The organism is Paenibacillus sp. J31R122 (genome assembly GCF_056269185.1).
The window spans coordinates 346029-461371 of sequence record NZ_JBWDNM010000001.1; the positions used below are offsets into that span (position 1 = coordinate 346029).

At 43.9% G+C, this 115343-nt stretch carries 101 protein-coding genes and 2 pseudogenes (1 of these 103 only partly in view); 90 read left to right on the plus strand and 13 right to left on the minus strand.

What is annotated here, in order from left to right; translation table 11 throughout:
- Positions 1 to 772: the 5' portion of a Gfo/Idh/MocA family protein gene (locus AC0YN7_RS01240; RefSeq protein ID WP_475808126.1), read on the minus strand. The gene continues 215 nt to the left of window position 1, outside the view; the window shows 772 of its 987 coding nt (coding positions 1–772); it begins with the start codon at positions 770 to 772; its stop codon lies beyond the left edge, outside the window.
- A complete protein-coding gene (locus tag AC0YN7_RS01245) occupies positions 769 to 1764 on the minus strand; it encodes a Gfo/Idh/MocA family protein (RefSeq protein WP_475808127.1) in 996 nt (331 codons plus the stop codon). Before AC0YN7_RS01245 ends, AC0YN7_RS01240 begins: the two co-directional genes overlap by 4 nt.
- Before the next feature lie 132 nt (positions 1765 to 1896).
- On the opposite strand from AC0YN7_RS01245, the gene AC0YN7_RS01250 reads away from it, so the two are divergent.
- Both AC0YN7_RS01250 and AC0YN7_RS01255 read left to right on the plus strand, forming a co-directional pair.
- The gene (locus AC0YN7_RS01250) at positions 1897 to 2778 is read left to right on the plus strand and encodes a helix-turn-helix domain-containing protein (protein WP_475808128.1); all 882 of its coding nucleotides are present in this window, start codon (positions 1897 to 1899) and stop codon (positions 2776 to 2778) included.
- 42 nt (positions 2779 to 2820) lie between these two features.
- A pseudogene (locus AC0YN7_RS01255) lies at positions 2821 to 3510 on the plus strand (metal-dependent hydrolase).
- Between the two features lie 133 nt (positions 3511 to 3643).
- Here AC0YN7_RS01255 and mbcS read toward each other — a convergent pair.
- Positions 3644 to 5242 carry an acyl-CoA synthetase MbcS gene (mbcS, locus tag AC0YN7_RS01260; protein ID WP_475808477.1) on the minus strand — a complete coding sequence of 533 codons (1599 nt, stop codon included), beginning with the start codon at positions 5240 to 5242 and terminating at the stop codon, positions 3644 to 3646.
- A gap of 275 nt (positions 5243 to 5517) precedes the next feature.
- Here mbcS and AC0YN7_RS01265 point away from each other — a divergent pair, with 275 nt between their 5' ends.
- The 11 genes from AC0YN7_RS01265 (at position 5518) to AC0YN7_RS01315 (ending at position 24103) form a co-directional block, all read left to right on the plus strand.
- Entirely contained in the window at positions 5518 to 6297 is a 780-nt protein-coding gene (locus AC0YN7_RS01265; RefSeq protein WP_475808129.1) for a LamG domain-containing protein, read from the plus strand.
- Between the two features lie 111 nt (positions 6298 to 6408).
- Entirely contained in the window at positions 6409 to 7434 is a 1026-nt protein-coding gene (locus tag AC0YN7_RS01270; protein WP_475808130.1) for an efflux RND transporter periplasmic adaptor subunit, read from the plus strand.
- 36 nt (positions 7435 to 7470) lie between these two features.
- A complete protein-coding gene (locus AC0YN7_RS01275; RefSeq protein WP_475808131.1) occupies positions 7471 to 10371 on the plus strand; it encodes an ABC transporter permease in 2901 nt (966 codons plus the stop codon).
- A gap of 1 nt (position 10372) precedes the next feature.
- Entirely contained in the window at positions 10373 to 11413 is a 1041-nt protein-coding gene (locus tag AC0YN7_RS01280; protein WP_475808132.1) for an efflux RND transporter periplasmic adaptor subunit, read from the plus strand.
- A gap of 256 nt (positions 11414 to 11669) precedes the next feature.
- Positions 11670 to 12920 (plus strand): FAD-dependent oxidoreductase, encoded by a 1251-nt coding sequence (locus tag AC0YN7_RS01285; RefSeq protein WP_475808133.1) that lies wholly within the window; start codon positions 11670 to 11672, stop codon positions 12918 to 12920.
- A 324-nt stretch (positions 12921 to 13244) separates the two neighbouring features.
- On the plus strand, positions 13245 to 15350 hold the full coding sequence (locus AC0YN7_RS01290) for a hypothetical protein (RefSeq protein WP_475808134.1): 2106 nt from the start codon (positions 13245 to 13247) through the stop codon (positions 15348 to 15350).
- A 12-nt stretch (positions 15351 to 15362) separates the two neighbouring features.
- The gene (locus AC0YN7_RS01295; RefSeq protein ID WP_475808135.1) at positions 15363 to 17228 is read left to right on the plus strand and encodes a cadherin-like domain-containing protein; all 1866 of its coding nucleotides are present in this window, start codon (positions 15363 to 15365) and stop codon (positions 17226 to 17228) included.
- A 202-nt stretch (positions 17229 to 17430) separates the two neighbouring features.
- Entirely contained in the window at positions 17431 to 18543 is a 1113-nt protein-coding gene (locus AC0YN7_RS01300) for a hypothetical protein (RefSeq protein WP_475808136.1), read from the plus strand.
- Positions 18544 to 18562: 19 nt separating this feature from the next.
- Entirely contained in the window at positions 18563 to 20818 is a 2256-nt protein-coding gene (locus AC0YN7_RS01305) for a hypothetical protein (RefSeq protein ID WP_475808137.1), read from the plus strand.
- Positions 20819 to 20952: 134 nt separating this feature from the next.
- On the plus strand, positions 20953 to 23241 hold the full coding sequence (locus tag AC0YN7_RS01310) for an FAD-dependent oxidoreductase (protein WP_475808138.1): 2289 nt from the start codon (positions 20953 to 20955) through the stop codon (positions 23239 to 23241).
- Positions 23242 to 23302: 61 nt separating this feature from the next.
- Complete coding sequence (locus AC0YN7_RS01315; RefSeq protein WP_475808139.1) at positions 23303 to 24103, plus strand: SDR family NAD(P)-dependent oxidoreductase; 801 nt, start codon at positions 23303 to 23305, stop codon at positions 24101 to 24103.
- A gap of 116 nt (positions 24104 to 24219) precedes the next feature.
- On the opposite strand, the gene AC0YN7_RS01320 is transcribed toward AC0YN7_RS01315, so the two are convergent.
- Both AC0YN7_RS01320 and AC0YN7_RS01325 read right to left on the minus strand, forming a co-directional pair.
- Positions 24220 to 24597, minus strand: a complete 378-nt coding sequence (locus tag AC0YN7_RS01320) for a RidA family protein (protein ID WP_475808140.1) — start codon at positions 24595 to 24597, stop codon at positions 24220 to 24222.
- Positions 24598 to 24693: 96 nt separating this feature from the next.
- Positions 24694 to 26073 carry an extracellular solute-binding protein gene (locus tag AC0YN7_RS01325; protein WP_475808141.1) on the minus strand — a complete coding sequence of 460 codons (1380 nt, stop codon included), beginning with the start codon at positions 26071 to 26073 and terminating at the stop codon, positions 24694 to 24696.
- Between the two features lie 356 nt (positions 26074 to 26429).
- Here AC0YN7_RS01325 and AC0YN7_RS01330 point away from each other — a divergent pair, with 356 nt between their 5' ends.
- From AC0YN7_RS01330 to AC0YN7_RS01365, 8 genes are read left to right on the plus strand one after another with little or no spacing between them, the layout of a single operon-like run.
- A complete protein-coding gene (locus AC0YN7_RS01330; RefSeq protein WP_475808142.1) occupies positions 26430 to 27560 on the plus strand; it encodes an ABC transporter ATP-binding protein in 1131 nt (376 codons plus the stop codon).
- Positions 27557 to 30541: an extracellular solute-binding protein gene (locus tag AC0YN7_RS01335; RefSeq protein WP_475808143.1), complete on the plus strand. Its 2985-nt coding sequence runs from the start codon at positions 27557 to 27559 to the stop codon at positions 30539 to 30541. The genes AC0YN7_RS01330 and AC0YN7_RS01335 overlap by 4 nt, the downstream gene beginning before the upstream one ends.
- Before the next feature lie 3 nt (positions 30542 to 30544).
- Complete coding sequence (locus AC0YN7_RS01340) at positions 30545 to 31534, plus strand: carbohydrate ABC transporter permease (protein ID WP_475808144.1); 990 nt, start codon at positions 30545 to 30547, stop codon at positions 31532 to 31534.
- Positions 31535 to 32401: a carbohydrate ABC transporter permease gene (locus AC0YN7_RS01345; RefSeq protein ID WP_475808145.1), complete on the plus strand. Its 867-nt coding sequence runs from the start codon at positions 31535 to 31537 to the stop codon at positions 32399 to 32401.
- 31 nt (positions 32402 to 32432) lie between these two features.
- Positions 32433 to 34490: a YIP1 family protein gene (locus tag AC0YN7_RS01350; RefSeq protein ID WP_475808146.1), complete on the plus strand. Its 2058-nt coding sequence runs from the start codon at positions 32433 to 32435 to the stop codon at positions 34488 to 34490.
- The gene (locus AC0YN7_RS01355) at positions 34483 to 36723 is read left to right on the plus strand and encodes a DUF5696 domain-containing protein (RefSeq protein ID WP_475808147.1); all 2241 of its coding nucleotides are present in this window, start codon (positions 34483 to 34485) and stop codon (positions 36721 to 36723) included. Before AC0YN7_RS01350 ends, AC0YN7_RS01355 begins: the two co-directional genes overlap by 8 nt.
- Positions 36720 to 37604, plus strand: coding sequence for a carbohydrate ABC transporter permease (locus tag AC0YN7_RS01360; RefSeq protein WP_475808148.1), 885 nt, complete (start codon positions 36720 to 36722; stop codon positions 37602 to 37604). Before AC0YN7_RS01355 ends, AC0YN7_RS01360 begins: the two co-directional genes overlap by 4 nt.
- An 8-nt stretch (positions 37605 to 37612) precedes the next feature.
- Positions 37613 to 38596: a carbohydrate ABC transporter permease gene (locus AC0YN7_RS01365; protein WP_475808149.1), complete on the plus strand. Its 984-nt coding sequence runs from the start codon at positions 37613 to 37615 to the stop codon at positions 38594 to 38596.
- Between the two features lie 53 nt (positions 38597 to 38649).
- Here AC0YN7_RS01365 and AC0YN7_RS01370 read toward each other — a convergent pair whose 3' ends face one another.
- Positions 38650 to 39420 (minus strand): IclR family transcriptional regulator, encoded by a 771-nt coding sequence (locus AC0YN7_RS01370; protein WP_475808150.1) that lies wholly within the window; start codon positions 39418 to 39420, stop codon positions 38650 to 38652.
- A gap of 213 nt (positions 39421 to 39633) precedes the next feature.
- Between AC0YN7_RS01370 and AC0YN7_RS01375 the strand changes: the two genes are divergently transcribed.
- The 7 genes from AC0YN7_RS01375 to AC0YN7_RS01405 all read left to right on the plus strand — a co-directional run bounded on the left by AC0YN7_RS01375 (position 39634) and on the right by AC0YN7_RS01405 (position 46047).
- Complete coding sequence (locus AC0YN7_RS01375; RefSeq protein ID WP_475808151.1) at positions 39634 to 40143, plus strand: DinB family protein; 510 nt, start codon at positions 39634 to 39636, stop codon at positions 40141 to 40143.
- A gap of 222 nt (positions 40144 to 40365) precedes the next feature.
- Entirely contained in the window at positions 40366 to 41274 is a 909-nt protein-coding gene (gene cyoA / locus AC0YN7_RS01380; protein ID WP_475808152.1) for a ubiquinol oxidase subunit II, read from the plus strand.
- 36 nt (positions 41275 to 41310) lie between these two features.
- Positions 41311 to 43281: a cbb3-type cytochrome c oxidase subunit I gene (locus AC0YN7_RS01385; RefSeq protein WP_475808153.1), complete on the plus strand. Its 1971-nt coding sequence runs from the start codon at positions 41311 to 41313 to the stop codon at positions 43279 to 43281.
- Complete coding sequence (cyoC, locus tag AC0YN7_RS01390) at positions 43281 to 43907, plus strand: cytochrome o ubiquinol oxidase subunit III (protein WP_475808154.1); 627 nt, start codon at positions 43281 to 43283, stop codon at positions 43905 to 43907. The genes AC0YN7_RS01385 and cyoC overlap by 1 nt, the downstream gene beginning before the upstream one ends.
- Positions 43908 to 44234 carry a cytochrome o ubiquinol oxidase subunit IV gene (gene cyoD / locus AC0YN7_RS01395; protein ID WP_475808155.1) on the plus strand — a complete coding sequence of 109 codons (327 nt, stop codon included), beginning with the start codon at positions 43908 to 43910 and terminating at the stop codon, positions 44232 to 44234.
- A 183-nt stretch (positions 44235 to 44417) separates the two neighbouring features.
- Positions 44418 to 45872 (plus strand): aminotransferase class I/II-fold pyridoxal phosphate-dependent enzyme, encoded by a 1455-nt coding sequence (locus AC0YN7_RS01400; protein WP_475808156.1) that lies wholly within the window; start codon positions 44418 to 44420, stop codon positions 45870 to 45872.
- A gap of 40 nt (positions 45873 to 45912) precedes the next feature.
- Positions 45913 to 46047, plus strand: coding sequence for a hypothetical protein (locus AC0YN7_RS01405; protein WP_475808157.1), 135 nt, complete (start codon positions 45913 to 45915; stop codon positions 46045 to 46047).
- A 100-nt stretch (positions 46048 to 46147) separates the two neighbouring features.
- Here the strand turns inward: AC0YN7_RS01405 and pdxR are convergent, their stop codons facing one another.
- Positions 46148 to 47590 (minus strand): MocR-like pyridoxine biosynthesis transcription factor PdxR, encoded by a 1443-nt coding sequence (gene pdxR, locus AC0YN7_RS01410; protein WP_475808158.1) that lies wholly within the window; start codon positions 47588 to 47590, stop codon positions 46148 to 46150.
- Between the two features lie 238 nt (positions 47591 to 47828).
- On the opposite strand from pdxR, the gene AC0YN7_RS01415 reads away from it, so the two are divergent.
- The 9 genes from AC0YN7_RS01415 to AC0YN7_RS01455 all read left to right on the plus strand — a co-directional run bounded on the left by AC0YN7_RS01415 (position 47829) and on the right by AC0YN7_RS01455 (position 55094).
- On the plus strand, positions 47829 to 48656 hold the full coding sequence (locus tag AC0YN7_RS01415) for a uroporphyrinogen-III synthase (RefSeq protein WP_475808159.1): 828 nt from the start codon (positions 47829 to 47831) through the stop codon (positions 48654 to 48656).
- Between the two features lie 140 nt (positions 48657 to 48796).
- The gene (locus AC0YN7_RS01420) at positions 48797 to 49237 is read left to right on the plus strand and encodes a FixH family protein (RefSeq protein ID WP_475808160.1); all 441 of its coding nucleotides are present in this window, start codon (positions 48797 to 48799) and stop codon (positions 49235 to 49237) included.
- Positions 49234 to 49554 carry a c-type cytochrome gene (locus tag AC0YN7_RS01425; protein ID WP_475808161.1) on the plus strand — a complete coding sequence of 107 codons (321 nt, stop codon included), beginning with the start codon at positions 49234 to 49236 and terminating at the stop codon, positions 49552 to 49554. The genes AC0YN7_RS01420 and AC0YN7_RS01425 overlap by 4 nt, the downstream gene beginning before the upstream one ends.
- A 15-nt stretch (positions 49555 to 49569) precedes the next feature.
- Complete coding sequence (locus tag AC0YN7_RS01430) at positions 49570 to 50151, plus strand: SCO family protein (protein ID WP_475808162.1); 582 nt, start codon at positions 49570 to 49572, stop codon at positions 50149 to 50151.
- 31 nt (positions 50152 to 50182) lie between these two features.
- Positions 50183 to 50719, plus strand: coding sequence for a thiol-disulfide oxidoreductase ResA (gene resA, locus AC0YN7_RS01435; protein ID WP_475808163.1), 537 nt, complete (start codon positions 50183 to 50185; stop codon positions 50717 to 50719).
- Positions 50719 to 51417 (plus strand): cytochrome c biogenesis CcdA family protein, encoded by a 699-nt coding sequence (locus tag AC0YN7_RS01440; protein ID WP_475808164.1) that lies wholly within the window; start codon positions 50719 to 50721, stop codon positions 51415 to 51417. The genes resA and AC0YN7_RS01440 overlap by 1 nt, the downstream gene beginning before the upstream one ends.
- 163 nt (positions 51418 to 51580) lie before the next feature.
- The gene (locus tag AC0YN7_RS01445) at positions 51581 to 52915 is read left to right on the plus strand and encodes a multi antimicrobial extrusion protein MatE (RefSeq protein ID WP_475808165.1); all 1335 of its coding nucleotides are present in this window, start codon (positions 51581 to 51583) and stop codon (positions 52913 to 52915) included.
- Between the two features lie 142 nt (positions 52916 to 53057).
- The gene (locus AC0YN7_RS01450) at positions 53058 to 54266 is read left to right on the plus strand and encodes a Gfo/Idh/MocA family protein (RefSeq protein ID WP_475808166.1); all 1209 of its coding nucleotides are present in this window, start codon (positions 53058 to 53060) and stop codon (positions 54264 to 54266) included.
- Between the two features lie 24 nt (positions 54267 to 54290).
- On the plus strand, positions 54291 to 55094 hold the full coding sequence (locus AC0YN7_RS01455; RefSeq protein WP_475808167.1) for an acyltransferase domain-containing protein: 804 nt from the start codon (positions 54291 to 54293) through the stop codon (positions 55092 to 55094).
- A gap of 254 nt (positions 55095 to 55348) precedes the next feature.
- On the opposite strand, the gene AC0YN7_RS01460 is transcribed toward AC0YN7_RS01455, so the two are convergent.
- Positions 55349 to 56341: a LacI family DNA-binding transcriptional regulator gene (locus AC0YN7_RS01460; RefSeq protein WP_475808168.1), complete on the minus strand. Its 993-nt coding sequence runs from the start codon at positions 56339 to 56341 to the stop codon at positions 55349 to 55351.
- 168 nt (positions 56342 to 56509) lie between these two features.
- Between AC0YN7_RS01460 and AC0YN7_RS01465 the strand changes: the two genes are divergently transcribed.
- From AC0YN7_RS01465 to AC0YN7_RS01535, 15 genes are all read left to right on the plus strand, one after another.
- Positions 56510 to 57271 carry an SDR family oxidoreductase gene (locus tag AC0YN7_RS01465; RefSeq protein ID WP_475808169.1) on the plus strand — a complete coding sequence of 254 codons (762 nt, stop codon included), beginning with the start codon at positions 56510 to 56512 and terminating at the stop codon, positions 57269 to 57271.
- Complete coding sequence (locus AC0YN7_RS01470) at positions 57268 to 58545, plus strand: nickel pincer cofactor-dependent isomerase, group 22 (protein ID WP_475808170.1); 1278 nt, start codon at positions 57268 to 57270, stop codon at positions 58543 to 58545. The genes AC0YN7_RS01465 and AC0YN7_RS01470 overlap by 4 nt, the downstream gene beginning before the upstream one ends.
- Positions 58542 to 60056: a gluconokinase gene (locus AC0YN7_RS01475; protein WP_475808171.1), complete on the plus strand. Its 1515-nt coding sequence runs from the start codon at positions 58542 to 58544 to the stop codon at positions 60054 to 60056. Before AC0YN7_RS01470 ends, AC0YN7_RS01475 begins: the two co-directional genes overlap by 4 nt.
- Before the next feature lie 560 nt (positions 60057 to 60616).
- Complete coding sequence (gene larE, locus AC0YN7_RS01480) at positions 60617 to 61432, plus strand: ATP-dependent sacrificial sulfur transferase LarE (RefSeq protein WP_475808172.1); 816 nt, start codon at positions 60617 to 60619, stop codon at positions 61430 to 61432.
- Positions 61429 to 62103, plus strand: coding sequence for a nickel pincer cofactor biosynthesis protein LarB (gene larB / locus AC0YN7_RS01485; protein WP_475808173.1), 675 nt, complete (start codon positions 61429 to 61431; stop codon positions 62101 to 62103). Before larE ends, larB begins: the two co-directional genes overlap by 4 nt.
- A gap of 1 nt (position 62104) precedes the next feature.
- Positions 62105 to 63724, plus strand: a complete 1620-nt coding sequence (gene larC, locus AC0YN7_RS01490; RefSeq protein ID WP_475808174.1) for a nickel pincer cofactor biosynthesis protein LarC — start codon at positions 62105 to 62107, stop codon at positions 63722 to 63724.
- Between the two features lie 719 nt (positions 63725 to 64443).
- Positions 64444 to 65706, plus strand: coding sequence for a glucuronate isomerase (locus AC0YN7_RS01495; RefSeq protein ID WP_475808175.1), 1263 nt, complete (start codon positions 64444 to 64446; stop codon positions 65704 to 65706).
- Positions 65707 to 65927: 221 nt separating this feature from the next.
- On the plus strand, positions 65928 to 66320 hold the full coding sequence (locus AC0YN7_RS01500; protein ID WP_475808176.1) for a hypothetical protein: 393 nt from the start codon (positions 65928 to 65930) through the stop codon (positions 66318 to 66320).
- A gap of 24 nt (positions 66321 to 66344) precedes the next feature.
- A complete protein-coding gene (locus AC0YN7_RS01505; protein WP_475808177.1) occupies positions 66345 to 67280 on the plus strand; it encodes a sugar-binding transcriptional regulator in 936 nt (311 codons plus the stop codon).
- A 159-nt stretch (positions 67281 to 67439) separates the two neighbouring features.
- On the plus strand, positions 67440 to 68105 hold the full coding sequence (gene deoC / locus AC0YN7_RS01510; RefSeq protein ID WP_475808478.1) for a deoxyribose-phosphate aldolase: 666 nt from the start codon (positions 67440 to 67442) through the stop codon (positions 68103 to 68105).
- A 155-nt stretch (positions 68106 to 68260) separates the two neighbouring features.
- Positions 68261 to 69439: a NupC/NupG family nucleoside CNT transporter gene (locus AC0YN7_RS01515; RefSeq protein WP_475808178.1), complete on the plus strand. Its 1179-nt coding sequence runs from the start codon at positions 68261 to 68263 to the stop codon at positions 69437 to 69439.
- Between the two features lie 34 nt (positions 69440 to 69473).
- Positions 69474 to 70655, plus strand: a complete 1182-nt coding sequence (gene deoB, locus AC0YN7_RS01520; RefSeq protein ID WP_475808179.1) for a phosphopentomutase — start codon at positions 69474 to 69476, stop codon at positions 70653 to 70655.
- Positions 70656 to 70676: 21 nt separating this feature from the next.
- Entirely contained in the window at positions 70677 to 71393 is a 717-nt protein-coding gene (gene deoD / locus AC0YN7_RS01525) for a purine-nucleoside phosphorylase (protein ID WP_475808180.1), read from the plus strand.
- Positions 71393 to 72694 carry a pyrimidine-nucleoside phosphorylase gene (locus AC0YN7_RS01530; protein WP_475808181.1) on the plus strand — a complete coding sequence of 434 codons (1302 nt, stop codon included), beginning with the start codon at positions 71393 to 71395 and terminating at the stop codon, positions 72692 to 72694. Before deoD ends, AC0YN7_RS01530 begins: the two co-directional genes overlap by 1 nt.
- Before the next feature lie 308 nt (positions 72695 to 73002).
- The gene (locus tag AC0YN7_RS01535) at positions 73003 to 73752 is read left to right on the plus strand and encodes a phytanoyl-CoA dioxygenase family protein (protein ID WP_475808182.1); all 750 of its coding nucleotides are present in this window, start codon (positions 73003 to 73005) and stop codon (positions 73750 to 73752) included.
- Between the two features lie 69 nt (positions 73753 to 73821).
- Here the strand turns inward: AC0YN7_RS01535 and AC0YN7_RS01540 are convergent, their stop codons facing one another.
- On the minus strand, positions 73822 to 75024 hold the full coding sequence (locus AC0YN7_RS01540) for an ROK family protein (RefSeq protein WP_475808183.1): 1203 nt from the start codon (positions 75022 to 75024) through the stop codon (positions 73822 to 73824).
- Positions 75025 to 75342: 318 nt separating this feature from the next.
- On the opposite strand from AC0YN7_RS01540, the gene AC0YN7_RS01545 reads away from it, so the two are divergent.
- The 16 genes and pseudogenes from AC0YN7_RS01545 (at position 75343) to AC0YN7_RS01620 (ending at position 89946) form a co-directional block, all read left to right on the plus strand.
- Positions 75343 to 75954 carry a chromate transporter gene (locus tag AC0YN7_RS01545; protein WP_475808184.1) on the plus strand — a complete coding sequence of 204 codons (612 nt, stop codon included), beginning with the start codon at positions 75343 to 75345 and terminating at the stop codon, positions 75952 to 75954.
- A 12-nt stretch (positions 75955 to 75966) separates the two neighbouring features.
- Positions 75967 to 76506 (plus strand): chromate transporter, encoded by a 540-nt coding sequence (locus AC0YN7_RS01550; RefSeq protein WP_475808185.1) that lies wholly within the window; start codon positions 75967 to 75969, stop codon positions 76504 to 76506.
- Positions 76507 to 76537: 31 nt separating this feature from the next.
- Positions 76538 to 77518, plus strand: coding sequence for a formylglycine-generating enzyme family protein (locus tag AC0YN7_RS01555; protein WP_475808186.1), 981 nt, complete (start codon positions 76538 to 76540; stop codon positions 77516 to 77518).
- Between the two features lie 626 nt (positions 77519 to 78144).
- Positions 78145 to 78672 (plus strand): DinB family protein, encoded by a 528-nt coding sequence (locus AC0YN7_RS01560; RefSeq protein WP_475808479.1) that lies wholly within the window; start codon positions 78145 to 78147, stop codon positions 78670 to 78672.
- Positions 78673 to 79125: 453 nt separating this feature from the next.
- A complete protein-coding gene (locus AC0YN7_RS01565) occupies positions 79126 to 79848 on the plus strand; it encodes a Stf0 family sulfotransferase (protein WP_475808187.1) in 723 nt (240 codons plus the stop codon).
- 492 nt (positions 79849 to 80340) lie between these two features.
- The gene (locus tag AC0YN7_RS01570; protein WP_475808188.1) at positions 80341 to 80841 is read left to right on the plus strand and encodes a hypothetical protein; all 501 of its coding nucleotides are present in this window, start codon (positions 80341 to 80343) and stop codon (positions 80839 to 80841) included.
- Positions 80842 to 80876: 35 nt separating this feature from the next.
- The gene (locus AC0YN7_RS01575) at positions 80877 to 81359 is read left to right on the plus strand and encodes a peptide ABC transporter substrate-binding protein (RefSeq protein ID WP_475808189.1); all 483 of its coding nucleotides are present in this window, start codon (positions 80877 to 80879) and stop codon (positions 81357 to 81359) included.
- Positions 81360 to 81659: 300 nt separating this feature from the next.
- Positions 81660 to 81818, plus strand: a pseudogene (locus AC0YN7_RS01580) (aminoglycoside phosphotransferase family protein); the annotation flags it as partial.
- Positions 81819 to 81828: 10 nt separating this feature from the next.
- Complete coding sequence (locus AC0YN7_RS01585; RefSeq protein WP_475808190.1) at positions 81829 to 82734, plus strand: GNAT family N-acetyltransferase; 906 nt, start codon at positions 81829 to 81831, stop codon at positions 82732 to 82734.
- Positions 82735 to 82847: 113 nt separating this feature from the next.
- Positions 82848 to 83381, plus strand: coding sequence for a GNAT family N-acetyltransferase (locus AC0YN7_RS01590; RefSeq protein ID WP_475808191.1), 534 nt, complete (start codon positions 82848 to 82850; stop codon positions 83379 to 83381).
- Positions 83382 to 84069: 688 nt separating this feature from the next.
- Positions 84070 to 84639: a histidine phosphatase family protein gene (locus AC0YN7_RS01595; RefSeq protein WP_475808192.1), complete on the plus strand. Its 570-nt coding sequence runs from the start codon at positions 84070 to 84072 to the stop codon at positions 84637 to 84639.
- A gap of 196 nt (positions 84640 to 84835) precedes the next feature.
- Positions 84836 to 86221: a sulfatase family protein gene (locus AC0YN7_RS01600; protein ID WP_475808193.1), complete on the plus strand. Its 1386-nt coding sequence runs from the start codon at positions 84836 to 84838 to the stop codon at positions 86219 to 86221.
- 64 nt (positions 86222 to 86285) lie between these two features.
- Positions 86286 to 87065: an AraC family transcriptional regulator gene (locus AC0YN7_RS01605; RefSeq protein ID WP_475808194.1), complete on the plus strand. Its 780-nt coding sequence runs from the start codon at positions 86286 to 86288 to the stop codon at positions 87063 to 87065.
- 219 nt (positions 87066 to 87284) lie between these two features.
- Complete coding sequence (locus AC0YN7_RS01610; protein WP_475808195.1) at positions 87285 to 87926, plus strand: carbohydrate-binding family 9-like protein; 642 nt, start codon at positions 87285 to 87287, stop codon at positions 87924 to 87926.
- A 121-nt stretch (positions 87927 to 88047) separates the two neighbouring features.
- Positions 88048 to 88893, plus strand: a complete 846-nt coding sequence (locus AC0YN7_RS01615; protein ID WP_475808196.1) for a sugar phosphate isomerase/epimerase family protein — start codon at positions 88048 to 88050, stop codon at positions 88891 to 88893.
- 39 nt (positions 88894 to 88932) lie between these two features.
- Positions 88933 to 89946, plus strand: coding sequence for a Gfo/Idh/MocA family protein (locus AC0YN7_RS01620; RefSeq protein ID WP_475808197.1), 1014 nt, complete (start codon positions 88933 to 88935; stop codon positions 89944 to 89946).
- Between the two features lie 129 nt (positions 89947 to 90075).
- Here AC0YN7_RS01620 and AC0YN7_RS01625 read toward each other — a convergent pair whose 3' ends face one another.
- Positions 90076 to 90981: a helix-turn-helix domain-containing protein gene (locus AC0YN7_RS01625; protein ID WP_475808198.1), complete on the minus strand. Its 906-nt coding sequence runs from the start codon at positions 90979 to 90981 to the stop codon at positions 90076 to 90078.
- 168 nt (positions 90982 to 91149) lie between these two features.
- Here AC0YN7_RS01625 and AC0YN7_RS01630 point away from each other — a divergent pair, with 168 nt between their 5' ends.
- Together AC0YN7_RS01630 and AC0YN7_RS01635 are read left to right on the plus strand one after the other, a co-directional pair.
- The gene (locus AC0YN7_RS01630; RefSeq protein WP_475808199.1) at positions 91150 to 92163 is read left to right on the plus strand and encodes a Gfo/Idh/MocA family protein; all 1014 of its coding nucleotides are present in this window, start codon (positions 91150 to 91152) and stop codon (positions 92161 to 92163) included.
- Between the two features lie 98 nt (positions 92164 to 92261).
- Positions 92262 to 92522: a hypothetical protein gene (locus tag AC0YN7_RS01635; protein ID WP_475808200.1), complete on the plus strand. Its 261-nt coding sequence runs from the start codon at positions 92262 to 92264 to the stop codon at positions 92520 to 92522.
- A 141-nt stretch (positions 92523 to 92663) separates the two neighbouring features.
- On the opposite strand, the gene nagZ is transcribed toward AC0YN7_RS01635, so the two are convergent.
- Both nagZ and AC0YN7_RS01645 read right to left on the minus strand, forming a co-directional pair.
- Positions 92664 to 93938: a beta-N-acetylhexosaminidase gene (gene nagZ, locus AC0YN7_RS01640; protein ID WP_475808201.1), complete on the minus strand. Its 1275-nt coding sequence runs from the start codon at positions 93936 to 93938 to the stop codon at positions 92664 to 92666.
- Positions 93939 to 94304: 366 nt separating this feature from the next.
- Positions 94305 to 95174, minus strand: coding sequence for a helix-turn-helix domain-containing protein (locus tag AC0YN7_RS01645; RefSeq protein ID WP_475808202.1), 870 nt, complete (start codon positions 95172 to 95174; stop codon positions 94305 to 94307).
- Positions 95175 to 95304: 130 nt separating this feature from the next.
- On the opposite strand from AC0YN7_RS01645, the gene AC0YN7_RS01650 reads away from it, so the two are divergent.
- From AC0YN7_RS01650 to AC0YN7_RS01730, 17 genes are all read left to right on the plus strand, one after another.
- Positions 95305 to 96387, plus strand: a complete 1083-nt coding sequence (locus tag AC0YN7_RS01650) for a Gfo/Idh/MocA family protein (protein ID WP_475808203.1) — start codon at positions 95305 to 95307, stop codon at positions 96385 to 96387.
- A gap of 39 nt (positions 96388 to 96426) precedes the next feature.
- A complete protein-coding gene (locus AC0YN7_RS01655; RefSeq protein ID WP_475808204.1) occupies positions 96427 to 97263 on the plus strand; it encodes a sugar phosphate isomerase/epimerase family protein in 837 nt (278 codons plus the stop codon).
- Between the two features lie 640 nt (positions 97264 to 97903).
- Positions 97904 to 98410, plus strand: coding sequence for a stage V sporulation protein AC (gene spoVAC, locus AC0YN7_RS01660; protein WP_475808205.1), 507 nt, complete (start codon positions 97904 to 97906; stop codon positions 98408 to 98410).
- A 1-nt stretch (position 98411) separates the two neighbouring features.
- Complete coding sequence (gene spoVAD / locus AC0YN7_RS01665; protein ID WP_475808206.1) at positions 98412 to 99425, plus strand: stage V sporulation protein AD; 1014 nt, start codon at positions 98412 to 98414, stop codon at positions 99423 to 99425.
- Between the two features lie 6 nt (positions 99426 to 99431).
- A complete protein-coding gene (spoVAE, locus tag AC0YN7_RS01670; protein WP_475808207.1) occupies positions 99432 to 99782 on the plus strand; it encodes a stage V sporulation protein AE in 351 nt (116 codons plus the stop codon).
- Between the two features lie 139 nt (positions 99783 to 99921).
- Positions 99922 to 100878: an AAA family ATPase gene (locus AC0YN7_RS01675; protein ID WP_475808208.1), complete on the plus strand. Its 957-nt coding sequence runs from the start codon at positions 99922 to 99924 to the stop codon at positions 100876 to 100878.
- 4 nt (positions 100879 to 100882) lie between these two features.
- Positions 100883 to 102130: a DUF58 domain-containing protein gene (locus tag AC0YN7_RS01680; protein WP_475808209.1), complete on the plus strand. Its 1248-nt coding sequence runs from the start codon at positions 100883 to 100885 to the stop codon at positions 102128 to 102130.
- Positions 102127 to 104382, plus strand: coding sequence for a transglutaminase domain-containing protein (locus tag AC0YN7_RS01685; RefSeq protein ID WP_475808210.1), 2256 nt, complete (start codon positions 102127 to 102129; stop codon positions 104380 to 104382). Before AC0YN7_RS01680 ends, AC0YN7_RS01685 begins: the two co-directional genes overlap by 4 nt.
- Before the next feature lie 207 nt (positions 104383 to 104589).
- Positions 104590 to 105114 (plus strand): YqeG family HAD IIIA-type phosphatase, encoded by a 525-nt coding sequence (locus AC0YN7_RS01690; RefSeq protein ID WP_475808211.1) that lies wholly within the window; start codon positions 104590 to 104592, stop codon positions 105112 to 105114.
- Positions 105111 to 106238, plus strand: coding sequence for a ribosome biogenesis GTPase YqeH (gene yqeH / locus AC0YN7_RS01695; protein WP_475808212.1), 1128 nt, complete (start codon positions 105111 to 105113; stop codon positions 106236 to 106238). The genes AC0YN7_RS01690 and yqeH overlap by 4 nt, the downstream gene beginning before the upstream one ends.
- A 26-nt stretch (positions 106239 to 106264) precedes the next feature.
- On the plus strand, positions 106265 to 107134 hold the full coding sequence (gene aroE, locus AC0YN7_RS01700; RefSeq protein WP_475808213.1) for a shikimate dehydrogenase: 870 nt from the start codon (positions 106265 to 106267) through the stop codon (positions 107132 to 107134).
- A gap of 52 nt (positions 107135 to 107186) precedes the next feature.
- Positions 107187 to 107492: a ribosome assembly RNA-binding protein YhbY gene (gene yhbY, locus AC0YN7_RS01705; protein WP_475808214.1), complete on the plus strand. Its 306-nt coding sequence runs from the start codon at positions 107187 to 107189 to the stop codon at positions 107490 to 107492.
- Between the two features lie 293 nt (positions 107493 to 107785).
- Positions 107786 to 108358, plus strand: coding sequence for a nicotinate-nucleotide adenylyltransferase (nadD, locus tag AC0YN7_RS01710; protein ID WP_475808480.1), 573 nt, complete (start codon positions 107786 to 107788; stop codon positions 108356 to 108358).
- On the plus strand, positions 108348 to 108905 hold the full coding sequence (gene yqeK / locus AC0YN7_RS01715; RefSeq protein ID WP_475808215.1) for a bis(5'-nucleosyl)-tetraphosphatase (symmetrical) YqeK: 558 nt from the start codon (positions 108348 to 108350) through the stop codon (positions 108903 to 108905). The genes nadD and yqeK overlap by 11 nt, the downstream gene beginning before the upstream one ends.
- A gap of 130 nt (positions 108906 to 109035) precedes the next feature.
- Positions 109036 to 109383, plus strand: a complete 348-nt coding sequence (gene rsfS / locus AC0YN7_RS01720; RefSeq protein ID WP_475808216.1) for a ribosome silencing factor — start codon at positions 109036 to 109038, stop codon at positions 109381 to 109383.
- Entirely contained in the window at positions 109380 to 110342 is a 963-nt protein-coding gene (locus tag AC0YN7_RS01725) for a CvfB family protein (RefSeq protein ID WP_475808217.1), read from the plus strand. Before rsfS ends, AC0YN7_RS01725 begins: the two co-directional genes overlap by 4 nt.
- Positions 110339 to 111106, plus strand: coding sequence for a class I SAM-dependent DNA methyltransferase (locus tag AC0YN7_RS01730; protein WP_475808218.1), 768 nt, complete (start codon positions 110339 to 110341; stop codon positions 111104 to 111106). Before AC0YN7_RS01725 ends, AC0YN7_RS01730 begins: the two co-directional genes overlap by 4 nt.
- A gap of 214 nt (positions 111107 to 111320) precedes the next feature.
- On the opposite strand, the gene AC0YN7_RS01735 is transcribed toward AC0YN7_RS01730, so the two are convergent.
- Positions 111321 to 111542: a hypothetical protein gene (locus AC0YN7_RS01735; RefSeq protein ID WP_475808219.1), complete on the minus strand. Its 222-nt coding sequence runs from the start codon at positions 111540 to 111542 to the stop codon at positions 111321 to 111323.
- 277 nt (positions 111543 to 111819) lie between these two features.
- On the opposite strand from AC0YN7_RS01735, the gene nrdI reads away from it, so the two are divergent.
- Genes nrdI through nrdF form a run of 3 tightly spaced genes read left to right on the plus strand, consistent with a single transcriptional unit; the run spans position 111820 to position 115268 of the window.
- Entirely contained in the window at positions 111820 to 112179 is a 360-nt protein-coding gene (gene nrdI / locus AC0YN7_RS01740; RefSeq protein WP_475808220.1) for a class Ib ribonucleoside-diphosphate reductase assembly flavoprotein NrdI, read from the plus strand.
- Positions 112166 to 114250, plus strand: a complete 2085-nt coding sequence (gene nrdE, locus AC0YN7_RS01745) for a class 1b ribonucleoside-diphosphate reductase subunit alpha (RefSeq protein ID WP_475808221.1) — start codon at positions 112166 to 112168, stop codon at positions 114248 to 114250. The genes nrdI and nrdE overlap by 14 nt, the downstream gene beginning before the upstream one ends.
- 58 nt (positions 114251 to 114308) lie before the next feature.
- Positions 114309 to 115268 carry a class 1b ribonucleoside-diphosphate reductase subunit beta gene (nrdF, locus tag AC0YN7_RS01750; RefSeq protein ID WP_475808222.1) on the plus strand — a complete coding sequence of 320 codons (960 nt, stop codon included), beginning with the start codon at positions 114309 to 114311 and terminating at the stop codon, positions 115266 to 115268.
- Positions 115269 to 115343 lie beyond the last annotated feature (75 nt).

A 115343-nucleotide genomic window follows, 5' to 3' on the forward strand; every position in this document is an offset into this window, starting at 1 on the left:
GGCCATTCATAGAAATGACGCCTTTCGTGCCGATAATCTCCAAAGCGACATCACCCCATGTTGGATAAGGCGGTTTTCTTGACCAGCTCGTATCGAGCACTCCGAACACGCCATTTTCAAATTTCACATGGATCATGCCAGTATCGTCCACATCCAACTTGTCATCAAATAAGGTGGCAGCATAAGCGTATACTTCCTTCGGGCCTGATCCGTTGAACCAATTCATCAGATCCATGACATGTACAGTATGGTCTAACAGAGCGCCCCCTCCGGACAGCTTAGGGTCTACGAACCAACCGCTCGGAGCGGTGCCGCGATTCATTCCTTTGAAGGCAACAATTTCGCCGATCTCACCCCGATCTACAGCATTTTTTGCTTGAACGACGGCAGCTAGGTACCGACATGGAAAGGCGGTCATGAGCTGTACATTATTTTTATGGCAAGCAGCTATCATTTCGTTCATGTCGTCTACATGGATGCCTAGTGGCTTCTCGCAGAGCACATGCTTTCCTTTGTTTGCAGCCGCAATTGTAATCTCAGCGTGAAGTGAATTTTCCGAGCAAATGACGACTGCATCGACATCAGTTTCAAGAAGCTGAAGGTAATCGGCGAAGTATGGTAATTCGTGCTTACTGACAATATCGCTAACTCTGCTTTCAATAGGATCAGCTATACCTACGATTTCCACTTCGGGTAACGTAAGTAATGAATGGAAATAAGAGAAGGCATGCCCGTGTGCAAAGCTAATCATTCCAACCTTTAGTTTAGTCATCGTGTACTTCCTCCTAACGGGAGATGAACGACTTTGCCCGTTCGCGCGCTCTCTAGCGCGGCTTCCGCTAGCTCCAAAGCTTTATACGCGTCGTGAGCAGTCACAATGGATTCTGAACCTGTCTTAATGCAAGAAATGAAATGCTCGAGCTCAAGCTCGTATGGACTTCGGAAGGCAGGGCTTTCAGGAACAGTTACAAAGTTGTTATTCTCTGAAGTTGCAGCCTTATGAATTTGTAGGGATCTATTCTTCAAGCTGTTCGTTGAGATGATTCCGCCGCTGCCCGATATTTCGGCTTTCGTATGGAATGGTCCCGGGAACCCCCAATTCGATTCGACGTTAGCGACAGCTCCACTACTGAACTGAAGAGTCACCAGTGCATAGTCGAGCTGCTCGCTTGTATGGTTCATCGCATACACGGAATCAATCTCACCCATGCTCCATCTCAAGAAATCCAAATCATGGATCATTAGGTCGATGATGACACCACCGCTCTTAGTAGAATCCTTATACCAGCTCTTGGTGTTTCCTGGATGGGATCCGATACGGCTGGCATGAGCCACGGCAGGTCTGCCAATATCACCGTGATCGAGCGTTTGTTTCATGTTGATATATTCAGGGAAGAAACGGACGACATGCCCGACGAATAAGCGTACGCCGTTATCCTCACAGCATTGAATCATCTCTTTCGCATCCTCTAAAGTGAGAGCGATAGGTTTCTCGCTAATCACATGTTTTCTTGCTTTTGCCGCTAGGAGAGTATATTCTTTGTGTAAATAACTTGGTAGAGTAATACTTATAGCATCAAATTCCGCTTCAGCGAGCATTTGCTCGAAGGAATGGAATGCAGGGGCTCCTGTTGCCTGGGACAGTTCATTGGCAAGCTCGATTTGTATGTCGCATAAACCAGTCAACTCCACTCCACTTAGTCTAGAGTAAATATCAGCGTGGACATGTCCGAGTCCACCGCAACCTAATACAGCAACTTTCATGATCCGTCTCCTTTGTATCATTGAATTGTTTTTCTAAACCAAATGATACAGGTTAAGTCAGATGGACGTATATGCGAATATTTAGTCAGTTTGTATCCATATTTAATCTATCAATATTGAAAGGGAGATAATATGGACAGCTTTCAGGAACCGATTCACTATCAGAATCCGCAGCTCTGCATTAAGGTGTGGAAATTCACACAGAGTGGAGAGGAACAGACGGGCCCCCCGCTGTGGCATTACCACAAGGAGATCGAATTCCTTCTTGTACTGGAAGGCATTCATGAAATATATACACCAAGCAAAGGCTACCTGCTTCATCCAGGAGATGTCATGGTCATTGGCTCCTCTCAGCTGCACAAACCACAAATGCGATCAGCGCAGCGCGTTCAGTATATTGTTCTTCATGTGGACCTAGAGCCGTACTTTGATCCTGCGATGATGCACTATACGAGACATTTCATGGAGATCATGAACCCGCTGGACGATTTGAATTATCTGTTCAGTAAATTTCCCCATGTCCGAGCGGAGGTAGGAAATATTCTGCTTAGTATTCACGAAGAAGTGATGCAGAAGAAGAAGGGCTACGAGATTGCAGTTAGTATGCATATTAAACATATGCTGCTTACACTGCTTCGCAACGACGATCAACAACTGTTATCTGCGCATGAGTATGTAGACGCTGATTTATTGCGTCCGGTTGTCACGTATATTGAGAACCATCTCACTGAGAGGATTGACATGGCGGAGGTCAGTAAGCTTGCGGGTATGAGCTATGTTTATTTTTCAAAATATTTCAAGAAAAAGATGGGATTATCATTCACTGAATTTGTGAACCGCAAACGGATAGAAAAGGCAAAACGTATGCTCGTTATGGGCAGTATGAACATCACGGACATTGCAGTAGCGGCGGGACTTGAAAATATGGCGCATTTCTATGAGTTGTTCAAGCGTTTCAATGAGTGTACTCCCAAGCAATTCAAGGAGAAGATGAAGGGTCAAGAGGAAGCATGATTCGATCGTTACAATACTAAAACAATGGAGGTAAATAAAATCATGGAGCTCATTTATCATGGACATTCCTGTGTTCAAATGATCACTGGAGAGAAATCACTTGTTATCGATCCCTTTCTCAGAGGTAATGAATTGGCAGTTACGAAAGCGGAGGACATAAGAGTGGACGCCGTACTGCTTACTCACGCGCATGCTGACCATATATCGGATGCTGACTTGATTGCCAAAAGAAATGATGCGCCAGTCGTAGCAATTGTTGAGCTTGCTACCTATATGTCATGGAAGGGTGTCCGGACGATCGGTATGAATATAGGCGGAACCGTCGACTTGGGATTCGCAAAGGCTAAGATGGTACAAGCGTTCCATTCATCAGGTATCGTTATTGAAGAAGAGAAGCAAATTTTATAAGCTGGTATGCCGGCAGGATTTATCCTTCATGCTGAAGGCAAAACGATACTTCACGCAGGGGACACAGCATTGTACGGTGATATGAAAATGATCGGTGAACGTCATAAAATTGATGTTGCATTCATTCCGATCGGTGACCATTATACAATGGGACCGGAGGATGCATTACAAGCAGCAGAATGGTATAACGCCAAGCTGGTTGTACCTGTGCATTACAATACATTTCCAGCTATTCGTCAGGAAGCAGAAGATTTTGTCCAGCGGCTTCGTGAGAAAGGGATAAACGGGAAAGTATTAAAGCCCGGTGAGAAGCTTTCTATTTAAAAAACAGGCATGGGGTCGGCATTTGTTGGCTTGTTTTAGAAGAATGAAAAATGGATAGAGAATCAGATGTTTTCTGGTTTCTCTATCCATTATTTATGCTAATCTTCGTTCTTTTGGTTATCGGAATCCAGAACTATTCATTTAGAGCCGCTCGGTTTTCCTGCTCACGCAGCTCTATTCTCCGTATTTTACCGGAAGATGTCTTCGGGAGATCTTGGATAAATTCTATTTTGCGCGGATACTTATATGGGGCCGTCCATTCCTTGACATATGACTGCAGCTCCTTAATCAGTTCTGGAGAAGCGGCTGACTCATCCTTCAGTACGATAAACGCCTTAACAATATGTCCACGAATTTCATCGGGGCTCGCAACAACCGCGCATTCTTTGACTGACGCATGCTTCATGAGCGCATCTTCAACCTCAAAGGGACCGATCGTGTAGCCTGAGCTGATAATGATGTCGTCTCCCCGGCCTTCGAACCAAAAATATCCTTCCTCATCTTTACGTGCCCGATCTCCAGTTAAGAAGTAATTTCCTCGAGAGCAGTTTTCTTTACGCTCAGGGTCTTTGTAATAGGTCTGGAACAATGCAGGCATGCTCAAATGTACAGCTATATCTCCAACTACTCCCGAAGGGAGGGGATTACCATCCTCATCAATGACTTCTACAAGGCCTGGAGCAATAGGTTTACCCATGGAGCCTAACCGAATTGGAATGTCTCTGAGCGTTCCGATGATCAGCGTACTTTCAGTCTGTCCGTAGCCGTCTCGGATGGTAATATCGAAGTGGCGCTGGAATGTATGGATAACTTCTTGATTTAAGGGTTCTCCAGCAGAGACTGCACAGCGTAGTCGGGATAAGTCGTAGTGCTCTAAGTCTTCCGTCTTAGCCATTAATCGGTATTCCGTTGGCGTACAGCACAATACCTGGATACCGTGATCCTGCAGCAGTTGCAAATACCGATTCGGTTGAAACGGCCCATTATATACGAATCCTGTTGCTCCGTTTCCTAGAACGGTCAAGAATGGACTCCAGATCCACTTTTGCCAGCCTGGCGCGGCTGTTGCCCAGACCGTATCCGATTCACGAATATCCATCCACAAGGACGAGGTAATTCGTAAATGAGCGTAACCCCAGCCATGACTATGAACAACAGCTTTAGGGTTGCCGGTTGTTCCAGACGTATACGCGAGTATAGCGATATCGTCTCTGTGGCTATTAACTGCTGTAAAGGAATCGGGCTGATCCATCATTAATTGCTCAAGATTAAGCCAGTCGGAATCGGTCTTGTCCACAGTTCCTGAAACGGAGAGACGGTAATTTAATGCGGGCAGTTCTTCCGTAATCTTATCGACCTCAGCGGTAATTTCGGACCAGGCAATAACAGCTCTTGCTTCGGAATGCCTAAGGCGGTACGATAGATCCTTTGCTCGAAGCATTTCGGATGAAGGTATAATGGCAATTCCCAGCTTCAGACATGCCAGGTAGATGACATAGGTGATGATTCTACGTGGAACCATAACCAGAACACGATCCCCTTGGCGAAGACCAAGACCCGCTAAGCCTCCGGCGAGATGATTAGCCTGTTTTAGCAGCTCTCCATATGTAATTTCCTCGCAGCTCCCTTGTTCACTTAACCATTTAAGCGCAACCTTATCGGAAGGATGATGTTCCATTTCTGAAGTGAGATTGTAAAATTCAGGCGCGATCCATTGCTGATTTTCCAAAATGAGCATCCCCTATATATATTTGATATGTAAAGCCATAAATACTAGTATAGACGTTCTCCTCGGGTCGGTTATAAGTGATAATGAATCATTTAGCGAAAGTTCTGTGTCTTTATTGCTTTTATTTCATTAATACATTCTAGAACATACTAAGAAGCTTTTCCAATACTTGATGCGTGTTTAGTTAATATTTAATCAGGTAGATGAATTTTGTTTATACATATGATATACATATAACTAAGGAAACTTTTGGTATAAATAGAAGGGGGGGTGATGTGATGAATGACAATTTGGAGCAGTGGTGCAGCGAGGCTGTATTAAAATGCTCGGGATTAATTAGTTTTTGGGACTTTCAGGAGGAAGCGGGGAGCGATAGAGTTGCTAAAGGCGCTTATCCTTATCGTTTGAAGGAGATGAATGGTCATATTGGAAGATACAATGAAGGCGCTTTCGGACCCTACTGCGCGGATATCCGTTTTTCCCAGTGGTTTCTCATTCCGCGCGAGGAGTGTCCTGCACTGAATATTCATGGTCCTCAGGCTCTAGTGACTGTTGCCGCTTGGATTAAATGGGGAATGTCAGATTATAACGGCTGTGAGGCAATTGCAGGTCTCTGGGACGAAACGCGAAAAAAACGGCAATACTGCTTATTTCTTAATCTTAAGATTTGGGATAGCTCGGAGCAAGTATGTGGACATGTCTCGTCGGTAGGCGGTCCGACACCCGGCTATATGTATTGCATGGATGCTGCAATTGGACAAACGCCAATATCTCGCGGGGAATGGCATTTTGTTGCGTTCACCTATGATGGAGAGGAAGTGCGGGCGTATTTGGATGGACGGCTTGATGCGCGAGAACGCTACAATCCATACCTCTTTGAAGGCGGTTTGTTCGATGGCGGACTTGATGGTGCTGATTTTACAGTGGGTGCAGTAAATCGTTCCGGAGAGCCTGGAAATTATTTTACAGGGCTGCTTGGCGGTCTTGCTATATTTGATAGAGCACTTACAAACGAAGAGATTAGTGAGATGGCGACGACTAAGATGATCCAAAGATAGCTGATCTAATGAAATATCGACGGTTCTGAGAAATCAAGCTTTGCGAAACGTCAGCTTATACCGCCAACTGATGGCGGGGGGACCGTTTACGCTGGCATGGGGGTGGATGAATTGCCAGACCATCGGATCGGGAATTATGCTTTAATCGTATGCATAGCTAGCTTGATGCTTGTTCTAACCGGATGTACATTGCTGCCGAAGGAAGAAGAGGTGCTGAAGCCTGCTCTTATCGTTCCTCAGAAAGAAAGCTATAACTTGTACGAGGTGAAGCGGGGGACGGCCACAAAGCAAATTAAAGGAGTGGGCACTTTCAATTCTACTACTGTCGTTCAGCATGAGTTCGTAGGAGCCGCAGGTAGAATTACAGCCATTTCCGCCGAAATTGGCAATATTGTAAAGGAAGGAGCGCCGCTGCTGGAGCTGGAAAACGAGGGTCTCGAAATTGTCGTGCTTGAACGAGAGAGGGACCTCGAATTGGCAAAGCTGGCACTGGAGCAATCGAAAGAAACACAAGATATACAGGTTATGAAAATTCGATTGCTGGAGCTGAAAATCGCTCAAAAAAGAATGGATGATGCTTACAAGCAGTTGAACGGAAAAACCATGAAAGCCAAAATAGATGGCGTCATTGTATCTATGGAGGCGGTGAAGCTTGGTGATACTGTTCAATTGGGAAGAAGCTATGTTACGATAGCCGATCCGGCAAGTATTCGGTTATCGTATTCAGGTACTATCTCAAGGGAGCTGCAAGAGGTCGAGGTCGGGATGAAGGCTGAGATTACTTATAGGGATCAGATTCTTGAGGGTACTGTTACCCAGAGTCCGTCATCCGCACCTGAGACAGATGACAAAGAGCTTGCTGATAAATACGCCAGAACTATTTATTTTCAGCTGGAGGATACGAGCATCATGCCGGAATTGAATGCAAACGCGGATATTGTTATCGTCCTGCAAAAAAAAGAAAATGTAATCTTGCTTCCGAGAAACGCCGTATATTCGCTGCTGGGCCGGAATTATATTAAATTGCTGGATGGAGAAAGCATAAAGGAAATCGATGTAGAGCTTGGTATCGACTCCTTATCAAATGTAGAAATTGTTAAAGGCTTGGAAGAAGGTCAAAAGGTGATTCTGCAATAGGCGTGTGGAGAATTGCTCGGGAAGGAGGAAGTGTCTATGGCTCTTCTCTTCATGATTTTACGTAAGATGATGAAAAACAAATGGTTGGAGCTCAGTCTGCTTGGAGGACTCATCTTATCTGTTGCGCTTATAAGCAGTATTCCGATTTATACAGAAGCGATTTTGCAGCGTCTGCTGATAAAGGACTTAGAAAATTTTCAGAATTCTACCGGACGATATCCAGGAATCGTCTACTCCAAGGTTTTTATGGGAGCCACTTCCTTTTGGGATTCCGGTGATTATCAGCCCGAGGAACGACCGCAGGTTTTGAAGAGCATGAACGAATTTATGAGCAAGGAGGTCAGTACGGGTTTCGGGCTTCCGGTGAACCATCTGGTGATGGAAGCTGCAACGGACATGTATTCATTCGCTCCTGCTGACATCACTCAAATCGAGTCGGGTACGAAACGTTTAGCTGAGCTTGCGGCAAGATCCGATCTTTACGATCATATCCGCTTGATCGACGGGCGGCTCCCGGCAAACGAACCCGTGAATGGCATATATGAAGCGTTAGTGGTACAGGAATCTCTTAAAGAATTAAACATGGTTCTTGGTCATGTATTTGTAGTTGAAAACGAGGAGGCAAAGACAAAAGTCAAAGTCAAGCCGGTAGGTGTTATTGATAAGTTGGATTATGCCGATCCCTACTGGTATAACAATCTTACTGATTACAGAAAAACGTTTTTTATTGACTACGAGCTGTTTCAAGCACATTTTTCATCCAGCGAAATACTGCCGACGGCAAGCGCCAGTTGGCTGTTTGTGCTTGATTATTCGAGTATGGATCTGACCAACGCGCGTGAATATATTCAGACTAGTGAAAGTATGAATAAGCATCTAATGAATCGATTTAGTACTTACACCGTCGATACGCCTGCTGTAAAAACGGTAGAAACTTATTTTCAAAGGGAAGCTGAATTACAAAAAATAGTATGGTCTTTGTACGCGCCGCTAATAATTGTGTTGGCTTTTTATCTATACATGGTGTCCAACCTCATTATAGATCGGCAGAAAGCAGAGATTTCGGTATTGCGCAGCCGCGGCGCCAGCCGTCTGCAGGTAATGGTTGGATATGTTTTCGAAGGGCTGCTGCTTGGCGGTATTGCATTTGCCGCAGGTCCTGCGGTCGGAATGCTGCTCACGAAAATACTTGGCGCATCGAATGGTTTTCTTGAATTTGTGGAACGTTCGGCGCTTCCGGTAAAAGTAAGCAAACAATCGTACTTGTATGCTTTGTATGCAGTCGCCGGTTCCATCATCATGACGCTTATTCCGGCTTATAGAGCAACTCAAGTATCAATTGTAAACCTGAAACAGCAGCTGAGCCGCCGAATCAAGGGATCGTTCTGGCATCGATTCTTTATTGATGCTGCTCTGATTGCAATAGCTGTTTATGGGCTTCAAGTGTTCAATAGGCAGCGTAGTGACTTGCTCCAGTTGGGTGCCGAAGCTTCCGAGGTTTCCGTCGACCCGCTGCTTTTTCTAGTCCCTGCCCTGTTCATTCTTGGTCTCGGATTACTTGTGCTGCGGTTATATCCGCTATTTATCCGCTTCGTGTTCTGGGCAGGCAAGAAAATATGGCCGCCCTTTTTATACTCCACCCTGATCCAGGTTGGTAGATCCGGTACGCAGTATCAATTAGTTATGATGTTTCTGATTATTACGATCGCCACAGGATTATACAGCGCAAGCGCCGCTCGGACAATAAACGATAACACGGAACAAAAAATTAGATATAAGAACGGGGCAGACATCGTATTGAAGACGCATTGGCCTAGCAATGCCTCATTGCCTTCCAACGGCGTTCCTCTCTCGAATCAGGCTGGAGGAGCGGGGACGGCAGCTGCTGAGGGCGGGCCGCCACGAATCCAATACGTCGAGCCTCCTTTTCAAGTGTATAACGAGCTTCCAAGTGTTGCGAAAGCAACGAAGGTGTTCGTCAAGGACGACGCGAATGTAGTAGTTGGCAATGAACGCAGTACAACTAAACTTATGGGAATTCATACCGCCGATTTCGGTCGTACAGCGTGGATTCGTGACGGCTTGCTGAACCACCATATGAATGAATATTTGAATCTAATTGCCTTGGATCCGAAAGCGGTTCTAATTTCACGTTCCATCGCGGACAAGGGCGTTCGCCAAGGAGATACAATTACAATTGGATGGATCGGCGTGGAGCCCAGGTCGTTTACTGTATATGGCGTTATCGATTACTGGCCGACCTTCAATCCGAATTTGGCTGGTAATCAAGGCGGACAGTCTAACACGGAAACACCGTCTTTAGTTGTAGGGCATCTCGAGTATATCCAAATGGCGATGGCTGTAGAGCCTTATGAGGTATGGATCAAATTGCGGGAGGATGCGGATCGACAGCCATTCTATGATGATATTGCAGCTCGTAAAATAAATTTGGCGTTCATAAAGGATACGCGTGAAGAACTGCAGACGGCTGATAACGATCCGTTTCAATTGGCGGTAAACGGCGTCATGACACTCGGCTTTCTTATATCAGTTATAATTAGCTTTTTCGGTTTTTTGCTCTACTGGATACTTTCATTGTCGGGAAGAATACTGCAATTTGGAATATTACGGGCGATCGGAATGTCTTTTGCTCAGCTGCTTGGCATGCTGACAGCTGAACAGCTGCTGACATCAGGTGTCGCAATACTGATTGGCGGAATGGTTGGCAATGTTACAAGCGCTTGGTTCGTAAAGCTGTTTCAAATCTCCTTTAATCCATCCACGCAAGTACCGCCGTTTCAGGTTATGTTTGATCCCAGCGATACGGTGAGATTGTATGTCATTGTGACTTTTATGATTCTAGTGGGACTGTTCATACTAGGCTGGCGACTTTCACGGATCAAAATTCATCAGGCCGTTAAGCTGGGGGAGGATTAACTTGATTAACGGGATCGGATATAAGCGATTATTTGCGGCTGCTTACACCATACTCGTCGTGCTGCTCCTTACAGGATGTTCTCTCGTTCAGAGTAGGGAACAGGCGGTACCGGAGCTCATTGACCCAGTCGGCGTCAAAGTGGATGTGCTGGAAGTAAGGCGTGGGACACTGACCATTGAAATCAATGGAGTCGGCGTAGTCGTTCCGTCCTCAACCGACTATCAGTCCTTTGAAATCGACGGAAAACTGGATGAAGCGTTCGTTCAGCCAGGAGATATCGTGAAAAAGGGTGATATGCTGTTCCAGCTTGTATCAAGCATTTCCGACCTGCAGCTTATGCAGCAGCAGCTGGTTGTCGAGAATATGCAGAGAGCGTTGGATAAATCGCTCGGTGCTGGGCTAGATGAAGACAGTATTGATGATATTAGGCTCCATCATATCAATTTAAAAATCGAGAAAATGAGACTGAAACAGCTGCAGGGGCTTCAAAAAAAGCAATCGTTAGTATCGTCTAGTGATGGAGTTGTAACATTCGTGGACGACATTAAAGCGGGCGATTCAATAACGGCCTATCGGACTGTCGTAGGCATCGCTCATACCGAAAAGCTTCAGCTTCGTTATATCGGTGACCTTTCTCCTTTCTTGATCAATATAAAGCTAGGGATGCCGGTAGAGCTCATGCATCAAGGCTCCTCTATAAAGGCTAATGTAGCTGCTTCTCCTTCATCTAATCCGAGCAATTCGAATCCGCTTCGTGCTGCTATACTTGAAAAAACATTGCTATTCGATTTTGAAAACGAATTTTTGACCCGTATAAATATAGGAGATAATATCGAATTTAGACTGGAGCTTATTCGGAAGGAGAACACGCTAATTATTCCTCGTGGAGCGCTTCGTAATTATCAGGGTAGAGATTATGTGCTGATCGTTGACAAAGATATCCACCGCGAAGTAGATGTACAGCGGGGAATCGTAACGCCGACAGAGGTCGAGATTGTCAGTGGCCTTGAAGAGGGCCAGCAGGTTGTTGTCACGAAATAACTAACATCACTTTCCGGTTCGTTAACCCATCCCGTGTTTTAGTAGGATGGGTTGTTTTTATTTGTGAAACTATTTTATGGTGTAATTGGTTAGAAAGATGATTTATGGCATTTTTGTAAAAATAGATTTACATATATAAAAAATGATTTATAATATGAGAAAAGGAAGTTATTACCTTGTCAGCAAGCTGCCGGCTATTCAGACTAAACTCGCCGTCGGCATTTTTGTAGGATACCTATTAGAGGAGGAGTACCTCATGGCCGATTATCAATTTCAGCGGAGCGTATCGGTATTCGACACGGCGGATGTTTTGGTCATCGGAGGGGGACCTGCAGGCGTTGCGGCAGCTATTGCGGCGGCGCGATGCGGTAAAAAGGTCATCCTAATCGAGCATTCCGGGCAACTGGGCGGAATGGGAACGTTAGGGAATGTCAGTGTGTTTATGGGGATTGGCAATGTGACAGGCATTTATCGGGAGTTTATTTCTGAAATGCTGCCGGAGCAGATCCTTCCAGAAACCCACGAGGGCTCGATAGGACCGCAATATAATCCGTTCCACTTACGTCATTATTTAAACGACAAGTTGGAGAAGGAAGGCGTTGAGGTTCTATATCACGTGAGTTTTGCCGGAGCTGTTATGGAGCAGGGACGATTGAAGGCTGTTATCGCAAACTCGAGAGAGGGTTTGATCGCTCTGGAGGCAAATGTTTTTATAGACTGTACGGGAGACGGCCGAGTTGCGATTGATGCAGGGGCTGAATATACGACCGGGAGGATAGACGACCAGCTGACTCAGCCGATGACGCTGATGTTTATGATGCAGAACACGGGGCAGCCCGTAAAGCGTCAATTGCCAAAAGGATGTTATCAGTATGAACATATCTCTGAGCTGCCGCAAGGGAGACGACTATATTGGGAAAGAGGCGAAGCGGGCACGCTGCTTGTGAATATGACCCGGGTAAAGGGGAATGGCGCTAAGATTAAAGATATTAACTATGCGGAGAAAGAATCACTGCGCCAAGTATTCTCAGTAGCGGACTACTTACAGCGAAGCGGATTCGAAAATTATACGCTTTCTCACGTCCCTGGCCAGGTTGGGGTTAGGGAAACCAATCAAATCTCAGGGCATTATACGCTTACGGAAGATGATCTTTTGAATGGCCGTAGGTTTGAAGACGTCGTAGCCCAGACGAATTATGAGATCGATATTCACAGTCCAGACGGGAAATCGGGAACCGATGAGAGAGGAGTCGCCGGGTATGATATTCCGTTCCGCTGCCTGATTCCTCGAAAAATAGAAGGACTGCTCGTAGCAGGTCGAGCAATCTCAGCTACCCATGTGGCCATGTCATCGATGCGCGTACAGGCGACTTGTTACGCACTGGGACAGGCGGCGGGGGTTGCGGCTTCTCTAGCGGTGGATAAAGGGGTTACGCCACAACATATATCTATTGAAGCTTTGCATCAGGAACTTCAAAAACAAAATGTTGTATTTATAAAAAAGTAATAGGGGTATTTCCTGTTTTGCGGCAATCTTTTGGGATGATCGTTCAAAATAATTGCCGCAATGGAGTGAAATATAGATTAACGCTTGCACGCTATACCGCAAAAGGAGTGTTTACAGGCTAGGCAGCCGGAAAATAAGGAGTGATGTCGAAGGTCGAAGGCCGATATTTTACTCATTGTTAGAAAGGCGCCCTCAGCACTAATTTTTGTATGCGTTTACATAATGGGCTCCGAGTGGAGAGGGGACAAGTTCACATCTATTAATGTAGGTCAATCTGGTTATTAGAACCTGTGTAGATTTCATTTTAATGGGAGGGAATTTGATATGCGAAAAAGCCTAATGATTGCTGTCGTTACAGTCTGCATGATGCTTATGATAACCTCACCTGGAATGGCACCGACTGCGGTTCACGCTTCTGATGAAACCTGGTCGGAATCCGAACTGTTTGGGCAAGTGAGTGAACTCAATGCTTTAATCGTAACGACGAGCCGACCGCAGCTGAAGCAGTTTCTAGAAGATGTACGGGATAATGCGACCGCCGTAATGGGATCTTCAGAAATTTCACATGAATTGGGACTGAAGACCAAGAAGGCTTTGAAGTACGCACTAAAGCTGGGGAAGGATGCCACTGCGGGAAGTGCTGCTGAAATATGGGCTGATGCGCCATTTATCGTGTATGAAGCAGCGGCGCTTAGTCCGGAGAAGCGGCTGCCGAATACGCTCCCGTCGGATGGGGCGATCAGCGATCAGATTGCGGTTATCTCGGCGCAAGACGAATATGAAGCAGCTTCGTTCATATTTGCTCCGCTTAGCGACGTAGGTTCAGTTACGTTCGCGACATCTGATCTGCAAGGAGCAGAAGGAAGCATTCCAGCCAGTTCCATTGACATGCATGTCGTAAAAACATGGTACCAAGGCGGGACGGCATGGCAAAGTTATTTCTTTGACGCCTCCAAGGACGTACTGGTGCCCGAGCTGCTGCTGCATGATGAAAACTTAGTGAAAGTGGATCACGCGCAGAAGAAAAATTTCTTGCGAGTCGACTATCCGGCAGGCTCGCAATATATGGATATTTTCACGAAGCCGGCTAAAAAGTTCGATCATTTGAAAGAGCCAGTCGAGGACAGCACAGTATTGCTTCCTATTGAGCTGAAGCAGGGCGAGTCGAAGCAGATGTGGATTACGACGAAGGTGCCTGCCGGAACGCCTGAGGGAATTTATACCGGAATGATCGATATAACGGCTGATGGAGCACCTGCAGGACAAATTACGCTGAAGATACGCGTACTGCCGTTCGAGCTGCCTGATCCGAAGACGTACCATGACGTGGACCGAGACTTCTATGTCATGTTATACCACGAGAGTCGTGTGTGGGAGTATATGGGCGATAGTGGCGGGAATGCGGAACTTGTCAATACAAAGCTGTTGAATGAATATCGGAATATGGCCGAGCATGGCGCAGTAAATATTCCTGGTCCGATCTATAGAACCGATGCTCCGCAACACTTTATTACTCAGTTACAACTGATGGAGCAAGCCGGCCTCGATTTGGATCCGCTCTTTGGCTCTGCGCCGGCGTTCGCGCCATATCAATTTTTTAATGATTATAACAGCTATGTCACTGCGAAAGCAGCTTACGATGCAGATCCAACCGAAGCAAAACGACTCACGATGGAAAAACATTTCAACAATTGGCGGAATGGAATCGAGAATCATAAATTATACCTTAACAATGTATACGCTGCTGTGACGGGAATTGTTGGTCACACGAATTTATATTTTGACGGTTGGGATGAAGCGGGCTGGAGCTTGCTGCAATGGCAGCAAGAAATGTGGAAGTATGCTAAAGAGGAACTTGGAGTGAAAGTGTTTGCGTCAGGGAAAGCGGATCACTTGAATTTGGAAGTGCCGGAAGATTTCATGAACTGGGCCGGGGAGATGACACGCGAAAAAGCGGATGCATGGCATGCGCTGGGTGAAGATAAGCTCATCACCAGTTACGCGTATCCGCATACAGGGCCGGAAAACCCTGATTTGATGCGTCAGCGTCACGGCATGTGGCTGTACAAAGCGAATTACGATGCTACTTATAACTATATTTATTACGAAAATTTTCAAAATACTTGGAACGATGAAATAGATGGCACATTCCGCGCTTTAAACTTTGTCTATCCTACAAAAACAGACGTCATTGATACGCTCGCATGGGAAGGGTTCCGCGAAGGTATCGACGATATCCGCTATGCAACCAAGCTGCGGCAGGTCGCACAGGCAGCATTGTCTTCGGGTAATACGGGTCGCGTCGCTGCCGCGAACAAAGCATTGACTTGGCTGGAAGCTAGTGATGAGCGCTCGATGTCCGCTGATTTGATCCGACTCGAGATGATCTATCACATCATGCTCATGCTTGATCTGGAAAATGCGGAATAGGAGGGGATAACCATGATCAGAAAAACGAAGCGAAGTTTGATGCTGCTGCTCGCGATCATGCTGTTGGTGAGCCTGCCGCAAGTGATGGCAGCTACAGGCGAGACTAAGAAGGTGTATGGGGTCACTTATTCGTCGGAGGATTTATCGACGCCTATGGATTGGTACAACAGCGATTATTTTGACAATCCCGTGTACAAGGAGAACCGATTTGTCCAATATTGGGTGCAAACGCCGATTGCGCCGGGCGGTCCACGCGATACAGGCTTCTATATGGTTTACAACGAGGAAGGGTTGAACATCTTCTTCCAATCGAATGAGTCGGAGAGAGATCAGAACGGCGCATTGAAGAGCAGCCAGATCGAGTTGTTCATGCAGACCGGGCAAGGAGATTTCCCTTACCATCAGATGATTATTCATATGGATGGCACTCCTCATGAGTATTATGAATGGCAGACGGAATATCGTGACAATCGTCCTTTTCAAGGCAATGTTACGGTGATTAACGAAGAGATTCCGACTGGATGGGGAACTGTATTGTTCCTTCCATGGGAAGCCGTTTATGATTATGTGCCGCTGAACGGCGAGAACTGGGAATTCAGCATGATCCGCTGGTCGCCGTCAAACTCCCCAACTTGGGGAGGGAACGTTCATCAGCCGGGCAGGTTCAACGTACTTCAATTCCAGGCGCCGACGGCAGAGCAGCGCATGGCCATTCAGAAAAAAATGATAACTAAAGCCTGGCAGAAGTTTAATGAAACATCCTCACAGTTAAGCGCGACATGGCTGAATGGCGATGCAGATGACGCGAGCTTCTTCAATAGTCATATTCAGCCTCTGATCACAGAGGGTCAAGCAAACGGCAGCTCAATTCCGAATCTGGACAGCTTGAGCGGAGTTCAACTTGATGAGCTCTATCAGCATATAGAAAGCTGGTTCGAGCTGCGATTTGATGCGGAAGGTGATCGGATATCTTATTTGAAAAACTTGCTGTTCAGTGAAAATGAGCCGCCAACGGTGACCAATTCAACATACGTAACATTGAAGAATACAACAGTCAACGGTGTTGTTGTGGGTTCTGATGCCGACGGAGATGTTTTAGCCTATTCGCTTGGTTCTGCTCCTGTTAATGGCTCGGCTGCAGTGGAGCCGGACGGTCATTGGACGTATACGCCAAATGAAAACTATTCGGGCTCCGATCAATTTACGGTAATCGTCACCGACCCATCCGGTGAGTCCGCGACCTCAACAATTGATCTAATGATTACGGCTGGCCCTGAGACGACGGCTGTACTCGAACCGGCATCGCCAAATGGCAGCAATGGATGGTATATATCCGACGTCGCGGTCACTCTGGAAACAACAGATGATGTGAGTGGTGTGAAAAGAACGGAGTACCGCATCGATAATGGGAACTGGAACGTTTATAGCGGTACGTTGACGATTGCTGATGAGGGCGTTCATTTACTGGAATATCGCGGTATTGATAACTACGAGAATGCCGAGAATATAAAGTCGCTTACGATTAAAATTGATAAGACTGCCCCAGTGGCAGCGGTTGCCTTGAACAAGACGGTATTGTCACCGCCGAATCATAAATTAATTCCAATCCAAGCTACGCTTACCCACAGCGACAGCATTTCAGGAATCGCCTCATTCGAGCTAACCTCAATTACGAGCAATGAGGACGACAATACGACTGACGATATTCAGAACGCAGAGTTCGGAACGGCTGACACATCTTTCAGTCTACGGGCTGAAAGGTCAGGGGGAGGCAGCGGTCGTATTTATACGGTGACGTATACGATAACGGATAACGCGGGCCATACTTCAACGGCGAGCGCCAAGGTAACCGTTCCGAAAGGAAATGGCAATAACTGATATAACCATTTAATTTGAGCTAATGTCGCAAAACTGGCAATTTTTCTGTCAGCTTTGCGACATTTCTTATATCATACCTGCTACATTAATCACGTCAATAAAAAAGTTATACAATTGTGAAAATGTGGTTGACGCAGCAAGGCTGCAGATATAAAATTTTGGTATAAACCTGTAATAAAATGGTATGTGAGGAGGCTTTGATGTGAAAAGAGGCGTTGCGAAGAGAGTGGCGGCAATCGTTACGGAATACCGGTACAATTCACATGCCGAGGTCATATTGGGCAGGCTGCTGGGTGATTTTCACTATGTGCCGGAGGTTGAGCTCATCTCCCTTTACACGGATCAGGTACCGAAGGATGATATGAGCAGAGAGGTCGCTGCGCGTCATGACATAACGATCTATGGAACGATCGGCGAAGCAATTCGGGCTGCCCAATCCGGAGGACCAGTCGATGGTGTCATTATTATCGGAGAGCATGGGGATTATCCGGTAAATGTGAAGGGGCAAAATCTGTACCCGCGGCGACGCTTCCTGGAGGAAACTATCTCGGCCCTTGACGAGCTTGAGCTGACCGTTCCTATCTTCTCTGATAAGCATCTCGCATATGACTACGATGATGCGTTGTGGATGTATAACCAGATGAAGACTCGGGGCATTCCGTTTATGGGAGGCTCATCTATCCCCCACACCGATCCTATGCCAACGTTCAACCCTGAGCATCTGCAATCCGTTACCGAAACCTTGGTTATTAGCAACGGCGGACTGGAGTCCTATGGATTTCATGCATTGGAAGTGCTGCAGTCGCTTACCGAACGCAGAGCTGGAGGCGAAACGGGGGTCCGATCGGTACAACTGATCGAGGGTGCCGATGGTGAGACTTGGGAAAGTATGGATCGGGGGGAATGGCCGGAGCAGCTGCTGCTTCACGCTTTGCGCGCGTATCCTGACTTGCCGCAGATTCATCCTAGAGAAAGTGAACCGAATCCTGCTCTATTTATAATCGAATACATGGATGGTACGAAGGGCTATATTATTCAGTTCAAACGGCTGACAGAGCTGTGGGGCTACGCATTCCGCTATGGGAATGACCAAGTGGCCGCTGCTGTATGTGACAGTGATATAGATCGCCCCTTCAAACATTTTGAACGTTTAACGAGGATGATTGAAGCATTCATCATTAAGCGAGAGCCGCCGTTTCCGGTGGAACGGACGCTGCTAACGACCGGAATGATCTGTTATGCAATGGATTCACTTTATTATGGAAGAAAGCTGGATACACCAGAGCTCAATATTACGTACCAACCATATCCATGAACAATTAGGGGGGGCCATTTTGAAACACAATTTGCATGCAAACATTCCTGAACAGCATACAAGATTTGTACAGCTGCCCAACAGCAATGGTCATAACGCAGTCTGGGACTTCACTCGTTCACCTGATGGCCGATTTTATGTAAGCGTATGCGGTGAGAATGAAAAGCCGTTAACAGCGCTGCTCTATGAATATTACCCGGAAACGGGGGAGCTGAGACTGATGTTCGACGTAGCGAAAATATGGATCGTCGATTACCAGCAGATGCCTCCTAGTAAAATCCATACGAGCATCGATTTTTTACCTGATGGCAGGCTAATTATGGCGACTCACAATACAGCACCGGCCCCCGGTCATAAGCAATGGATGTATGAGCAGCATTATGAACACCCTTGGGAAGGATATCCGGGCTCCATACTCATGATCGTCGATCCCGATACGAACCAGGTACAAGTCAAGGGTATCCCGGTACCAAGGGAGAGTATTTATGGCGGCATGCTCGGCAATGATCCACGCTATTATTATTTTCTTGGATATATGAGAGGACATTTCTACAGGATTGATTTGGAAACAAACGAGGTTAAGGATTATGGGAAGGTATCCGAATTCTCCTCCTGCAGGCTGGTGAAGGATGACAAGGGCCGCTTCTATGGAAGCTCCTACACCGGGGGGATCTGGAGATATAATGTTGAGCGGGACGAGATTGAGGATCTGAAGGTTCATTTCACATCTCCGAATGGAACGAAGTTCCGAAGACAATTTATATTCGCTCTTCATACGCCTCGAAGCACGCTGCTAATGGTCGACAATGTGGATGGTGAAATGATCGAGCTGCATCCAGACACGCTTGAAGTGACACGGCACGGTCATATTCATCTGCCTGGAAGTGTCCCGAAGAACCCATATGGTATCGGAGGATTAGCGGCTGACGAGAACTTCGTTATTTATTATGGCTTGAAAACGTTTGATGAGTATTACCCTATCAGGCTTGTCAGGTGGGACATTCTGAACGGTGGAAAGCCTGAAAATCTTGGACTCATCAGCCCGCGCGGGAAGGACTCCCAATATATTTGTGAAATGATTTTCGATCATAATGGTCTGCTTCATATGGTCGACGTGTGCGGGGAGCATTCCCCTTATATATTGGCAGTTGATGTCAAGCAGCTGCAGCCCCCTGGGATAGATGCGCCGAAGGCTGAGCTTCATCCCTACTCGGAGCCTAGTTATAACGGAGTCGGCAGCGCTGCGTACATGCATATCGTGGCGGCTTCGACCCTAACGCTGCCGCTGCATCAGTATATGGATTGGAAAGATACTTCAGTGAGACATGTTCGTATAATCGATGGAACTGTTTTCACGATTAGCGGGAAGAATGGCATTTACGTCACCGAATCGGACTATACCGGTCATGAGCCGCGACAAATTCGGCTCGTATACGACAAAGGTGCTTCAATCGCATGTATCGACAACGATGACCGAACGGTTGCGGTACTGACTTCGAATGGCTTCATCCTTACTATTGATCTGGTATTAGGCAGTTGCAGAGAGCTGGTAACCGTGCAGAACGAAGTCGAGCTTATTAAGCTTCATTGCAAGATAGACGAGGACCGCATGTTGGCAAGCGACGCTTCCGGAGGAGTCTATGTTTGCGATTTAAGCCGCTCCAATGTACGGACGCTGGCAAACATCCAAATCGAGACGGCTCAATCACATATTATTAAACTGGATGACAATCGCCTCTTGTTGTCAGGTCGGGATGATGAAATGTTGATTTATTCAATAGCCGAGGAGAGTCTGACTAAGCTGGGCGTCCGAACTCCATCCATTAGAGGGCGAGCTTTCAAGGCGACCCTTACTGGAGGAGCTGTATTGGCAGGAGGAATGGTTGTAGCTGGAACTCTGGATGGGCTGTTATTTACTTTATCGCCGGATCAACGCGCAACGACGTCATACGGCAGACTATATTCCAGCGGAGAGCTGCGGCAGTTCATTAAGCTGAACGAGGAAGAGATCGTAGGCATTTACGGGGGCAGCAGGGATGCGGGACATATGTTCCATTTTTCGCGGGGTGGCGGCTTTATCGATTTGGGGAGGCCGAGGGTCATCAAAGACAATCAAGAACTAAGCGAGCTCGATACGGAGTGGGCTGACATTCATTTTATATCCAGCTTAGCATATTCATCTAAGGATGACTGGCTTTGCATTGCATCCGGTGAGGAGCAATACGGGTGTGTGGTACGTTATCAAGGAGTTCAATTCGGGAGCTTTCAATGCTGATAAACAAATACACCCGCATAGAGGCTATTCGGATATGTTCCCGGAAGATACGAATTTCGTATTAGGCAATGACACTGGTCGAATGGTGAAGGCATTCGATCATTATGGAAATTGAAATGTGGAGGTTGCTTCCGATGAGAGGTTATCGCACTATAGAGGAAAACTACGATGTAGTCGTATGCGGCGGCGGGCTGGCGGGTTTTTGCGCCGCAGTTGCTGCAGCAAGACAAGGGGTTAGTGTTTGTCTCGTCCAGGATCGTCCGGTATTCGGCGGAAATAGCTCATCGGAAATTCGAGTGCCTCCTCAGGGAGCAGCCAGCTTTCATGCTTATGCTAGGGAGACGGGCATCATATCCGAACTGTTAATTGAGGAACGGGCGAAAAACCATGAGAACCCGACCTTTGACAATGGCTATATTAACAGTGTATGGGATATGGTGATGTACGATATGGCGGTGACCACGCCAGGTTTGAAGTTTCACCTCAATTCAACGATTACAGATGTTCGGATGCGTGATGAACAGACGGTTGATGCTATTATTGTACGCGTCAATCATGCTGAAACAGAGCTGACGCTTCGAGCGAGCACGTTCATCGATTGTACCGGTGACGGAATTGTGGCAGCACTTGCAGGCTGTGAGTGGCGAATCGGGACGGAGAGCCACAGCGAATTCGGCGAGCCGCACGCTCCGGAGCAGGCAAGTGATGCTGTCATGGGCAATTCGATTCATTTCAAAGCGAAGGATGTGGGTTATCCGGTGCCGTTCACCGCGCCAGACTGGGCGGTGCATTATGATAATCCAGATTTTTTCTATAAGCATGGAAGATGGCCAGGCGATCCGCGAAGTGGGTTCTGGTGGATTGAATTGTCTGTGCCATGGCATACGATTTACGATAATGAAACGCTGCGCCACGAGCTGACAAGGCATGTTCTTGGCATTTGGGATTGGATAAAAAACCGGGATCCGCGGCTTAAGGACGAGGCGCGGACGTATGCGCTTGACTGGATCGGGCAGGTACCGGGCAAGCGGGAAAGCCGGCGCATTATGGGGGAATACCTCATGACCGAGCATGATCCGCTTCGTAATACGGTGTTTCCAGATGAAGTCGCGTATGGAGGGTGGTTTATCGATCTTCATGAGCCAGGAGGATTGCTTGCGGAATTTAGCGAGAAGGCAGCCGTTGAGTCGCAGACGGGCGGTAATTATATGGCCAAAAGCTATGTCGCTCCCTATGGAATTCCTTTGCGTATTCTGATTGCCAAAAATATGAACAATTTAATGATGGCTGGTCGCAATGTCAGCGTCACACATGCCGCGCTTGGGACGGTTCGCGTAATGGGAACGACAGCAGTGATGGGTCAAGCGGCCGGGACAGCGGCCGCTGTCGCGGTCCGTTCAGGGATTTCAGTTCGAGATGTGCCGGAGCATTGCATTCATGAAGTACAACAGGCATTGCTTCGAGACGGCTGCTTTCTGCCTGGTGTTACAGCAGAGGATTCGAATGATTGGGCACGAAAGGCTGCTGTTAAGGTTAGCAGCGAAGCGGTGCTGACGGGCTGCGGTCCGGCACCTCATCAATCGGATGGTGACCGTTCGCAAGCCGATGTATTAAACAACAGGCGCGGGCAGTGGATTGCTGTCGGCGCGGATCGAATTGACCAGTTAGCAATATGTCTAGGCAATGATTCAGATATGGTTCAAATGATCGAAGCTCGGTTGTATGCGGTAGAGCATCTATGGGACTACCGGGTTGAGGCGGGACAGCCGCTTGCGACAACCCTTCTATCAGTTCAACCTGGGCAGGTAAACTGGGTACAATGGCTGATCGGTATCGACGTAACTTCACTGAAAGGTCGATATGTACGGCTTGATCTGCTCGCCAATTCTCACGTCCGTTGGCATGCAGCAGAATTCATCGAACCTGGTCATGTCAGCGCCTACGAGCTTGGGAACGGACAGATGCGTAGGCACGGTCAGGGGGCAATGATGAGCTTTCAAATCGAGCCGCCTCAGGCATGCTATGGAGCCAACAATGTGGTGAGCGGTGTGACGCGTCCTTATCGGAGTCCAAATTTATGGCGTTCTGACCCTGCTTTACCGCTGCCGCAATGGCTGGAACTTACATGGGAACAACCCATTCAGCTTGGCCGCATCGAGCTGACGTTTCCCGGCCAGCTGCTGCGTGATTATCGGCAATATCCGGGATTATACCGAGATCCGCAATGTCCGAAGGATATTGTCGCAGAAGCTCATATCGAAGGTCAATGGGTGGAGATCGGTGCAATGCGAGGCAATTACCAGCGCAAGCATGCGATCGTTCTGGAGAAGACTGTCAGCACGAGTCAGATTCGTATGAATGTCCTGTCCACGAATGGTGATCCATCCGCTGCGATTTATGAAATTCGCTGTTACTCGGAGTAGTTGCCGTGAAACGAGCAATTAATACCTGAGAAGGGTGACGGCGAGCCTGAGGGATAGGTATATGATGATAAAACGATCTGGAATTACAATAAACAAGGCGGTGTGTATGTTGACAATGCTGCGCGATAAAGTTGTGCTAATTACAGGCAGTCTGGGTTTCTTAGGACGATCAGCTATCCCAATGTTTCTGGAGAGAGGTGCTGCTTTGTTCTGCTGTGATCGGAACCCGCTTACGATGTTTCCGGACATTGAGCGGCTTCGTGATAAGTACAGTGAACAGCGATTGATTTTCCACCAGGCAGACGTATGTGCTGAAGACCAGGTAATCTCGCTCTTCACCGAGGTTGAACGCAGCTTCGGCAGACTTGACGGCACCTACCATAACGTATATACCAATGTCTGGAAGCCGGCTCTTGAGCTATCGCTGCAGGAATGGGAGGACACGCTCCGAGGAACGCTGACGAGTACGTTTCTAGTGAGCAAGTATGCGCTGCCTTTAATGATCCGATCGGGTGGCGGATCTATCGTTAACACCTCGTCTATTCTAGGACAAATCCCTTCACCGGAATGTCTGCCCTATGGAACGGCCAAAGCTGGAGTTAATCACTTCACGCGCGTAATAGCGCAAGATTATGGGCGTTTCGGCATTCGGGCTAACGTGCTTGTTCCAGGCGATTTCAGCTCGGAAGAGGCGCTAGCCCTGCAATCGGTATCAGAGAAAGAGGCTGTTCGCCGCAACACTTGGATCGGCCGAAGTGGAAGGGCAGACGAGGTGAACGAGGTAGCAGCATTCTTGCTGTCAGATGCTTCTTCTTATGTTACTGGCGCGCTATATGCCGTAGATGGGGGATTTCATTTATAAGAGGGAACCAATGGTATCTCCCTTCTTGACGTGCGAATGACCGCCGACTCGATGATAAGTTTCGGCGGTCATATAACGCAAGCATGAATGATCGAGGTGGGGGGGTATCATATTTATTAATTCGTTCTAAATCTAGCAATTACATCGATTTCTACAAGCAAATCAAAATTTAATTCGCAATAAACAAGTGTGCGCGCGGGATGAGGACGTAGAAATATACGTGAGTAGATTTGATTGAAGAACTCATAATGATTACGATCGGTCAAAAATACATTGACTTTAACAATATCCTCTAATGTTAATCCATGATCGATGAGGATGAGCTCAATATTTTTCACCGTATTAATCGTTTGATTTTCTAGGTCGTCAGCCTTGATTTCTCCAGTTAACGGATTGTTCCCTCCTTGTCCGGATACAAACAGAAGGGAATCCGATCGTGTAGCTGGGGAAAAGGGGATCTCCTCTGTTCCATAATTTTGTTTATTTATATTCAATTGTCATGTTCCTCCCCGCCATTTGCTAGTCTTCACTTGAATATGGTGAGGCTGACAAGTTTAATTGGGGCAGCCTCACACTTATCACTTGAAAGATTACCAGCCTAAAGCTTTACGAGTTTCTGTGGCTTTCAAATTATAAGCTTCTATAGCAGGTATCAGATCGCTTAAATTGCCGCCGTTCAGGAGCATATTGGAAATAGGCCCATTAACCGTACCGACTAAATTACCAAGATCAACTGTACGGGGATCGCTTGAGAAGCAGCACATATCGGCATTCATCTTAATGGCGTCTACATTTTTCCCTTTCCACATAGCCACTTCATTGTAATAATTGTCTAAAACAGGATCTTTGACAAACGCGTTGGATCCGGTCTCGATAAACTTCTTCTGTGCTTCAACATCGAATAAGAAGCTTATGAATAGGAACGCTTCTTCAATATGCTTCGAAGCTGTAGGTATTGCTATTGATCCCGCCTGATGGACGGTAGCTTGCTTAACCTTGCCCTTTGGCATTGGTAGAACATCCCATTCGAAAGTCGCTTTATTCAAGCCTTCCAGATACCAGTCAGCACCGACAAAAAACAAGACGTTACCATTCAAAAATGCTTCCGCTGGATCTCCTGGCATTCCTAGAGATTTTGCTTCTTCGGCATTTGGTTGGATATGCCACTTCGTTGTGAGCTCCTGGACCCATTTCAAGTCTTCGAGCACAGCGGGTGTATGCGCGACGCTTTGTGTAGAATCGCTATTCATATACCGCCAATTCTCGGAGCTTCCATTGGCCATAGTTATAATGTCGCCTAGCTGCTGTAAGCCGTACCCGCCCCAATCATTATTGGCTGTATTGGTAGCTTTTTTGGCCATTTCGAGGAGATCCTCATACGTCCAGTCGTTGCTTGGCATCGTCATACCGTATTTATTCATAAGTTCTTTGTTCACAACGATCCACATTGGAATATCTGAATAGGGTACAGCATATTGTTTACCGCCAGTTTCGAACGATTCAAGCAAATTATCAACCGTTTTCGCATTTTGGATTCTTTGATCCTTCTCGATATAAGGCTTTAAATCGACTAATAAATCGCCTGACATCCACTCGGATAGACCATTATCAACAAAAATGAGGTCGGCTTTTTCTCCCGCGATGACGTTTTTGATAATATAACCGTCGATCTTGGAATTGGGTTCTATGGTGATCCAGGGATACGTTTCTTGGAACTTGTCAATTACGGCTTGATAGGTGCCGACATTCCATGTCCATAATGATAACGTTACTGGATCTTTCGGCGTATCTGGCGTTGGGGTTGGTGCCGGCGTTTGTTCAGCCGCTTTAGTCGGTGCTTGTGTTGCTGCCGGGGAGGGGCTTGGATTGTTGTTGCCTGAGCAAGCGGATAATACGGGAAGAAGGAAAAGGAGCAAAGTCAATCCTATCAGGGTATTACGATTGCGGAAATGCTTCCATCTTGCTTTCATAATAATCGCCTCCATTTAATTAACTTTAAAACTGACACTGCTGCCGCTTCTAGAAGTAGCCTGCAGTCTCCCCCCTTTATATGATAACGCTTACGCCAGCCAAGAAAATACTGGAAGACGCTCTTGCTTTGATTTTAACATGACATTTTTTCATGTCAAGGAATTTTATTCATGAACGTGATTTTATTTCAGGTTGTATTAAATGGACAAATCTATCAAAAATAAAATGTCTCATTTGTTCGCATCATTAACTGTACATTGTCATAATTTTGTATTTACGAAATTGGTAGGTTTTGCTATTATAATTTATATACTTGAAAAAGATTCACGAAATTGAATATCGGAGGTGATCGTGAATGGGAAACGTATCTTTTAACCATGTATACAAATATTACAAGGGGGAAGCTGAGCCATCGGTTAACGATTTTCATCTAGATATAGCTGACGGGGAGTTTCTTGTTATGGTTGGACCTTCCGGATGCGGCAAGTCTACAACTTTAAGAATGCTCGCCGGCCTGGAGGAGGTCTCTAAGGGTGATATTTATATAGATGGAAAATTTACGAACTATGTGTCTCCCAAAAACCGTGATATTGCGATGGTATTTCAAAATTATGCCCTTTATCCGAATTTATCTGTATACGAGAACATGGCGTTAGGCTTGCAGCTTCATAAAGTCGCGAAAAGCGATATCGACTTACGTGTGAATCGGGCAGCCAAGATGCTGGAAATTTCACATTTTCTAACGAAGAAGCCCAGCCAATTATCCGGTGGCCAAAAGCAGCGCGTTGCTTTAGGACGCGCACTTGTCCGTGAGCCCCAAGTTTTCCTGATGGATGAACCGCTATCTAATCTGGATGCCAAGCTGCGGACACAAACAAGGATGGAAATCAGCAAGCTGCATAGTCAGCTCAGAACGACGATGGTATACGTCACGCACGATCAGACGGAAGCGATGACGATGGGGACGCGTATTGTCGTTATGAAGGATGGGAAAATTCAGCAGGTTGCTCCTCCTCAGACCTTATATGACTATCCCAAAAATCTGTTTGTAGCTGGTTTTATCGGGTCGCCGCAGATGAACTTCATTAAAGGAGCAATTGTGTCCCAGGATGACGAGTTTTTCTTCGAGTCGAGACGATTGAAAATGAAAATTCCGCAAAGCTTCTACCCTCATCTAAGGACGGCAGACACAAATTTACGACAAGTGGTAATGGGTATCAGGCCGGAATACGTATTATGTGAAGAGTGGGCGCTTGAGAAGTTTGCGGACTGGACAGTCTCCGCAATCGTTGATATGCGAGAACCAATGGGCTCGAATACGTTTCTCTATACTATGTTGGGGAAGGACTCGATGGTGCTTCGCACTGAGGCACATACTCCGATTCAATCAGGAGATTCGATACGCATAGTACTTCGAATGGACAAAGCTCATTTCTTTGATCAAGAAAGCGGAATATCGTTGGCGGCGCAGGGGGAGTATGCATGATGAGCCGGACCGTGAACAGATGGATCGTCATGTTTGGATTTATTGGTGTTTGTATTCTATTATTTGCAGCATGGCGTTCGTTGCAGGGGAAGCCGGAGAACTATCCCGTACCTGCGGCAAATGATATTCAATTGTCGGATTATGAAGTTGTTCACGGACCACGGTCCTATATGCAGCTGACAAGCGGTGATTCGTACACGGGGCAGAAGCTTCCGGATAATGTGAGTCTGACGATTTTGGCGGCTGATTATACAGCTGCTTCATCAGAGGCAGATCTCTCGCGCCGTCAGGATAAGTCGAAGAATGCGAATGTAATCGATTGGAATAATGCCAAAGGCTGGATCGAATGGAATGTCAAAGTTCCAGAGGACGGATTGTATGATTTAGTCATCGACTATTCACCGCTTAGAGAAAGCTTCTCGCCAATTAATCGAGGTATTCAGATCGACGGCGTATATCCATTTATTGAAGCGGAAAATATTAAGCTGCCCCGTTATTGGAAGGATGGAAAGTTTCCTTACGCTAGTAATTCGATTGGCAACGAAATTCGCCCGATTCCGGTCGAACTGATTGATTGGAATGCCATAAGAGCGGCGGATTATTCGGTCTCTTCAGAACCGCTGCGCTGGTTGTTAACGAAAGGAAAACATACGATTCGAATGGTGGGTGTAAAAGAATCGCTATCCTTGAATTCGCTTACATTCGTTTCTCCGGAAAAAGTACCCTCCTATGCCGAATATTTAAGCGAGCATCCTTCTAGTAATATATCGAATAATTGGTTTCAGCTCTATGAAGCAGAGCAATACAAAAGGAAATCCGCGATTAGCATTCGTGCGTTAAGCGTCGCGGAGCCGTTCATCTCTCCCGATCCAAAAGGAAGACTGGTGTATAACGCGATCGGCGGTGATTATTGGAAAAATGCCGGAGAGCAGCTGGAATGGGAAATATCTGTTCCGAGATCTGATTATTACGCAATTGATATGAAGTATTTTCAAGGCTATAACGGGAATGCAAATGTATACCGGACAATAATTATTGATGGGAAGGTGCCTTTCCAAGAAATGCTCCATTACCGTTTCAAGTCGAATAATACTTTGGAAATTAAGCCGCTTGTCGATCCCAACGGAAAGCAATATCTGTTTTATTTAACGGAAGGCACGCATCGCTTGTCTATGATAGTGGATAGCTCGCCTGTCCGTCCGGTAATTGCCGCGCTGGGCGAAATCAACACGCGGCTGTCAACGATCGAACAGGATATTCGTCTTATTTCCGGTAATTACGGTTATGGTACCGATCAGAATCTGGATACAGCACGGGTTTGGGAAATCACGAGGTACGATCCGGAGATGAAAGCGAAGCTGCAGTCGCTGCAGCAATATTTGAGCCGTGTTCGAAATTATTTACTCGGTTTAAACCAAGGGGTTACAGATCCATCGACCGCGTTAAGTGCAGCGGCAAGCCGGGTCGAGGAGCTTCTGGAGGACGTGGATAACATTCCTAATGATATTAACGCTTTTTCAAATATTAAAGCAAACATCAATAATTGGATTAAGCCGATTGAAAGCGGGGCGCTGCAGCTCGATTATATAGTTGTGCGTACACCGAATGCCGATTCGGGATTAAAGGTGCCGAATTCATGGGATAAAATGAAGTATAGTACTGTAAATTTTATGCGGACATTTGTCCAAAAGTATGACACGAATGAAGTAAATGACGATGACGCCCTAACCATTTGGGTAATGCGCGGACGGGATTATGTGGATTTGCTTCAAATTATGATCGAGCAGGAGTTTACACCGAAGACAGGAATTAGAGTGAACGTTAACCTTATTCCAAACCAGAACGTACTCATGATGGGCAATGCGGCTGGCGATCAACCGGATTTGGCGCTTGGTGTAGGTATGGAGACGCCTGTTGAATTTGCAATGCGCGGAGCGGCGGAGGATTTATCGCATTATCAAGGCTTTGAAGACGTGTTGAAACGGTTTAATCCAGGTGTGATGCGCTCGTACAAATATGATGGCAAAATATACGGCTTGCCAGAAACTCAAATGTACAACATGCTGTTTTATCGCACGGATATATTAGAGCGTCTGGAGATCGAGCCGCCGGATACATGGGAGGATGTTATTGCCATCCTGCCTACCCTGCAGGAGAACGGCATGAACTTTATGTATCCGAAGCTAACCATACATCAGGACAATGTCATCACCTCTAAACCGGATTTTATTATGCCTTTTTATCAGCATGGCACTGAGTTTTTTACATCAGACGGCTTAGAGCCTCAGCTAACGAGTCTGGAAGGTTTGGCCGCTTTTAAACAATGGACAGAGTGGTTTAGCAAATATAATTTACCGAAGGATGTGCCAGTCTTTTTCAATCATTTCCGTGCTGGGGATATGCCGGTCGGAGTCGGTGATCTTAATATGTATGTTCAATTAATGACAGCCGCTCCTGAGTTGACTGGACATTGGGCGATGCTGCCGCTTCCTGGGGTTAAGCAGCAGGATGAGACTGTCGCTCGCTGGGCGCCGCAATTAACGACATCGGCACTCATCATGAAGAAAAGTGATAAAAAAGAAGATGCGTGGAAGTTTCTAGAATGGTGGACTTCTGTTGAAGTCCAAAGCCGATATGGGACCGATATCGAGTCATTCGCGGGTATTGCGTATCGCTGGAATACGGCCAATACGGACGCGCTGCAAAATCTGCTCTGGGCCGAAGATGACTTAAGCATGCTGAATGAGCAAGCTAGATGGGTGAAAAATATGCCGTATGTTCCCGGTTATTATTTCTTGGCTCGGGAGATGGATTTTGCATGGAATGATACGGTCGTTACGGGAGATCCACTAAGAGAAGCGCTTGAGAAGTCTCAGCTATCCTTGCTGCGGGAGATGAAGCGTAAGCAGGATGAATTCGGGATTTCTTCGGACTATGATTTGCAGATAACGCCATATGACCAGCCATATAGAAGGGAGTAAGCCATGGAAACTGTACGTAAGTCGGGGATTGTGAAGTCGCCCTTAGCCGGACCGAAGAAGGCTTCCCCTTTATATGCGCAGCGTATCAAACAGTTTTTGAAGGAATGCTGGCGTGATCGGTTATCGTATTTGTTTCTGGCGCCTTTCTTGATCTGTTTTGCTTGCTTTATCATCATTCCGGTCTTTGTAGCTGCCTTGCTCAGTGTGACAACTTTCAACGGATTTGAGTTTCCACGATTCGTTGGATTCAGCCAATTTATATACATGCTGACGCAAGACGTTGTGTTTATGAAATATACGCTGCCGAACACGTTGAAATTCGCGATAATTGCAGGTCCGGGTGGCTACCTGCTATCTTTTGTTTTCGCTTGGCTGATTCATCAATTGCCGAAGAAGATCCGAGACTATTTTACACTTGCCTTATATGCGCCCTCCATGGTGGGTGGAGTCGCTTTATCGGTTGTTTGGGCAGCTACCTTCAGCGGAGACCAGGTCGGTTATTTGAACAATGTGCTGCTGCGATTTGGTTTTATTGAATCTCCGCATCTATGGCTGCAGGACCCGAAATATTTGATGACCGTTATGATTGTTGTCACGTTATGGACCAGTATGGGGGTTGGTTTTCTGGCCATGCTCGGCGGCTTGCAAACCGTTAATACGGAGCTGTACGAAGCAGGAAGAATCGACGGAATAAAGAACAGCCTGCAGGAAGTGTACTACATTACGATTCCGTCCATGAAACCGCAGATGCTGTTCAGCGCAGTGATGGCGATTGTCGGCACACTGAAGGCGGGGGCCATCTCCACCCAACTGACTGGTCTCACCATAACGCCCAAATATGCCGGCCACTTGATTACCAATCATATCGATGATTATGCATTTATACGGTATGAATGGGGCTATGCATCCGCTTTATCGGTCGTTCTGCTCCTTATGAGCTATGGATTATGGAAGTTTTGCTTTGTACTATTTGGTTCAAAGGGGGAGCAATAAATGATGTATTCAATGCGAAAGCTGCGGAAAAACTTCTCGTTCCCTCGTATTTTATTAATTACTTTCCTTACAGTTATAGGAGTATTCATGCTGTTGCCGATCATCTTTCTATTCAATCACGCGTTTAAGCCTCTTAATGAGCTGTTTTTATTTCCACCGACAATACTGGTGAAGCAGCCTACCTTACGCAACTTCGAGCAGCTTTTGCTGCATTCCTCTTCGGGACTTGTGCCTTTCACTCGTTATTTGTTCAACAGCGCAGTAATTTCAGCCATCTCCACAATAGCCGTCATATTAGTGAGTACGATGGCAGGTTATGTGTTGTCGAAGCATCGTTTTCACTTCAAAACGATTATTATGGGACTTATTTTGATTTCTCTCATGTTCGCGCCGGAAACGGTAGCGATTCCGCGCTATTTAGTTATTAGCGGTTTAGGACTTAAAAACAGTTATTTTGCGCATATATTGCCATTTCTTGCTTCACCGGTCGCCGTTTTTCTAATGAAGCAATTCATCGACCAAATACCGCCCTCTTTGACGGATGCTGCCAAACTGGATGGCGCGACTGACATGTACATTTTTACGCGCATCATTATTCCATTAACAGCCCCGGCTGTAGCGACCGTATCAATTATTACGTTCCAAGCCGTCTATTTGGACGTTGAAACCTCCACTTTCTTCATGACGAAGGAAACGATGAAGACGTTGGCTTATTATGCGACGGCATTGACGGTTAATGTACCTGGTGTTGCTGCAACAAGTCTCGCTGCCGCAATAGGTCTTCTCATGTTTTTGCCGAACCTAATCATGTTCTTATTTTTTCAGCGAAAAATGATTCAAACGATGCTGCACTCGGGTGTGAAATAAGATGGGGCAACAGAGAGGGGGCCTGTCGAAAATGAGCCGTATGCGAAAAGGATTAGTTAATCTGAAAATAAAAGTTGTATCGTTATTGTGCCTGCTTTGCTTGCTCTACCCATCCATTAGCTCCGCCGAGCCGCCATATGTGACAAAGTATGTGGATCAGTCTTCCTTCGGGATACAGTACATGGTTCAACCGGTCTATTTGCCTAAGAAGGTTATAGACGGAAATGACATGGAAGTGCCTCTTAACGTGCCAAGTGATTTGTTTGTCGCGGACAATGGAGATGTATATATTGCGGATACGGGCAATAATCGTATCGTACAATTTAATGAACAAGGCCAATATATTCGAAGTATTGGTGAAGAGGATGGAGACGGCAAGCTTAACCAGCCGGAAGGTGTGTTTGTTGCTAAAAATGGCACCATTTATGTGGCGAATACAGCTGGGGGAACGATCGTAAGTTTCACGGAGGATGGACATGTAGAACAAGTTTACTCCAAGCCGGTGTCGAAGGTGCTGGGGGATGACTACCATTTTCTGCCTACTAAGCTGGTCGTGGATGCTCGCGGTGTGATGTATATCGTTGTTAAGGATACGCATCAAGGATTACTTCGTATGAATCCGAAAGGTGACTTTACTGGTTTTTTCGGGGCGAATAAAACAAAGCTGACATGGTTGGATCGTTTGAAGAGATCAGTACTATCGAAGGATATGCTTGCTAAAGAAACAGCTAAACGACCAAATTCGATTCAGAATGTGACGATCGCGGAAGACGGCTTTTTATTCACAACGAGCTCGGGCAGGGTTAATGACGGGCAAATAAAAAAGTTGAATGCCGGAGGTTTTGACTCGTTTCACAATAAAGAATTTTATGAATATTCTCTGGTTGATACAGCGATGGATTCTCGTGGCTTCTTATATGGAATAGATCAGGATAGCGGATATATCACCATATACGATCCAACCGGAGTAGTGATGTACTATTTCGGCGGCGCGGATAAAGATGCTCGTCAGCTTGGAACAGTTAGCTTTGCATCCAGTCTTGTCGTTAATGCAAACAATGACTTATGGGTAGCGGACAGCGGGACGAATCTCATTCATGTTTATAAACGAACGAGCTTTGGCGAGACGTTTCTAACGGCAGCTCATTATTATTTCGAGGGCGATTATGAAGCGAGCAGAGCTTATTGGGAAGACGTCATCAGAGATAATGGGATGTTGAATATTGCATACAATGGGCTCGGAAAAATTGCGCTGCATGAACAAAATTATGAGGCAGCGTTAGACTATTTTAAGCAATCATATGATGCGGAAGGTTATTCGGACGCCTTCTGGAGCATACGTTACGAGTGGCTGCAGAGTTACTTCTTCATTGCTTTGCTTGCACTGATCGCCTTGATCGGGGGATTGTTCTTTTTATTGAAAAAAGCGAAAGCATTCGCCAGCAGTCGAACATGGCCGCCTAAGGTGCGGCAATATGGAAACGAGATCAGAGATGCGCTGTATCTAATCATTCATCCGTATAATGGATTTTATCGACTAAAAGAACGTAAAATATCCTGGTTTGTCATCATTCTTATACTATTGCTGGCGGTTGGCGTTCATATTTGGTCCGTATTCGGTTCCGGATTTATTGCCCGTCCTTATAATCTTGCTTGGTTCAATCTTAGATTTTCGATCATCATGCTTATCGCGCCATGGTTCACATGGGTAATCGCAAATTATTTGGTAAGCTCCGTCAAGGGCGGCGAGGGGCGTTTCCGGGAAGTGCTTCAAGCAAGCACCTATGCGATAGTTCCTTTTATCGTTATGTCGATACCGGTCATTCTAATTTCCAACATTTTAGTGCTTGAAGAATGGATCGTGATTGATTTAATTAATCAAATCAAGTGGCTGTGGATCATTTTACTCTTATTCGTAATGACTCAGGTCATCCATAATTTCGATTTTATTGAAACTTTTAAAAATGCGGCAATTACGTTATTTACCATCGGAGTTATGTGGGTGTTTATTCTTATTTTTATCGCGCTTGGCGTCAATCTATTCGACTTCTTCAATCAGGTGTACCGGGAGGTGACTTTCTATGGCTAGAAGGTTATGGCCGGCCAGCAGACGATGGCAAATCGTTTCCGTTGTCGGTGCTGTCGTCCTTATAATCACTGCAGCCGTTATAGCTCTGCTATGGGATCACCGCCCATCCATTCAATCGATGGGGATAAGCGCGCCCACTCCCGATCTGATCTCGGTTGTACAAGGGGAACAATGGCAGGCGCAGGCTGTTGATGCTGATGGCTTCGGCCAAGTAGCGAACAACGAGCATTTCACATTGTCACTAGACCCTCGTACAAGCCAAATCACTATCCGCGACAAGCAAAGCGGTTATGTGTGGAGAAGCAATCCAACTAAAGATCAATTGGGAAAAGAAACAGTTAAAGGGGTGCTGCTCGCTAATCTGGACTCCCCCTATATATTGGAATATGTAGCAGGCAGTCAAACGAGGCGATTGGTTAAAAACTCGGTGGATCCGAATATTACGATAAGTTATACGCTTATGGGGAAAGACGGGATTCAAGCAACCTATACGTATACGGATTTGCAATTGTCATTTGTCATTCAATATCTATTGACTGAACATGGACTAGAGGCGCATATACCTACTGAAGGAATTCTTGAATCGGGCGACAATAAAGTATTTGCGATTAATCTGCTTCCTTTCTTCGGAGCGGTCTCAGCAGAGCAGGAGCCAGGCTACTTATTCATACCAGACGGACCGGGCGGACTTATCTACTATAATCGCGAACGGCCGGCAAATATAAGAAGCTATGAGTTTCCTGTTTATGGAGATGATGTAGCAGGCTTGAAATCAGTCAAAACGCTGCGGGAGGACATTAGCTATCCAGTTTTCGGATTAAAAAGAGGGGACCATGCATTTGCGGCGATTCTGAAGGAAGGACAATATACAGCATCGATTAAAGCGCTGCTGCCTGGAAATATATCCAGTTATCATACCGTTAGCGCGAATTTCAGTTATAGACAAGAGTATGGCCGTAGAGTCAGCGGAATTACGGAAGAGGTCGTCATTACGGTTCAGAAAGAGCGGACGCATCATGATCGCAGTGTGGAGTATCGATTGTTATCCGGGGAGGATGCGGACTATGTCGGTATGGCAAATAGTTATCGTGAGTATCTGAAGGAGAATGGGAAGCTTGAGGGTCAATTGCCGCCAACGGATCAATTACCCATTCAATTATCCATCTTAGGGGGCGGAAAGAAGCCCAAATTTGGCGGCAGCCGATATGAACCGGCGACTACCTTCAATCAAGCTGAACAAATCGTCAAAGATCTGATCAAGCATGACGTAGCCAACATTCGATTAACCTATCAAGGCTGGCAAAACAGCGGACATATTCAGACCGATGACCGATTCCCGGTCGCATCTGTGCTTGGCGGAAATGAAGGTGCGAAGCGATTTGTTAGGAGCATGCATGATAATGGCGTTAAAGTCTTTTTCGAAGATTTCATAGCCTGGAGAAACTCAGAAGCGTCTTCCTTTGATATTAAATCGGATGGCATACGCACCATCGATTCAACTGTATTGCAAAATGAATGGTCAGGTCCGAATCCGTATACGCAATTCATCGTCAATCCGATCGAAGACATTCGTGAAGAGAAAGAAGCCATCGATGAGCTGAAGGAGCTTGGGGTTGACGGCATTCATTTTGTTGATGGCCCTGGTAATCTCTTGTTCAGTGATTACAACCCGGATGCGCCGCTTACAAGGAAGGAGACGGCTTATTATTATGATGCACTGCTCAATTACGCCCGTAAAGAGCTGGGAACGGTTGGTGTATATCGAGGGTTCGACTACACCTTAGACCATGTTGGTTTCATCGAAGGGCTGCCGTTTGATTCGAGTAACGACATTATCATTGATGAGACAGTCCCGTTTTACCCGATGGTCATGCACGGGATTATTGAATATACAGCGGCAGCTGCGAATTTACGCGCGGACTATGATGTGGGATTGCTTAAAGCGATAGAATACGGAGCTATTCCATATTTCAAGCTCACTTTTTCGGAGAGCCGTGTACTGAAAGAAACAGATTATGAATTTGTATACAGTAGTGAATATGCAATCTGGAAGGATCGAATTCTGGATGAGTACGAGAAATTCAGTCAGCTAGTCCCAATTTATCATCAGCGAATGATCGATCACGCGAAGGTAGCGGAAGGGGTCTACATGACGACGTATGAGGATGGCACAAGCGTTAGGGTGAACTACAATACCAAACAATTTGACGTGATGAAGGGGGGAGTAAGATGAACAGCGCGAAGGAACGACGCAAAGGCTTCTTCTTATTCCGCCTGAGGGAATACGGCGTCGGCTATTTGTTTATGCTTCCCTGGATCCTCGGATTTTCCTTGTTTGTCGCAATCCCTGTCGGCTGGTCTCTGTATAACAGCTTTAATTCACTGTATTTCAAGAGCGGAGGATTTACTTATACTTGGGTTGGCTTAGAAAATTATAGAAGAGCTATATTTGAGAACAGCGCCTATCGGATTGAGCTCATCACGTTATTTCAAGAAATGATCATCATTATTCCTTTAATTCTTATTTTCTCATTCTTCGTCGCTTTAATGCTGAATCAAAGATTTCCCGGACGAGGAATTATGCGTGCTATCTTCTTTCTTCCCGTTATATTTGCAACCGGCCAAGTGCTGACGGAGTTGTTCGTACAAGGTGCAGGAGAGCTGCCTTTTATCGAACAATACAATATAGACGCGCTTATTAACGAAAATTTCGATGAGCGAACCGCAAAGTCGTTAATTGACATTCTAAGTCAAGCTGTCATTATTTTGTGGTACTCCGGTGTACAAATTTTGATTTTCATCGCTGGCTTTCAAACCATTCCGAAAACCATATATGAAGCGGTTCGGGTAGATGGCGCATCGCCTTGGGAAAGCTTTTGGAAAATTACATTTCCAGCAATGACGCCCTTTATCGGTTTGAACGCGGTTTACACAATTGTTGATTTGTTCACATTTCCATTCAATCCTGTCATGGAAATTGTGAAAAACAATATGTTTTCTCCAACGACGGGTTATGGTTACGCGAGTGCCATGGCATGGTCGTATTTCGCCTTAATACTGCTGCTGCTTGGAATAACACTAGGTCTGACCTATCGTGCGACGAAAGGAAAGTGAGTATTGCGATGAAGATAGAGGAAACAATCAAGCAAGTCAAGGTGGAAATGTCGCGAACCATTGCGAGCCGCAGATCACAGCAATTGAAGCAAGTACTGCTCGGTCAAAATATAAATGATGGATTTATCGCGAAATTGATTATAATTTTGCTGCTGATGGTGATCGCTTTTCTCTACGTAAAACCCATTTTGTATATGATTTCAACCAGTATGAAGAGTGTCGCTGATCTCATAGATCCGATCGTTCAGCTCATACCTCGTGAGCTTTACTTGAAAAATTACTCGGATGCATGGAGAGGGCTTCAATATGTGGAAGCTTTCGCCAACACGTTCATCATCGCCTTTTTTGGCTCCTTGTTTCAAGTGCTTTCCTGCGCTATAACTGGATATGCGCTCGCACGTCTGCAGTTTCCTGGGAAAAATATCTTTTTCTTGCTCATTCTCATCACATTTCTCATTCCGCCGCAAATTACTATTATTCCGCTCTATATGATTTATGATAAGCTCGGCTGGTTAAACACGCCATTTGTCTTTCTCGTCCCCGCTCTGTTAGGTCAAGGCATGCGCGGTGCATTATTTATTATTATTTTTCGTCAATTTTTCCTAGCACAGCCAAAAGCGCTGGAGGAGGCGGCTAAAATCGACGGGGCTTCCATCTTCCGTCTATTTTTCCGGATTATGATGCCGCTTGCTGGTGCTGCAAGTCTAGTCGTGTTTTTATTCTCATTTGTTTGGTATTGGAACATGCATTATGAAGCATCTATGTTTTTGAGCAAGGACTTTACCCCTCTATCGTTGAAATTAAGCACGTTGTCGCAGGAATTAATGGGCAATAAGGCGATGGTTTATAGTGTAGCCTTTGGAACAGACCCTATTTCTGAAGGCCCTAAAATGGCAGCCGCATTCCTGATTATATTACCGCCGTTGATTGTTTATTTTGTAGCTCAGCGTTGGTTTACGGAAGGTATCGAACGAACAGGACTAGTTGAATGAGAAAGGCGCGGCGGTTTATTCAGAAGTGAATAAACCGCCGCGCCTTATTCTAATTAATGCTGCTGATAAACCTTGCTGCTTAATTCCAAGCAAGCTCGTTTGATCCAATCATGTACATTGCCCCACATCTCGCCAGTTATGCGGACAACTGGAATGGAAATACTGATGGAAGCTGCTGCCCTGCCCTCAGCATCTAAGACTGCCCCAGCTATGCAATGTACACCGTCAACCGTTTCACCCATGTTATATCCGAAACTTTGCGTTCTCACTTTGTCTAGTTCTTTCAATAGATCCGGAAAAGTAGAGATTGTTTTCTCCGTTACCTTCTCAAGTTGATCGGTCGGGTAAATTTCTCGGAGATCCTCCATCGACATATCCGCTAATAATATTTTGCCGGATGCTGTGGCATGGAGCGGTAAGGACGTCCCCACACTGTGATTAAAACGAAGAGCATGAGTACTTACTTTCTCTCCAATATAATGAAGCTGATCTCCCGCGCGAATCGCCAAGCTGACCGTCTCGTTCAAATCATCGATAATTTTTTGTGCAATTTGATAAAACTCTCCGGTTAAACTCGTATTTCGCATATAGCCTGAGCGAATGGCAAATAGCTTGTATCCAATGCGAAACTGTTTTTTTGACCTATCGGTTTCTAGGTATCCTCTGTTTAACATGTTTTGAAGAATGAGATACGTGCTGCTTGGTGGCATATTTAAACCTTTAGCAATTTCAGTCAAATTGTATGACTCTTGTTCGCCAGTAAAAAGTTCAAAAATGTCAAGCACACGGTCTGCAGATTTTACCTTCGGTGATTGTTGACTCATTATACAGATCCACCTTCCGTAGAAAAAGTTTCATAGATATGAAACGTATATTTATTTTACCTCAATTGGTTCAAAATGTCGATATGCTCATTTGATATACCAATTAGATTGACTATTAAAGGCAGATTTCCATCAAAGAGGGAGTAAAAAATTGTATCAGGCTATAGTAGCTTGTTATGGTTGAAATTACCATTCAATTATGGAGGTGATAGTATGGATGATTTTGAACAATTTTTAGTTACAACTAGAGAGCGATTGTTAAATGAGATTTCATCCCTAAATGACGATGAATTCAATCGTACATTTGAGATAAATAAGTGGAGTATAGCTCAGGTTTGTCATCATTTATTGAAAACGGAAACTTTGTTCAGAAAGGCAATTTTATTCGGGCTTGATCAAAGGATTCTAACCAAAACAGAACGAAAACCTATTCAAATTGTGTTAGATATGTCTGAGAAGTATCCAGCACCTAAGATCGCAGAACCTAGTTCAGGACCTTTTCAAGTACCGCAGATCATTCAACTATTAAGAGACTCAAGAAATAATTTTATGGGTGTTCTTGATAAGATTGATGATAAGTCCATTTTGAAGGAAATAGCCGTGAATCATCCTCGGTTTGGTGACTTGCCATTAGATCAATGGGTCGAACTGTTATATTTACACGAGCAACGACATATAGAGCAAATAAAAGATCTAAAAGCACTTAACTCATACGAAAGTTAAATAAGCTTTATGATTGAATTGACCTTAAAGGCATGTTTACGTCATATGACGGAGACATGCCTTTTTGCTTGTGGCAAAAGATTGTCAACTTTGTCACCGTTTATTGAACTTGGCTGGGTACTTGTTAGGAATGGTGGTTGGTGACACACGAACACTTCCCCATTAATGTTAGACGTGCTTGTTAATTACTTACGCATGTAGAAAGGATAGGAGATGACAAACATGAAAACACCCAAAGCACTTCGCTGGTTCGCATCCTTATCAATACCTGTGCTGCTGCTCTTGATTGCAACTGGGTGCTCAGAAAGCATAGTCGTGCTTGATCCCAAAGGGCCGATTGCCGAACAACAGCGTGATTTAATGGTGATCTCAACTGTATTGATTTCCGTTATAATCGTCCCTGTCTTGATTCTTACCGCGATCATTGTGTGGAAATACCGCGATAAAAAAGACAGAAAGGCGAAATATACGCCAAACTGGGAACATAACACGAAGCTGGAAGTAATTTGGTGGGGGATTCCGATTATTATTATTGCCGTGTTGGCCGTTATTACTGTGAAGTATACGTATGATCTTGAGCCATCCAAGCCCCTTGTTTCGGAAAACAAGCCGTTGACCATTCAAGTGACTTCGCTGGATTGGAAATGGTTGTTCCAATATCCGGAGCTAGGAATTGCAACTGTGAATTACATCCAGATTCCGGAGGATACACCGATCCGATTTGAGATTACTGCGGATTCGCCGATGAACTCCTTCTGGATTCCGCAGCTCGGAGGTCAGATTTACGCCATGTCTGGCATGGCTATGACACTTCATTTACAAGCAGATGAGCAAGGGGAATATTGGGGTTCCGGTGCTAATTTCACGGGAAAAGATTTTGCGAAAATGTATTTTGATGTGAAAGCAACTACGCAGGATGAGTTTGATATATGGGTGAATGAAATTAAAGTCTCGTCGCCAGTGTTGACGTTAGACGGGTACAAGCAGTTGGCAAAACCTGCCGCATCGGATGTTAAAACTTTCTCAGCTTTCCCAGAGGGTTTGTTTGAGATGACGGTTACAAAGTATGCGTCATCGCACAATCATGGATTGAGTTCGAAAGAAATACAAGAAATCCAGGTAGAAGAGTAATGGATTCAGAATGAATAGGTAAGGAGAGAAACATTCATGTGGGAAAAGGTGAAGGACTTTGCCTCGGATTTCTTTGTGACTGGAGATCCAATGATTTACGGCGCGGATGTCAGTATTGCTCTTACTGTCATTGCGATTGTATTCGCATTAACTTATTTCAAAAAGTGGATTTGGCTCTGGCGTGAATGGTTAACAACAGTTGATCATAAAAAAATTGGTATTATGTATATTATTTGTGCCTTTCTCATGTTATTTCGGGGTGGAGTAGACGCACTCTTAATGAGGGCTCAGCTAGCTGCACCGGAGCTGGAGTTTTTGACTCCGGATCATTATAACCAGATTTTTACGACACATGGTGTCATTATGATTTTGTTTATGGCGATGCCGTTTATGTTCGGTCTGTTTAACGTAATTGTTCCGCTGCAAATTGGAGCGCGTGATGTGGCATTTCCATTTCTGAACGCGCTTAGTTTTTGGCTTTTCTTTGCTGGTGCGATGTTGTTTAATTTATCATTTATTATCGGAGGATCACCAGATGCGGGCTGGCTGGCCTATCCGCCTTATTCAGAAAAAATGTTTAATCCGGGTGTTGGACAGGATTTTTATATTTGGGGGATACAGATTTCAGGAATCGGTAGTTTGATGACGGGTGTCAACTTTATTGTGACCATTCTGAAAATGCGTGCTCCGGGCATGAAATTGATGAAAATGCCGATGTATGTTTGGTCCGTTTTTTCCAGTTGTATTGCCATTATCTTTTCTTTCCCAATCTTAACAGTTACTTTGGCGCTGTTGTTTCTAGACCGCTATGCAGGCGCGCATTTTTTCACCTTGGACGGCGGTGGAAATCCGATGATGTATATCAATTTAATTTGGATGTGGGGACACCCTGAGGTTTATATTATCGTATTGCCCGCATTCGGGATTTTCTCAGAAATTGTGTCCACTTTTGCGAAGAAAAAGCTGTTTGGTTATAAATCAATGGTGTACGCCATGTTAATTATTAGCTTTCTGTCCTTTTTAGTGTGGGCGCATCATTTCTTTACGATGGGCTCAGGTGGGGATGTCAACGCATTTTTCGCGCTTACGACGATGCTGATCGCAATACCAACAGGCGTTAAAGTATTCAATTGGCTGTTTACGATGTTCCGAGGAAAGATCACATTCGAGACGCCAATGATGTGGACGATCGGTTTTATTCCCTGCTTTATAACAGGAGGAATGACTGGCGTTCTTCTGTCCGTAGCGCCGGCAGATTTCCAGTTCCATAACAGCTATTTCCTTGTTGCGCATTTTCATCATGTCATAATTGGCGGTGTGGTGTTTGGCTACTTCGCCGGCTTGTATTATTGGTGGCCAAAGCTGTTTGGCTTTAAGTTGAACGAGCGTATTGGTAAATGGGCATTCTGGTTCTGGAATATTGGATTTTACTTATGTTTCATGCCGCAATACGTACTCGGCTTAATGGGTATGACTCGTCGAGTAGCTTCATACGGATGGGACAAGGGGTGGGCGGATATGAATATGGTATCCACCATTGGAGCCGTTTTGATGGGCATCGCCTTTTTGTTTCAAGTATGGCAAATTGCATATAGCATCAAACATCTTAAAAAAGATGTAACGGGTGATCCTTGGAATGGACGTACGTTAGAATGGTCGATCCCTTCTCCTGCACCTCTTTATAACTTTGCAACGATACCACAGGTTTCTGCTCAGGACGAGTGGTGGGAAGAGAAGCTTAACAGGGAAAAAGGCCAGTATAAGCCTGTGTCAGCGTTAGAACCGATTCATATGCCTAAAAATTCTGGTATTCCATTTGTGATGTCGATGTTCTGGTTCGCTACAGGATTTGGTTTTGTGTTTGATTGGTTATGGTTAGCTATTCCAGGATTAATAGGGGTAGCAGTTTGTATGCTTGTTCATTCCTTTAACTATGACAATGATTATTATATTTCAGTGGCAGAAATCAAACGAACAGAAGCTGCGGCAAGGAAGGTGATGAACTGATGGCTCAAATACACAATTCTAAGCTTGCAGATCACCCGCAGCTTCATTCGGACCACGACCACCATCCAGATATCGAGGAAATGCGTACATTAGGGTTCTGGATTTACTTGATGACGGATGTCATTTTATTTGCCACATTGTTTGCTACCTATGTTGTCCTTCAATACAATACAAATGGAGGGCCTGGTCCTAAAGATCTGTTTCAGATGGGCGGCATCATCGCAAGTACGTGTATCCTGTTAACGAGCAGCTATACGAGTGGGCTTGCAACGCTAGCCATGAATAAGGGGAATCGCAAAGCTTTAATAGGTTGGCTTGGTGTTACGGTACTGCTTGGAGCAGTCTTCATCATTTTGGAAATTAATGAATTTATCCATTTGGTACATGAAGGAGCCAATATGGGCACCAGCGCTTTTTTATCCGCTTTCTTCGCGCTGGTCGGAACCCATGGGCTGCATGTGGCGTTAGGATTGGTTTGGATGATTGCGATCATTATTCAACTGGCCAAGCACGGCATTACGCCTGTTACGAAGCGCAAAGTCAATGTAATCAGCCTATTCTGGCATTTCTTAGATGTTATTTGGATTTTTGTCTTCACCATTGTCTATTTGATGGGGGTGAAATAGATGGCACAGTACGATACAACGAAGCAGCATGCCGAGTCGCATGGTTCCGTAAAATCATATACAATTGGATTCTTTTCCTCACTTGTATTAACATTTATCCCACTTGCTGTCGTAATGAACGGTTGGTTTGAGGGGAAGGTAAGCACGGTTATTCTTATGACGGCCGCTGTTCTGCAGTTAGTTGTTCAATTGATATTTTTTATGCATTTACGCGAGGAAAAAAAGCCACGCTACAATTTGATGTCACTTATTTTTGGTATAGTCATCATGCTTCTTATCGTTGCCGGCTCCATGTGGATCATGTTGTTTAATATGGTAGCTACGTGATACTGAAAGACTGGATGAAACACGCCTAGTTAGGCGTGTTTTTTGTCATGCAATAAGCTGAGTGGATGGGTTAATTGTATGAGGGAGTGGATGGTTACAAATGTACAGAGGTCGTTTAGCATTTTATATAGAGGCAGAGGAACGAATAAGAAAACATTTTTTATGTATGAAAGGATGAGCAGCATGAGTCAGCAACTAACACCTCTGTTTACTGCTTTGGTCAGACATGCAGAAAATAATCCGATACAGTATCATATACCAGGTCACAAAAAAGGTAGAGGCATCGATCCAGAATTCCGTGCTTTTGCAGGTGACAATATCCTTTCTATCGATCAGATCAACATTGTTCCATTGGACGATCTTCATCAACCGGAAGGGATCATTAAAGATGCGCAGCGGCTGGCTGCGGAAGCTTTCGGAGCGGACTACAGCTTCTTTTCCGTTCAAGGAACGAGTAGCCCGATTATGACGATGATTATGACAGTCTGCTTAGAAGGCGATAAAATTATTATTCCTAGAAATGTACATCGATCCATTTTGACCGCGATCATCTTTTCTGGGGCGATACCCGTTTTCATCGAACCGTTCAAGGATGAGAAGTTAGGCATTGAGCATGGCGTAACTCTTAGCTCCGTTCAATTGGCGTTAGAAGAGCATCGTGATGCCAAAGCCGTACTGCTAATAAACCCAACCTATTATGGGGTGAGCGTCAATCTTAAGGAAATGGTTGAACTCATTCACCGGTTTAATATTCCTGTTCTTGTTGATGAAGCTCATGGCACACTCATTCACTTTCATCCTAAGCTGCCGATGTCAGCTATGGAAGCTGGTGCTGATATGGCCGCGACGAGTGTCCATAAACTAGGCGGATCCTTGACTCAGAGCTCAATCCTGAATGTAAAGGGTGAACGAATCAACCTAAAACGCGTCAAAACGTTACTAAGTATGCTGACAACTACTTCAACGTCCTATATATTGTTGGCTTCCCTTGATGCAGCTCGTAGGCAATTGGCTATACGCGGACAGGAACTTGCGGAAGAAGCCATTGAACTGGCTTCGTATGCAAGGACCGAAATTAATAAGATTCCGAATATATATTGTTTTGGGAATGAAATTTTAGATTCAGAGGGCGCGTATTCTTTTGATGTGACAAAGCTATGTATTCATGTCAAAAATCTAGGAATGACCGGCTTCGAAGCAGAAAGCTGGCTGCGGGAGCAATATAATATAGAGGTGGAATTAAGTGACCTTTATAATATTCTTTGTTTGGTGACGATTGGGGATACAATGGAAACGATATCGCCATTAATACAAGCCCTGTGTCAAATGAGTGAACCAGCCCGTATACAAGCTAAGGAGCTGACGGATATACAGACATTGATCCCACAGCTGCCTGAGCTTAGACTAACACCAAGACATGCTTTTTATTCTGAAACGGAAACTATACCTCTTAGGGATGCGGTGGGCAGAATAATGGCCGAGGTTATATACGTATATCCGCCAGGCATTCCCGTCTTGATTCCTGGAGAAGTCATAACAAAGAACAACCTTCATTACATTGTTCAACATTTGGAATCAGGCCTGCCTGTTAAAGGACCTGAGGATCCTACTGTTCATTCGATAAAGGTTGTCAAATAGGAGGTATACGGATGAAAACAATCGAAGGAGGAGATCAGTTATGCAAGTGCCGATAAGTGTTTGGATCGTATCAGCAATCGTTATTATCGGTTTGTCATGGGTAACTATATGGATTACGAATAAAGCATACTCGAAGAGATGGGAAGATCACGATGACCGTATCGATGGTCAATAAAGAATACTATTTTTGAAAATAAAGGGAGTATAAGTTCATCTTATATTCCCTTTATTTCACCGCGAAACGAGCTTATGACGCCAGAGGACGGCGACAGTCTTTACGCTTGTGTAAGGATAGTACGAAGCGCTTCTGCAAAAATAGCTATCCCCGCATCGATTTCTTCCGCTTTTGGTCTAGAGAAGTTGAAACGAACATAATCAGCATCAGATCCATAAACACTGCCAGGTACAAACACAACTCCTCTTCGTATACACTCTTCCAGTAACTTGCTTTCATTAAACTCAGGAATGATTTTACACCACAGATGTAGACCTCCTTGGGGAACCGTAAACTCTATCTGCTCAGGCAGTTCTTTACGCAAGGCATCGATAATTAAATCTCTTTTAAAGAGCAGATTCATTCGTAATCGATCCAAATGAGGATCAAAGTATGGGGACTGAATAAACTGTGTTGCAATCCGCTGCGGAACGACACTAAGACCGAAATCCATTTGCTGCCTTGCATCGGCGAGTCGGCTAACCACTGAATTAGGAGCCACCATCCAGCCTATTCTTAGACCTGAAGCTATTGTCTTCGAGAGAGAACCGATATGTATGACAGAGCCATGCGTATCAAAAGATTTTAACGGCATTGGAGGTACTCCATTATAAGCAGTCAGGCTGAAAGGATCGTCCTCCACAATTGGAATTGCTAAGTTGCTTGCTATATCCAGCAATTTATTTCGCCGCTCGGGATCAATGTAAACGCCGGTTGGATTTTGGAAATTCGGATTGATAAAAATCATTTTGATTTTATGCTTTTTATACAAAGCTTTAATATCCTCAGGATGGATCCCTTTACTATCCACGGGCAGCCGAAGTAATCGCAGACCAGCGGATTGAAACATAGGCAAGGAGTAGCAATAGGAAGGATCTTCTATAGCTACCGCATCACCAGGGACGAGCAGGCATTGCGTAATTAAATACAGTGACTGTTGAGACCCCGAAGTAATGAGAATGGAGGAGTCTGTCGTGTTGATGTCCCGGTAATCCTTCAAATACTGAACAAGTGCTTCCCTTAGAGGGATATAGCCCTGTGGGTTGTCATAGCCTAAATGCTCGGAGAAGGGACTTTCACTTAATAAAGTTTTGATTTCCTGATTTGGTGATAAATCAGTAGCTAATTCCCCGCTAGCAAAGTCAATTAGTTCATCGTTTTGTTGCAGCGCTTCCCTGATACGGCGCAGGAAAGGCACATTAGGAAGAAAATTCCCTCCATCGACATAGCGATGCCAGTTAGGGGTATGTTTCGGCGTTGCGCCCCATTTGTGCTTACTTACCCTAGTTCCGCCGCCCGACCGACTTTCGATTATTCCAATAGCTCGAAGTTCTTCGTACGCAAGAATGACCGTGCTGCGGTTTACTTCTAATTGCTCTGCCAACTTTCGTTCGGAAGGAAGCAAACTGCTAGGAGGAAACTCACCGTATGAAATTCTTGTCTCAATGTTATCAGCGATTTGTTGGTATAGCGGTTTTTTATTGGAACGGTCAGGCTTCCACATGACGTACACCCCTTCCTTAATCATTTTGTATTTAGTATAACATTTGCTAGACCAGCAGTTTTAACTTCTAAATAGAAATATTTGACGATTGAATTACGAATTGTACATATGGATGGTTCTAATTGATATAACTTGGATGGTTTCATTTAAGCATCTATTACTTATGATTTAGCTAGTATTAATCATTCATACATGAGAGAAGAAATATGCCAGCAGACATAAGATAGGAGGGCTCATAATGACGGAAGGTTTGATAGGAAAACGTATTGCAATTGCAGGGAATAACAATTGGCATGACATGAGTTCAATGATTAAGAAGTTAGGCGGAACTCCTGTTGCCAGGCCGCAGGATAGTAAGCTTACACTCTCTACCTTGCATATTGAGCATGAACTGCTTCGTCTTATCGAGGAAAGGAGTGATTGGATTATATTCACTTCAAGAACTGGACTTGAAGCGATTATGAAGCAAGGGGAGTGTATGGTAATTCGTTCTGCGCTTATTGAAATTTTGAATGCAGCGAAAGTAGTGGCCATAGGTTACAAAACATTTGCAATGCTAAAGAAAATGGGAATCACGCCTATTTTTGTTGAGGAAAATAGCAGTATTCAAGGATTAGTCAAAAATTTAAATCGATTTGTATACACAGGAAATAAGGTAACTTTACAGTTAGAAGATAAGCCTTCCCCATTATTGATCAAATTTTTGGAGAATAAGGGATCGAAAGTGAGACAAATCATTCCTTACTATCAGAATCCTCCTGAGGTTCAAGTATCTGACTTGTTATGCAAAGAGATTTTTAATGGCGCAGTGGATGCGGTATGTTTCACGACAGCCGTTCAAGTCCGAGCATTTTTTCTTTTTGTTAAAAAAAACGGCTACTATTTTCAACTTAAAGATTGCTTCAAATATAAGGTGCTGGTTGTTGCAGTAGGAAAAGCAGCCGCTGAAGCACTCCAAGAAGAGGGCATTAATCGCAAATTAGCTCTTGAGGGGAAGCAGACCAGAGAAAACATAATGGAGCTCGGGCGATACTATCAAAACAAATCAACGATGTTGGCTTATTAAAAGTGGAGCATTTGTTTCAACTTTTTGAACATGGATGGTATGTCTGCTTCAGTAATGGCTGGTGACGCATGCGCACATCTACTCTAGTGTTAGACGAGATTACAAATTATTTTACTTCGAATCTGAGAGGAGTTAGAAATATGAAAATATCTCATGTATCTAGAAGGATGGCATCCCTCCCGAAGCTGATGCTCATGAGCATAGCATTAATTAGTCTTCTTCTGTTTTCTGCTTGCTCAAATAACGAAGATGGGAGCGAAGGGCTTCCTCAAATCGTTGAGGTAGACATCCAGCTCGATACAGGATCTATACAAGCGGGTAAACCCATTTTAATATCGGCCCATGTTACCCAAGGCTCAGAAAATGTTGAAGACGCGCAAAAGGTGGAGTTTGAGCTTTGGAAGCAAGACGATGATAAGGATGAGAATAAGCATGAAAAAGTAGATGCGTCACATTCAGAAAATGGACTATATAGCATCGAAAAAGTATTCCCCGAATCAGGAACTTATTATGTCATCGCTCATGTTACGGCAAGAGAAATGCATGTTATGCCGAAAAAAGAATTGGAGGTTTCAGAATGAAGAAATGGTCCATCAGTCTTTTATTTGTCTTGCTTCTAATCGTGACTGCATGCAGTAATGCTGGAAATGATAATCAACCGAAAAAGGTTAAAGAGATAAGCGCGGAGGTTTTGTATAAAAGTAAATGCTTAGGCTGTCATGCTGCGGATTTAAAAGGAAGGGTCGGTCCGAATCTACAGAAGGTGGGCGCGAGGTTGTCAGAAGAGCAGTTGAATGCGATTATTTCGGACGGAGCGAAAGGGATGCCAGCTTTTAAAAAATCACTTGACCAAGAAGAGATTGAAGCTTTAGTACAGTGGCTTTCGGAAAAGGAATAAGGAGGAGGTTGGACGATGCGGAAGTTAATGTTAATGGGTCTGATTAGTATCATAATCGTTTTTACTGCTGCATGCGGCAGCAATAAACCGAGTGCGGCTGATTTTAATATGAAAGTAGAGCCTTTCGAATATACGGATCAGGACGGTAATCCGTTTTCCTTATCCGATTTGGAAAATAAGGTTTGGATTGCGGATGTTGTATTTACTTATTGCACAACGGTTTGTCCCGCTATGACAGCGAATATGGCGGAGCTGCAAAAAAGAATAAGTGAAGCGGGTCTTGAGGCAGAGTTGGTATCTTTCTCGGTTGATCCAGAGCGGGATGACCCGGCAGCGTTAAAAGGTTATCTTAGTAAATTTGATGCTAGCTTCACTAACTGGCATGCTTTAACCGGTTATGAATTTGATGAAATCAAGTCTTTTATTCTTAATTCGTTTAAAACAATCGTTGTTAAAGATACAGCATCTGATCAAGTCATCCACGGGACATCGTTTTTTCTCATCGATCAATCAGGCAACGTGGTCGGTAAATATGATGGAACGATAGATACGCCCTTTGATCAGATCATTAAAGATATAAAGGCTTTACAGGCATAGTTTGTTTTTGAAGCGGAAGGAGATGATCTGCTTGAACACCATTCAGCGTTCGAAGCTGATACGAACTGCATTGACTATAATAATAGGTTTAGGAATAGGGTATGCAATCTTTGAAAGCATGACTAGCAATCGCGCAGAAGTGGAAATTGGCAATCATGCTCCAAACTTTGAGCTTGTTAATCTGCAAGGAGAAAAGGTGAAGCTATCTGATTACAGAGGACAAGGTGTGCTCCTGAATTTCTGGGCAACCTGGTGTGAGCCTTGCATCAACGAAATGCCCCTTATGAATCAAGTGTATAAGCAGGTTCCTGGGGTTGAGATACTAGCTGTAAACGTAGGACAGAAAGAGTCTTCCGCAAGAAAATTTGCAGATGGGCTTGAATTAACATTTCCGATTCTATTGGATTCGAATAATGAAGCTAAAGGATTATATAAAATCGGAGGATTGCCGGTGACGATTCTAATTAATGAAAAGGGAGTAATCATCGAGAAAAAAACGGGTGAATTAAGCAGTTCTAATGATGTTCTCGAATTGATGAAAAAGATCCAGCCTGAGGTAATGCCATAATGGATACTTTGACGTGGTCGATTGCATTTGGCGGTGGTTTACTAGCTTTTATATCACCGTGCACGCTTCCATTATACCCATCCTTTTTGTCCTACATAACAGGCATATCGGTTGGTGAAATACAGACTACAGAGTCATCCAAAGTACGTTTGACACTGCTTCGTCATTCCATTTTATTTTTACTAGGGTTTTCATTGATTTATTATATTCTTGGATTTTCTGCGAGCTTAATTGGTCATTTCTTTGAAAATTATCGCGATCTTATTCGTATGCTTGGCGGCGTCTTCATTTTTGTTCTCGGCTTATTTTTAATTGGAATTATTCAACCTCGCTTCATGATGAAGGAATTCCGCTTCCCATTAATAAAAGTCAAGATGAATAAATCTCTGGGATCTGTTTTAGTAGGAGTTATTTTCGCAGCAGGCTGGACGCCATGTATTGGCCCGATTTTCGGAGCGATCATGTATTCCAACGTGATTAACCCTGATCCGCTTCAAATCTTTACAAATGTGACTGCTTATTCATTGGGATTCGGAATTCCATTTATTCTAATGGCCTACTTTATTGGAAGAGTAAGAGGGATATTAAAGTACTCCAATATGTTTATGAAAGTAGGCGGGGTATTATTAGTCATTGTGGGAATCATGCTTTACTTTGATAAAGTGAATGTAATAAATGAGTGGTTTACTAGCTTTTAAAAGGGGAATACCTCAAATTTTTTGTAGGGGAGTATCGTTCCGGTTGGGACGATGCTCCCCTATTCGTATAAGTGTATAGGCATTAACAATAAACGGAGCTATAATTGAACGATAAATCAAATACAGAAGATTATGAGACGGATGCTTTGAAGGAGCCGCAGCTATGAATCTACCATTAGCTCAACCAGAGAGACAATCAGTAAGCATGAAAAGGCTTTGGGCTTTCTTTCTACCGCTAGGTATTTCAGCGAGTTTAGTTACTATTTCACATGTCATTATCAACAGCACATTAAGCCGAGCCGCAGATCCCGAACGCATTATCGCGAGTTATGCCATTGCGATGAGTCTGCTTGCTATTACGGAACGGCCAGCTGTGCTGCTGCGACAAACCTGCTCCACACTCGTTCGGGACAAACAATCATTTAAATCGACGCTCACAGTGGCACAGATTGTATTTGCCAGCATTATGATTATGGGTTTTATTATTAGTTATACACCGTTTGGCACATTCATTTTCCAAGGTGTGTTCGGAGTCAGCGAAGACAACGTTCAGGATGTCATTCGAGTCTATAAGGTGCTCATGTTCGTAAGCTTATTTTCCGGTATTCGCTGCCTTTATCAAGGGGTCATCATTTATAATTTACGAACGAAATGGCTAACCATCGGCATGGCGGTCCGGCTGGCCGGCATGTATGTGCTCTCTCTTTATTTTGTTCATACAGGGGTTACTAGCGGAGTTGTTGGCGCTGTAATTTTTCTGTTCGGAATGATGATTGAAGCGGCAGTCAGCTTTGCTGAGGGACGTTTGCTGGTCCGCAAGATGCCGGACAAGCTGGAGGATCATCCGATCGAAAGCAAACGGCAAGTATTTTCTTTTTACAAGCCCTTACTCTTTTCTTCGTTTATTTCAGTATGGATCGGACCAGCTATTAATGCCATGCTGGGAAAGACATGGGACGCTCAATTAGCTATTTCTTCCTTTGCAATCGCAGCTAGTCTAGTTATGCTGCTGAGCAGTTTTTTCAGTTATTTTCATCAAATTGTAATCAATTTTTATCGGATCGACCCAGCTGCAGTTCGGAAATTTACTTTAATGCTTGGATTCGTTCCCGCCCTATTAATGGGATTAATCGCCTTCACACCTGCAGGTGTTTTTTTGTTAGAACATGTGATCGGGGTTCATGGACGGCTGCAGGCGGAGAGCATTCGAGTGCTGCAAGCGTTTGTGCTGTTTGCCCTTGTTATGCCTTGGCTAGACGTATTGAACGGACTTGTATTTGTGCGGGGGCAGACGAAGCTAATTGTAGGCTCTCAAATCGCCAATTTCAGCACTACCTTAATCACACTGCTTGTATGTATTAGCATGTCGCCTGAATGGAATGGAACCATTGGGGCTTGGGCGCAATCGATCGGCATGACTGCGGAGTTCATCTTTGTTGCGTTGGCGCTGAGGTTTATAAAGCCTTCGAATTCTCTATCGATAAATAGTAGTAAATAACGTTATTCACTTCTGGTTCCGTTGATTCTTCTTGATTTTAATATATCGGAATTGTCCAAATAATAGCTTTTATGGCTAAATCATTCCTCGATAAATTCTTATAAAATATAGCTATAAAACTACGATTATAATGGAGGCTGTAATGGAAGCTAAAGTGAAATCTAAAGTAAGAATTGGGATAGTTGGTCTTGGTGGGCGCGGAACCGGATTACTATCAGCTGTTATATTGACAAATGATGATGTAGATGTAGTAGCTGTGTGTGATTTATATCAAGATCGGCGTGAGAATGCCGCAGATTTGGTTGAAAAGGCACGGGGGATTCGGCCATTCATTACAGAAAACTATAGAGAGCTATTGGCTATTGCAGATATAGATGCCGTTGTTATTGGAGCATCTTGGGAAGAACATATCAATATTGCTGTGGCAGCGATGGAAGCCGGTAAATATGTAGCCAGCGAAGTAGGCGGAGCGTATTCTATTCAGGAATGCTGGAGACTGGTAGAAGCGTATGAAAGAACTAAAGTGCCGTGCATGATCATGGAAAACTGCTGCTATGGCAGAGATGAGCTTATGGTTCTGAATATGGTGAAACAAGGTGTGTTTGGTGAAGTTGTACACGCTTCCGGCGGTTATCATCATGATCTGAGATCAGAAATTGCTAATGGAAAAGAAGATAGGCATTATCGATTAAGAAATTATATTAACCGTAATTGTGAAAATTATCCTACACATGAAATTGGGCCAATTGCCCAGATTCTCAATATAAATCGTGGCAACAGAATGGTCTCTCTCGTGTCAATGGCTTCAAAATCAAAAGGGATGAGTGAGTACATTAAAAATAAAAAGAGTGAAGATAAAGAATTGATGAATACCGATTTTTTGCAGGGTGATATTATTACAACGATAATCAAATGTGCACATGGAGAGACAATTACGATCACTCTTGATACTACTTTGCCTAGATACTATTCAAGAGGGTTTACGGTTAGAGGAACAAAAGCTATGTATGCTGAGGACAATCGTTCAATTTTTATAGATGGGGAGCATGATGCATTCCACCACAATTGGAATGATAAATGGGGTAATGTTGAACAGTTTAGAGAGCAGTACGATCATCCGATATGGAAAAAATATTTGGCGGATGGCGTAAAGGGCGGTCATGACGGAATCGATTGGCTTGTATTCGCTGACTTCTTCGAAAGTGTAAAGCAGGGAACCGAAACACCACTTGATGTTTATGATATGGCTTCTTGGATGAGCATTTCTACGTTGTCTGAAGATTCGATTGCATTAGGTGGCCAGCCAGTGGCAATTCCTGATTTTACAAACGGAAAATGGATATCCCGATAAGCATACGATGGAGGATCGTGGAGTATGAATATACAGCGATTTTGCGAGGGTATACAGCTTAATCCGGATGCTTGGCTACTATTGAACCGATATCCTATGAGTGAAGATGCTTATGAAAACTATAAAAGTCATTTTTACGAGAATCAGCAATCTTTTTTTGAACGGGTAAAGCAATCAGATGAGTACAGGCAGCTTTTTTTATACTTATTTGTTAGGTTTGCTGTTGATAGCTATGAACAGTATCAAATAAGAGGCATTGAAGACCGTATTTACTTTGATACTTTCACGGACATTCAAATATGGTGTTTAGAGTGCAAGCGGGAGTTTGGCGAATACGGTATCCAAGAATATAACTGGCTCAAAGAGCATGTGCTGCTTAAAATTTTTAGACTGGGCAGAATTCAGTTTCAGCCCAGAGTCATGGATTGTGATGTAGAAGTAGAGGGCAAGCGGATAATTAAAAATCAAATTGTACTTAATGTTCATATTCCAGCGGGCGAGCCGTTAAACGCGCTCAAGGTGGAGGAATCCTTCGAGCAAGCCAAAACATTTTTTAAAGAAATTAGTCCAGTTTTCATTTGTCATTCATGGCTGCTATTCCCGAACCTGAGTGAAATATTAAAACCGAATTCGAATATTTTACAATTTCAAAAGCATTTTCGTATATATAAAATGGATATGGAGTCAAGAGAAGCTGAACAGCGTATTTTTCAGAAGACGAGTGTTGATTTTACAACATACAGTGAAGAAACAGAATTGCAAAGAAGTGCAAAAGCCTATCTGATCGCGGGTAAAAAATTAGGGTCTGCATATGGCATTAAGGTTTGATGAAAAAGCGTTAAAACCGACGAGAAACAGCTTTCCGAGGCAGAATGTCAAGTGATTATCGTTCAATTCAAAAGTCACTTGTAAAATCTTTATTTACTCATCATAAAAGAAAAGGTAATTCTTTACGTATAATGTGGAGAATTACCTTTTCTTTTTTAAATAATATAGGAAAGTATAAGTTCCAACCTTATACTCAGATATATTTCACCGCGAAACGATTGCTTTTGCTGCAAGGACAGTGTCAGCCGTTTACGCTAGTGTTCAGGCACCTTAGAGGTGGAAGAACGGATAACAAGCTCCGGCTCTAAATGGACAATCTTAATTGAATTAGGTTCTTCAACAAGTTCAATGATCGTTTTTGCAATAACAGATGTTATTGAGGATATAGCAACACCAACGATCGTCATCGGGATTTCAAGTTCCTCCATCTGAGGCAGATTATCATAACTGACGACTGACATATGCTGTGGAACAACAAGACCTTGCTCACTGATCGCTCTAAGGATGCCGCGTGTCAAATCGATACCACCGCTGATCACAGCAGTCGGACGAATGGGTCGTTCCAGCATGCTGCGAGCGGCAGCATAACCATCATGAAATTCTAAACCATTCATTTGAAGAACGGAATTGCTCTCAAAGTGATGTCCTAAATGGATGAGCTCCTCTCGGAATGCTTCGATCTTAACTGCCTGCAAAGGATCATGCGACTTGGGTTCTCCTATGTAGGCGATACGTGTATGCCCCAATTTAACTAAATGACGGACGGCTAAACGAATGGCTTGACCGCGGTTCACGTCCACTGCGGAAAATGGCGAATAGCTGGCAGCACCATAAGTAAGAATTGGTATTTTCATTGGATTTAAGTCCGTATAGCTGGGAATATTGTCTCTGTCACCGAATACGAGAATCGCGTCTACTTGGTAGCGGCGAAAGATTTCAATTGCTGATTCAACATTGCTTATAGAAAGTATTGTGACATAGCCAAGATTTTCGAGCTCTTCGTTTAGCTTTGTAAGAAGGGAGGAAAGGGCGGCTCGTTCGATGGATGGCCACACAATGCCAATTGCGCCACTTTTTCTAGAGACGAGACTTCGGGCCGCGATGTTAGGCTGGTAACCCATTTCCTTAGCGATTGCAAGGATAAGCTGTTTCGTTTTATTTTGTACTAGCGGACTATCTCTAAGAGCCTTGGAGACGGTTGAAAAGCTTACACCTGCCCGCTCTGCGATATCTTTGATCGTTACCATTTTTCCCCTCCGGAAAGAACATTTACGAGTATTGGCGTAAATCGTTCGCCTTATTTAGTATACTTATTTCTTTAATGAAAGCGACACAATTTTTGAGTGGACAGTGTTATTATATTCGTATATCATCTAAATAACAACGTTGTTAATTTGGTGGGAGAGTGATTGCTGATGTTTAACTTACAAGATACGGTATCCGTTGTTATCGGAGGTAATGGTGTGCTGGGCAGTTCGATGGCGGCTGCGCTTGCGGAAGCGGGTTCAAAGGTGGCCATCGTTGGTCGAGATATGGAGAAAGCCAAATTGGTATGTGAGCAAATTGTCGGGAACGGCGGTACAGCGATCTCTTTCCAGGCGGACGCTACCAAAAAAGATGAGCTAGAATCTGTACTAGACCAAGTGCTGCAATGGGGCGGACGAGTAGACACTCTTATTAATGCATCAGGAACAAATAGTACGACACCGTTTTTTGAATTGGAAATGGATGAATGGGATCGAATTATGGATGTTAACCTGAAAAGCGTAGTACTCGCATGTCAGGTTTTTGGTAAAAAGATGATTGAGCAAGGCAACGGCGGTTCCATTATTAATATATCTTCCGTATCATCTGCACCACCACTATCCAAAGTATTTACATATTCGGCATCAAAATCTGGTGTTAATAGTATAACTCAGTTTTTGGCTCGTGAGTTTGCTCCAGACAAAGTAAGAGTTAACGCGATTATTCCAGGCTTTTTCCCAGCCGAGCAAAATAAAAAGATTCTATCTCCAGACCGAGTTGAATCGATCATGAAGCATACTCCAATGGACCGATTCGGAAATCCTGATGAGCTTAAGGGCGCGGTTGTTTACTTAGCTTCACCAAAGGCTTCTTCGTTTGTAACCGGTACTTTTTTAAGAGTAGATGGCGGATTTGGAGCAATGACAATATGAGCGATATACTAACCAAACTAGTTGAGAACATTCCGGTGCCAAAACTTGTAAAGATTAGGCAGTCGTTTGATGATACAATATTAGCAGACCCGATTGGAGAATTGATTAATGGGCTGCGCTCCTCTAGTAGGATGTCTGAAATTACAGCCGGGCAGAAGGTAGCGGTAGCTGTTGGCAGCCGCGGTATTTCCCGAATTGATGAGCTGACAAGGACACTTATCGATGAGCTGAAGAGAAACAGCGCGGAGCCTTTCATTGTGCCTTGTATGGGTAGTCATGGAGGAGCTACAGCAGAAGGCCAAACTGAAGTTCTTGCTCATCTTGGTATCGACGAGGCGCGCATGGGCTGCCCGGTTCGTTCATCGATGGAGGTTGTCGAGCTAGACCGTCTACCGAACGGCCTGCCGATTTATTGTGATAAAATCGCAGCTACAGAGGCTGACGCTATTATCGTTATTAATCGTATCAAGCCGCATACTGCTTTCCGTGGGACGATTGAGAGCGGCATGCTCAAGATGATTTCTATTGGACTTGGCAAGCAAAAGGGGGCGGAGGCGTGTCATCAGCTAGGCTTTAAATATATGGCTGAGAACGTACCGGCAATGGCTCGAGTTATGATCGACAAGCTGCCGATTCAATTTGGCGTAGCTGTAGTTGAGAATGCATACGACCAAATCTGTCGTATAGAGGTTCTAAGTACTGATAATATGGAGGAAAGAGAGAAGGAGCTGCTAGTTGAGGCGAAGAGCCGCCTGCCGCAAATTTTATTCTCTGAATTGGATGTACTCGTTATTGATTATATTGGTAAAAATATTAGCGGAGATGGAGCCGATCCGAATATTACAGGCCGATACCCAACGCCTTATGCACATGGGGGGCCTGAGGTTAATAAAATGGTCGTTCTCGATTTGACACCGGAATCTCAGGGGAATGCCAATGGAGTAGGAACTGCAGATTTCACGACAAGCCGCTTGGTTAGCAAGACGGATTGGCCTAGCACCTATGCGAATGGACTGACATCTACCGTTTGTGCACCAACGAAACAAGCGACAACACTTGCGAATGACCGCGATGCTATCAAAGCTGCGATCAAAACCTGCAATATTTTGGACTATACAACTTGCAAGCTGATTCGTATTCGCGATACTTTGCATCTTGGAACGATTGAAATTTCTGAAGCGCTGCTTGAGGAAGCAAAAAGCAATCCGCGTATTGAAATTTTGGAAGGACCATATGAGTGGAAGTTCGACGAGGAAGGATATTTGCCAAAATGAGTATCGAAACAAAGATTATAATAGCTATAGATATTGGGACGACAAGCTTGAAGTCACTCGCTGTCGATCCTACAGGGAAAATTCATGACAGCCATTCCATACCTTATCCGCTGCACACTCCAAGTCCTGGCTACGCAGAGCAGGACCCGGATGTTATATACGCTGCTGTATTAGACGCTGTAGCCAATCTTATGAAGAAAGGCGCTTGGAAAGCTGAAGATATATGGTGTGTTACCTTTAGTTCAGCTAACCACAGCTTAATTCTTCTGGATGATAACGAGGAACCGCTCACTCCGAGCATTACTTGGGCGGATCAGCGCAGTGCTGAACAGGCTGACAGATTGTTGAAGGATGGTACTGGATTACCTGTCTATTTACGAACAGGAACACCTATTCATCCGATGTCTCCGCTGGTGAAGCTGATTTGGATGAAGGAGCAGCGTCCTGATCTATTCAACGCGGCTAAGCATGTCATCGGTATAAAGGAATATATTTTAAATAAGCTATTCGGTATTATGGTTATGGATTATTCCATTGCGAGTGCTACCGGATTATTCAACTTGGAATCGTTAAGTTGGGATAGCGACGCATTGCTGCTAGCAGGTATTTCTGAAGATCAGCTGCCGAGACTAGTTCCGACTACCGAACGAATCGAAGGGTTGAATAAAGCAGCGGCTGAGTATATGGGTCTTGATGTGGATACGCCATTTATTGTTGGGGCACAGGACGGAGTTCTGGCCAATCTGGGTATTGGGGCGATTGAGGAGGGTGTGGTTGCCGTGACCATTGGCACGAGCAGCGCTGTTAGAACCTCGGTTAGTCAGCCAATCTTGGACCCAGAGGGGCGGTTGTTCTGCTATGCATTGACGAAAGATCACTGGATAGTAGGTGGTCCTTCGAACAATGGAGCTATCGTAGCTAGCTGGATTTCGGATCGTCTATTTCCCGGGAAACCTTTAGAAGAGGTCATTCCTCTTGCTGCTTCAGTACCAGCAGGCTCGAACGGTTTACTCTTTCTGCCGCTATTATCAGGAGAGCGAGCTCCTTTCTGGGATGCTCAAGCTAAAGGCGTCATGTTTGGACTGACTTTGGCTCATAATGAGTCCGATATGCTTCGCGCTGCATTAGAGGGTGTTTTGTTCCAAGTTGCGGCTATTGTCTCTTTAATGAAGGAAGCTGGAAGAAATCCGAAGGAAGTTCGCGCATCTGGAGGCTTTGCTCGTTCTTCAGTATGGTGCCAAATGATGGCTGACATGCTGGGTGTAACTGTTCGGGTGCCTGAATCTGTAGAAAGCTCTGGTCTTGGAGCGGCACAGCTTGGTATTTATGCAATGGAAGGCTGCAGCGGACCTCTGCTCAGGTGGAAGGAAACAGGGGGCAGCTTCTATGAACCGAATGCGGCAAATCATAAGCGCTATCAACAATTGCTTCCTTTATATTTAAGTTTATATGATCGATTGAAAGAGCCAATGAAAGAAATTACGGAGCTGCAGCAGGCGATATCTGAATAGGTTTAATAAGTTTAATAGCTTTAATAGCTTTAATAGATCTAATAGGATCTAATTTCCCTTTATTTTCCTCGAATATACCACCAGTGGCCTTTTGTTATTGAACAGGGGTAAGGCGGTAATGAGGTAATGAGGGAAACTCACTGTTTAGTGAGGCTAATCTCATTAATGACAATCATGCAGGGTGAATTGTTCTGTATTGTGAGGTAAACCTCATTCGGCATGAGGGTAGCTTCATCGCTAGTGAGGTTTGCTTCACTAATTCGAAATACGGTAAACCGATGCTTTTAAAATAGTGAACCTAACCTCAGTCTTACTGAGATTATCCTCACATTCGGATGAAATTCGACCAAAGTTGTTCACTTCACTAACATCAACTCTGATAGATGAAGGAATTCAACTTATACACCAATTATAATTTCAATTGGGATTGTGGCTACTTTAAAAAAAAGCCCGTCCCCTATGAATGTAGGAGGCAGGCAAATTGGATGGTTCAAGGAAACAGTTGTCCCATTTGCCTCGGTGAATGCTAAGAGTCTATTTAGCTGAAAGGAGGGATTTCAATGCATGATAAATATAGCAAGCTGCAAGCGATTTTATTAGATATGGAATCCGTTGTAGTAGCATTCTCGGGGGGAGTCGACAGCACTTTTCTACTTGATGCTGCAATAAAGACACTTGGAAGCGAGCGTGTCTTGGCAGTTACGGCTGATTCAGAAACGTACCCGACCGAAGAGCTTGAGGAAGCCATTAAGCTCGCCAAAAGTCTTGGAGCGATTCATAAAGTTATTGAAACGTCCGAATTAAGCATTCCTGGCTATAAAGAGAATAATGCAAACCGTTGTTATTTTTGTAAAAAAAGCTTGTTCGAGCATTTGGAACCGTTCGTGAAGGATGGGACTTATCGTCATATCGTATATGGTCTTATAGCGGATGACATGAATGAGCATAGACCAGGGGTTCAAGCGGCAAAAGAACGAGGAGTTCGCGGGCCTTTGCAGGAAGCTGGTCTTTTTAAAGAAGAAATTCGCGATCTTTCTCGTGAGCATGGCCTTCCAACTTGGGATAAGCCTTCATTCGCTTGTCTTTCCTCAAGGATTGCTTATGGCGAGACGATAACCATAGAGAAGCTTGGACGTGTTGGAGAATCCGAGCGTTATATTCGTTCACTCGGCTTTGGCCAAGTGAGAGTGAGAAGCCATGGCGATATTGCTAGAATCGAAGTTGAGCCTAAGGAAATGGAACAGCTTATCAGTCAAGCCCCGAGCATATCAGAGAAGCTGAAAGAGCTGGGTTATATTTATGTAGCAATGGATCTTTCCGGTTATCGCAGCGGCAGTATGAATAAAGTGCTTGAACGTGGAGGCACAGCTATATGAATGAGTTTGAGGATCTAGGATTCTGCAAGCTTGATGTAGGTCGAAATGAACGAACAGGTCATCCAGAAGTAGTATTTGGTCTGGGTAAGACCGCTGATCAGGTTGAAACGATCTTCTCTCGACTGGTAGAGGTGCATGGAAGAGCACTAGTCACAAGAGCAACTGTCGAGATGGCGGAACGAGTTGCCAGAAGGTATCCAGAGGCACGTTATGATGAAGCGTCTCGCCTCATCTCCATAGGTCAGTCATCGCGAAAGCTTCCAGGGAAAGTTGCTGTATTAACTGGAGGTACATCGGATATTCCTGTGGCAGAGGAAGCGGCAGGAACCGCTGAATGGATGGGGTGCGAGGTTGATCGCATCTTTGATGTCGGTGTTGCAGGGATCGATCGTCTGCTAAGTCAAAAGGATCGGATCAGGGAAGCCTCTGTTGTAATTGGCGTTGCTGGCATGGAGGGCGCCTTGGTAAGTGTAGTGGGTGGACTTGTACGCAGACCGGTTATTGCCGTACCTACGTCTGTGGGATACGGAGCCAACTTGCAAGGTATTACAACGCTTCTTGCTATGATGACCTCTTGCGCTGCTGGCGTTACGGTTGTCAACATCGATAATGGCTTTGGAGCAGGATTTCAAGCTGCAATGATATTACAACTGGTAGCGGAGGGTACTTAGCATGAGAACGATCTATTTGGATTGTATTTCAGGAATCGCGGGAGATATGGCACTTTCCGCACTGGTAGACTTAGGCGCTGACCCAGAATATATAATAAGACATCTAGCCAAACTGCCGATCGATCCATTTACGATGGAATTTGTAGAGGTGGATCGCAGAGGCATTACGGCCAAATGGCTGAAGCTGAAATTTGAACATGCAGTGCTAGCTCATGATCACAGTCACAGTCATGATCATAGTCATGACCACAGTCATGAACACAATCATGGTCACAGCCATGATCACAGCCATGATCACAGCCATGAACACAGTCATAACCACAGCCATGGTTATAGTCATGGTCACAGTCATGAACACAGTCATGACCACAATCATGGTCATAGTCATGACCACAAACATGGTCATAGTCATGAACACAATCATGGTCACAGCCATGATCATAGTCATGAACATAGCCATGGTCATAGTCATGATCATAGCCATGAACACAGCCATGAACACAGTCATGAACACAGTCATGAACACAATCATGGACACAGTCATGATCATAGCCATGGGCACAGCCATGATCATAGTCATGAACACAATCATGGTCACAGCCATGATCACAGCCACGATCACACCCATGGTCATTCACATGGAATAAGTAACCTTTCACATGTGCATAGGAAAGCTTCCGACATTATTCATATGATCGAAAGCTCAAGTCTGCCGGATCGTGTCAAGGAACGCAGCTTGGCAATCTTTCATTTGATTGCAAAGGCGGAAGGGAAAATCCATGGAATGGATCCGGCTGATGTTCATTTTCACGAAGTGGGAGCTATGGATTCGATTTTAGATGTAATCGGAGTTTGTTTAGCACTTGAAAGTCTTAGTGTCGGACAAATCATTGTCTCGCCCGTACCAACTGGTACAGGCAGGCTTCGTATGGCTCATGGATTATATCCGATCCCTGCTCCAGCGACCGCAGAGCTGCTTCGCGGAGTACCGTTGTCTCCATTCACCGCTCAAGGCGAGCTGACTACGCCAACTGGGGCGGGCATTGTGAAGGCTCTTGCTTCTGGATTTGGCACATTGCCAGCAGGGACAATTGATCGAATTGGATATGGCGCTGGAACCAAAAATTTTGATCACCCGAATGTCATCAGAGCCATACTTTTTCAGCAGGAGCAGACAAACAAACAGCAAGAGACAATTGTTGTTTTAGAGGCGCAAGTGGACGATTCAACGGGTGAGACGCTTGGCTATGCGATGGAGAAGCTGTTCGAAGCAGGTGCGCTCGATGTATACTACACTCCGGTTTATATGAAAAAAAATCGTCCTGGTGTACTTATAACCGTATTATGTCAACCGGCTAATAGCGATCGCTGTGAAGAAGCACTGCTGGCGGAAACGTCAACCTTTGGTGTTCGTAGAAGCAATTGGCAGCGCAGAGCGCTTGAACGGCAGTGGATTCAGGTTGAAACGGCTTACGGAACAATAAAAGTGAAGCAGGCCATTGATGGAGAGAGAATCATTCGCCAATCTCCAGAATTTGAGGATGCAGCTCAAGCTGCACGCTCATTTGGTGTACCGCTAGAGACCGTTTATCGCGAAGTATATAAACGTCTAACCGACTAGAGTCACCTTTTTGTTAAGCGAGCGAAATACGTTCATACTGTGAAACTAATGGGAATCATCATGGGAATTGAGCCGAATTAGTTTCAGGGTTTGCAGCTAATTTGCAGGAGAGAGTTCTCAAATCGAGCTAACCCAGCAATTAGATTCATCCAATTACACTAGTACGTTCATCCTTCTGTTTTTGACTGGCTTAGGTGCAATAATTGAAACCATTGAAACCATTGAAACCATTGAAACCATTGAAGCTATGCGAGCCTTGATAATAAGTTGGCGGAAACAGGAGACTTTATTTGTGAACATTACGCCTATTTGAGGAAGCTGGCGGACCGCAGATCCGTTATTTGTGAAAAGAGGGTTAAATATGCCTCCAGTCAATGGAAATAAGAGCGCTCTGGTCCGCGACTGTCCTGATTGACATTAAAATTCACGAATAACGGAATCTGAGTCCGTAACCTGCTGTTCGTTTGCAATGAACAATCACAAATGCAGTTAATAGTTTGAATGGCCCATTTTAAGAGTAGAACGAAATACTTACTACTGCCTATATCATTTTGAATATGAGATAAGTTTTTTAGAAAGAGTCTTTCCAGACTTTTTTAACAACGTTGTTATTTTGTGATGCACACTAGCCTTTTGGAATGAGTCGGGTTTAGAGAGGGTAAACGTATCCTACTCAGCTTTCACTTTCAATAGAATAACTAAAAAAAGGAGAAATGATAATGAAAACTCAAATGGATATAAGCTTGACTGATCTTAGACAAACAGTTGAACGCTTGGCTCTCAGCATGCCTGTCACTGATATGCATACGCATTTATATGCCCCTGAATTTGGGGAATTGCTATTGTGGGGTATTGATGAACTATTAACCTATCATTATTTGATTTCAGAATCATTCAGATGGTCTGAGGAAGAATACTCTCATTTCTGGTCGATGTCGAAACGTGAGCAAGCAGATTGGATTTGGAAAGCATTATTTATTGACCATTCTCCAGTAAGTGAGGCAGCTAGCGGTTTCATTACGATTCTTAAACGTCTTGGACTGGACGTATCCTCGCGTAATCTTGATGATTATCGCAAGGAATTGGAGAAACGTACTGTACAAGAACAAGTCGATACGGTCATGCAAATTGCTGGTATTGAAAAAATCGTAATGACAAACGACCCGTTTGATCCTATTGAGCGTCCAGTCTGGCTGTCAGGAAACGGAAAATCAGATCCTCGTTTTTATGCTGCGCTTCGGGTAGATACGTTGCTGAATGACTGGCCTCATGCTGTAAAAGAGCTTCAAAGCCTTGGTTATGATGTACAATTGGAGTGGACGGAACGTACGCAAGAAGAGACACGACGTTTTCTGACAGAATGGATCGTCCGTATGGATGCCCTTTACCTTGCCGTTTCAATGCCTGGTGACTTTAAGTACCCAGCTGAAGATCATCGAAGCAAAATGATTGATGATGTTATGGTTCCAGTATGCCAAGAGCAAAATATTCCGTTTGCACTTATGATCGGCGTTCGCCGAAGAGTGAACCCAGGATTAGGCTTGGCAGGCGATATGAGTATGCTGTCTGATGTTTCATCAGTTGAAGCATTATGTCGTCGTTATCCGGATCAGAAGTTTCTCATTACGATGCTGGCAAGAGAGAACCAGCATGAGCTGACCGTTCTTGCTCGTAAGTTCCGCAACTTAATGATTTTCGGCTGCTGGTGGTTCTTGCACATCGAATCTATGGTAGAAGAAATGACAAGATTCCGGATAGAGCTGCTAGGTACTTCCATGATTCCACAGCACTCCGACTGTCGCGTCTTCGAGCAGTTGATTTACAAATGGGAGCATTCCAGAAAAATTATTGGTAACGTACTCGCTGACAAATACGAGAAACTGCTTCTAAGTGGCTGGCAGGTTACAGAAGAAGAAATTAAGAGAGACTTGGACGATATGTTGAATCGTAATTTCTGGCGCTTTCTAGGCAAAGAGCAATAATAGATTAGAAAAAGATATAACAAAAAGGCGCAGCCGCTGGCTATGCTTTTTTGCTATGAAATTATTGTTTTCTCTAATGGCGTCACTGAGTTATTATTAATGGAAGAGTTTGTCGTATGGAGAAAGCCGATTGTTAAGCGGGCGAGGGAGTCGTTTTATGAATAATAAGGCAGTTATTCTCGGTTCAAATTATTTTATAGGTCTAAGTGTTATAAGATGTCTTGGCTCAAATCATATTCACACAGTTGCAATGGAAAGATGAGAAGACGGGGAAGTTTTACTTAATAGAAGTGAATGCTAGGACAACCACTCTTAATATTCTTCTTGAGAAATGTGGAATAAATTTTCCTCTTTTAGCCTATAACGAGCTTACGGGAAAAGAAATTGGAAGGCATGCCATTCAACATGATACGGGTATCTTTTTTAGCTATATGTTTGAGGATATGCTTGCAGCAAGACAATATATTAAAACGAAGCAATTGAGCAGAATAACGATAGTAAAGTCTCTTTTTGCTAAGAAAGCTCCGGCAATATGGAGTATCAATGATCCTGCGCCAGCCTTTTCTTTCTTCTATATGATACTAAAAAAAGTGAAGAAGAAATTAATAAGATAAATAAAAATAAGTGGGTTGATTAAAGTGGATAATGAAAAACAGCGCCTAAGTATTGAAGCGGCAAGGCTGTATTACCAAGCGGATTATAGTCAGCAGCAGATTTCTACCCAGCTGGGAATGTCGAGGCCAACGGTATCACGATTGCTTCAATACGCGAAAGAGCAAGGCTATGTAAAGATTGAAATTATGGATCCCCGCGAGGACTTGGATATTTTAGCAAAAGAGCTGAAGAAGAGGTACAAGCTGGACACGGTCCAGCTATGTGTTTCACCGCGCAATGAACATGAAGAAATCAAAAAGCATATTAGCAAAGCAGCGGCTCGTTTCCTTAACGATACTGTCTTGGATGGAGATATTATCGGTGTTACATGGGGGACGACTATGCATGCGGTGGCTCTTCAATTGCAACCGAAATCGGTAAAGGGAGTGGAGGTTGTTCAACTGAAAGGTGGCGTTAGCCACTCTCAGGTGAGTACATACGCTGCGGAAATTGTTAATTTATTTGCTGCTGCATTTCAGACGGTCGCAAGGCATTTGCCATTGCCTGTTATATTTGATCGTATCGAAGTCAAGCAAGTGGTGGAGGAGGACCGTCATATTGGGCGCATAATCGAGCTGGGGAAACAAGCTAACATCGCTGTATTCACGGTGGGAACTTTGAAAGAAGACGCGCTGCTTTTCCAATTAGGTTACTTTAATGAGGAAGAGCAAGAGCTTCTGCAGCGAACAGGAGCAGGGGATATTTGTTCACGGTTTTTCGACGCGGAAGGAAACATCTGCAGTGAAGAGATTAATAATCGTACCGTAGGGCTAGATCTTGCTGAATTACGAAAAAAGGAAAAGTCGATTCTTGTTGCTGGCGGCCAGCGTAAGCTTGAAGCCATCCAAGCCGCACTAGCGGGTAGATACGCAAATATTTTAATAACGGATCAGTTTACCGCGTTAGCATTGCTAACTTAAATCCAATTCTGCTGTAGCTTATACGGCAGAATTTTTTTGTTGGAATAGGAAATAATATATATGAACAAAATTTCAAATGATGTTTTACATATGTTCAAGGTCGTGTTATTATAGGCATGAAAATGTTGAATCGCATAAGAGGAGGATGAAATGAACATGATAAATTTGTCCAATATGATCGACCATACGCTTTTGCGCGCCGATGCTACAAAAGCTGAGCTTACAAAATTAACAGATGAAGCGTTAAAATACGAATTTGCTTCGGTTTGCGTAAATCCAACCTGGGTGGCATATGCGGCAGAACGTTTAGCTGGAAGCAAGGTTAAGGTTTGTACAGTCATTGGGTTCCCACTTGGAGCATCTACAAGCGATACGAAAGCATTTGAAGCAAAAAACGCAATTTTAAACGGAGCAACTGAGGTTGATATGGTTATTAACATCGGTGCTTTGAAAGACGGCGATCATAAGCTTGTCGAGAAAGATATTCAAGCGGTTGTCCAGGCAGCTGACGAGAAAGCACTTGTTAAGGTTATTATTGAAACGAGTCTATTAACAGATGAAGAAAAAGTGATTGCATGCCAGTTAGCAGCTAAAGCTGGCGCAGACTTTGTCAAAACATCAACCGGTTTTTCAACGGGTGGAGCGACTGCTGAAGATGTAGCGCTTATGCGTAAAACGGTTGGAGATAAGCTGGGAGTTAAAGCCTCTGGAGGTATCCGTACTCTTCAAGATATGAACAACATGATTTCTGCAGGCGCATCTAGAGTGGGTGCAAGCTCTGGCGTGAAAATAATGCAAGGCCAAGAATCGGACTCTTCATATTAATTGTCTAGTTGACCGCATTGCTGTTTCATATTGGAACAGCAATGTTAAATACAATCAAGGATAAAGGAGTAATAGCCTCGTAAACTATCATTTTTGTAAGCGCTCTATAGTAATCCGATATTTCAAGACATCACGAATTACAAGGAGGACTAGCAATGCAATATCTAATTACTATACTTGGCTTGCTAATTGTTTTTGGCCTTTCTTACATCGCCAGCAACAACAAAAGAAAAATTCGCTATCGTCCTTTGATCATAATGATCTTTCTGCAGGTCGTTTTAGCCTTCGCGCTATTAAATACGACTGCTGGAGCTTTCCTAATTAAAGGTTTTTCTGATTTGTTCGGAAAATTGCTGACCTATGCCGGTGAAGGAATCAACTTTGTATTTGGCGGCATTTTAAATGAAGGACAATTTTCATTCTTTATATCCGTATTACTGCCCATTGTGTTCATTTCAGCGTTAATTGGTATTTTGCAGTACATTAAAGTCATGCCGTTCATTATTAAATATATTGGACTAGGTTTGAGCAAAGTAAACGGAATGGGAAAACTGGAGTCCTATAATGCGGTAGCTTCAGCTATACTAGGTCAATCTGAAGTATTCATTTCTGTAAAGAAACAAATTGGCTTGCTGTCTCGGCAGCGTCTATATACATTGTGCGCTTCCGCTATGTCTACGGTGTCGATGTCGATTATCGGATCTTATATGCAAATTATTGATCCCAAATATGTCGTAACGGCGCTTGTGCTTAATCTGTTTGGCGGCTTCATTATAGCTTCAATCCTCAACCCTTACACCGTCAGTAAAGAAGAAGATATTTTGACCGTACAGACGGATGAAAAGCAATCATTCTTCGAGATGCTTGGCGAATATATAATGGATGGATTCAAAGTGGCCATTATCGTAGCGGCGATGTTGATTGGTTTTGTAGCATTAATCGCACTGATTAATGGGCTCTTTAGCGGAATATTCGGCATTTCGTTTCAACAGCTCCTTGGATATATTTTCGCACCGATTGCTTTTGTAATGGGCATTCCATGGCATGAAGCTGTTGAAGCCGGAAGTATCATGGCAACTAAGCTGGTTTCCAATGAATTTGTCGCTATGCTAGAATTAGGTAAGCATCAGGAACTATCTGCAAGAACAATTGGGATTGTTTCGGTGTTCCTTGTTTCATTTGCGAACTTCTCCTCAATCGGCATCATATCCGGTGCTGTAAAAGGACTGCATGAAAAACAAGGAAATGAAGTAGCACGCTTTGGCTTGAAATTGCTGTATGGTGCAACCTTGGTTAGCGTCCTGTCTGCCACAATAGCTGGACTATTTATTTAGGACTAAACCATACAAAAGGGAGAGATTAATCAAGATGGCTGAATTTGAACGAATACATCTTATCGTCATGGACTCAGTAGGTATTGGAGAAGCGCCGGACGCTGCTGAATTTGGAGATTTCGACGTCGATACGCTAGGGCATATTGCCCGTGATTTAGGCGGTCTCGCGATGCCAAACATGGCAAAGCTCGGATTGTCCAATATTAAAGAAATTGCTGGAGTGCCGATAGCGAAGAAACCTCTTGCTTATTATACAAAGATGCAGGAAACATCAAGCGGCAAAGATACGATGACCGGTCATTGGGAGATAATGGGTCTTTATATCGATACTCCTTTCCGTGTTTTCGAGAACGGTTTTCCTGCTGAATTAATAGCTCAGATTGAAGAGAAAACCGGCCGGAAAGTAATCGGAAATAAGCCTGCCAGCGGCACTGAAATTATTAAAGAGCTCGGGGAAGAGCATGTGAGAACAGGCGCGTTAATTATTTATACTTCTTCAGATTCCGTGCTTCAAATTGCTGCTCATGAGGATATTGTCCCATTAAAAGAGCTATATGAAATTTGTGAATTCTGTCGAGATATAACGCTTGAGGATCCCTATATGCTTGGAAGAATAATCGCGCGTCCCTTTATCGGCGAACCTGGTCACTTTGAACGGACCTCCAACCGCCATGACTACGCGTTGAAGCCTTTCGGCCCTACGGTCATGAATGAACTGAAGGATGCGGGCTTTGATGTTATAGCATTAGGGAAAATTTCTGATATTTATGATGGTGAAGGTGTGACCAAAGCTATCCGAACGAACTCGAATTCAGACGGGATGGATAAATTTATATCTGTCTTTGATGATTCATTTACTGGTCTAAGCTTTATAAACCTAGTAGATTTCGACGCGTTATATGGGCACCGCCGCGATCCTAAGGGCTACGGAGAAGCGTTAGAGAACTATGATACTCGTTTACCGGAAGTGTTCGCTAAAATGACGGAAAATGATCTTCTTCTAATTACTGCAGATCATGGAAATGATCCAACCTATAGCGGAACGGACCATACTCGTGAATATGTGCCGCTGCTTGCCTATTCACCGCGTTTCAAGCAGGGAGGCCAAGAGCTTCCTTTACGGGGAACTTTTGCAGACATTGGTGCAACGATTGCAGACAATTTTGGCGTTAAAATGCCACAGTACGGTACGAGCTTTTTGTCGGAGCTGAAATAGCGGAGTAGAAGGAGAGATACGATGAGCGTGCATATCGAAGCTAAGCAAGGTGAAATTGCTGAAACTATTTTGTTGCCAGGAGATCCGTTGCGAGCAAAATTTATCGCGGAAACCTATTTAGAGGATGTCATTTGCTACAATCAGGTACGGGGCATGTTAGGTTTTACTGGTACTTATAAAGGAAAACGTATATCTGTGCAAGGAACGGGTATGGGTATTCCATCAATCAGTATTTATGTGAACGAGCTTATTCAAGAATATGGTGTGAAAAACCTGGTTCGGGTAGGTACTTGCGGCGCAATGCAGGAGAGCGTACATGTTCGTGAAGTTATTTTAGCACAGGCAGTCTGTACGGATTCTAGTGTGAATCGTCATGTTTTTGCTAATTATGATTTTTCACCTATTGCTAGCTTCAAGCTGTTAAAAGCAGCTTATGAGCGGGGTGTGGCAAAGGGCTTGAAGCTGCATGTGGGCAATGTGTTTACATCAGATACGTTCTATCGTGATGACAAATCTGTGGTACAAAAGCTGATGGAGCATGGTGTTTTAGGCGTTGAAATGGAAACAACAGCTCTCTACACGTTAGCTGCGAAATATGGCGTCAATGCTTTAACCATTCTAACCGTAAGTGATCATTTATTGACTGGCGAGGAAACGACATCAGAAGAGAGACAAACTACCTTCAACGATATGATGGAAGTTGCTCTTGAAACTGTAACTAGTGAGGAGGCACTATAATGAGAATGGTGGATCTAATTGAGAAGAAGCGTGACGGAGAAGAACTGACGACTGAAGAAATCAATTTCATTATAGAAGGTTATACGAAGGATGAAATTCCTGATTATCAGATAAGCGCATGGGCAATGGCGATTTTCTTTCAAGACATGACGGAGAGGGAACGAGCTGATTTGACGATGGCAATTGTCAATTCAGGAGATACCATTGATTTATCCGCAATTGAAGGGGTTAAAGTGGACAAGCATTCCACTGGCGGGGTAGGCGACACAACGACGCTTGTATTAGCGCCTCTCGTTGCGGCTCTCGATATTCCAGTAGCGAAGATGTCAGGACGCGGGCTCGGTCATACCGGCGGTACAATCGATAAATTAGAAGCTATCGAAGGTTTCCATGTTGAGATTGGCAAGGATGAGTTCGTAAGCTTGGTGAATAAGGATAAAATTGCAATAGTAGGTCAGTCTGGAAATCTTACGCCAGCTGATAAAAAGTTATACGCACTTCGTGATGTAACTGCAACAGTAGATTCCATTCCTCTTATCGCCAGCTCCATTATGAGTAAGAAAATTGCCGCGGGCTCGGATGCGATCGTATTAGATGTGAAAACCGGTGCCGGTGCGTTTATGAAAACCGTGGAAGACGCTAAGGAATTGGCGCATGCCATGGTAAGTATCGGGAACAATGTCGGTCGCAAGACGATGGCGGTTATTTCTGATATGAGCCAGCCGCTTGGCTTTGCCATTGGCAACGCGTTGGAAGTCAAAGAAGCTATCGATACTCTGCAGGGTAAGGGGCCGAAGGACTTGGAGGAGCTTTGTCTCGCTTTGGGCAGGCAGATGGTTTATTTGGCGAATAAGGCAAGCTCCCTTGAAGAAGCGGAGGAAATGCTGAAGGAAGTTATTCGCAATGGAAAAGCATTGGACAAATTCAAACAATTTATTGCTAACCAAGGCGGCGACCCGACTGTAGTGGATCATCCGGAGAAATTGCCGCAAGCAGCCTATTTAATCGAAGTGCCCGCCAAGGTGGATGGAGTTGTCTCGGAAATCGTAGCAGATGAGATCGGTACTGCTGCAATGTTGCTAGGCGCAGGCAGGGCGACAAAAGATTCGGAAATTGATCTTGCCGTTGGTCTTATGCTTAACAAGAAAATTGGTGATTCCGTTAAAGCGGGTGAATCCTTAGTTACTATTCATTCAAACAGACAAAATATTGAACATATAATAGCAAAAATTTATGAAAATATTCGCATAAGCGATCAAGCAGTGCCACCGGTCCTTATTTACGGTCTTGTGACGGAGTAAGCCGAAGCATCAAGAAAAACACTAAAGCATTTTTGCTTTAGTGTTTTTTTTGGTTTCAAATTATAAGACTTTATAAGTTTCACACATATAATAGGCTTATAATTCACCGCGAAACGAGCTTTTGCCGCAAGGACGGCGACAGTCGTTTACGCTTGGTGCAACAGCGGGATTTTCATAATATCAATTAGAGATACAAATTTGATAATTATAGCTATTGTTGAAAAGGAACGTGCACAGTAATGTAAATATATTGTAATGCATCTTAACAGCTTCAATAACACTCGTATAATGAAGAGGGGATAAAAACTATGATTAATGTGCAAAGTGAGCTTTTAACACCATTATCTGATGAGCAACTCGAACAGTACAAACGAGATGGTTATGTTATTGTGAAAAAAGGCTGTAGCAGCGATTTGGTCGATGTGTTTAACAGACATATTTATGAAATTCGTTCGACACCGCTAGATGAAACCCTTGAATGGGCACGGACTACCGAAAAAGCACGTTTTTCGACTCGATTGTTCAGTGCTCATCAGCATGATGGTTTATCCCGTCAGATTATGAAACTGCCTATCATTCGGGGTGCGTTGACTCAGCTTATGGGTGGAGAAGCGGTTTGCGTGCAAAGCATGTTTTTCTTTAAAGAGCCGGGCTCACACGGACAGGCGTCGCATCAGGATTATTACTATATCAAGAACGATCCTTTGACTATGGTTGCAGCTTGGATTGCGATGGAAGAGCATGTAGATGAAGAAAATGGCTGTCTTTGGGTTATTCCAGGTTCACATAAGCTTGGTCTCCTGCCGCACGGTGCGGTGAAAGATCTGAATGAGCATGAATCGACTACGCACGAAACGGAAGGTATTGACTTAAATGAACAGATTCCAGTCATAATGGAAAAAGGGGATATTTTATTTTTTCATGAACTCTTAATTCATTCCTCTGGCCGGAACCGCAGTAAGGACCGCTGGCGCCGTTCGTATGTGTGTCACTACATTCAAGAGGATTCAGCTGTTACTCTTCGTGCGGATCTACGAGAAAAATATACGTTGATTTAACATACAAAGAAGATATTCAGATAAAACGTAACCCCTTGGCCTAATGCGGCCAAGGGGTTTTTTGGGTCTCTATATACCCATCTCTTTCCAAACCATAAGCGCTGAACCGGTGGCAACGGCTTCTTCCCTAAGTTCTCCTTTAGAAAACGAAGGTTGATAATCTGGAAAATAATAGGTGTTTTTCTGAGCGATTTCAATTGCACTAGAATAGAACTGCTCACTGGAGTTTACCAGTACTCCGCCGAGAATGATTTTTTCTGGATGAAACATATTAATTACGTTTGCAAGGCCAATTCCGAAGTACATAGCTGATTGCATTAACAGCTCGCGAACATAAGGGTTGTTCTGAGAATAAGCCTGCAGCAGCATATCGTAATTAATTTTATCAGGAGAAATACGGTCGTCAAGCAGCAGCTCAGCACGTCCTAATTTGGCATGGGAGCGTGCTTGCATCTCCAAAGCCTGCACCGATACAAATGCTTCCAATGCGCCATAGTTCCCATGATCATTTAATCTAGGTCCGTCCATCTGAATTATCATTTGACCAATGGAGCCTTCCATGTCTATTGATCCGTGAACGATTTGACCATAAGACATCATGGCCGACCTGAGACCGACGCCAGCGTGTACGTATAACATATGCTGAAGATTTTGTCGGCGCATCGACCAATGTTCCCCGATTAATGCAGCATTCGCGCCATTCTCTAGGCGGGCAGGTATGCCGGTTTGCTCTTGAAGGATATCGCATATTGGCACGTCATTCCATCCCGAAGCAGGGAAATTCAATGGGCGGACTATTATTCCTTTCTCCCGATCCAAAGGACCAACAGCGCCAATTCCAATTCCAATCACGTTAGAGCGATCGATTTTGTGATCAAGCAGGATCGAACGGATATTATTGGTGACATATTCAACGAGCTGGTGAGGTGTCATGGCCTCATCCATTCGCCAGCGGATTTGGGACAATGGATTCATTTTCATATCATAAAAGCCTAATGTAGAGTATCTCCTCGATATTTCTAAACCGAAGAAGTATCCATAAGCAGGATTAATTTCATAAAGAATCGGTCTTCTTCCTCCATTTGATGGACCGAGACCGGACATGATCAACAATTTATCAGCAACTAACTCATCCAGCAGCCTTGTAAGCGAGCTGCTCGTGAGTGGAAAAGCCGCAAGCAGCTCCGCCTTGGAGACAACACCTTGCTCTGCAATTCGTGTATATAGCTGTTTCTTTGTGGAAGGTATTTTGTTTACCGATGGGATACTCATCTATCAACCTCGTTTTCCGACTAAAGTAATAGGGATTACTCTGGGTCTATTATAACGCATGTTAGATCGGTGCGCTATATTATAGCTAGTCAATAATTAGCTAGTTGAGGCTGTTTCAGAAACGGAACCTCAGTTAACTTCAAAATAAAATAAACTAAGTATAACACTCGGCTTAATAGTAGATGAAATAATGTTTTTTTATTTAAAAAGTTGTTTTTATTCCGAAACAACACAATTTTCAAACTAATCCAAAATTCTTTATTCCAAAATGAAATTAAGGTGTTATACTATAGATACATAAGTAGAGGGGGGACTAACATGAGCGTGGAGCGTTTGAAAATGTTATGGCATCTATTTGTCGTATTTCTCAAAATTGGGCCGGTTACATTCGGCGGGGGATATGCAATGATTCCTATTATAGAACGTGAAGTTGTTGAAAAACGGAAGTGGCTTCAGTCAGAGGACATTTCAGATGTGTTCGCTGTTGCTGGATCAGTGCCAGGTGCAATCGCGATCAATTCAGCGACTTTCATCGGGTATCGAATTGCGGGCGTAATTGGAGCGATTGTCGCAACGATCGGTATATTATTACCAACCTTCAGTATTGTTATCATCTATTCGATTTTTTTCTTGGGAATGAAGGAGCATCCTAAGGTAGAAGCGGCTTTTATTTCCATTCGCGCGACTATCGTAGCATTGATTGTATTTGCCGCTTATAAGACAGGCAAGACTGCTGCTGTAGATAAAGCTTCAGTTATGATGATTGTCATTACTGTTGTCTTGATGTATTTCTTCCACAGCTATATTCATCCGATCATTTTGATTCTAGGGGGCGCCATCTCCGGGATGACGATTGTAGCGGTTAGAACAAGACTTGGACGGAAAACGATACTTAACAAAGAAGAGCCAATATACGACTATATGATATGATGAGGAGTCGCTATGCTAATCGATTTGTTTATCACATTTTTCATGATTGGGTTGGTTTCTTTCGGGGGCGGCTACGCGATGATTCCTTTAATTCAGGATCAGGTCGTGAATCGCCACGGTTGGATGGAGCTTCAACACTTTTCTGATATTATTGCCGTTGCGGGTATGACTCCAGGACCGATAGCTACTAACATTGCTGTTTTTATCGGATATGAGAAGATGGGCCTGTTGGGAGCTATAATCGCTATGCTGGGGACAATTTTACCGTCATTGATTATTATTCTTGTCTTAGGTAGACTGTTCTATAAGGTCCGCGATAATGATTTGATGAAATCATCCTTTTATGGCTTGCGGGCGATTATTACCGGCTTAATTATTTATACCGCGATTATGTTTGCGGATACGAACGGAATGCTCTCCTCGATGTCTTGGTACACTTGGAGTCAAATACTCATATTTTTAGGGTCACTATCCGCTTTTCTTTTTTTTCACAAGCATCCCGTTTCGATTCTTATCATTTCTGGTTTAGTCGGTATCGCCTTGTATGGATAATGATATATTAATATAAGAGGAGAACGAGAGAATGGAACAACTAAAATCTTGTTGCGCAGCTAGCAGGGAGCATATAAAGTCAGACGTTCTGGAACAGTCGTCGCAACATCCAATCAGCTCTTGTTCAACTCCTGCAGCTAAAATAATAAATAATTGGATTGCCCTGCCCGGCGGACAATTCGATATGGGGACTGATTCAAAGGAAGGCTTTCCCGCAGATGGAGAAGGTCCTATTCGCAAGGTGACAGTAGCTCCCTTCCGAGTCTCGCCTTATGCAGTGACCAATGAACAGTTTCGAGCATTTGTAAAAGAGACAGGTTATGTCACGGAAGCAGAAAGTTTCGGCTGGTCGTTTGTATTCCATTTGCTAGCTTCCGAGGAAACGAAGGAGCGGGTTAAGGATGTGCCGCAGGAGGTTCCTTGGTGGCTGGTTGTTCATGGTGCTTATTGGGCGAAGCCAGAAGGGCCTGATTCCAGTGTGGAGGATCGATTGGATCACCCTGTTGTCCATATTTCTTGGCGCGATGCCGAGGCATTTTGTCAATGGTCGGGTACTAGACTGCTTACTGAGGCAGAGTGGGAATTTGCTGCTAGAGGGGGACTCTCGCGGCGAACCTATCCTTGGGGAGATTTACTGAAACAAGACGGAAAGCATATGTGCAACATATGGCAGGGGAAATTTCCGATCAAAAACAACGCAAGCGACGGTTATGTAGGTACAGCTCCGGTGAATGCGTACGAGCCTAATGGCTATGGCCTATATAATATGTCAGGCAACGTATGGGAATGGTGTGCGGATTGGTTCAGCCCCCATTATCATAAGCTAACAGTGGCCGAAAATCCTATATTTAATGAGCCTACTGGCAAAAGATCCATGAGAGGCGGCTCCTATTTGTGCCACCGTTCCTATTGCAATCGTTATCGCTTAGCTGCAAGAAGCTCGAATACACCTGACAGCTCCACAGGAAACTGCGGTTTTCGTGTTGCTATGGATATTAATGAAACTGTATAATCTATTGATCCAATCAAATAAGCATTATCTGACAAATGGAATCCTTCAGCTTAATGGGATTCTATTTTTTTTGTGAAGCGTGTGAGGCGCTGGAATCGCGCCTCCAATGAAAAAGGTAGTGGAGCTTTCGAATTTTTAGCTGCCTTTATTTGAATGGTTGTATGAATATTCAATTCTATTGGGCTCATAATTGAAATCATCTGTTGGAAGATAGTGAGAAAAGGGTTAGTGAGAAATGGATAGTGAGAAGAGCTTGCACTTCATTTGTCATATTTGACTGTATTTCATACAATCAACGTTATCTCAAAACGCTGTAATTGGCATTAGAGTGTATTTCATCCAAGCTAATCGACCGTTTCACAGAAAAAAGTTACTAGCTGCCTATTTGATTGTATTTTTTCCATTCAAACACATAGAAATATGTAAGTGCCGGTGTTTGAATGGACAAAATCCATTCAAATCACCTATCTCTTTAAGTCCGTTGAAATAAAAACGATGGTAACTGGATGTTCCGTTCTGCCACACCTCGTCCGAATAGAGAAGGGGATTTAGTCCGTTTTGACGAATCCTTTAACCTATGACGAGGAATTTACTCTATTTTGAAGTAGAAGGAGAGTCGGAAATTGATGATAAATGATCAACTATATTTGATAACCGATCTGTCAGGTTTTACTCCTCAAATAAGTCGCCTACTATCGATGATGAATTATGCACGCCATACAACGCTTGCTGCTGTAAACGAACTATCTACTGAACAGTTAGATTTTTTATTAGATCAACAAAGTAACTCGATAGGAGCGCTGCTGCTTCATTTTGCTGCAGTAGAATATGCTTATCAAGTGGATACCTTTGAAGGAAGAGAACTGAGTGAAGATGAATTAAGCGTGTGGGGTTCTGCATTAGAGCTAGGGGAAAGAGGAAGAGTTAACATTCAAGGAAACGGCCTTAGCTTTTATGTGGAACGATTGAATGAAGTGCGCAATAGAACATTTGATTTGTTTAAAGCCGTTGATGATCAATGGCTCTATAAAGAAGAGCCTTTTTGGTTCAATAAACCGGCCAACAACTATTTTAAATGGTTTCATGTTTTTGAAGATGAAATAAATCATAGAGGTCAGATCAGATTGATAAGTAAAAGACTGCAACATGTATAAACAATTCTTACATTAGTGTAGGGTTATCACATTACCGCTTAGGTATCGTTATTTTATAAATGAATATTACCTTTACCGCTTACAAGCAATGGTTATAAACTTAAGACAAATATGTGAAATGATGGGATGATGATGAGCATGTTCTTGACAGCAATTATCGGTTATTTGATATCTAAATAATGCATGTTGTCATGAACATTCATCTTTGTTGCAAGGCCTATATGAACCCGCAAAGGATTTGTATGCTTTGCAGTCCCATGTTGCTATTTGCCGTAGATGGACATTTGTTCATCTGCGGCTTTTTTTTTGAATGAATTCCAATCTACGAACCGCCCTTGCAGCCTGAATTGACAATTGATACAGAACACAAGCCGATGGAAAACTGTGTACTCTCACTTGTAGAGTTCGTGATTCAACGCTACAACAATGTTGACAAAAGAAAGGATGATTTGAATGAGACCTGAACAATCTTATACGATTTGGTTTTCACAACGTACAGGAAGCACCTTATTAAACCATGCACTTGCTTCAACGGGAGTAGCAGGAAACCCATGTGAATGGATGCATGGGAGAGATCCTAATAGAATTAGTAAAGAAGATGTCCAGCACATGTGGGAATTGGGCACAACACCGAACGGAGTATTTGGAGTAAAGACCTCACTTAACCCCGAGTGGATCCATGCTTTTAGTAAGCTTTATGAAGTATCTGAAACGGCTACTAAGGCTAAAATATGGCGTGAAGCTTCCCCGAATTGCAACAAACATATCTATATGACACGGAGAAATAAAGTTCGTTTAGCGGTTTCGTGGTGGAGAGCGATTGTATCGGGCGAGTGGCATAGACAGCATGGGGAGAAACCTCAGGAACATGACATTGCTGATAAGTATAAATTTGATGCAATCAATCATTTGTTTATGGAATGTTCTTTGCGAGAAGCCGCAATGGAAGAATTCTTTTCTGAAGAGGGGATTGTACCTCTTACGATTGTCTATGAGGACTTTATCTTAGACTACGAAGGAACTGTATTGAAAGTATTGGAGTTCTTAAATATCCCAACGGACAACGTAATGGTATCCCCACCTGCGTTGGATCGATTAGCAGATGATGTTGCAGAACAGTGGGTACAACGGTTTCGTCAGGAACGTCAAATGGACTGGGAGCGAGCATCTTGGTAACGATTCTATGCATAAATAAACTAGTTTCTTTAGTACATCTACAATTACTTGACACTTCTTAGTGGATAAGGACAAGAGCAGGCATTCGAACAATTTTCGGATGCCTGCTCTTCTGTTGTCGTAGTTGACTGTATTTTATACAATCAACTCCACTTCAATAACGTTGCATTTGTCCGAGACTGTATTTTATACAACCTAATCACCTGTTACGCGGATAAAAAGCTTCTAACTACCTATTTGATTGTATCTTTTCCATTCAAATACCTTGAAGCAGGGAATATAAGCTGTTTGAATGTACAATTTCCACTCTAATTGCCCATCTATCCCTTTAATGCGTTGAAATAGAATGATGATAAAGGATGGATGCTCTGTACCGTCTGTGTGGGGTTAAGTGGAGAAAAGCACTTATTTTGAGATTGATCCTTCAAAAAAATAACTTTCTTATGAAACATTTTTTTCCAATATCCGTCTGTAAAAAGAGGAGGGACGTTCATGAGATACTCTAGATTTTTAGTGCCATTCTTGGTTCTGGTTATATTTCTTATAAGTTGCAATCAACAAGCTAACTCTATGCCAGATGAAATGCCAGACGATTTTAATTTTTCAGTTCGATACGGTATTACAAGTAAAAATGAAATCAACACGTTCGAATCAATCGTTACCAAAGATCTTGTAATTAACGGTACTGTATCTACCAAAATCAAACTTTCCGAAAATGAACGAATAGACATTTACAATAAAATGCGTGAAATAAATATTTTAAAGGAATTAAAGTTGGTGTCAAAATCGAATTGTGAGAGAATTCCTTTTTCCGAAGATAGCTGGAGTATTCAAATAAATGGAAAACTATTATCATTTAAATGGTCCGATAAGAATTGTGAGAAAACGGAAGATGCCAAAAAGTTAGAAGACTTACGTAAGTTTGTATTTAACATAGTAAAGAACAAACCTGAGTATAAAAAATTACCTGAGGCGGTAGGTGCCTATCAATAAACCGTGCTCGCGTTTAATAAAAAGGGGGAAAGAAAATGAAAATTAAACATATTTCAATTTTATTTTTTTTATTATTTTTTGTTGCGGCCTGTAGTAATGAGGTAAATCCAAAAGAACATTTAGGAGTAATATACAGTGCTGCATTAGACAGCATTATCGAAAAAGATGAAGTATTAAGTGAAAATATGAAATTTATATCCATTGAAATGAATGATTTTGAGGAATTAAATGAACAAGATAAGCAGGAAATTTTAAATTATTTCGAAAGTAAATATAAAATCGAAGTTATGTATGCATCATATGAACAATTAAAAGAAAAGGGCTTATATAATCCTGACACGATGGTTTTAGATGGTGTTCTACTTCGGATAGAGAAAGTTGCTTTCGAAGCTAAAGATTTTGTCTTTGAAGGCTCTAAATATAGAGCGGGGGATGGTGCTGTTGGTGTGAAAGGCGTTGTACATTTCAAAGATGGCAATTGGCAAATTAAAGAGTCGAAAGAGACTTGGATAAGTTGAAATGAGGAGATGGTTGTTAGCATAAAGATACAGTCTATACTTTTAGGAAAATGTATACTAAAGTTGGGTTGCCGGCAAAAAAGAAAATTGGAGTGTTGTTCCATGAAGTTTTTTTGTCACCTCGACCAAGCTGATTTACAGGAGTATGTAGAGAAGGTTTTTGGTAGCGGTTATCTAGTTGCGAATGTATCAACAACAGATTTTTAACAGAACATGGAATAAAAATCACTGCTCTTTATCACTTGAATTAGGGAAGAAATCGTTACCCTTTTGATTATGCCCTCGTTGAATATGTAGAAGCTTGATCAAAACAGGATGTTATTTTATCGATTCCATCACCATATATCTTTAACTTCGGGTGGCTTGAAACTGCTGCATAGAGGATACCCGGATCAACAATTTGCAAAAGACCTCGCTGATCACCATTCCAGATGTGCACTGCGATTTATTGAAGGTTAGGGGGATACTTGTGAATTTTATTGAGAGCATAGAGCCTGGAATTGAACTAATCTCTGATTATAAAGAAAATAAAGTGTACAGAGATAGTTTTAATCAATTAGCAAATTTAGTTTTTGGTATAAATTTTGAAGAGTGGTATCAAAAGGGCTGCTGGGATGATCGCTATATCTGCTATTCATTCCTGCAAAAAGATAAAATCATTGCCAATGTTTCAGTTAGTAAACTGGATCTGGTGATTGATGGGTCACTTAAAAAAGCCATTCAAATTGGAACGGTAGTGACTCACCCCGAATTAAGGGGAAAAGGGCTCTCAGGGTTATTGATGAAGCGTGTATTAGATATTTACGAGCATGAATGTGATATATTTTTCTTGTTTGCGAATAACAGCGTTACTGAATTCTATCCAAAGTTTGGTTTTACAGCACTATCTGAATCACGATTCACACTAAAAATTAAAGCTATTTCAAGAGTTGATTCACCTCTGATAAAGTTAAATTGCTTGGAGAGTGAAGATTTGGAACTTATCAAGAAGCTGCTCCTGACTCGTAGACCTATTTCAGAGCAATTTGGTATTAGCAACAATCAAGGAATCTTTCTGTTCTATGCTTTATATGTATTTCCCGAATCTATCTATTACTCTCCAGAGGATGAAGCTATCGTCGTCTTTCAACAAGATGGTGATACGCTGAATCTATACGATATAGTAAGCCAAGACGGTGTTAATTTAAATGATTTGCTTCCTCGGATTGCTAATGAGAATACGGAGCATATCCATTTTCACTTCACGCCAGATCAATTTACAAGTGAAGCACAATATGAGCTCACGGATGAAAATGAAGATAGGCTATTTGTTAAAGCTAACTTTGCTATAAACAAAAATTCTGTATTCTGTGCGCCTCTTTTGGCACATGCTTAGTGGTTTAAGGAATGTAAGATTACAGCATTTGTTGGCGGCTTTCTCAATTAATGAGGAGATTAATTCAGTTACAATCTTCCTCTTACTTTTATGTAGAAGGGTTTGAATATTAAATGAATAATGAGCACATTTATTTAAGACATTTTGAATGGAATGATGCAGAGTCACTACTTGCTTTTCGACTGAGAAACCGTGAATTTTCACAACCTTTTGAACCAATCAGGGATGAATCATACTTTACTCTTGAAGGACAAGAAAAGGAGATTACGAATGGTATTCAAGGCGTAGAAACAGATCATTCCTACATTTTCGGAGTTTTTCTTATAGAGACGGATGAGCTTGTCGGAAGAATAGCATTAACTGGTGTTGCTCGCGGTCCATTTCAAAATGCATATATTGGCTATAACATAGATGAAAAACATAACGGAAAAGGTTACGCAACAGCAGCGGTTTCATTATGTTTGATAGTTGCTTTTGACCAGATTGGCTTACATCGTGTTGAAGCAGGTGTTATGCCAAGAAACCTATCATCTATTCGAGTATTAGAAAAGGCTGGTTTTAGACATGAGGGCTCGGCCAAAAGATATTTGAAGATTAATGGAGAATGGGAAGATCATGAATTATTTGCAATAACAGCAGAAGATTAGAGTGGAGCAGTTGATTACAACCATTTTAACCGATAAAAGCTTGAGTTATTGTGATCGTAAAAACTCAAAACACGCCGGTTTATTAACTAATATCGTCATCTGATCCGTTGGATGCTTGTCGATCGGATATCGAAATGAAAGTACCCTATGCATCCGTATATCCTATCTATCAATCCATATATCCTATCTATCTACACATCCATCTAGCGACTTTTGAAGCATGTAGAAATTAGTTTCACATTCTGAAACTAACGTGAGTCTTCAAGGAAATACAGTGGGTTTAGTTTCAGTATTTGCAACTAATAGACACGGTTGAGGGTGTGGATTGAGTTGAATGAGCAATTAAGTTCATTTCCTGACACTAAATACTAGCGCATCGAGTAACTTCTTTGATTAAATAGAAATATTGAAACTAAATGAAAGAGTTCTTCAAGCGGTGCACCAATTGCGAAGCTCAAGCCGCTGATTGGGCAGAAAGTCAGTACGATCTATTATTCGAGCTGGGTGGTTGCGTTTAAACCACTTTTTCTGCGCGTATAGCTAGTTATTGATGCCGTTGTAGTTGTTGCAGGATTGAATGACGGAATACCGGAAGAGAACGGGGAGCTTGGCCTAGATCATATTGAAAGTAAGCTGCCTGCAGAGATTTCGCAATATTCTATCAAATAAAGTAGGTGGAGTGATTAAATTGAGAACAATCCTATATATGGTAAGGCACGCAGAATCTCCTTTTGAGCATGGTCAAGAGAGAACACGGGGACTTTCGTTGGAAGGATTGGAAGAAGCGAAACGAATTGTCGATTTTTTCGAAAAGGTAGATATTCATTATATGGTGTCCAGTTCGTACACCAGAGCTAAACAGACGATTCAATACTTAGCCGAAAATAAATCGCTAGAGATCGTAGAATACGAAGAGCTCGTCGAGCGTCCGATAAAAGGCTTGGATTTTAAGGCTCCATGGGATGTATTGGATGAAGCGATATACAGATCTTTTGTAGACAAGGATTTCGCTCTAGAGGGCGGCGAAACGACGCTGGCAGCACAACAAAGAGCTATACCTATAATCGAAAAGCTCTTGGAGGAACAACGAGGTAAAACGATCGTCATTGGAACTCACGGCAATATAATGACCATTATTATGAATTATTACGATGAACAGTACGGCTATGACTTTTGGAACCGAACTTCAAAGCCTGATATCTATAAAATGACATTCCATCATAATCAATTGGAGCAAGTAGAAAGGGTATGGAAATAAATGTTTTGTAATTCGTTCAATTGACGTGTTTAAAAAAGTATCAAAAATACAAAAAGAACAATCACACCTACATTGCCCGTTGATGATTTGTCCTATAACATCTATTACGAAAGGGATGCTGGAAGCGTATCCATTTAAATTCTTGCACATTTTTTTCGTAGAAAATACAAATTCATCAAAGGATGGTGTTATTTTTATGAGAATTTTATATTTAGATTTAGATTCATTGCGGCCTGATCATCTAGGATGTTACGGGTACCATCGTGAAACGTCGCCGAATATTGACCGAGTTGCAAAAGAAGGCGTAAGATTTTCCAATTATTATTGCTCGGATGCCCCATGCATGCCATCTAGGACTGCATTAATGTCTGGCAAGTTTGGTATACATAGTGGACTGGTAGGACATGGAGGAACCGCGGGGGATATGAAGCGCGAAGGAAAAGAGCGCGGGTTTAGCGATCGACTGAAATCGGAAAGTTTGCCTGGAATGTTGCGAGGTCTCGGATTTAAGACAGCATCGATTAGTACTTTTGCGGAAAGACATTCGGTATGGACTTTTAACGCCGGTTTTAATGAGGTATTTAATGTAGGCGGTAATGGAGGTGAATCTGCAGAGGCTGTGCTGCCAACCGCTCTGAAGTGGCTCGAGGATAACGCTGAGGATGATAATTGGTTTTTGCATCTGAACTTCTGGGATCCGCATACCCCTTATCGAGCACCAGCACATGTGGGGAACCCATTTGAGAATGTTCCAATGCCTGAATGGATTACAGAAGAGGTATTCGCACAGCATAAGCAAAAAAAGGGACAGCATAGCATAGAGGACATGAACAAGCTAGCCAAAACGCATTATTTTAGATATGAGCGGCATAGCAAGCAGATCGAACAGCTTGCAGATCTAAGAACGATAATAGACAACTATGATAGTGCGATCCACTACATGGATGATCATATCGGGAAAGTGCTCGATTTGCTGGAGAAGTTAAATGTAATGGAGGACACGGCTATTATTATTAGTGCCGATCACGGTGAAAACATGGGCGAATTGGGCATTTATTCGGAGCATGGGACCGCTGATCAAGGAACCTGCCGTATTCCTATGATTATTCGCTGGCCTAATGGTTTAAAGGGGACGCAGGATGACGGGCTGCACTATCACCTCGATCTGGCTCCTACGCTGGCCAGTATGCTAAATGGTAAGAAGTCTAAATCTTGGGACGGTATAAGCTATGCAGATAGTATATTGAAAGGGACACAAACGGGTAGAGAATACCTTGTACTTTCCCAATGTGCACATGTGTGCCAGCGAAGTGTCAGATTCGAGGATTGGTTATATATTCGGTCTTATCATGATGGCTATCACGGTTTCCCTAAGGAAATGTTGTTTAATTTAAAAGAAGATCCTTATGAGCAATGCAATCTGGCAAATGAAAGACCCGATATTTGCAGAAATGCGGTCTATTTACTTAACGAATGGCATGATGATATGATGCTGAAAATGAATGATGATATCGATCCATTATGGACTGTTATGAAAGAAGGGGGACCTCTTCACGCCAGAGAATATTTCGATCAACAATAATGTTTCAGTGATAAGCACAAGTATTCAGGATCAATTGCAGTTCTCTTTGTACCATTTGGAGGAAGTGATCTATAAGACTCGCAATGTTCATATTAATAAACAGTCTTATTGTACTCTTTCTTATATTAAGAAAGGGAATGTTACTGTCCTTGTAGAGGATCAAGTCTATCTTGCTAAAGCGGGAGACATTATGATTCACCGGCCCGATGTTGTTATTGACGTAAGAAGTGACAATGAAGGTATTCATTTGTTTATGAATATCGAGCTTAAGGTGCTAGGCGATGTGGATTTTTTCCAGCTGTATCCGCTTAAAAATATCATTACACTACGGAATTCGGCACGGTTTGAGGAATGTTTTTACGAATTATATGATCTATGGCAGCAGGAGCATGCTTTCCGGGAGGTACAGAGCATATTTCTCGTTTTTACACTTCTCGGAGAGATTCTGAGCAGTGCCCGCAGCAATCCAGAAATCGTTGCGCTTGATTTGTTGAATGGCAAAGACCGGTTCCGCAAGGTTATTAGCTACATGCAAGAGCATATGCATGAGAAGGTGACAAGGGATACATTAGCCGAGCTAGTCTACATGGATCCTGTCTACTTTAGCCGTGATTTTCAAAAAATATATGGGAATACTCCAGTCGCAATGCTGAAAAAGCTGCGCTTGCGAAGAGCGAAGACGCTGCTTGAAAACTCAAGCCTAACAATTAAATTAATTGCCGATCAATGCGGGTTTTATGATCAGGCTCATTTCACACGTGCTTTTCAGGAAGCTTATCAGCTTCTGCCAAGTGAATATCGAGACAATATTCATCATACAAAAAAAGTGGTATTAGTCGATTAGATAAAGGGCGGATCAGAAATAATTTCTGATCCGCCCTTTTCATGTTGCATGGATTCCGAAAGCCAGCCGCTGCTGTTCTCCATTAATAAGAACGGAATAGTCCAAAAAATAGCTTTTATAGCTAAATAAATATATGAAGTTATCGGTTATTATTTATGTATTATTAAATGTTTGATCAGTTTAGCGTTATGACGGAAATTGTACAATAGGGGTGAGCTTGTGCTTGCTGATTTACGCTCTGAAGATGACAATGTTTATGTTTGTAAACAAATGGTTTCAAGCAGTGAAGAAGCAACATGGACCTCGATTGATTGGACAGGCTGCAACGTTCTAGTGTTGACAGATACGGTAACGGGTCTTCCATCCAAAGAGTATACAGAGGTGCGGGCTTGCTGGAGTCCTGACCATTTGCATGTATGGTTTTTGGGAAAGGATTCGAATATCGTATCGGACTTCACCAAAAGAGATGAGCCGCTTTATGAGCAGGATGTCGTTGAGGTTTTTATTGATGAGGAGGGTACCGGATCCAATTATTTGGAGCTTGAGATTAGTCCAAGAAATGTCGTATTTGATGCACAAATCAAAAACGATGGCAAAGGGCCAATTTCTGTCGACCAAACATGGTGTTTCAAGGATCTTCTTACGTCTGTCGAAACGAATGGTGAAGGAAGCTTAAGCGTCTTTATCAGCATTCCAGCTAGTAATTTTTCTAAACCACTTGAAAGCGGGACACGCTGGAAGGGTAATTTTTATAGGATTGATGAGGGCTTGGACGGAATACGTGAGTATCAGGCTTGGCGCCCAACCGGGGCAGTCAATTATCATATTCCTTCTAAGTTCGGTTCAATAGCTTTAGTATGAATTATAAGACTTTATAAGTTTCACACTTATAATAGGCTTATAATTCACCGCGAAACTTTGCTTTGCCGCAAGGACGGCGACAGCCGTTTACGCTTGACAACATTCTAAGGAGGCATTTCAAATGAAAAAAGGTATTAATATTTGGTCTTTTAAAGAAGGAACAACAATTGCGGACAGTATTCAATTGGCAAAGAAAGCTGGCTTTGACGGAATCGAATTATCATTGAATGAGACCGGTGAGCTTGGTCTTGATTCTACAGAGAAGGATATGCGTGAGATTCTGTCTCGTCTTGAAGATGCAGAGCTTGAAATAGCTGGACTCGCTACAGGCCTATATTGGTCTTATCCAATGACAAGTGGCGATGCTGCAAAGCAGAAGAAAGCAATCGATGTTTGTAAGAAGCAGCTTGAGCTTGCGTCTATGCTTGGTGTTGATACGATTCTTGTTATTCCAGGTGCTGTTGGCGTTGACTTTATTCCAGGTGCTGAGGTAGTAGACTACGAGCATGCTTATGATCGCGCGCAAGAGTCAATTGCTAAGCTGGCTCCTTTTGCAGCAAGCGTAGGTGTATCGATCGGTATAGAAAATGTTTGGAACAAGTTCTTGTTGTCCCCACTAGAGCTTCGTAAGTTTATTGATGAAGTTGGCTCCAGTTTTGTCGGATCTTATTTTGACGTAGGTAATGTTGTACATAGCGGATATCCAGAGCATTGGATTCGCATACTGGGTCACCGGATCAAAAAAGTACATTTCAAAGATTATCGCCGTCAAGCAGGTGGTTTACATGGATTTGTTGACTTGCTAGCTGGCGACGTGAATTACCCAGCTGTTGTCGAGGCATTACAAGCTATCGGTTACGATAATTATGTTACAGCTGAGATGATTCCTCCGTACAATCATTATTCCGAGCAAATTATTTTCAATACATCGCTTGCAATGGATGCTATTCTAGGTCGTTCAAAATAAACGTAAGCTTGCTTAACAAACTTTTAAGGGGGATATAAGATGCTTAAAATTGGTATAATCGGATTTGGATTCATGGGAAGAATGCATTTTGACAATTATGTTCGATTAATGGCTGAGGGTGAGCAGGTTCAGTTAGTCGCGATCTGCGACCTGCGAATTGAAGAGCTGAAGAACGGCAGCGCTGTAGGCAACATTGCAACCGAGCAGGATGTATATGACCTGACGCCATATCGCCTATATGATGATATTCAAACGATGCTCGATAACGAGCAATTCGATGTAGTGGATGTTGCGCTTCCTACTTATTTGCATGCTGATGTAACTTGTATGCTGCTTGAAAAAGGAATTAACGTACTATGTGAGAAGCCTGTTTCAGGCAACTCTGAGGATGCATGGCGTATGGTGAAAACAGCTGAGCGCACAGGTAAAACATTGATGATCGGACAATGCTTGCGCTTCTGGCCTGCATATGAATATTTAAAAGCTTGTGTTGAAGATAAGCGCTATGGCGCAGTTACTGCTGGTTTCTTTTACCGTGGTTCTGGTCTGCCGGCACCATGGTTCCTTGAAGGAGAAAAAAGCGGCGGCTGCATAACCGATATGCATATCCATGATGCTGACATGATTCACTGGCTGTTTGGCAAGCCGGATAAAGTATCAACACTTGCGCGCAATGTTATTCCTGGAAGCGGCTACGACACGGTTTCTACCAATTATGTATACCCTGATGGTAAAGTAGTTAATGCACAAGCAGATTGGACGCTGCAAGGTGATTACGGCTTCTCGATGACTTATCGTGTTAACTTTGAAGGCGGAAATCTCATATTCGAGAACAATCAAGTTAAAGTAAATCCGAATGATGGGCCTGGTTTTATTGCTGAGCTGTCACCGGATATGGGCTATTACAGAGAGATCAAATATTTTGTACAATCGATAATTGACGGTACGCCAGTTACCATTTGTTCGCCAGAAAGTGCTGTGGGAACTCTTGAGATTATAGAAGCGGAAATCCGCTCAGCTAATCGTACGGGAGAGTTTGAAGTTATTAAGTAATGGCTGATTAGTAAGAATAAATAATATGTAAGCTCAAAATCCATTATAATAGTGGATTTTGAGCTTTTTTTATTCGTTTCTGATTATAATTTTATTAGAGATTTAATCATATATGTGAACAGCTTTATTCTATAAAATTCTGGATAGCTTGCGGTATTCCGTAGCCGATATTCCCTCATGCCGCCGGAAAATACGACTGAAATAATGAATATCAGGATAACCAACCCGTTCACCGATATTTTCTATCGTTAATAACGATTCGCGAAGTAGTTTCCTGGCTTCACGATGGCGAATGGATTGTACATATTCGCTTGGCGGCATGCCGGCGATTTGTTTGAAGAGCTTCGCAGTGTGATCGACGCTAAGGTTCAGTTTTTCCGCTATCGCAACATTCGTCCAAGGATCGGAAGGTGTCGTTTCGATTTGTTCCATTAATTCCAACAGCTTACTCCCATGCTGATTAGCATGAGAAAGTGCTCGGGAAGTCGGACTGCGCAGCAGCTGTGTCAAAATGTTCAGCATTAAAGCTTTACATACTAGCTCATATCCCAAACGCCGCATCGTGAATTCCTGTACTAGCTGCTCCATGAATTGCACACATATTAGTGATGGAGTATAGATGGGGTTCGATGATAAAGGTGGGGTAGTATCTGTAAAGGCTTCAAAGGCGAACTTATCAGTCTGAATGGCCGATTCATTCACAATCATATCGGCTTCCGTCTGTACTTCGAGCTCATCAAAGAAATCAAAATGGATGCCTAGAAAACGTGCGTTTGGGCTGGATACGACTTCATTTTGATGGAATACACCTGAAGGCAAAAAGATAAGCTGACCCGTTGTAATGGCATAGCGCTGGCCATTCATTAAAGTAGCAGCTTCTCCTTGACAAACATATAGCAGCTCAAAATCGTAAATTCTCCGTTCGGTCAAAGCGCCAGGCGCCATACGTTGAAACTGAGCGTAATGGATACGGGGCGACCATTCACGGAAAGGAGCTTGTCGTTGAAGGGGATATATCGTATCTGCAGCTTTCATTTTGCATCCTCCATTTAGAAATAAATATATTGCCAGTAACGGAATCATCCAAAAAATCGCTTTTCTAGCTAAATAAATCTATGACATTATCATTTATTATATTTGTATTATTGCATGATGTTCAGAAAGAATCAATATAACGGAATATGAACAATGGAGGTTTTTAAAATGATAAAAGTTGGCATAATCGGGTTTGGGTTTATGGGACGTATGCACTTAGATAATTATACACGCCTAGCAGCGGAGGGTGTGCAGGTAAAGGTTGTCGCAATTTGTGATATGCAGATCGAGAGGCTGAAGAACAGCAGTGCGTCAGGCAACATAGCTACCCAAAGTGATGTTTACGATCTTTCCCCCTACCAACTATACGAAGATATTCAGACAATGCTTGAAAACGAGCAATTAGATATGGTTAACATTACTCTTCCTACTCCTTTGCATGCTGATTTAACATGCGAGCTTCTGGAGAGAGGAATACATGTTCTTTGTGAAAAACCGATGGCGGGCAGCTCGGATGACGGACGGCGTATGGCGAAAGCCGCAGAGATCACAGGAAAAACGTTAATGATCGGACAATGTTTGCGTTTTTGGCCTGCTTATGAATATTTAAAGGCTTGTGTCGAAGATAATCGATATGGGGCAGTTACTGCAGGGTATTTTTTCCGCGGCTCGGCATCACCTCAGGGCTGGTATCTTGATGGAAGTAAAAGTGGTGGCTGCATAATGGATATGCATATCCACGATACAGATATGATCCATTGGCTGTTCGGCATGCCGCAGAAGGTTTCGGCGCTTGCCCGTAATGTTATTCCTGGCAGCGGGTATGATACGGTGTCTACGCATTACCTCTATCCAGACGGAAAGGTGCTTAACGCGCAGGCAGACTGGACGCTGCAAGGCGATTTCGGATTTGCAATGACCTATCGCGTTAACTTTGAAGGCGGGAATCTAGTATTCGAGAACAGTGAGGTAAAGGTAAATCCTAATGATGGGCCGGGTTTTGTAGCGGAGCTGTCTGATGATTTAGGCTATTATAGGCAAATTAAATATTTTGTTACGTCAATAATTAATGGAAATTCAGTTTCAGTATGCACACCTGAAAGCACAGTAGGGTCGGTGGCAATTATTGAAGCGGAGATCCGCTCGGCTAATCATACAGGTCAACTTGAATCAGTATTGTAGATAAAAAAATTTTATTCGACTTCGTACTTCGACAGCGTTTTATTAAGAAGGGGGATATACTAAATATGGGAGTATTTAACTGACATCGGAGGGGTTTCATGAATCAATTGAGTTTTAAAAAAAGAATTGTGTGGTTTATTAATACTGAGATCGAACGTATATTAACGAACCTTATGAGTGGAGCGGTAAATAAAGAGTATGCATTAGGAAGCTTAAATACACTGTTTCAAATTGCTTCTTCTACGAAGGACTCAGATTCTATGAGCAGTTTGTGCAAAATAATCGATAGAGTTAGAACATCAGATCATAAAACGGGTTTGTTCTACTTAACGGAAGTGCGTAAGGAGTACTATTATTAATCAAATTATACATGTGATAATAGCGTTTGATTTGTTTATAGACTGTAAGATACATTTTTCAAGCCAGCAGTTGTTTAATGACTGGTATATCAGATGAAAAAAGCTGTAAGCTTCGAATTGGAGCTTACAGCTTTTTTTGTTTTATTTTTTTGTATTTCCCGCCGTATCTAATGCTGCTTGAATATGACGGTTCACCTCTGTGACATCGATGGATTCGATTGCAGCATCTGTGACCTTATATTTTTCCTTCAGCTTTAAGATCCGATAGACACTGTCGTCTAATCGTTCAGACGTTATTACACCGCTCTCTACACTTTTTTTTAAGGTTTTCAGAACCGCCACCTGCTGATCGAATGTATGCCCGACTAAAATAATATCACTCCCAGCTTGCACCGATTTAACTGCGGCTTCACCGATTTCATAGTGATTAGAAATGCCGCCCATCGTCATGTCATCCGTGATGACAACTCCGCCATAACCGAGATCTCCTCTTAATAAATCTGTAATAATTGCACTGGAAAGTGAGGCTGGATTTTTATTATCTATTTTTGGAATCAACAAATGGGCGACCATTATGGCATCAGTGTTCTGCTTGATAGCTTCCGCGAACGGCAGCAGCTCGAAAGCTTTAAGATCATCCATACTTTTTTGAACGACTGGCAGCTCAAGGTGAGAGTCAACGGAGGTGTCGCCGTGACCAGGGAAATGCTTGACGACTGCAGCAATTTGCTGCGATTGAATTCCTCTCATTACTTCCATTCCGTGTCGAATGACGGTTTCCGGATCACCTCCGAATGAGCGGCTGCCAATGACAGGGTTTTTTGGATTGCTGTTGATATCGAGAACAGGAGCGTAGTCCATATTAAAACCGAATGCACGCACCTCTTTGCCTAACACTTGACCGATTTGGTAGGAATAGTTCGTATCATTAACTTGTCCGATCTTCTTTGCCGTTGGAACTAGAGAAAACTCATCCGGCATCCGGTTGACTTTTCCTCCCTCCTGATCGACACTTAACCATAATGGCTCTACATTTGATTTGTTGGCTGCTTTTAATTGATTAAGCAGCTTTAATGTCTGATTAGTACCGGAAATATTATCTTTGTATAAAATAAATCCGCCGACTCGGTATGAGGCTATCATTTCCTTAGCATCAGCCTGCATGGAAGTGCCCTCTAAACCTACTATGACCATTTGACCAACCTTTTCATCGATAGTCATGCTGGATATTTTCTTTTTGATAGGGTCTGTCGGAATCGGGGGGGCGGTTTGGTTTGAAGGATTCGGAGTATGAGAAGTTTTTGAAGTATGGGTCATTTCTGGTGAGGACTGCTTGCTGCAGCTAATCAGCAGTAAACAGAGTGAGAAATATGTAATTACCCAAGTTATTTTTTTATTTGTAAAAGTTACTTTCATATCACACTGCCTCCTAATTTGCATAGCTCCGGGTTATTTTTCATATTACCCCAAATACTAAGCGGCTAAACGAAATGAATAAGGATGTACGGTATGCATTCAGCAATGCTTGTAATATTATTTCGGACAAAGTCCGTTCTGTACCGACTAACATAGACTATTGGTGTATAGCCTATTCAGAACGGGAAGGGGAGTAGCGTTGTGAGTAAGCGGACCTTAATGGTTGTGTCGCTTGTACTTTACGCTGTGCTTGTCATCGTATTCCTTATTGTTTCTCTCGTAAAATAAAACACATAACCAGCAAGGGGCTATCTTTAAAGTAGAAGCATCTACTATTGAGATAGCCCTTTGTCTGCGGGGAAATGTCTACTGTGAGTTGAATTTCAGCTTTCGATAATCCTTCGGAACGACGCCCTTCGTTTCTCTGAACACGCGAGAAAAGGTTTTGTACGATCCGTAGCCAACCTCAAGTGCGATTTCAGATACGCTCATATTTGTGGAGACAAGCAGGCTGCAGGCATGACGAATGCGCAAATCATGAAGAAAATGGACAAACGTTTGATTTGTTGTTCGTTTGATAACCTCGCTGATGCGGGAGACGCTCATATTGAACCTTGCCGCCAAATCAGACAGTGCTAAATCATCTTGATAATGAACGTGAATATAATGAATGATTGGCCATACTAATGCGTTTGATTTGGAAGCGGGCGGCGTAATGGCTAATGTTGGTGCCGCTTTCCTGCGATAACGGTCGAAGGTAATCAATATTTCTTTGAGTTTTGCTTGCAATAGCGTACGTCTCCACGGTTCCTGCCCTTTATATTCACGATACATATCTTCTATTAATAAGCGCATTCGTTCATTATCGGCTCCATCAAGCTGGACGAATGCGGGTAAGCTGGCACCGTCTATTAAAGCAAGCAGTCCTTCCTCTTGTCCAGTCTCCATTAATAAATCCATACTGAACATACAGTTATATAAAACTAACGTGCTGCCGGGTTCAGTGAAGATCTCATGCACCTGATACGGAAGCACAAAGGTGAACGTACCAGGAAGCATTTTATGTTTTGCGTCATTTATAGCCTCAGAGCCACTGCCATCCACTACATAGGAGAATTCCAGAAAATCATGGCGATGTGGACGGAAGCCCTGGTAAAGCTGATTTAAACTAATATGAAGAGGTGAAGACGTGTCCTTATTTGGATACGTTTTCAAATAATCAGGGATATAAGTCATCTTTATTCGATTCCTCCGAAAAATTGAGACGTTTCTCGAAAATTAAGCATGCTTTCTCGCGGCGTTTATTCTATTATAACGAGTGTAGACCTATATCGATAGTTTGTGAAGAGAACAAGGAGGAATTCAATTGCATAATCACGATAAAATTAGAATTGGTATAATAGGTGCGGGTAATATCGGCAGCGTTCATTTGAGTGAATTTTCCAAGCTAATCGAGGAGTGTGAAATAACTGCTATTACTGATGCGTATTTGCCGCTTGCACAAGAAAAGGCGAAGCAATTCGGTATTGCAAATGTAGCTGCCAGTCCTGAGGAGCTTATTGCACGTAATGACGTGGATGCAGTTATCATCGGTGTGCCTAATCAGTACCACGCACCGCTTGCTGTTCTTGCAATAGAAGCGGGAAAACATGTGCTGATCGAGAAGCCAATGGGTATTAACGGGGAAGCGGCGCGTCAAATAGTGAAAGCAAGCCAAACCTCGGATAAGGTTGTTATGGTCGGTCATCAGATGCGCTGGGAGTCAGTACCAATGCAAATCAAGGAACAAATCGACCGCGGAGAGCTCGGTAAAATATATACAGCCAAAACAGGCTGGTTCCGGCGTAAAGGCATCCCAGGCTGGGGAACTTGGTTTACGCAAATGGATCAATCAGGTGGAGGACCGCTTATCGATATCGGCGTTCATATGCTGGACTTAGCCTTGTATTTGATGGGCAATCCTAAGCCGGTATCCGTATATGGCGCTACTTACGCAGAATTCGGTCCAAGCCGCAAAGGGATCGGCAGCTGGGGCACACCTAATTGGAATGGTTCCTACGATGTAGAGGATTTGGCGACCGCTTTGATTAAGATGGAAGACGGAAGCACGCTGACGCTTGAAGTAAGCTGGGCCGTTCATATGGATACAGATAATTCGCCGTTTGTTCATGTGATGGGCTCGGAGGGCGGAGCGAGCTATAGAGGATCAAAAGGCAAGCTGTTGACCGAGAAATTTAATCGTCCAATCGAGACTGAGCTTAGCAAGGCGGATAACGATGAAGGAGAACGGACTCGTCTGAGCCGTCATTTCTTAGCCTGTATTCGCGAAGGCAAACAGCCGATCACATCGGCGTTGACTGGATATACGAACAATTTAATATTGGATGCCATTTATGAGTCTTCCCGAACAGGCAATGAAGTGAAACTGAATTGGAATTTAAACGAATAACGAATATCCAATAACTTATTATGAAGAGGAGGCTCATCTATGATTAGAGGATTAACAGGAGCAGGACTTGGACGTATTGACAATGAAGAGCAATTTATTGAGCTGGCTGCAGCACATGGGTTTCAGGCTGTTGATTTGGATGCCGCTGCTCTCATTGAGCGTCATGGTGTCGAGAAAGCTAGACAATTGCTTGACAGCAATGGGCTTGTTATTGGTTCTATCGGTCTGCCGGTAGAATGGAGAACGACGGAAGAAACCTTTCTTGAAGGGTTGCAAAAGCTTGCGGCATCAGCAGCAGCGGCTGCGGCGCTTGGCTGCACGAGCTGCTGCACATACATTCTACCTTCTACTGATTCGAAGGCAGCTCATTTTATGGCATTGGCTACTCGCAGGCTGCGGACATGCGCGCAAATACTAGGCGCATATGGAATTCGTTTAGGCTTGGAGTTCGTTGGTCCTCATCATTTGCGCACACGATGGGCAAATCCGTTTATTTGGACGTTGGAAGAGACGTTTGATTTAATCGAAGCTATCGGAGAAAGCAATGTAGGCTTGTTGTTTGATGCTTATCATTGGTATACAAATGGCTTGACGGTTGCTGATATCGAGGCGCTGCGCGCTGATCAAATTGTACATGTACATATCAATGATGCGCCAGACGTTCCGCTCGAAGACGCACTGGATAATGGGCGCATATATCCTGGCGAGGGTGTTATCGATTTAGCCGGTTTCCTAGGTGCGCTCAACAAAATTGGCTATAAGGGTGCTGTTTCACAAGAAGTATTATCAGCGGAGCCGCCTGTCCAGTCTCCAGAAGAGCTTGTACAGCGCTCAAAGGCTGGATTTGATAAGGTATATCGTGCTGCTGGTTTATAACAACGATTCTAGCGTGAATCCTTCCGAGGATTCACGCTTTTTTTTTCATGTTATGGGCGATTAGAATGGATATTGTCCAATCAAATACCTAATATTTTCATCCCCCATGTGTTTGAATGGAAAAGATCCAATCAAATTGGCAGTTAGAACTCTTTTTCTGCGGTATGGACGATTAGGTTGGATGAAATACAGTCTGAGTCGATTACTTCGTTATTGATGTAGTTTTGATTGGATGGAATACAGTCTGGGAAAATTACATCGTCTGTGATTGCATTAGTTTTAATACAAAACAAACTTGAATGGAAAAGCCCCAAAACGGGCGGTTCGGTCATATGCTGTAGGTAAAAGCCCGATACGGGAGGAGCAGCCAATGTCCACGAAGCGGAAAAAGAAGCAATCAATGAGCATTCTTGTGCTCGTGTTGTTTGTATTGCTCGTTGTGTTATTATTCGCTATCTAATGGTTACAATCGCATTGCCCTTGGCTGGATATACGGGTCAAGGTTTTTTTGTTTGGGATTTTTTCTTTGCGTATACTTATGAATCCTAACTTGCATAATTAATCCTTTTTTTACAAATGATTAACTAGAAGCAAGGGTGTCTTATAAAGTTGTTCGGAGTGAATAAAAACGGCAATAGAGATGGAGGATGCAGCAGTGGCAGCAAAACCTAAGAGCGGAAATACCTATAAAAAAATGTCGATGTCTCCGAAAGAATACCAATCTTTCGCTAAAGGAATGGAGCCGCCGCGTTCTATATTTACAAATTGCTTAAAGGCATTTGTTATTGGGGGAGGGATTTGTGTAGTTGGACAAGCCATTCAAGAATTGTTTGTTCATCTGCTTCAAATGACTCGTGAAGAAGCGAGCGACCCTACGGTTGCCGTACTTATTTTCATATCGGTTATTTTAACTAGCCTTGGCGTCTACGACAAACTTGCCCAGTGGGCGGGTGCTGGCTCTGCCGTCCCAGTGACAGGGTTCGCGAACTCTATGTGCTCAGCCGCGATAGAGCATAGAAGCGAGGGACTTGTGCTTGGTGTCGGCGGCAACATGTTTAAGCTTGCAGGCTCTGTTATTGTATTCGGAACGGTAGCCGCTTTTTTTGTTGGAATAGCCCATCTCATCCTTGGCACAGGGGGGCAATAACATGCTGCGAGGCAAACAAACGTGGTGGTTCGAAAAGCGCCCGGTTATTATCGGGGAAGCTGCTGTCGTTGGACCAGACGAAGGAGACGGACCGCTCGCGGCAGATTTTGATCTCGTTCATCCTGAGCTGGATATGCAGCAGGCTAGCTGGGAGAAGGCCGAGAGGATGCTGATGGAGCAGGCATCGGAATTTGCGATTCAGAATGCCCGCATCGAACGTGATCAGGTTCAGTTTTATGTGGGCGGCGATCTTATGAACCAAATTATAAGCAATAGCTTTGCTGCTCGCACACTTGGTGTTCCCTTCCTCGGTGTATTTGGCGCCTGCTCCACCTCGATGGAGTCATTGGCACTCGCATCCCTGATTGTTAATTCAGGAGCAGGCACTCATGTACTGGCTGGCACATGCAGTCATAACTGCACGGCAGAGAAACAGTTCCGTTATCCGACGGAATACGGGTCGCAGAAGCCGCCTACAGCCCAATATACGGTTACGGGTGCAGGCGCGGCGGTTGTGGCGTCGGAGGGAGACGGTCCGGTCGTGGAGTGCGCGACAATCGGCAAAGTTATTGACTTGGGAATTACAGATCCCTTTAATATGGGAGCGGCTATGGCTCCAGCGGCTGTAGATACGATTCAATCGCATTTTAATGATACAGGCCGCTCGCCGAGTGATTATGATTTAATAGTGACCGGAGATTTGGCTGGAGTCGGGCATCCAATCGCCAAGGAGCTGCTTTTGCAGAACGGAGTACCTATGAATGATACTGTATTCGGGGATTGCGGTCTCTTAGTTTACGATGTTCAAAGGCAGAAGGTACAGGCAGGCGGCAGCGGCTGCGGCTGCTCGGCGGTTGTCACTTATGGTCATTTACTGAAGCGTATCAAAAAAGGTGAATTGAAACGAATATTAGTGGTTGCTACAGGAGCTTTGCTCTCACCTCTTTCGTATCAGCAAGGAGAATCCATTCCATGCATAGCGCACGCGGTTGCAATTGGATCAGGGAAGGAGTAAGCGTTTATGATCTTTTTGTGGGCTTTTTTAGTCGGGGGAGCTATTTGTGTCCTTGGACAAATTATGTTTGATGTGTTCAAGCTGACTCCGGCTCACACGATGGCTACATTGGTCGTCATTGGGGCGATAGTCGACGGCATTGGCCTGTATGAGCCATTGGTTAAATTTGCAGGCGCGGGCGCTACCGTGCCAATCACAAGCTTTGGTAACGCTCTTGTTCACGGCGCGTTGACTGAGCTACATGATCAAGGGTGGATCGGGGTCATATCCGGTATTTTTAAAGTTACGAGCGCAGGTATTTCAGCAGCGATTATTTTCTCATTTCTAGCAGCTTTGGTCATTAGACCGAAGGGCTGATTAAACACGATCAATTGGGGGATCCTGTGGGATCCTCCAATTTTTTTTGTAGCGAAAAGGTTTGTGAAGTGGAATGGAATTACTGTAAAATAGTAGTAATGTAATTTATACTCAAGCTTTAATTACGGGAGGTAATTAAATGGATATTCGACCTGCAGACATGCAATTATGTGCTACTATTCTACGAAACTTAGATTCTTGTATCCTCGGCAAACAGGAAGAAATCCATAGACTACTTATTGCTGTTATCGCAGGCGGACATGTACTGCTTGAGGATGTTCCTGGTACGGGCAAGACGCAGCTTGTGAAGGCGTTGGCGAAATCAATCGGAGGTCAATTTAGACGGATTCAATGCAATCCGGATCTGCTCCCGACTGATATCACAGGCGTATCCATCTATCACCCGAAGCAAGAAGCGTTTCTATTTAGACCGGGTCCGGTCATGGCGAATATTTTGCTTGCAGATGAAATTAATAGAGCTACGACGAAGACACAATCCGCCTTGCTTGAGGCGATGGAGGAAGGTCATGTAACGGTAGATGGTGATACGTATGAGCTGCCGCGGCCCTTTGTTCTGCTTGCTACCCAGAACCCTATTGAGTTTGAAGGAACCTACACACTCCCGGAGGCGCAGCTTGACCGTTTTATGATGAAGCTGTCGTTAGGTTATCCGAGTGAATCGGATGAGCAGCGCATGGTGCTTTCTAATGAGGGCATCCATCCCTCGGATCGAGTTGAGCCGATGATTAATATAACCGATATGATCCATATTCAGGAGCAGGTGCTGCAGGTTCACATCGATGATGCGGTAGGAAAATATTTAGTAGATATAGTCCGAGGCACGAGAGAGCATGCAAGCATAATGCTTGGCGCGAGTCCGCGCGCGGCGATTGCGCTGGCCCGAGCTGCTAAGGCAAGTGCTTATATTCAGCAACGACAGTTTGTTACACCTGATGATGTGAAGGCATTGGCTTCATACGTGCTCTCGCATCGATTGCTGCTTCGTACGGAGGCGAGAATGAACGGTCTGCGAGCCGAGGACATTATTTCACAGGTGATTCAGTCCACGAAAGTGCCGGTTCGGCTAGAGCGATAACGTGATGACAGCCGCGAGAACGATAAAGATACGCTGGCAGCTTATTGCGGTTATTTATACGATAAATCTTTTCTATTTTTTGTTCCAAGGCGGCAAAACAGCATTTATGCTTTTTATCATACTAAATATGCTTCTATTATATTTGCTGCTTGGACGGTGGAGCGGCATCAACAAAGTAACCGGCAGCAGAGCCTATTCCAGCCAGGGGGCTACCGCGCTTGATCAATCTTTAACAGCAGGAAGCTCACTGGATGTTAACCTTCATGTCAAAATACCCGGCTATTATCCTTTGCCTTTTGTTATCATCAGAGATCAATTGCATCGTCATAACGGGCAAAAGCTAGCCTTCGAAACTTCTTTTGTTCCCAACTGGAAGCGAATAGGCCAAGTCATCTATCAAACGCCGCCTCTGCAGCGAGGTGAATATCGGTTTACGCATACGGAATGTCTATCATACGACGTGTTCGGATTGTTCGAGCATGCTGGACAATTTGGTTCAGAGATGGTGTTCAGCGTATTGCCTCAAACGGTGCCTCTAAGACAATGGCATGGCGTTCAGCGCGGTATTCGCGGGCCATATTCACATGCAATTGCGTCTCGTTCTGCTAAAGAAACGACACAAATTAACGGTGTCCGCGAGTATTTGTATGGCGATCGCTTGTCACGCGTCCACTGGAATGCTACCGCGAAGACCGGTCAATGGAAATCGAAAGCCTTCGAGCGGGAATCATTACCGAGAACGCTAATTATTTTGGACCGTTGTTTAAGCGGGTATGACGGTGAAGTATCCTCTCGTTTTGAATTAGCGGTATCAGCGGCCGCGTCGTTGCTTGAAAACGGACTCAAGGAAGATACAGCCATGGGATTGCTGTCGATTGGCGAGAGTGTGACGATGATGACTCCGAAGGCAGGCATTGATCAGCGGAATATGCTCATGAAGCACTTAACCTTTGTTGATGCAGATGCAATACATCCACTATACAAGTCGTTGCAACGAGCTGACTCATTGCTTGAGGCTGGTTGTTTCGCTGTTATTATTACATCGGAGACTGGGGCTGAACTTATACGAAGCGTAGAATGGCTTTCACGCAAAGGGATTACCCCCTGTGTGCTGCATATTTTATCTTCCGTTGATAAACTGAGCCACAATACCGGTTGGAAGCAAGTGATGCGTGAGCGGAATTGTCCGGTATTCGAAATCGGGCAACTGCAAGATCTCCCTTCCGTACTTGAAGGGGGTGGAATAGCATGAAGCGGATCTTCCTTCCTATCTTCAGATACATGACGATGAATTGGTATGAGAAGCTGTCGTTTATTTTTGTAGCAGTCATTTTAGCAAGTTCCATTTCTATCTTCGAGGACTACTGGTGGGATGAGACGTTTTCTGTCGCTTATTATACGATTTTCACGGCACTGGCGATTGATCTGCTGCTGCCATTGCGACGTCGTTTTATAAAGCTAATATTGCAACTTCTTGCAGCTATTATAATTACAGTTCAGCAAGCTGAAATGGATTGGATGGTTGCGAAGCCGGAACGTTGGCAGGAATGGGTCTGGTGGCTGCAGGAGCATTCTATACAGCTTTATCCGTTCATTTGGATTAGCGGTGCATTGCTATTGATCTATGTGCTGTTTAGCGTATGGACGGTGACACGGTTACGTGTTTTTGGTTTTATTGGCGCTAGTATTTTTTTGCTTACAATCGCCGACTCTTTCACTCCGATTTGGCTATGGGATGAGATTGGATTGATTGTATTCATCGGGTTATTATGGCTCGTTGCAAGCCAATTATCGAGACTGCAGCGTGAACATCCGAACAGCTGGAAGGAGCTTATTGAATACCCGTTTCAATTAATATTGCCAACAGCTTTCGTATTAACGGTTCTTATGACTGTAGGGCTGAATATGCCGTCGGTTTCACCTATACTCCAAGATCCTTATACCATCTGGAGGGAGTCGAAAGGTGAGACTGTACAGATCTTTCTGGGTGATAAAGGAGCGGACGTGAGATCCCCAAAAAGCTCGGCAAATGCAAGCTCAGGCTATAGCAGGAACGATGATACGCTCGGCGGTGGGTTCGATTATGATTATTCTCCAATGATGACTGTCTCGACCAACCAACGCAGCTATTGGCGCGGCGAATCTAAAGCGTTCTATTCCGGAGATGGATGGTTTGATGTAAAGGACGGCGAGGATGATCAGATCGTGTCCGACATTCAGAAGGAAGCGATATTGCCAATTCTTGATGAGCGGCCTTTAGCAAAGACAATGGAGATTAATCAAATTGTGACGATGGTTCGCGAGGATGTGTATCCGGTTCTGTTCGCAGCCGCTCCAATAACGAAAATTCATTGGATTGACAACGAAGAAGCTGACCTGACAAGAGGGGGCTTGATATGGCTGCCTGGCTCTTGGGAGCTGCACTTGCCGAACGGTAAGTCGTTAAGGGAATATCCGACTTCTTATTCAGTAACTTCTACTGTTCCAGAGCTTGATGAGAATGCTTTAAGAAGCGCGACTGCAGGCTGGAGTGATCATTCGAAAGCAAATCGTAATACCGTGTATACACAATTACCGGATACAGTGCCAATGCGAGTTAAAGAGCTTGCAGAGCAAATTACAGCAGAAGCTGCAAATGATTATGATAAAGCTAAGCTGCTGGAAACTTACCTGAGGCTGAACTTTACCTATAATAACAAACCGGACGAAACGAAACTTACAGGTGAGAGCAGTGATTTTGTTGACAAGTTTCTTTTTGAGTTGAAAGAAGGCTATTGTGATTATTTTTCAACTTCAATGGCCGTGATGGCAAGAAGCATTGGTTTGCCTGCAAGATGGGTCAAAGGCTTTTCATCAGGTACTCTTCCGGCTAACTCTTATGGTCCACCAGGCAGTTATATGGAAGAGGATGTTAATCCATCAGGAGCAGGAACATATACCGTACGAAATTCAGATGCTCATTCGTGGGTGGAGATCTACTTTGAAGGCTATGGATGGATCCCATTTGAAGCGACGGCAGGCTTCTCATTCCCTTATACAATTGCTGAAGATGAAGCAGATCCGCTGCCCGAATTGGATACTGACGACTCAGAAGCTGCGGCGCCTGTCCATGCGGAAGACAATTCAAATACTAAGTTTTGGGCATATGGGTCTGCCGCATTGTTAGCAGTGCTTGGATTAGCTTGGCTTATCATTCGTCGTGAGAAAATGATTGCGTTATGGAGAAGGGTACGCTTCGCTTCGTATACAGAAAATGATCGCATCGTAATAGAGACGCACAAGCTGCTGCGCATTTGCAAGAAGCGCGGAATGGAGCGGGAGGAGCATGAGACGCTGCGCGAGGCTGTGCTGCGGTGGTCGCAAAATCAGAAGCGCTTGCGTGAAGATCTTAGAGTAGTGCTGGATGGCTTTGAACAAGCTAAATATAGTAGGGTTGTTGCTTCAAGTGAAGAAGCTGACCGGTTTGTTACACGGGTGAAGGCACTTATTGATCAGCTAAGATGATCGAATACCGTCTGCCAGCGTTTTTGAAATATAGGAAAGCATATCATTTTGCGATACTTTCCCTATATTTCTCCGGAATGAAACGCGCCACCGCTGCAAGGACGGCTACAGCCGTTTCACCTTGGCAGCGGTATTTTTTTGCAACAAATTTGGTTTGTATGGTATAGTTTCGTAAGATAGCAGGCAGAAAGCAGAGGGATATCGATTATGTTTGAACGACTGTTGCCGCACATGCGTGTGAATACGGTGTATGAGATTAATTTAGATGAGCTGCACGCCAGAGGTGTACGCGGCATCATTACGGATTTAGACAATACGCTTGTTGGTGCTAAGGAGGCGTTGGCGACACCGGAGCTCGTGCAGTGGCTTGATGCTGTTCGCTCACGTGGTTTCCAGGTTGTTATCGTTTCTAATAATAATGATTCGCGTGTAGGGAAGTTTGCGGATCCGCTTCAAATTCCTTACATTCATGCTGCTCGCAAGCCGGCTAGCAAGGCATTTCGCAAAGCTTTGAATGTACTACAGCTTCCCGCTGAGCACACGGTTGTCATTGGCGATCAGATGCTGACGGATGTGCTGGGCGGAAATCGTATGGGTTTATATACGATTCTTGTAGCTCCGATCGCGCCTATGGATGAAGGTATTATGACGAGGGTCAATCGACGGATTGAAAAAATCGCGTTAAAAAGTTTAAGGAAAAAAGGTTTATGGTACGAGGGGGATACAAAGTGAGTGAACAACAGCTTAGTCAGGCATCACAGTCATGTGCCGGTTGCGGCGTACAGCTGCAATCGAAACAACCGGATTTGCCTGGGTTTTTACCGGAAACAGCCTTAGGCCGCGATCCGATTATTTGTCAACGATGCTTCCGTATTCGGAATTATAATGAGGCATCATCAGTTGCAGTAGATCAGGATGATTTTCTAAGGCTGCTAGGCAGCATTGGAACGACCGACAGCTTAGTCGTGCATATTGTCGATTTGTATGATTTTGAGGGCAGCTTGATTTCTGGGCTGCAGCGCTTTGTCGGCAATAATCCAGTACTGCTGGTAGTTAACAAAATTGACCTGCTGCCGAAAGCAATGAATGTGAATCGTCTTCGGAATTGGGTTCAGAAGCAAGCCAAGGAAGAAGGACTGCGGACCGTCGATGTCGTGCTTTGCAGCGCGAAGCGTAATATGGGCTTTGAGCATGTTATTGAGGCTCTTGAGCAATATCGGAATGGCCGCGATGTCTATGTGGTCGGTGCAACAAACGTTGGGAAATCTACGCTCATAAATCGTCTTATTCGCGATTACAGCGATATGGAGCGCGAACTGACGACCTCCAGGTATCCGGGAACGACTCTCGACGCGGTCCATATTCCGCTTGACGACGGGAAAGCGATAATTGATACACCAGGCATCGTATATTCAACGCGGATGACTGAAGTTGTGCCGCGCAGCTTCCTAGGCTCTTTGCTGCCGGACAAGCCGATTAAACCGCTCGTCTATCAATTGAACTCAGGCCAGACACTGTTTATTGGCAGTTTAGTTCGATTTGATTTCTTAGAGGGTGATCGTCAATCCTTTACCTTCTATATATCCAATGCATTGAACATACATCGCACGAAGCTTGAACGGGCGGACGAGCTTTACGCGGATCATCGCGGTCAATTACTTGGCGGGCCATCCCTCGAGGAGCTTGAGACGATTCCCGCTTGGACCAGACATTCTCTGCGGGTTAAGCCCGGCAATAGAAAAGATGTATTCATTTCCGGTCTAGGCTGGATACAAGTGAACGGCGCGTCAGGGGCGATGATTGATATTTACGCGCCTAAGGGCGTTAAGGTTATTCTTCGCGATTCAATGATTTAACATGGGCGTTAGGAAGGGGAAACATTGTGACGATAGCAGGCACAGAAAGCCGGATCGACAGCAATACCATTTTGTTCGGCGTAATTGGTCATCCTATACGTCATTCGAAATCTCCAATTATGATGAACCGGGCATTTCAAGAGACAGGGATTAACGGTATTTATATCGCTTCCCTGGTAACGAGTGATCGTTTATCGGATTTCACCGCTGGCGTTCGGGCAATGGGCATTCGCGGCGTCAACGTCACGATACCGCATAAGCTGGATATTATGGACCTGCTTGACGAGATTGACCCGGGTGCGCAAGCGATAGGGGCAGTAAATACAATCGTAAACGACGATGGAAAACTGATCGGTTATAATACGGACGGTATCGGATATGTTCGATCTCTGAAGGAAGAAGCGGAGCCTGATTTATCTGGCAAAAGAATCGTAGTCATCGGCGCGGGCGGCGCGTCTCGCGGCATTATCTACGCTCTTGCGAAAGAGAAGCCATCACATATTACGATTTCAAACCGTTCAGTGGAGCGCGCGATCGAGCTTGCAAATGCGTTTGAGGATCAAGTCGACATTGAAGCTGTGTCTAGTGAAAAGCTTCAAGCAGCTTGTCAGGAAGCTGATATTATTATCAATACAACATCTGTCGGAATGTTTCCGATGACAGATGAGACGCCTGTTGACGCAGCGTGGCTTAAGCCAGACTCTGTCGCGAGCGATTTAATCTATAACCCGATTAAAACGAAATTTCTTGAGCAGGCGGAGCAGCGCGGCTGCCGCATTCACAGCGGCTTGGGCATGTTCATCTATCAGGGGGCATACGCCTTTGAATATTGGACAGGACAACCGGCACCAGTCGCTGCAATGCGTGAAACAGTACTAGCATCGCTTCAAGGCTAAATCAAGCGTGCTAATCATAAGAATTATTGAGATGAAAGAAGGAACAATTACAATGCTTACAGGTAAACAAAAAAGATATTTAAGAGCTCTGGCTCATCATTTGACACCGATTTTCCAGGTGGGCAAAGGCGGCTCTAATGACCACCTCGTGCGTCACATCGAAGAGGCAATCGAGTCCCGCGAGCTTATTAAAGTTTCAGTACTAAACAACTGCCTAGACGATCCGAAAGAAATCGGCGTAGAAATAGCGGCAGCATCCGGCTCCGAGCTCGTCCAAGTAATCGGTAAAACAATTGTGCTCTACAAAGAGTCCAAAGATAATAAACAAATCGAGCTTCCTATGCCTGCTCGTAAATAATTTTATTATTGAACTTTTGCACCATTGATCCATTGGAGCAATGAACTTGTTTCGTGTTGTTGCAGAAATTATTGCTTTTGATGTACCGCGTAGCGGGACAATTGTTCCGAAGAAACGCAGTGCCCACATCTTGTTACCTGATTCTAACCATTAAATGGCTTACAAAATCAAAGAATCAGGGAACGAATGTGGTCGTAGGAATTATTGTCTCGCGCAGCACCATCAATTAGCAATGCTTTTACTGCGTACGGCGAAACAAATGAGGAGCGAAAAATGTGAGCAAGATCGGGATTATGGGCGGCACCTTCGATCCAATCCATATAGGTCACTTGATTGCGGCTGAAACAGCACGCGAGCAATGTAACTTGCACGAGGTATGGTTTATACCATCATACACACCGCCGCTTAAAGCGAATGAACCAGGTGTAAGCGGTGAACGGCGCTACGAAATGGTCTGCGAGGCGATAGAGAGCAATCCATCTTTTCACGCTTTAGACATTGAGCTTCAGCGCGGTGGCGTGAGCTATTCTTATGATACCGTCATGGAGCTGCAGCGCCGCAATCCGGATAATAGCTTTTCTTATATAATCGGATCTGATCGAATTAACGATTTGGCAAAGTGGTACCAAATCGAGCAGTTGGCGAGACATATTTCGTTTATCGGTATGGAACGGCCAACTGATCCAATCCATATTGATGAGCTTCCAAGCTTTTTGCAGGAGCGGCTTCAATTAATAGATATGCCCTCAATCGATATCTCGTCTACGGAGATTAGAAGCAGAGCGAAGGCAGGGCAATCCGTTCAGTACTTAGTGCCGGATGCGGTACATCGCTACATTAGGAGGTACAGTCTGTATGGATCGTGAACAAATGATTGATAAGGTAAGGGCTCAAATGCCCGAGCGCAGATGGCTTCATACACAGGGTGTTATGGAGACAGCTGTATTGCTTTCCGAACGCTTTGGCGCGGACCCGCAACGCGCGGAGAAAGCAGCGATCTTGCATGATGTAGCCAAGTATTGGCCAACCGATCGAATGGAGCAAATCATTCGTGACAACAATTTGCCTGCCGATTTACTGACCTATGACAAAGAGCTGTGGCATGCGCCTGTTGGCGCGTGGGTTGCAGAGCATGAATACGGTGTGACAGATAGTGAAATACTGGACGCTATACGCTATCATACTTCAGGACGCAGAGGGATGACAAAGCTGGAGAAAATCGTTTGCTTAGCAGATTATATGGAGCCAGGCCGCGATTTTCCAGGAGTAGAAGCCATTCGTGAACAAAGCATGGTAGACCTGGATCAGGCGCTTGTCGCTGGATTTAATTCTACGATATCCTTCTTGTTAGCAAAGAGAAAACGAATCTTTCCGCTAACGATAGAAGCAAGGAACGCTTTGCTGGAAGTATAATAAGGATAAGCCGTTCAAAAATCCCCCTATGTAAAACAGGCGGAAATCTTGATTGGCGGGACGAGGTATAACCTCTCCCAGCTCCCTCAGCAAAGGCTGAGAGGTTGTTATAATTAATAGGAGGCTGGCTATGACGATACATTCGGATCAATTGCTAAAAATAACAGTTGCGGCGGCAGAAGATAAAAAAGCAGTGCAGGTCGTTGCTCTAAATTTAAAGGAAATTTCACTAGTTGCGGATTATTTCGTAATCTGCAGCGGTAATTCAGATACGCAGGTACTGGCGATCGCGACAGAAATCAAGAAGCAAGCCGAGATGAGCGGTGCTCGTGTACGCGGTATTGAAGGCATGAATACAGGAAGATGGGTGCTTATCGACCTTGGAGACGTAGTTGTGCATGTTTTCCATCGTGAAGAGCGCGAATACTATAACATTGAGCGTTTATGGTCCGATGCGAAGGTAGTTGAATTCGCATGACCTTCGTAGCAGGAACGACACGAACGTTAAGGGTGGCCCGCGAGGTGTCGCCTTACGGCTATTTCTTGACCGACGGAGAATCGGACGTGTTGATGCACTACACCGAGCTCGTAGGGTCTAAACCGAAAATTGGTAATGAAGTGGAAGCATTTCTGTTCTATGATTCCGAGGATCGTTTGGCTGCTACGATGAAAAAGCCTTTGCTGCAGCTTGACGAGCTTGCTCGCTTGAGGGTTGCTGATGTTCATCCTCGGCTAGGTTGTTTTCTAGAGATGGGCCTAGGCAGACAATTGCTGCTTCCGCTCTCAGAGCTGCCGGAGAGCATCGACTATCGGCCATTGCCGGGCGACGAGGTTTTCGTTGTAATGAAGCATGATAAGATCGGCAGACTTGTGGCGAAAATCGCATTCGAGGAGGAATTGTCCGAGCTTGTTTTTCCGGCACCCTCGGTTTGGAACAACCAATGGGTGGAAGGCTGGGTAACGAAGACGCTGCAGATTGGCTCTTTCGTCATCATTGATGGAGGCGTCGTAGGCTTTGGCGTGTATGGTCATATTCCTAGCTCTGAACGTACAAGACCGCTGCGTCTTGGCGAACGGGTAAGCGCGCGTGTGACCTTTGTACGTGAAGACGGAAGAGTAAATCTTTCGATGTCACAGCGCAAAGAAATTGGCCGTTTAGAGGATGCGGATCGAATTTTAGAGTTTCTCCAGTTAAGGCCGGGCGGCGGCATGCCTTATTCGGATCAAACGGATGCCGATATCATTAAGCAAAAATTCGGAATCAGCAAGGGAGCCTTTAAACGTGCTGTAGGCAAACTAATGCGTGACGGGATAGTCACTCAGAAAGGGAGCTGGACGTACTTGACTGAACAGACGGAGCTGGATGCTTCTGGTCAGTCTGATGTTGAAACGGCTATTGACGCTGGCTCTCATACTGAAGGAGCTGATCAGGAATGACGCATTCCTACGGGCAATTCGCGGCTGTGTATGATCAATTGATGGAAGATATGCCTTATGCGGAATGGCTTGGTTTTGCTAGAGCAGGCTGGTCGCGATATGGTATGCCTTCTACCGTTGTTGATCTTGGCTGCGGTACTGGCAGCATAGCAATTCCGCTTGCCCGGTCCGGTTTTCATGTCTATGGCATCGATCTATCATCGGACATGCTCACGGTTGCTCGCAGTAAATGGGATGAGACGCCCCAGCAGGCGATAAGACCTCGCGCAGGATCCATAAGGTGGCTTCAACAGGATATGCGTGAATGGGAGCTTCAGGAGCCCGTTGACGCAGTCATATCGTTTTGCGATTGCTTGAACTATTTGACGGAAGAGGCTGATATTGAAGCTGCTTTCCGTGCTACATATGCTGGCCTGCGCAGCGGAGGCTCGTTTTTATTTGATATGCACCCACCAAAGCAATTTGTTCGCTATGCGGAAGAGCAGCCGTTTGTTCTGGATGAACGGGATGTCGCCTATATATGGACATGCGACTTTGAGGAGGAGCGTTGCGAGATCGAGCATAATTTAACGATTTTTGCACATGATCGTGATTCGCGGTTTAATCGATTCGAGGAATCTCATGTGCAGCGCGCCTATGATCCAGATTGGATCGAAGCGGCTTTGCGGGGAGCGGGCTTCAAATCGGTTGACCGATATGCTGATTTCGAGCTGATGCCGGTGAATAGTAAATCGGAACGGTTATTTTTTGCGGCTGTTAAATAGAATAGGTGCATACCATTCAACGTGACTTTATATAAAAAAATGGTTGAGCAGAGTTCAAGCCGCTCAGCCATTTTTGTTGCGGTTCATTCGATAAATGTCGGATCGTGTAGCTGATTGTAATATTTTATCAGAATATGAATGGTGAACAAGAAGTGCTATCGGCCTATTGTAATGTTGATTTGACAGCTGCGAAAATGTACGATAAAGATTCGTATTATTCACGAAGAGCGTCCTTTAATCTGCTGTTCATCCCTTGGGATAATGACGTTTTACGCACAGCTTCGAGCTTTAATTTTCTTATTAATTGATTCATTTTTTCATTGTCCTGCTCCAACATACCTATATATGCAAGTAGTTCTGGAGCCGTGTAGCCGGCATCTTCGAATAATTGCTCCAGCTTGGTTCGAATTTTTTCAGCGGATATTTTCTCGTCCATTGCGTCCTCCAATATATCAATAAAATGTCACTATCCCATCATATCGGTATCTGTTAAAATAGTCGAGTGCGTCTAATTTATAAATTAATAATCTCTCCATAATTTTCATTGACGAGACCTATATCTTGATGTAAAATCAAAAACATCAACTACATATTGATGTAGGTAGAGGCTATCAATGAATGATCATTGGTATAACGTGATTAAGCGCAACTGGCAAAAGCATTGTCAGAAGCGCTTTTTGATTGCTTATATACAGTAGGGGAGCGAACGTGCAATGCTAGTTGTTTATGATTCTAAAACAGGCAATGTCAAACGTTTTATTAATAAATTGAACATGCGCAGCATGCGAATCGATGAGCAAAAAGCGGTGGACGAGCCGTTCGTGCTTGTAACGTACACAACAGGGTTCGGCCAAGTTCCAGAGAAGGTGACGTCTTTTTTGGAAAGTAATTCCGAGATGCTCCGCGGCGTGTCTGCGAGCGGTAACCGCAACTGGGGAACAGGGTTTGCCAAGAGTGCGGATACAATCTCTGAACTGTATGATGTGCCTGTCATTTTAAAGTTTGAATTGTCTGGAACGAGTCAAGATACGCAACATTTTGTCGAAAGGGTGCGAACCATTGAAGCATATTGAATTGAACAATGAATTGATGCAACGCGGTGCGGATGGATTTTACCAGCTGGATAAAGATAAAGAGGCAGTTGCCGCATTTATGGTAGAAGTAGAAGAGAAGAGCATGAAGTTCGATTCCCTTCGTCACAAGCTAGACTACTTAATCGAAAACGATTATTACGATAATGTATATGAGAAATATACATATGAGCAGATTGAAGAAGTTTTTACATTAACATCAAACAGCGGCTTTGAATTCCAGTCCTATATGGCGATATCGAAATTTTATAAAGATTACGCAATGAAATCAAACGATAAAGCGCAATATTTAGAGCAATATCCCGACCGTGTAGCAATTGTCGCGTTGCATCTTGGACAAGGCGATGCTGCCAGAGCGCTTAGAATCGCCGATGCTATGATCGATCAGCGCTTGCAGCCGGCAACACCAACGTTCTTGAACGCTGGTAAAAGCCGTCGCGGCGAAATGGTATCATGTTTCTTGCTTGAGATGGATGATTCTCTTAACTCTATCAACTACGTACTAGGCACATGCATGCAGCTCTCCAAGATTGGCGGAGGCGTAGCTGTCAACCTGTCCAAGCTTCGCGGACGCGGTGAACCGATAAAAGGTGTAGAGGGCGCAGCTAAAGGCATTATGCCTGTGCTGAAGCTGATGGAGGATGCATTCTCCTACGCGGATCAAATGGGCCAACGCAAAGGATCCGGAGCAGGCTATTACAATGTGTTTGGCTGGGATATTATAGAATTTCTAGATTGCAAAAAAATTAATGCAGATGAGAAATCACGTATTAAAACGTTGTCGATCGGCCTTATCATACCGAATAAATTTTACGAGCTTGCCGCTCAGAACAAACCTCTTTATGTATTTGGACCACACTCCGTACTGAAGGCTTATGACATACATCTAGATGACATGGATATGGACGAGATGTACGAGGAATTGCTTGCTAATGAACTTGTTACGAAGAAGAAAGTAATGAATGCACGCGACATGCTGACAAAAATCGCTTCGATTCAGCTTGAATCAGGCTACCCATACATCATGAACAAATCCAACGCGAACAGCGCTCACGCTTTGAAAGATATCGGCTCTATCAAGATGTCTAACCTGTGCACAGAAATCTTCCAGCTGCAAGAGACATCCGAAATTAAAGATTACGGCTATGAGGATATTATAAGACGGGATATTAGCTGCAATTTGGCTTCCCTTAACATCGTCAATGTAATGGAAAGCAAGAAAGTGAAGGAATCCGTTCATGTTGGCATAGAAGCACTAACAACGGTTAGCGACTTGTCCAAAATCGACAATGCGCCAGGCGTGCGCAAGGCGAATGAAGAGCTTCACTCGGTTGGTCTTGGTGCAATGAACCTGAATGGTTACTTGGCAAAAAACAAAATCGCTTATGAAAGTGAAGAAGCGAAAGATTTTGCCGGCGTATTTTTTATGATGATGAATTACTATTCCATCGAGCAAAGTATGGAAATTGCTAAAGATCGCGGTGTTACATTCAAAGACTTTGATCGTTCTGAATATGCGAAGGGCACTTACTTCGATCGTTATGTAGAGAATGATTTCCGTCCGAAGACAGCTCGCGTGAAAGAACTGTTCGAAGGCATGGACATTCCATCGCCGCAGGATTGGGCAAACCTGAAGCAAAATGTGCAAACCCATGGTCTATTCCATGCTTATCGTCTTGCTATTGCACCAACGCAAAGCATTTCGTATATCCAAAATGCTACTTCGAGCGTTATGCCGATTGTTGAGCATATCGAGACTCGCACTTATGCGAACTCGACAACATATTATCCGATGCCTTATTTGGCACAAGAAAATTATTTCTACTATAAATCGGCCTACAACATTGATCAGTTCAAGCTGATTGATCTTATTGCTGAAATTCAGCAGCATGTGGATCAAGGTATTTCTTCCGTTCTGCATGTAAATAGTAATGTGTCAACTCGAGAGCTAGCGCGCTTCTACGTTTACGCGGCTCAAAAAGGTCTCAAATCGCTGTATTATACAAGAACAAAGCGGCTTACGGTTGAGGAATGTACGAGCTGCGCAGTTTAATTTTAAATGAACGGTTACGCTAGATAGACGCTTACGTAGCAAAGAAGGAGCTCACCTAATGAAAGCAGTAAACTGGAATCGGCCGGACGATGATTTCACCTTAACGTTCTGGCAACAAAACGTTATGCAATTTTGGACAGATGAAGAAATTCCTTTGTCTGACGATAAAATGGACTGGATGGAAATGACCGACGATGCGCGCACGTTATACAAAAACGTGCTCGGAGGTCTAACGCTGCTCGATACGATTCAAGGCGGAATCGGCATGCCGAAAATTTTGGAGCATGTTGAAGGCTTGCAGCGTAAAGCGGTACTTTCATTTATGTCGATGATGGAGCAAATTCACGCTAAATCATATAGCAGCATTTTCACAACACTCGCTTCTGGAGAAGAGATCGACGAAATCTTCTTATGGGTAGAGCAAAATGAACAGCTGCAGAAGAAAGCGGCATTGATATCTTCCTGGTACGAGAACATCACTGGCCCTAAAGAGCTGTATAAGGCAATGGCTGCTTCCGTATTCTTGGAGAGCTACCTGTTCTACAGCGGCTTCTTCTATCCGCTATACTTGGCAGGACAAGGTAAAATGACGAGCAGCGGTGAAATTATCAACTTGATCTTGCGTGACGAGAGTATTCACGGCTTGTATGTTGGTGTGCTGGCGCAGGAGCTGTACGAAACCTTTAGCAGCGAAGATCAAGCACAGCTGAAAATCGAGCTGTATGCATTGCTGAACGAGCTCTATGAGAACGAGATTGTGTACACAGAGCATCTGTACACTCCGCTTGGTCTAACTGAAGAAGTGAACGTGTACATCCGCTACAATGCGAACAAGGCGCTTATGAACCTCGGAATGGAGCCTCAATTCCCTGAAGATGAGTCAGTTAACCCTATCGTATTTAATGGCATAAGCACACACACGAAGCAGCATGACTTCTTCTCTCAGAAGGGTAACGGCTATGTACGTACCGTTCACGTTGAGCCGCTTAATGATGATGATTTTGTTTTTAACTTTTAAATAAATAGATAAGTTTGAAAAGCATCAGGTCCTTGTGACTTGATGTTTTTTGTTTCTTATTTACGATGAGAAAAG

Bases quoted from the DNA above. Each gene is read 5' to 3' on its own strand.
- AC0YN7_RS01440 (WP_475808164.1), top strand. From the start codon at position 50,719: ATGGATACTTTGACGTGGTCGATTGCATTTGGCGGTGGTTTACTAGCT.
- AC0YN7_RS01340 (WP_475808144.1), top strand. From the start codon at position 30,545: ATGGAAACTGTACGTAAGTCGGGGATTGTGAAGTCGCCCTTAGCCGGA.
- AC0YN7_RS01430 (WP_475808162.1), top strand. From the start codon at position 49,570: ATGCGGAAGTTAATGTTAATGGGTCTGATTAGTATCATAATCGTTTTT.
- larB (WP_475808173.1), top strand. From the start codon at position 61,429: ATGAATGAGTTTGAGGATCTAGGATTCTGCAAGCTTGATGTAGGTCGA.
- yhbY (WP_475808214.1), top strand. From the start codon at position 107,187: ATGCTTACAGGTAAACAAAAAAGATATTTAAGAGCTCTGGCTCATCAT.
- cyoD (WP_475808155.1), top strand. From the start codon at position 43,908: ATGGCACAGTACGATACAACGAAGCAGCATGCCGAGTCGCATGGTTCC.
- spoVAD (WP_475808206.1), top strand. From the start codon at position 98,412: ATGCTGCGAGGCAAACAAACGTGGTGGTTCGAAAAGCGCCCGGTTATT.
- cyoA (WP_475808152.1), top strand. From the start codon at position 40,366: ATGAAAACACCCAAAGCACTTCGCTGGTTCGCATCCTTATCAATACCT.
- cyoC (WP_475808154.1), top strand. From the start codon at position 43,281: ATGGCTCAAATACACAATTCTAAGCTTGCAGATCACCCGCAGCTTCAT.
- AC0YN7_RS01475 (WP_475808171.1), top strand. From the start codon at position 58,542: ATGAGTATCGAAACAAAGATTATAATAGCTATAGATATTGGGACGACA.
- AC0YN7_RS01450 (WP_475808166.1), top strand. From the start codon at position 53,058: ATGGAAGCTAAAGTGAAATCTAAAGTAAGAATTGGGATAGTTGGTCTT.
- AC0YN7_RS01420 (WP_475808160.1), top strand. From the start codon at position 48,797: ATGAAAATATCTCATGTATCTAGAAGGATGGCATCCCTCCCGAAGCTG.
- AC0YN7_RS01265 (WP_475808129.1), top strand. From the start codon at position 5,518: ATGAATGACAATTTGGAGCAGTGGTGCAGCGAGGCTGTATTAAAATGC.
- larE (WP_475808172.1), top strand. From the start codon at position 60,617: ATGCATGATAAATATAGCAAGCTGCAAGCGATTTTATTAGATATGGAA.
- AC0YN7_RS01635 (WP_475808200.1), top strand. From the start codon at position 92,262: ATGAATCAATTGAGTTTTAAAAAAAGAATTGTGTGGTTTATTAATACT.
- AC0YN7_RS01250 (WP_475808128.1), top strand. From the start codon at position 1,897: ATGGACAGCTTTCAGGAACCGATTCACTATCAGAATCCGCAGCTCTGC.
- AC0YN7_RS01600 (WP_475808193.1), top strand. From the start codon at position 84,836: ATGAGAATTTTATATTTAGATTTAGATTCATTGCGGCCTGATCATCTA.
- yqeK (WP_475808215.1), top strand. From the start codon at position 108,348: ATGGATCGTGAACAAATGATTGATAAGGTAAGGGCTCAAATGCCCGAG.
- AC0YN7_RS01330 (WP_475808142.1), top strand. From the start codon at position 26,430: ATGGGAAACGTATCTTTTAACCATGTATACAAATATTACAAGGGGGAA.
- AC0YN7_RS01535 (WP_475808182.1), top strand. From the start codon at position 73,003: ATGATTAATGTGCAAAGTGAGCTTTTAACACCATTATCTGATGAGCAA.
- AC0YN7_RS01560 (WP_475808479.1), top strand. From the start codon at position 78,145: ATGATAAATGATCAACTATATTTGATAACCGATCTGTCAGGTTTTACT.
- AC0YN7_RS01645 (WP_475808202.1), bottom strand. From the start codon at position 95,174: ATGACTTATATCCCTGATTATTTGAAAACGTATCCAAATAAGGACACG.
- AC0YN7_RS01730 (WP_475808218.1), top strand. From the start codon at position 110,339: ATGACGCATTCCTACGGGCAATTCGCGGCTGTGTATGATCAATTGATG.
- AC0YN7_RS01400 (WP_475808156.1), top strand. From the start codon at position 44,418: ATGAGTCAGCAACTAACACCTCTGTTTACTGCTTTGGTCAGACATGCA.
- AC0YN7_RS01355 (WP_475808147.1), top strand. From the start codon at position 34,483: ATGGCTAGAAGGTTATGGCCGGCCAGCAGACGATGGCAAATCGTTTCC.
- AC0YN7_RS01360 (WP_475808148.1), top strand. From the start codon at position 36,720: ATGAACAGCGCGAAGGAACGACGCAAAGGCTTCTTCTTATTCCGCCTG.
- AC0YN7_RS01245 (WP_475808127.1), bottom strand. From the start codon at position 1,764: ATGAAAGTTGCTGTATTAGGTTGCGGTGGACTCGGACATGTCCACGCT.
- AC0YN7_RS01630 (WP_475808199.1), top strand. From the start codon at position 91,150: ATGATAAAAGTTGGCATAATCGGGTTTGGGTTTATGGGACGTATGCAC.
- AC0YN7_RS01515 (WP_475808178.1), top strand. From the start codon at position 68,261: ATGCAATATCTAATTACTATACTTGGCTTGCTAATTGTTTTTGGCCTT.
- AC0YN7_RS01555 (WP_475808186.1), top strand. From the start codon at position 76,538: ATGGAACAACTAAAATCTTGTTGCGCAGCTAGCAGGGAGCATATAAAG.
- nadD (WP_475808480.1), top strand. From the start codon at position 107,786: ATGGGCGGCACCTTCGATCCAATCCATATAGGTCACTTGATTGCGGCT.
- AC0YN7_RS01685 (WP_475808210.1), top strand. From the start codon at position 102,127: ATGAAGCGGATCTTCCTTCCTATCTTCAGATACATGACGATGAATTGG.
- AC0YN7_RS01570 (WP_475808188.1), top strand. From the start codon at position 80,341: ATGAGATACTCTAGATTTTTAGTGCCATTCTTGGTTCTGGTTATATTT.
- nagZ (WP_475808201.1), bottom strand. From the start codon at position 93,938: ATGAAAGTAACTTTTACAAATAAAAAAATAACTTGGGTAATTACATAT.
- AC0YN7_RS01455 (WP_475808167.1), top strand. From the start codon at position 54,291: ATGAATATACAGCGATTTTGCGAGGGTATACAGCTTAATCCGGATGCT.
- AC0YN7_RS01550 (WP_475808185.1), top strand. From the start codon at position 75,967: ATGCTAATCGATTTGTTTATCACATTTTTCATGATTGGGTTGGTTTCT.
- AC0YN7_RS01625 (WP_475808198.1), bottom strand. From the start codon at position 90,981: ATGAAAGCTGCAGATACGATATATCCCCTTCAACGACAAGCTCCTTTC.
- nrdI (WP_475808220.1), top strand. From the start codon at position 111,820: ATGCTAGTTGTTTATGATTCTAAAACAGGCAATGTCAAACGTTTTATT.
- AC0YN7_RS01345 (WP_475808145.1), top strand. From the start codon at position 31,535: ATGATGTATTCAATGCGAAAGCTGCGGAAAAACTTCTCGTTCCCTCGT.
- AC0YN7_RS01735 (WP_475808219.1), bottom strand. From the start codon at position 111,542: ATGGACGAGAAAATATCCGCTGAAAAAATTCGAACCAAGCTGGAGCAA.
- AC0YN7_RS01725 (WP_475808217.1), top strand. From the start codon at position 109,380: ATGACCTTCGTAGCAGGAACGACACGAACGTTAAGGGTGGCCCGCGAG.
- AC0YN7_RS01530 (WP_475808181.1), top strand. From the start codon at position 71,393: ATGAGAATGGTGGATCTAATTGAGAAGAAGCGTGACGGAGAAGAACTG.
- AC0YN7_RS01315 (WP_475808139.1), top strand. From the start codon at position 23,303: ATGATGATAAAACGATCTGGAATTACAATAAACAAGGCGGTGTGTATG.
- AC0YN7_RS01460 (WP_475808168.1), bottom strand. From the start codon at position 56,341: ATGGTAACGATCAAAGATATCGCAGAGCGGGCAGGTGTAAGCTTTTCA.
- AC0YN7_RS01615 (WP_475808196.1), top strand. From the start codon at position 88,048: ATGAAAAAAGGTATTAATATTTGGTCTTTTAAAGAAGGAACAACAATT.
- spoVAE (WP_475808207.1), top strand. From the start codon at position 99,432: ATGATCTTTTTGTGGGCTTTTTTAGTCGGGGGAGCTATTTGTGTCCTT.
- spoVAC (WP_475808205.1), top strand. From the start codon at position 97,904: ATGGAGGATGCAGCAGTGGCAGCAAAACCTAAGAGCGGAAATACCTAT.
- larC (WP_475808174.1), top strand. From the start codon at position 62,105: ATGAGAACGATCTATTTGGATTGTATTTCAGGAATCGCGGGAGATATG.
- AC0YN7_RS01465 (WP_475808169.1), top strand. From the start codon at position 56,510: ATGTTTAACTTACAAGATACGGTATCCGTTGTTATCGGAGGTAATGGT.
- AC0YN7_RS01675 (WP_475808208.1), top strand. From the start codon at position 99,922: ATGGATATTCGACCTGCAGACATGCAATTATGTGCTACTATTCTACGA.
- AC0YN7_RS01540 (WP_475808183.1), bottom strand. From the start codon at position 75,024: ATGAGTATCCCATCGGTAAACAAAATACCTTCCACAAAGAAACAGCTA.
- nrdF (WP_475808222.1), top strand. From the start codon at position 114,309: ATGAAAGCAGTAAACTGGAATCGGCCGGACGATGATTTCACCTTAACG.
- AC0YN7_RS01350 (WP_475808146.1), top strand. From the start codon at position 32,433: ATGAGCCGTATGCGAAAAGGATTAGTTAATCTGAAAATAAAAGTTGTA.
- deoD (WP_475808180.1), top strand. From the start codon at position 70,677: ATGAGCGTGCATATCGAAGCTAAGCAAGGTGAAATTGCTGAAACTATT.
- AC0YN7_RS01620 (WP_475808197.1), top strand. From the start codon at position 88,933: ATGCTTAAAATTGGTATAATCGGATTTGGATTCATGGGAAGAATGCAT.
- AC0YN7_RS01445 (WP_475808165.1), top strand. From the start codon at position 51,581: ATGAATCTACCATTAGCTCAACCAGAGAGACAATCAGTAAGCATGAAA.
- AC0YN7_RS01405 (WP_475808157.1), top strand. From the start codon at position 45,913: ATGCAAGTGCCGATAAGTGTTTGGATCGTATCAGCAATCGTTATTATC.
- AC0YN7_RS01590 (WP_475808191.1), top strand. From the start codon at position 82,848: ATGAATAATGAGCACATTTATTTAAGACATTTTGAATGGAATGATGCA.
- AC0YN7_RS01690 (WP_475808211.1), top strand. From the start codon at position 104,590: ATGTTTGAACGACTGTTGCCGCACATGCGTGTGAATACGGTGTATGAG.
- AC0YN7_RS01680 (WP_475808209.1), top strand. From the start codon at position 100,883: ATGACAGCCGCGAGAACGATAAAGATACGCTGGCAGCTTATTGCGGTT.
- AC0YN7_RS01425 (WP_475808161.1), top strand. From the start codon at position 49,234: ATGAAGAAATGGTCCATCAGTCTTTTATTTGTCTTGCTTCTAATCGTG.
- rsfS (WP_475808216.1), top strand. From the start codon at position 109,036: ATGACGATACATTCGGATCAATTGCTAAAAATAACAGTTGCGGCGGCA.
- AC0YN7_RS01470 (WP_475808170.1), top strand. From the start codon at position 57,268: ATGAGCGATATACTAACCAAACTAGTTGAGAACATTCCGGTGCCAAAA.
- AC0YN7_RS01370 (WP_475808150.1), bottom strand. From the start codon at position 39,420: ATGAGTCAACAATCACCGAAGGTAAAATCTGCAGACCGTGTGCTTGAC.
- AC0YN7_RS01310 (WP_475808138.1), top strand. From the start codon at position 20,953: ATGAGAGGTTATCGCACTATAGAGGAAAACTACGATGTAGTCGTATGC.
- AC0YN7_RS01285 (WP_475808133.1), top strand. From the start codon at position 11,670: ATGGCCGATTATCAATTTCAGCGGAGCGTATCGGTATTCGACACGGCG.
- AC0YN7_RS01275 (WP_475808131.1), top strand. From the start codon at position 7,471: ATGGCTCTTCTCTTCATGATTTTACGTAAGATGATGAAAAACAAATGG.
- AC0YN7_RS01415 (WP_475808159.1), top strand. From the start codon at position 47,829: ATGACGGAAGGTTTGATAGGAAAACGTATTGCAATTGCAGGGAATAAC.
- AC0YN7_RS01385 (WP_475808153.1), top strand. From the start codon at position 41,311: ATGTGGGAAAAGGTGAAGGACTTTGCCTCGGATTTCTTTGTGACTGGA.
- AC0YN7_RS01365 (WP_475808149.1), top strand. From the start codon at position 37,613: ATGAAGATAGAGGAAACAATCAAGCAAGTCAAGGTGGAAATGTCGCGA.
- AC0YN7_RS01295 (WP_475808135.1), top strand. From the start codon at position 15,363: ATGATCAGAAAAACGAAGCGAAGTTTGATGCTGCTGCTCGCGATCATG.
- pdxR (WP_475808158.1), bottom strand. From the start codon at position 47,590: ATGTGGAAGCCTGACCGTTCCAATAAAAAACCGCTATACCAACAAATC.
- AC0YN7_RS01575 (WP_475808189.1), top strand. From the start codon at position 80,877: ATGAAAATTAAACATATTTCAATTTTATTTTTTTTATTATTTTTTGTT.
- AC0YN7_RS01290 (WP_475808134.1), top strand. From the start codon at position 13,245: ATGCGAAAAAGCCTAATGATTGCTGTCGTTACAGTCTGCATGATGCTT.
- AC0YN7_RS01545 (WP_475808184.1), top strand. From the start codon at position 75,343: ATGAGCGTGGAGCGTTTGAAAATGTTATGGCATCTATTTGTCGTATTT.
- AC0YN7_RS01565 (WP_475808187.1), top strand. From the start codon at position 79,126: ATGAGACCTGAACAATCTTATACGATTTGGTTTTCACAACGTACAGGA.
- AC0YN7_RS01335 (WP_475808143.1), top strand. From the start codon at position 27,557: ATGATGAGCCGGACCGTGAACAGATGGATCGTCATGTTTGGATTTATT.
- AC0YN7_RS01375 (WP_475808151.1), top strand. From the start codon at position 39,634: ATGGATGATTTTGAACAATTTTTAGTTACAACTAGAGAGCGATTGTTA.
- deoB (WP_475808179.1), top strand. From the start codon at position 69,474: ATGGCTGAATTTGAACGAATACATCTTATCGTCATGGACTCAGTAGGT.
- AC0YN7_RS01655 (WP_475808204.1), top strand. From the start codon at position 96,427: ATGATTAGAGGATTAACAGGAGCAGGACTTGGACGTATTGACAATGAA.
- AC0YN7_RS01495 (WP_475808175.1), top strand. From the start codon at position 64,444: ATGAAAACTCAAATGGATATAAGCTTGACTGATCTTAGACAAACAGTT.
- AC0YN7_RS01325 (WP_475808141.1), bottom strand. From the start codon at position 26,073: ATGAAAGCAAGATGGAAGCATTTCCGCAATCGTAATACCCTGATAGGA.